Annotated in this window: 104 protein-coding genes and 2 pseudogenes (1 of these 106 running past the window's edge); 65 read left to right on the top strand and 41 right to left on the bottom strand. The window is 75.5% G+C overall.

Annotation, left to right across the window (positions count from 1 at the left end; translation table 11 throughout):
• The 3 genes from ACFC0B_RS13170 to ACFC0B_RS13160 form a co-directional block, all read right to left on the bottom strand.
• Positions 1-68, bottom strand: partial view of a DUF6895 family protein gene (locus tag ACFC0B_RS13170; RefSeq protein WP_376085571.1) — the 5' portion only. 910 nt of this gene lie to the left of the window's left edge; 68 of the gene's 978 nt are visible here — the first part of the coding sequence; its start codon is at positions 66-68; its stop codon lies off the left edge, out of view.
• The gene (locus ACFC0B_RS13165; protein ID WP_376085568.1) at positions 65-955 is read right to left on the bottom strand and encodes a hypothetical protein; all 891 of its coding nucleotides are present in this window, start codon (positions 953-955) and stop codon (positions 65-67) included. Before ACFC0B_RS13165 ends, ACFC0B_RS13170 begins: the two co-directional genes overlap by 4 nt.
• Before the next feature lie 117 nt (positions 956-1,072).
• Positions 1,073-1,273 (bottom strand): hypothetical protein, encoded by a 201-nt coding sequence (locus ACFC0B_RS13160; protein WP_376085565.1) that lies wholly within the window; start codon positions 1,271-1,273, stop codon positions 1,073-1,075.
• 188 nt (positions 1,274-1,461) lie between these two features.
• On the opposite strand from ACFC0B_RS13160, the gene ACFC0B_RS13155 reads away from it, so the two are divergent.
• On the top strand, positions 1,462-2,235 hold the full coding sequence (locus ACFC0B_RS13155; RefSeq protein WP_376085562.1) for an SDR family NAD(P)-dependent oxidoreductase: 774 nt from the start codon (positions 1,462-1,464) through the stop codon (positions 2,233-2,235).
• Between the two features lie 227 nt (positions 2,236-2,462).
• Positions 2,463-4,277: an ABC transporter ATP-binding protein gene (locus ACFC0B_RS13150; RefSeq protein ID WP_376085559.1), complete on the top strand. Its 1,815-nt coding sequence runs from the start codon at positions 2,463-2,465 to the stop codon at positions 4,275-4,277.
• 53 nt (positions 4,278-4,330) lie between these two features.
• On the opposite strand, the gene ACFC0B_RS13145 is transcribed toward ACFC0B_RS13150, so the two are convergent.
• Positions 4,331-4,999 (bottom strand): lysophospholipid acyltransferase family protein, encoded by a 669-nt coding sequence (locus ACFC0B_RS13145; RefSeq protein ID WP_376085556.1) that lies wholly within the window; start codon positions 4,997-4,999, stop codon positions 4,331-4,333.
• A 216-nt stretch (positions 5,000-5,215) separates the two neighbouring features.
• Between ACFC0B_RS13145 and ACFC0B_RS13140 the strand changes: the two genes are divergently transcribed.
• Positions 5,216-5,428: an EF-hand domain-containing protein gene (locus ACFC0B_RS13140; RefSeq protein WP_376085554.1), complete on the top strand. Its 213-nt coding sequence runs from the start codon at positions 5,216-5,218 to the stop codon at positions 5,426-5,428.
• A gap of 159 nt (positions 5,429-5,587) precedes the next feature.
• Here ACFC0B_RS13140 and ACFC0B_RS13135 read toward each other — a convergent pair whose 3' ends face one another.
• Positions 5,588-7,798, bottom strand: a complete 2,211-nt coding sequence (locus ACFC0B_RS13135; RefSeq protein WP_376085551.1) for a CDP-glycerol glycerophosphotransferase family protein — start codon at positions 7,796-7,798, stop codon at positions 5,588-5,590.
• Positions 7,799-7,863: 65 nt separating this feature from the next.
• Here ACFC0B_RS13135 and ACFC0B_RS13130 point away from each other — a divergent pair, with 65 nt between their 5' ends.
• From ACFC0B_RS13130 to ACFC0B_RS13120, 3 genes are all read left to right on the top strand, one after another.
• Positions 7,864-7,989 (top strand): hypothetical protein, encoded by a 126-nt coding sequence (locus tag ACFC0B_RS13130; RefSeq protein WP_350542761.1) that lies wholly within the window; start codon positions 7,864-7,866, stop codon positions 7,987-7,989.
• Positions 7,990-8,442: 453 nt separating this feature from the next.
• Positions 8,443-8,718, top strand: coding sequence for a hypothetical protein (locus ACFC0B_RS13125; RefSeq protein ID WP_376085548.1), 276 nt, complete (start codon positions 8,443-8,445; stop codon positions 8,716-8,718).
• Between the two features lie 277 nt (positions 8,719-8,995).
• The gene (locus ACFC0B_RS13120) at positions 8,996-9,451 is read left to right on the top strand and encodes a YjbQ family protein (RefSeq protein ID WP_376085546.1); all 456 of its coding nucleotides are present in this window, start codon (positions 8,996-8,998) and stop codon (positions 9,449-9,451) included.
• 49 nt (positions 9,452-9,500) lie between these two features.
• Here the strand turns inward: ACFC0B_RS13120 and ACFC0B_RS13115 are convergent, their stop codons facing one another.
• The gene (locus ACFC0B_RS13115) at positions 9,501-10,169 is read right to left on the bottom strand and encodes a DUF1990 family protein (protein WP_376085543.1); all 669 of its coding nucleotides are present in this window, start codon (positions 10,167-10,169) and stop codon (positions 9,501-9,503) included.
• 68 nt (positions 10,170-10,237) lie between these two features.
• On the opposite strand from ACFC0B_RS13115, the gene ACFC0B_RS13110 reads away from it, so the two are divergent.
• The gene (locus ACFC0B_RS13110; RefSeq protein ID WP_376085540.1) at positions 10,238-10,501 is read left to right on the top strand and encodes a hypothetical protein; all 264 of its coding nucleotides are present in this window, start codon (positions 10,238-10,240) and stop codon (positions 10,499-10,501) included.
• 51 nt (positions 10,502-10,552) lie between these two features.
• Here the strand turns inward: ACFC0B_RS13110 and ACFC0B_RS13105 are convergent, their stop codons facing one another.
• Positions 10,553-13,666, bottom strand: coding sequence for an AAA family ATPase (locus ACFC0B_RS13105; protein WP_376085537.1), 3,114 nt, complete (start codon positions 13,664-13,666; stop codon positions 10,553-10,555).
• Entirely contained in the window at positions 13,663-14,832 is a 1,170-nt protein-coding gene (locus ACFC0B_RS13100; protein WP_376085534.1) for an exonuclease SbcCD subunit D, read from the bottom strand. The genes ACFC0B_RS13105 and ACFC0B_RS13100 overlap by 4 nt, the downstream gene beginning before the upstream one ends.
• 360 nt (positions 14,833-15,192) lie before the next feature.
• On the opposite strand from ACFC0B_RS13100, the gene ACFC0B_RS13095 reads away from it, so the two are divergent.
• From ACFC0B_RS13095 to ACFC0B_RS13080, 4 genes are all read left to right on the top strand, one after another.
• Entirely contained in the window at positions 15,193-16,092 is a 900-nt protein-coding gene (locus ACFC0B_RS13095; RefSeq protein ID WP_376085532.1) for a hypothetical protein, read from the top strand.
• Positions 16,093-16,384: 292 nt separating this feature from the next.
• Positions 16,385-17,104 carry a hypothetical protein gene (locus ACFC0B_RS13090; protein ID WP_376085530.1) on the top strand — a complete coding sequence of 240 codons (720 nt, stop codon included), beginning with the start codon at positions 16,385-16,387 and terminating at the stop codon, positions 17,102-17,104.
• A complete protein-coding gene (locus tag ACFC0B_RS13085; protein ID WP_376085527.1) occupies positions 17,101-17,487 on the top strand; it encodes a glyoxalase in 387 nt (128 codons plus the stop codon). The genes ACFC0B_RS13090 and ACFC0B_RS13085 overlap by 4 nt, the downstream gene beginning before the upstream one ends.
• A 192-nt stretch (positions 17,488-17,679) precedes the next feature.
• Positions 17,680-18,480, top strand: coding sequence for an SGNH/GDSL hydrolase family protein (locus tag ACFC0B_RS13080; protein WP_376085524.1), 801 nt, complete (start codon positions 17,680-17,682; stop codon positions 18,478-18,480).
• Positions 18,481-18,616: 136 nt separating this feature from the next.
• Here ACFC0B_RS13080 and ACFC0B_RS13075 read toward each other — a convergent pair.
• The 3 genes and pseudogenes from ACFC0B_RS13075 to ACFC0B_RS13065 form a co-directional block, all read right to left on the bottom strand.
• Positions 18,617-19,051: pseudogene (locus ACFC0B_RS13075) on the bottom strand (nitroreductase family deazaflavin-dependent oxidoreductase); the annotation flags it as partial.
• A 473-nt stretch (positions 19,052-19,524) separates the two neighbouring features.
• Positions 19,525-20,667: a polysaccharide deacetylase family protein gene (locus tag ACFC0B_RS13070; RefSeq protein WP_376085521.1), complete on the bottom strand. Its 1,143-nt coding sequence runs from the start codon at positions 20,665-20,667 to the stop codon at positions 19,525-19,527.
• Between the two features lie 237 nt (positions 20,668-20,904).
• Positions 20,905-22,791 (bottom strand): AMP-dependent synthetase/ligase, encoded by a 1,887-nt coding sequence (locus ACFC0B_RS13065; RefSeq protein WP_376085519.1) that lies wholly within the window; start codon positions 22,789-22,791, stop codon positions 20,905-20,907.
• Between the two features lie 476 nt (positions 22,792-23,267).
• On the opposite strand from ACFC0B_RS13065, the gene ACFC0B_RS13060 reads away from it, so the two are divergent.
• The 7 genes from ACFC0B_RS13060 (at position 23,268) to ACFC0B_RS13030 (ending at position 29,709) form a co-directional block, all read left to right on the top strand.
• Positions 23,268-26,162: a nitrate- and nitrite sensing domain-containing protein gene (locus tag ACFC0B_RS13060; RefSeq protein ID WP_376085516.1), complete on the top strand. Its 2,895-nt coding sequence runs from the start codon at positions 23,268-23,270 to the stop codon at positions 26,160-26,162.
• A gap of 86 nt (positions 26,163-26,248) precedes the next feature.
• A complete protein-coding gene (locus tag ACFC0B_RS13055) occupies positions 26,249-26,668 on the top strand; it encodes a roadblock/LC7 domain-containing protein (RefSeq protein WP_350542745.1) in 420 nt (139 codons plus the stop codon).
• Between the two features lie 26 nt (positions 26,669-26,694).
• Positions 26,695-27,210 (top strand): DUF742 domain-containing protein, encoded by a 516-nt coding sequence (locus ACFC0B_RS13050; RefSeq protein WP_376085977.1) that lies wholly within the window; start codon positions 26,695-26,697, stop codon positions 27,208-27,210.
• Positions 27,191-27,868, top strand: a complete 678-nt coding sequence (locus ACFC0B_RS13045; RefSeq protein ID WP_376085513.1) for an ATP/GTP-binding protein — start codon at positions 27,191-27,193, stop codon at positions 27,866-27,868. Before ACFC0B_RS13050 ends, ACFC0B_RS13045 begins: the two co-directional genes overlap by 20 nt.
• 275 nt (positions 27,869-28,143) lie before the next feature.
• Positions 28,144-28,272, top strand: a complete 129-nt coding sequence (locus ACFC0B_RS13040; RefSeq protein WP_376085511.1) for a hypothetical protein — start codon at positions 28,144-28,146, stop codon at positions 28,270-28,272.
• A 209-nt stretch (positions 28,273-28,481) separates the two neighbouring features.
• On the top strand, positions 28,482-28,754 hold the full coding sequence (locus tag ACFC0B_RS13035) for a hypothetical protein (protein ID WP_376085508.1): 273 nt from the start codon (positions 28,482-28,484) through the stop codon (positions 28,752-28,754).
• 424 nt (positions 28,755-29,178) lie between these two features.
• On the top strand, positions 29,179-29,709 hold the full coding sequence (locus ACFC0B_RS13030; protein ID WP_376085975.1) for a winged helix-turn-helix domain-containing protein: 531 nt from the start codon (positions 29,179-29,181) through the stop codon (positions 29,707-29,709).
• Positions 29,710-29,773: 64 nt separating this feature from the next.
• Here ACFC0B_RS13030 and ACFC0B_RS13025 read toward each other — a convergent pair whose 3' ends face one another.
• Positions 29,774-30,556, bottom strand: a complete 783-nt coding sequence (locus ACFC0B_RS13025) for an IclR family transcriptional regulator (protein ID WP_376085506.1) — start codon at positions 30,554-30,556, stop codon at positions 29,774-29,776.
• Between the two features lie 493 nt (positions 30,557-31,049).
• Between ACFC0B_RS13025 and ACFC0B_RS13020 the strand changes: the two genes are divergently transcribed.
• From ACFC0B_RS13020 to ACFC0B_RS12995, 6 genes are all read left to right on the top strand, one after another.
• Positions 31,050-32,057, top strand: coding sequence for an ABC transporter substrate-binding protein (locus ACFC0B_RS13020; RefSeq protein ID WP_376085972.1), 1,008 nt, complete (start codon positions 31,050-31,052; stop codon positions 32,055-32,057).
• 135 nt (positions 32,058-32,192) lie between these two features.
• Positions 32,193-33,212: an NrtA/SsuA/CpmA family ABC transporter substrate-binding protein gene (locus ACFC0B_RS13015; protein ID WP_376085503.1), complete on the top strand. Its 1,020-nt coding sequence runs from the start codon at positions 32,193-32,195 to the stop codon at positions 33,210-33,212.
• 104 nt (positions 33,213-33,316) lie between these two features.
• A complete protein-coding gene (locus ACFC0B_RS13010; RefSeq protein WP_376085970.1) occupies positions 33,317-34,123 on the top strand; it encodes an ABC transporter permease in 807 nt (268 codons plus the stop codon).
• Positions 34,120-34,893 (top strand): ABC transporter ATP-binding protein, encoded by a 774-nt coding sequence (locus ACFC0B_RS13005; RefSeq protein WP_376085501.1) that lies wholly within the window; start codon positions 34,120-34,122, stop codon positions 34,891-34,893. The genes ACFC0B_RS13010 and ACFC0B_RS13005 overlap by 4 nt, the downstream gene beginning before the upstream one ends.
• Before the next feature lie 71 nt (positions 34,894-34,964).
• Complete coding sequence (locus tag ACFC0B_RS13000; protein WP_376085499.1) at positions 34,965-35,870, top strand: ABC transporter substrate-binding protein; 906 nt, start codon at positions 34,965-34,967, stop codon at positions 35,868-35,870.
• A 3-nt stretch (positions 35,871-35,873) separates the two neighbouring features.
• Positions 35,874-36,950 (top strand): LLM class flavin-dependent oxidoreductase, encoded by a 1,077-nt coding sequence (locus ACFC0B_RS12995; protein WP_376085496.1) that lies wholly within the window; start codon positions 35,874-35,876, stop codon positions 36,948-36,950.
• 257 nt (positions 36,951-37,207) lie between these two features.
• Here the strand turns inward: ACFC0B_RS12995 and ACFC0B_RS12990 are convergent, their stop codons facing one another.
• Positions 37,208-38,200, bottom strand: coding sequence for an aldo/keto reductase (locus ACFC0B_RS12990; RefSeq protein ID WP_376085494.1), 993 nt, complete (start codon positions 38,198-38,200; stop codon positions 37,208-37,210).
• 209 nt (positions 38,201-38,409) lie between these two features.
• Between ACFC0B_RS12990 and ACFC0B_RS12985 the strand changes: the two genes are divergently transcribed.
• From ACFC0B_RS12985 to ACFC0B_RS12970, 4 genes are all read left to right on the top strand, one after another.
• The gene (locus tag ACFC0B_RS12985) at positions 38,410-38,976 is read left to right on the top strand and encodes a TetR/AcrR family transcriptional regulator (RefSeq protein ID WP_376085491.1); all 567 of its coding nucleotides are present in this window, start codon (positions 38,410-38,412) and stop codon (positions 38,974-38,976) included.
• A gap of 78 nt (positions 38,977-39,054) precedes the next feature.
• Positions 39,055-39,633: a DUF4865 family protein gene (locus tag ACFC0B_RS12980; RefSeq protein WP_376085489.1), complete on the top strand. Its 579-nt coding sequence runs from the start codon at positions 39,055-39,057 to the stop codon at positions 39,631-39,633.
• A gap of 16 nt (positions 39,634-39,649) precedes the next feature.
• Positions 39,650-40,096 (top strand): carboxymuconolactone decarboxylase family protein, encoded by a 447-nt coding sequence (locus ACFC0B_RS12975; RefSeq protein ID WP_376085486.1) that lies wholly within the window; start codon positions 39,650-39,652, stop codon positions 40,094-40,096.
• A complete protein-coding gene (locus ACFC0B_RS12970; protein ID WP_376085484.1) occupies positions 40,093-41,046 on the top strand; it encodes a phosphotriesterase in 954 nt (317 codons plus the stop codon). The genes ACFC0B_RS12975 and ACFC0B_RS12970 overlap by 4 nt, the downstream gene beginning before the upstream one ends.
• Positions 41,047-41,172: 126 nt before the next feature.
• Here the strand turns inward: ACFC0B_RS12970 and ACFC0B_RS12965 are convergent, their stop codons facing one another.
• Positions 41,173-41,937, bottom strand: coding sequence for an SDR family NAD(P)-dependent oxidoreductase (locus ACFC0B_RS12965; protein WP_376085481.1), 765 nt, complete (start codon positions 41,935-41,937; stop codon positions 41,173-41,175).
• Between the two features lie 108 nt (positions 41,938-42,045).
• Here ACFC0B_RS12965 and ACFC0B_RS12960 point away from each other — a divergent pair, with 108 nt between their 5' ends.
• The gene (locus tag ACFC0B_RS12960) at positions 42,046-42,666 is read left to right on the top strand and encodes a TetR family transcriptional regulator (RefSeq protein ID WP_376085478.1); all 621 of its coding nucleotides are present in this window, start codon (positions 42,046-42,048) and stop codon (positions 42,664-42,666) included.
• Between the two features lie 236 nt (positions 42,667-42,902).
• Entirely contained in the window at positions 42,903-44,051 is a 1,149-nt protein-coding gene (locus ACFC0B_RS12955; protein WP_376085475.1) for an alpha/beta hydrolase, read from the top strand.
• A 58-nt stretch (positions 44,052-44,109) separates the two neighbouring features.
• Here ACFC0B_RS12955 and ACFC0B_RS12950 read toward each other — a convergent pair whose 3' ends face one another.
• The 3 genes from ACFC0B_RS12950 to ACFC0B_RS12940 all read right to left on the bottom strand — a co-directional run bounded on the left by ACFC0B_RS12950 (position 44,110) and on the right by ACFC0B_RS12940 (position 46,393).
• Entirely contained in the window at positions 44,110-44,439 is a 330-nt protein-coding gene (locus tag ACFC0B_RS12950) for a hypothetical protein (protein WP_376085472.1), read from the bottom strand.
• A gap of 251 nt (positions 44,440-44,690) precedes the next feature.
• Complete coding sequence (locus ACFC0B_RS12945) at positions 44,691-45,320, bottom strand: hypothetical protein (protein WP_376085470.1); 630 nt, start codon at positions 45,318-45,320, stop codon at positions 44,691-44,693.
• Positions 45,321-45,595: 275 nt separating this feature from the next.
• Entirely contained in the window at positions 45,596-46,393 is a 798-nt protein-coding gene (locus tag ACFC0B_RS12940; RefSeq protein ID WP_376085467.1) for an IclR family transcriptional regulator, read from the bottom strand.
• A gap of 131 nt (positions 46,394-46,524) precedes the next feature.
• Here ACFC0B_RS12940 and aceB point away from each other — a divergent pair, with 131 nt between their 5' ends.
• On the top strand, positions 46,525-48,174 hold the full coding sequence (aceB, locus tag ACFC0B_RS12935; RefSeq protein ID WP_376085465.1) for a malate synthase A: 1,650 nt from the start codon (positions 46,525-46,527) through the stop codon (positions 48,172-48,174).
• A 53-nt stretch (positions 48,175-48,227) separates the two neighbouring features.
• Here the strand turns inward: aceB and ACFC0B_RS12930 are convergent, their stop codons facing one another.
• Positions 48,228-49,277: a helix-turn-helix domain-containing protein gene (locus ACFC0B_RS12930; protein ID WP_376085462.1), complete on the bottom strand. Its 1,050-nt coding sequence runs from the start codon at positions 49,275-49,277 to the stop codon at positions 48,228-48,230.
• A gap of 55 nt (positions 49,278-49,332) precedes the next feature.
• On the opposite strand from ACFC0B_RS12930, the gene ACFC0B_RS12925 reads away from it, so the two are divergent.
• The gene (locus tag ACFC0B_RS12925) at positions 49,333-50,619 is read left to right on the top strand and encodes an MFS transporter (RefSeq protein WP_376085460.1); all 1,287 of its coding nucleotides are present in this window, start codon (positions 49,333-49,335) and stop codon (positions 50,617-50,619) included.
• A 67-nt stretch (positions 50,620-50,686) separates the two neighbouring features.
• Here ACFC0B_RS12925 and ACFC0B_RS12920 read toward each other — a convergent pair whose 3' ends face one another.
• The 6 genes from ACFC0B_RS12920 to ACFC0B_RS12895 form a co-directional block, all read right to left on the bottom strand.
• On the bottom strand, positions 50,687-52,072 hold the full coding sequence (locus ACFC0B_RS12920; protein ID WP_376085458.1) for an 8-oxoguanine deaminase: 1,386 nt from the start codon (positions 52,070-52,072) through the stop codon (positions 50,687-50,689).
• Positions 52,073-52,326: 254 nt separating this feature from the next.
• The gene (pucL, locus tag ACFC0B_RS12915) at positions 52,327-53,247 is read right to left on the bottom strand and encodes a factor-independent urate hydroxylase (RefSeq protein ID WP_376085457.1); all 921 of its coding nucleotides are present in this window, start codon (positions 53,245-53,247) and stop codon (positions 52,327-52,329) included.
• A gap of 28 nt (positions 53,248-53,275) precedes the next feature.
• Entirely contained in the window at positions 53,276-53,611 is a 336-nt protein-coding gene (gene uraH, locus ACFC0B_RS12910; RefSeq protein ID WP_376085455.1) for a hydroxyisourate hydrolase, read from the bottom strand.
• An 83-nt stretch (positions 53,612-53,694) separates the two neighbouring features.
• Positions 53,695-54,198: a 2-oxo-4-hydroxy-4-carboxy-5-ureidoimidazoline decarboxylase gene (uraD, locus tag ACFC0B_RS12905; protein ID WP_376085452.1), complete on the bottom strand. Its 504-nt coding sequence runs from the start codon at positions 54,196-54,198 to the stop codon at positions 53,695-53,697.
• A 245-nt stretch (positions 54,199-54,443) separates the two neighbouring features.
• Complete coding sequence (locus tag ACFC0B_RS12900) at positions 54,444-54,824, bottom strand: helix-turn-helix domain-containing protein (protein ID WP_376085450.1); 381 nt, start codon at positions 54,822-54,824, stop codon at positions 54,444-54,446.
• Positions 54,821-55,120 (bottom strand): thiamine-binding protein, encoded by a 300-nt coding sequence (locus ACFC0B_RS12895; protein ID WP_376085968.1) that lies wholly within the window; start codon positions 55,118-55,120, stop codon positions 54,821-54,823. Before ACFC0B_RS12895 ends, ACFC0B_RS12900 begins: the two co-directional genes overlap by 4 nt.
• A gap of 450 nt (positions 55,121-55,570) precedes the next feature.
• Between ACFC0B_RS12895 and ACFC0B_RS12890 the strand changes: the two genes are divergently transcribed.
• From ACFC0B_RS12890 to ACFC0B_RS12845, 10 genes and pseudogenes are all read left to right on the top strand, one after another.
• Positions 55,571-56,713, top strand: a complete 1,143-nt coding sequence (locus tag ACFC0B_RS12890; protein WP_376085448.1) for a glycerate kinase — start codon at positions 55,571-55,573, stop codon at positions 56,711-56,713.
• 131 nt (positions 56,714-56,844) lie between these two features.
• The gene (gene allB, locus ACFC0B_RS12885) at positions 56,845-58,218 is read left to right on the top strand and encodes an allantoinase AllB (protein WP_376085445.1); all 1,374 of its coding nucleotides are present in this window, start codon (positions 56,845-56,847) and stop codon (positions 58,216-58,218) included.
• Between the two features lie 132 nt (positions 58,219-58,350).
• The gene (locus tag ACFC0B_RS12880; RefSeq protein ID WP_376085443.1) at positions 58,351-58,659 is read left to right on the top strand and encodes a catalase; all 309 of its coding nucleotides are present in this window, start codon (positions 58,351-58,353) and stop codon (positions 58,657-58,659) included.
• Between the two features lie 284 nt (positions 58,660-58,943).
• Positions 58,944-59,723, top strand: coding sequence for an IclR family transcriptional regulator (locus ACFC0B_RS12875; RefSeq protein WP_376085441.1), 780 nt, complete (start codon positions 58,944-58,946; stop codon positions 59,721-59,723).
• Positions 59,724-59,942: 219 nt separating this feature from the next.
• Positions 59,943-60,857 carry a metal-dependent hydrolase gene (locus ACFC0B_RS12870; protein WP_376085439.1) on the top strand — a complete coding sequence of 305 codons (915 nt, stop codon included), beginning with the start codon at positions 59,943-59,945 and terminating at the stop codon, positions 60,855-60,857.
• Positions 60,858-61,049: 192 nt separating this feature from the next.
• Entirely contained in the window at positions 61,050-62,138 is a 1,089-nt protein-coding gene (locus ACFC0B_RS12865) for a PDR/VanB family oxidoreductase (RefSeq protein ID WP_376085437.1), read from the top strand.
• Between the two features lie 84 nt (positions 62,139-62,222).
• Positions 62,223-63,083 carry a M24 family metallopeptidase gene (locus ACFC0B_RS12860; protein ID WP_376085435.1) on the top strand — a complete coding sequence of 287 codons (861 nt, stop codon included), beginning with the start codon at positions 62,223-62,225 and terminating at the stop codon, positions 63,081-63,083.
• Positions 63,080-64,816: an SDR family oxidoreductase gene (locus ACFC0B_RS12855; RefSeq protein ID WP_376085432.1), complete on the top strand. Its 1,737-nt coding sequence runs from the start codon at positions 63,080-63,082 to the stop codon at positions 64,814-64,816. Before ACFC0B_RS12860 ends, ACFC0B_RS12855 begins: the two co-directional genes overlap by 4 nt.
• A 20-nt stretch (positions 64,817-64,836) precedes the next feature.
• Positions 64,837-64,947, top strand: a pseudogene (locus ACFC0B_RS12850) (VapC toxin family PIN domain ribonuclease); the annotation flags it as partial.
• A gap of 170 nt (positions 64,948-65,117) precedes the next feature.
• A complete protein-coding gene (locus ACFC0B_RS12845; protein WP_376085430.1) occupies positions 65,118-66,035 on the top strand; it encodes an SDR family oxidoreductase in 918 nt (305 codons plus the stop codon).
• Here the strand turns inward: ACFC0B_RS12845 and ACFC0B_RS12840 are convergent.
• The gene (locus ACFC0B_RS12840) at positions 66,026-67,033 is read right to left on the bottom strand and encodes a helix-turn-helix transcriptional regulator (protein WP_376085428.1); all 1,008 of its coding nucleotides are present in this window, start codon (positions 67,031-67,033) and stop codon (positions 66,026-66,028) included. The genes ACFC0B_RS12845 and ACFC0B_RS12840 overlap by 10 nt on opposite strands.
• Positions 67,034-67,150: 117 nt before the next feature.
• Between ACFC0B_RS12840 and ACFC0B_RS12835 the strand changes: the two genes are divergently transcribed.
• A complete protein-coding gene (locus ACFC0B_RS12835; protein WP_376085426.1) occupies positions 67,151-67,366 on the top strand; it encodes a cold-shock protein in 216 nt (71 codons plus the stop codon).
• Between the two features lie 95 nt (positions 67,367-67,461).
• The gene (locus ACFC0B_RS12830) at positions 67,462-68,106 is read left to right on the top strand and encodes a LysE family translocator (protein WP_376085424.1); all 645 of its coding nucleotides are present in this window, start codon (positions 67,462-67,464) and stop codon (positions 68,104-68,106) included.
• A 19-nt stretch (positions 68,107-68,125) separates the two neighbouring features.
• On the opposite strand, the gene ACFC0B_RS12825 is transcribed toward ACFC0B_RS12830, so the two are convergent.
• Positions 68,126-68,419, bottom strand: a complete 294-nt coding sequence (locus tag ACFC0B_RS12825; protein WP_376085421.1) for a hypothetical protein — start codon at positions 68,417-68,419, stop codon at positions 68,126-68,128.
• A 173-nt stretch (positions 68,420-68,592) separates the two neighbouring features.
• Here ACFC0B_RS12825 and ACFC0B_RS12820 point away from each other — a divergent pair, with 173 nt between their 5' ends.
• A complete protein-coding gene (locus ACFC0B_RS12820) occupies positions 68,593-68,889 on the top strand; it encodes a hypothetical protein (protein ID WP_376085419.1) in 297 nt (98 codons plus the stop codon).
• Between the two features lie 10 nt (positions 68,890-68,899).
• Here ACFC0B_RS12820 and ACFC0B_RS12815 read toward each other — a convergent pair whose 3' ends face one another.
• From ACFC0B_RS12815 to ACFC0B_RS12800, 4 genes are all read right to left on the bottom strand, one after another.
• On the bottom strand, positions 68,900-70,207 hold the full coding sequence (locus ACFC0B_RS12815) for an XdhC family protein (RefSeq protein ID WP_376085416.1): 1,308 nt from the start codon (positions 70,205-70,207) through the stop codon (positions 68,900-68,902).
• Positions 70,208-70,422: 215 nt separating this feature from the next.
• Positions 70,423-72,804, bottom strand: a complete 2,382-nt coding sequence (gene pucD / locus ACFC0B_RS12810) for a xanthine dehydrogenase subunit D (RefSeq protein ID WP_376085414.1) — start codon at positions 72,802-72,804, stop codon at positions 70,423-70,425.
• Positions 72,801-73,289, bottom strand: coding sequence for a (2Fe-2S)-binding protein (locus ACFC0B_RS12805; RefSeq protein ID WP_376085412.1), 489 nt, complete (start codon positions 73,287-73,289; stop codon positions 72,801-72,803). The genes pucD and ACFC0B_RS12805 overlap by 4 nt, the downstream gene beginning before the upstream one ends.
• Positions 73,286-74,173 (bottom strand): FAD binding domain-containing protein, encoded by an 888-nt coding sequence (locus tag ACFC0B_RS12800; RefSeq protein WP_376085410.1) that lies wholly within the window; start codon positions 74,171-74,173, stop codon positions 73,286-73,288. Before ACFC0B_RS12800 ends, ACFC0B_RS12805 begins: the two co-directional genes overlap by 4 nt.
• A gap of 364 nt (positions 74,174-74,537) precedes the next feature.
• Between ACFC0B_RS12800 and ACFC0B_RS12795 the strand changes: the two genes are divergently transcribed.
• Complete coding sequence (locus ACFC0B_RS12795; protein WP_376085409.1) at positions 74,538-76,130, top strand: PucR family transcriptional regulator; 1,593 nt, start codon at positions 74,538-74,540, stop codon at positions 76,128-76,130.
• Between the two features lie 80 nt (positions 76,131-76,210).
• Here the strand turns inward: ACFC0B_RS12795 and ACFC0B_RS12790 are convergent, their stop codons facing one another.
• Positions 76,211-77,335: an alpha/beta hydrolase gene (locus ACFC0B_RS12790; protein WP_376085407.1), complete on the bottom strand. Its 1,125-nt coding sequence runs from the start codon at positions 77,333-77,335 to the stop codon at positions 76,211-76,213.
• 372 nt (positions 77,336-77,707) lie between these two features.
• Between ACFC0B_RS12790 and ACFC0B_RS12785 the strand changes: the two genes are divergently transcribed.
• The 7 genes from ACFC0B_RS12785 to ACFC0B_RS12755 all read left to right on the top strand — a co-directional run bounded on the left by ACFC0B_RS12785 (position 77,708) and on the right by ACFC0B_RS12755 (position 85,352).
• Positions 77,708-78,721: a substrate-binding domain-containing protein gene (locus tag ACFC0B_RS12785; protein WP_376085965.1), complete on the top strand. Its 1,014-nt coding sequence runs from the start codon at positions 77,708-77,710 to the stop codon at positions 78,719-78,721.
• 8 nt (positions 78,722-78,729) lie between these two features.
• Complete coding sequence (locus tag ACFC0B_RS12780; protein WP_376085962.1) at positions 78,730-79,770, top strand: ABC transporter permease; 1,041 nt, start codon at positions 78,730-78,732, stop codon at positions 79,768-79,770.
• The gene (locus ACFC0B_RS12775; protein ID WP_376085404.1) at positions 79,767-80,630 is read left to right on the top strand and encodes an ATP-binding cassette domain-containing protein; all 864 of its coding nucleotides are present in this window, start codon (positions 79,767-79,769) and stop codon (positions 80,628-80,630) included. Before ACFC0B_RS12780 ends, ACFC0B_RS12775 begins: the two co-directional genes overlap by 4 nt.
• Entirely contained in the window at positions 80,627-81,733 is a 1,107-nt protein-coding gene (locus ACFC0B_RS12770; protein ID WP_376085402.1) for an ROK family glucokinase, read from the top strand. The genes ACFC0B_RS12775 and ACFC0B_RS12770 overlap by 4 nt, the downstream gene beginning before the upstream one ends.
• 124 nt (positions 81,734-81,857) lie before the next feature.
• A complete protein-coding gene (gene ggt / locus ACFC0B_RS12765; protein ID WP_376085401.1) occupies positions 81,858-83,648 on the top strand; it encodes a gamma-glutamyltransferase in 1,791 nt (596 codons plus the stop codon).
• A gap of 101 nt (positions 83,649-83,749) precedes the next feature.
• Complete coding sequence (locus ACFC0B_RS12760; RefSeq protein WP_376085398.1) at positions 83,750-84,553, top strand: exodeoxyribonuclease III; 804 nt, start codon at positions 83,750-83,752, stop codon at positions 84,551-84,553.
• Positions 84,554-84,719: 166 nt separating this feature from the next.
• Entirely contained in the window at positions 84,720-85,352 is a 633-nt protein-coding gene (locus ACFC0B_RS12755; protein WP_376085395.1) for a hypothetical protein, read from the top strand.
• A 73-nt stretch (positions 85,353-85,425) separates the two neighbouring features.
• On the opposite strand, the gene ACFC0B_RS12750 is transcribed toward ACFC0B_RS12755, so the two are convergent.
• Positions 85,426-86,172 (bottom strand): lysoplasmalogenase, encoded by a 747-nt coding sequence (locus ACFC0B_RS12750; RefSeq protein ID WP_376085392.1) that lies wholly within the window; start codon positions 86,170-86,172, stop codon positions 85,426-85,428.
• A gap of 286 nt (positions 86,173-86,458) precedes the next feature.
• On the opposite strand from ACFC0B_RS12750, the gene ACFC0B_RS12745 reads away from it, so the two are divergent.
• The gene (locus ACFC0B_RS12745) at positions 86,459-88,222 is read left to right on the top strand and encodes a DUF2398 family protein (protein WP_376085390.1); all 1,764 of its coding nucleotides are present in this window, start codon (positions 86,459-86,461) and stop codon (positions 88,220-88,222) included.
• Between the two features lie 394 nt (positions 88,223-88,616).
• Here the strand turns inward: ACFC0B_RS12745 and ACFC0B_RS12740 are convergent, their stop codons facing one another.
• From ACFC0B_RS12740 to ACFC0B_RS12725, 4 genes are all read right to left on the bottom strand, one after another.
• Positions 88,617-88,802, bottom strand: coding sequence for a hypothetical protein (locus ACFC0B_RS12740; protein ID WP_376085388.1), 186 nt, complete (start codon positions 88,800-88,802; stop codon positions 88,617-88,619).
• Between the two features lie 122 nt (positions 88,803-88,924).
• Entirely contained in the window at positions 88,925-90,568 is a 1,644-nt protein-coding gene (locus ACFC0B_RS12735) for a BCCT family transporter (RefSeq protein ID WP_376085385.1), read from the bottom strand.
• A gap of 171 nt (positions 90,569-90,739) precedes the next feature.
• Positions 90,740-91,114: a MerR family transcriptional regulator gene (locus ACFC0B_RS12730; protein ID WP_376085383.1), complete on the bottom strand. Its 375-nt coding sequence runs from the start codon at positions 91,112-91,114 to the stop codon at positions 90,740-90,742.
• Positions 91,115-91,171: 57 nt separating this feature from the next.
• Entirely contained in the window at positions 91,172-91,987 is an 816-nt protein-coding gene (locus ACFC0B_RS12725) for an alpha/beta fold hydrolase (protein ID WP_376085381.1), read from the bottom strand.
• A 323-nt stretch (positions 91,988-92,310) separates the two neighbouring features.
• Here ACFC0B_RS12725 and ACFC0B_RS12720 point away from each other — a divergent pair, with 323 nt between their 5' ends.
• A complete protein-coding gene (locus ACFC0B_RS12720; protein WP_376085379.1) occupies positions 92,311-93,681 on the top strand; it encodes a sulfite oxidase in 1,371 nt (456 codons plus the stop codon).
• 112 nt (positions 93,682-93,793) lie between these two features.
• On the opposite strand, the gene ACFC0B_RS12715 is transcribed toward ACFC0B_RS12720, so the two are convergent.
• Entirely contained in the window at positions 93,794-94,447 is a 654-nt protein-coding gene (locus tag ACFC0B_RS12715; RefSeq protein ID WP_376085378.1) for a TetR/AcrR family transcriptional regulator, read from the bottom strand.
• A 140-nt stretch (positions 94,448-94,587) separates the two neighbouring features.
• Positions 94,588-95,496 (bottom strand): acyl-CoA thioesterase, encoded by a 909-nt coding sequence (locus ACFC0B_RS12710; RefSeq protein ID WP_376085375.1) that lies wholly within the window; start codon positions 95,494-95,496, stop codon positions 94,588-94,590.
• A 147-nt stretch (positions 95,497-95,643) separates the two neighbouring features.
• Between ACFC0B_RS12710 and ACFC0B_RS12705 the strand changes: the two genes are divergently transcribed.
• From ACFC0B_RS12705 to ACFC0B_RS12685, 5 genes are all read left to right on the top strand, one after another.
• Positions 95,644-97,056: an SWIM zinc finger family protein gene (locus ACFC0B_RS12705; RefSeq protein WP_376085374.1), complete on the top strand. Its 1,413-nt coding sequence runs from the start codon at positions 95,644-95,646 to the stop codon at positions 97,054-97,056.
• Entirely contained in the window at positions 97,053-99,824 is a 2,772-nt protein-coding gene (locus ACFC0B_RS12700) for a DUF6493 family protein (protein ID WP_376085372.1), read from the top strand. Before ACFC0B_RS12705 ends, ACFC0B_RS12700 begins: the two co-directional genes overlap by 4 nt.
• Positions 99,825-100,023: 199 nt before the next feature.
• Positions 100,024-100,548 carry a TetR/AcrR family transcriptional regulator gene (locus tag ACFC0B_RS12695; protein ID WP_376085370.1) on the top strand — a complete coding sequence of 175 codons (525 nt, stop codon included), beginning with the start codon at positions 100,024-100,026 and terminating at the stop codon, positions 100,546-100,548.
• Positions 100,549-100,641: 93 nt separating this feature from the next.
• On the top strand, positions 100,642-101,001 hold the full coding sequence (locus ACFC0B_RS12690) for a hypothetical protein (RefSeq protein ID WP_376085369.1): 360 nt from the start codon (positions 100,642-100,644) through the stop codon (positions 100,999-101,001).
• A gap of 118 nt (positions 101,002-101,119) precedes the next feature.
• The gene (locus tag ACFC0B_RS12685) at positions 101,120-102,070 is read left to right on the top strand and encodes a DUF389 domain-containing protein (protein ID WP_376085366.1); all 951 of its coding nucleotides are present in this window, start codon (positions 101,120-101,122) and stop codon (positions 102,068-102,070) included.
• A 23-nt stretch (positions 102,071-102,093) separates the two neighbouring features.
• On the opposite strand, the gene ACFC0B_RS12680 is transcribed toward ACFC0B_RS12685, so the two are convergent.
• From ACFC0B_RS12680 to ACFC0B_RS12670, 3 genes are all read right to left on the bottom strand, one after another.
• Entirely contained in the window at positions 102,094-103,290 is a 1,197-nt protein-coding gene (locus ACFC0B_RS12680; protein WP_376085960.1) for an MBL fold metallo-hydrolase, read from the bottom strand.
• A gap of 275 nt (positions 103,291-103,565) precedes the next feature.
• Positions 103,566-104,018 (bottom strand): MaoC family dehydratase, encoded by a 453-nt coding sequence (locus ACFC0B_RS12675; RefSeq protein ID WP_376085363.1) that lies wholly within the window; start codon positions 104,016-104,018, stop codon positions 103,566-103,568.
• Positions 104,019-104,243: 225 nt separating this feature from the next.
• Positions 104,244-104,675: a pyridoxamine 5'-phosphate oxidase family protein gene (locus ACFC0B_RS12670; RefSeq protein WP_376085361.1), complete on the bottom strand. Its 432-nt coding sequence runs from the start codon at positions 104,673-104,675 to the stop codon at positions 104,244-104,246.
• 390 nt (positions 104,676-105,065) lie between these two features.
• Here ACFC0B_RS12670 and ACFC0B_RS12665 point away from each other — a divergent pair, with 390 nt between their 5' ends.
• From ACFC0B_RS12665 to ACFC0B_RS12645, 5 genes are all read left to right on the top strand, one after another.
• Positions 105,066-105,968: a hypothetical protein gene (locus ACFC0B_RS12665; RefSeq protein WP_376085359.1), complete on the top strand. Its 903-nt coding sequence runs from the start codon at positions 105,066-105,068 to the stop codon at positions 105,966-105,968.
• Between the two features lie 24 nt (positions 105,969-105,992).
• Positions 105,993-106,730 carry a hypothetical protein gene (locus tag ACFC0B_RS12660; protein WP_376085357.1) on the top strand — a complete coding sequence of 246 codons (738 nt, stop codon included), beginning with the start codon at positions 105,993-105,995 and terminating at the stop codon, positions 106,728-106,730.
• Positions 106,724-107,665, top strand: a complete 942-nt coding sequence (locus tag ACFC0B_RS12655; RefSeq protein WP_376085354.1) for a hypothetical protein — start codon at positions 106,724-106,726, stop codon at positions 107,663-107,665. The genes ACFC0B_RS12660 and ACFC0B_RS12655 overlap by 7 nt, the downstream gene beginning before the upstream one ends.
• Positions 107,666-107,729: 64 nt before the next feature.
• Entirely contained in the window at positions 107,730-108,611 is an 882-nt protein-coding gene (locus ACFC0B_RS12650) for an SAF domain-containing protein (protein ID WP_376085352.1), read from the top strand.
• A 1-nt stretch (position 108,612) separates the two neighbouring features.
• The coding region (locus ACFC0B_RS12645; RefSeq protein WP_376085350.1) for a hypothetical protein at positions 108,613-109,928 on the top strand (1,316 nt) is incomplete at its 3' end.

The raw sequence follows: 109,928 nt of genomic DNA, 5'->3' as shown, positions 1-109,928 counted from the left end.
GAGTGCAGCCAGCGCAGCGACTTGGAGCCTACCTGCTGGGCGATGCCGATGATCTGACTGTCCGTCATGCCGCCGCTCCGTCCGGGGATTCGCCGGTGTGCCCGTGCGCCGGCCGGTTCGTGGGCCGCGCGGGCGGTGAGGGTGTTCCGGCGGCCGTCGTGCCGGCGCCCGACAGCAGGTCGGTGATGGCGAGTTCGAGCCACATGCGGGAGCTGCCGTCGCCGACCGCGCGGATCCGGTCCAGTACGGGGCCGAGTTCCAGGTGTGCCGGGCCGCCGTCGGCCTCGTTCCAGGCCAGCCAGCGGGAGAGCCGGGCGGCGGTGCGGTAGTCGCGGCGGAGCATGGAGCGGGTGACGCCGCGCGCCAGCGTCAGCGAGTGGCGGCGGGCCAGTTCGTGCACGGGACCGTCGAGCCGGGGGAGGGCGAGGGCGGAGAGCCGGGCCATGGCCACGGACCATTGAGGCCAGTCGCCCGCCGCCGGTTCCGGGGGGCGGACCGGGTCGGGGCCCGGTGACGGGAGGGGGCGGCCCGCCAGTTCGACGAGTTGCGCGGTGGCCCGGTCCCGCCAGGCGTTGGCGAGCGCGGCGCCCGTCGGGGCCGGGCCTGCCGCGGTGCCGCCGGGCGCGGGGGAGGCCGCGCTCATCGGGAAGGTGTCGAGGGCCTCGGCCGCGGTGTCGGCGGTCGGGCCGTCGAGCGGCAGGCCGGCGAGCAGCCAGGGGGCGAAGAGGTCGGGCCCCAGGACGCGCACCGCGGCCAGTTCGGCTCTGGCCGGGGGGCCTTCGGCCGGGAGGGGGCCCTCGGGCGTGGCGTGGGCGGTTCGGGCGGTGCCCGGGGCGGAGGGGCGGGTGGTCGCGGCCGGGTCCCCGGCGCCCCGGAGGGCGTCGAGGACCCGGCCCGCCACTCGCTCGACGGCCGCCGCGTACTCGTCGCGGAGTGTGGTGTCGGCGAACGGCATGGAGTGGGATTCTCCTGTCTGGAGCGTGCTCAGGACCTTCGGGACCGGTCGGTCGAGGCCTCGGTCCGGCCGACGACCAGGTCGAGGCCTCGACCTGGTCGACCGGGATCCGGGGGTCTACCGGGTCTTCTCCTTGGGCTGCTTGTGCGGCGAGAGCAGGAGGAGCCCGAGGAGCAGGAGCAGGCCCGCGGCTTCGGGCTGGTACGTGGGCGCGTCGCTGACGGCCGCCTCGTCCTCCGTGATCAACGTACCGAGCGCGTCGATCTCGGCCTGCGTGGCGAGCGGCGCCCGCGTGGTACGGGTGGTCTGAGCAAGCATCTGAGTGCCTCCTCATCGGATCTCCACCGCCTGGTCCGGCGGTGCCCCCCTCGATCGACGATACGAGTGCGAACCGACCGGCGCCACCCCTGTACGCTCCGTCACCGCGGTCACGGAGAGGCACTCCGGCGCGGCGCAGCGGTGCCACCGGGCTGTCGCGGGTACTCGGGAGTAGATACGGTCGCTGCATGACCACTGCCTTGATCACCGGCGCGACCGCCGGCATCGGAGCCGCGTTCGCCCGCCGGTTCGCGCGGAGCGGCTACCGGCTCGTCCTGGTGGCCCGGGACACCGAGCGGCTGGAACGTTCCGCCACGGAACTGCGGGGGAGGTTCGGCGTGGAGGTGGAGGTGCTCGGCGCGGACCTGGCCACCGACGAGGGCATCGCGGACGTCGAGGCCCGACTGTCCGACGGTGCCCGCCCGGTGGACCTGCTGGTGAACAACGCCGGCTTCGGCAACCGGGGCGCGTTCTCCACCGTGCCGCTGCAGGACGAGCTGGACATGCTGAAGGTGCACATCGAGGCGGTGCTGCGGCTGACCACGGCGGCCCTGCCGGGGATGCGCGAGCGCCGGCGCGGCGCCGTCGTCAACGTGGCCTCGGTGGCGGCGTTCCTGCCGCGCGGCACGTACGGGGCGAGCAAGGCCTGGGTGGTGAGCTTCACCCAGGGCGTGATGCGCGACCTCGGCGGCACCGGGGTGCGGCTGATGGCGCTCTGCCCGGGCTTCACCCGCACCGAGTTCCACCAGCGGGCCGGCATGGGCACCGACAACATCCCGGCCTGGGGCTGGCTGTCCGCGGAGCGGGTGGTCGACGAGGCGATGCGCGACCTGGCCCGGGGACGTTCGGTCTCGGTTCCGAGCAAGCGCTACAAGCTGGCGGTGGCGATCGCCCGGGTGCTGCCGTCCGGGAAGCTCGGCGGCGTCTCCTCCAAGGCGGCCCGCACCTACCGCACCACCTGAGGCCTGCGGCGCGCCACCGGGGCCGCGGCCGCGGCCCGGGCCGGCGGCGGGACGGTGCGACCGGGCGTCCGGGCGTCCGGGCCGACATCGCGGAGGGCCTCTCACTATTAGCTTTGCTAACTATGAGCCTCTCTCGTTATGCTGGCGACCGCCCGACCGCCCACCCGCCGTCGGCGCGCGCCCCCGGGCGCCGCGCCCGCCCGGCCGTCCGAGGGAGGCTGCCCGCCGTGCGCCCCGAAGGCATCCAGTGGACCCCGCCCGCCCGCGCCGAGGGCGACCCGCGCCCGCCGACCCCGTGGCGCCGCATCCTCGCGCTCTTCCGCCCCTACTCCGGGCGCCTCGCCGTCGTCGGCCTGCTGGTCGCCGCCTCCGCCGTGGTGTCGGTGACCACGCCGTTCCTGCTGCGCGCCGTCCTGGACACCGCGATCCCGCAGGGCCGCACCGGGCTGCTGACCGCCCTGGTCCTGGGCATGGTCGCCGCCGCCGTGGTCAACAGCATCTTCAGCGTGCTGCAGACCCTGATCTCCACCACCGTCGGCCAGCGGGTCATGCACGATCTGCGCACCGCCGTCTACGGCCACCTCCAGCGGATGTCGCTGGCGTTCTTCACCCGCACCCGCACCGGCGAGGTGCAGTCCAGGATCGCCAACGACATCGGCGGCATGCAGTCCACGGTGACCTCCACCGCGACCTCCCTGGTCTCCAACTTCACCGCCGTGATCGCCTCGGTGGTCGCCATGGTGGCGCTGGACTGGAGGCTGACTGTCGTCTCGCTGCTGCTCCTGCCGGTGTTCGTCTGGATCAGCCGCCGGGTCGGCAACGAACGCAAGAAGATCACCGGTGAGCGCCAGAAGCAGCTCGCCGCGATGAGCTCGGCGGTGCAGGAGTCGCTCTCGGTCAGCGGCATCCTGCTCGGCCGCACCATGGGCCGCGCCGACTCGCTCTCCCGCGAGTTCACCGGCCAGTCCGAGCGGCTGGCCGAGCTGGAGGTGCGCGCCTCGATGGCCGGCCGCTGGCGGATGAACACCATCCAGATCGTGATGGCCGCGATGCCCGCGGTGATCTACTGGGCGGCCGGCATGACCGCGGCCGGCGGCGCCCCGATCGTCTCGGTCGGCACCCTGGTCGCCTTCGTCTCGCTCCAGCAGGGCCTGTTCCGCCCGACCGTCGGCCTGCTGGCCACCGGCGTCCAGGTGCAGACCTCGCTGGCACTCTTCCAGCGGATCTTCGAGTACCTCGACCTGGCCGTGGAGATCGACGAGCCGGAGCACCCCGTCACCCTGGACACCGTCCGCGGCGAGGTCCGCTTCGAGGGCGTCGACTTCCGCTACGACCCGGAGCAGGAGCGGCCCACCCTCGGCGGGGTGGACCTGCGGATCCCGGCCGGCGGCTCGCTCGCGGTGGTCGGCGAGACCGGCTCCGGGAAGACCACGCTCAGCTACCTGGTGCCCCGGCTCTACGACGTCACCGGCGGCCGGGTCACCCTCGACGGGGTCGACGTGCGCGAGCTGTCCTTCGACACCCTCGCCCGCGCGGTGGGCGTGGTCTCCCAGGAGACGTACCTCTTCCACGCCTCGGTCGGCGACAACCTGCGCTTCGCCAAGCCGGACGCCACCGACGCGGAGCTCGTCGCCGCCGCCCGGGCCGCGCGGATCCACGAGACCGTCGCCGCCCTGCCGGACGGCTACGACACCCTGGTCGGCGAGCGCGGCTACCGCTTCTCGGGAGGGGAGAAGCAGCGCCTCGCGCTCGCCCGCACCATCCTGCGCAACCCGCCGGTGCTGATCCTCGACGAGGCCACCAGCGCGCTGGACAACAGCACCGAACGCGCGGTCCAGGAGGCCATCGACACCCTCGCGGCGGGCCGCACCACCATCACCATCGCGCACCGGCTCTCCACCGTGCGCGCGGCCGACCAGATCGCCGTCCTGGACCGCGGCGAGGTCGCCGAACTCGGCACCCACGAGGAACTGCTGGCGGCGGACGGCCGCTACGCCGCGCTGCTGCGCCGGGAGTCGCCGGTCGCGGCCGCCGCCCCCTGACGCCGCCCCCTGACGCCGGCCGCTCCGGCCGACCGGCCTCCGGACTCCTCCGGTCAGGCGGCCTTGGGGACCTCGTTGTACGTCTCCACGACCTCCTGGCCGGAGAGCCGCTGGATCGCCGCCATCACCTCGTCGGTGACCTGGCGGCGGGCCTTGAGCGACCGGGCCTGCCCGTGCAGCTCGTCGAAGTGCAGCGGCTCGCCGAAACGGACCGTCACCTTCTTGAGCCGCGGCACCCGCTTGCCGACCGGCAGGATCCCCTCCGGCCCCTCCAGCGCCACCGGCACCACCGGGACGCCGGCGGTCAGGGCCAGCCAGGCCACACCGGTCTTGCCGCGGTAGAGCCGGCCGTCCAGCGAGCGGGTGCCCTCCGGGTAGATGCCGAAGGCCTTGCCGTCCTCCAGGATCTCCAGCGCCCGCTCCAGCGAGGCCTGCGCGGACCGGTAGGTGCCGCGCTCGACCGGCACCGCGCCGATGCCCTGGAAGAAGCCGCGGGACAGCGCGCCCTTGAGACCGGTGCCGGTGAAGTACTCGGCCTTGGCCAGGAAGTGCACCCGGCGCGGCGCGGTCAGCGGGATCACCACGCTGTCGATGAAGGAGAGGTGATTGCTGGCCAGGATGACGCCGCCCTTGCGCGGCACGTTCCCGAGGCCCTCGATGGTGGGCCGCCAGATCCCCCGGGCGAGCGGTTTCAGCACCAGCCTGGTGACGAGATCGAGCATGGTCCCTCCCTGGACGAGCACGCCCGAGAGGTGCCCGGGCCTGGGGTTACGACGAGCGGCGTTCGATGGGCCCGGCCGGGCCGGGATCAGACCCGCAGACTACGACACCCACCCCGGCGGCCGTCCACTCCCGCCGACCGTGGCGCTCACCACGGCCGGGTAGGGTACGGCCGTCGGAAATACACATCAGCTGCTGATCACCCCAGGGAGGGACCCATGGCAGACGTCAACGACATCCGCGCGGCGTTCGACAAGTACGACGTGAACGGCGACGGCCGGATCACCGCCACCGAGTACGCGCTGGTCGCCCGCGAGCTCGGCGACCTCACCACCTCGATCGCCGTGGCCGAGGCCGTCATCAGGACGATGGACACCAACCACGACGGCGAGCTGACCTTCGACGAGTTCCTGGCCGCGCGCCAGGGCTGACGCGGACGCGGTCCGGACGGGGCCCCGGGGCGTTCCCCCGGGGCCCCGTCGTCGCGTTCACGCGCGCCCGCCCTCCCCGGTCGGTCGGCGTCGCAGCGTCCCGGGCCGCAGCGTCCCGGGCCGGAGCGGCGGTGTCCCGGGCCCGAGCCGCCGCGGGGCTCAGCCGGTGGTCGGGAACACCCGGCGGACCACCCGCTCCGCCGCCCCGCCGTCGTCCCACGGGCAGAACCGCTTGCGGAACTCCGCCCGCGCCGCCGGCTCCGGGTCCCCGGCCAGCAGCGCCGCCGCCAGCCCTGCAGGATCCGTCGTCAGCGCGCCCGGCGGCTGCTCGAACAGGTCGAAGTAGACGCCCCGGTCCCGCTTGTACTCCTCCCAGTCCGGCGCGAAGACCACGATCGGCCGGTCCAGCACGGCGTAGTCGAACATCATCGACGAGTAGTCCGTGACCAGCACGTCCGCCGCCAGGTAGAGGTCCTCCACGGTCGGGTGCGCCGACACGTCCACGATCCGCGCGGAGCCCTCCTGCTCCGTCAGGTCGCCCGGGCCGCCGGTGTGGAAGTAGTGGGTGCGCACCAGCAGCGTGAACCCCGGCCCCAACTGCCGCGCCAGCTCCCGCACGTCCAGCAGCGGCACGTACCCGCCGCGCGCCTCCCGGTGGGTGGGCGCGTACAGCACGGCGGTGCTGCCGGGCGCCAGCCCGAACCGCTCGCGCATCGCCGCCGTCTCGGCCGGCGTCGCGTCGGCCAGCCGGTCGTTGCGCGGGTAGCCGGTGTCCAGCATCTCGTAGCGGCCGGGGAAGGCGCGGGCGAAGTGCTCGCTGGTGTGCGGGTTGGAGGAGACCAGGAAGTCCCAGCGGTCGACGGCCTCCTGGAGGCGGTCGAAGTCCATCCCGTCCGCGGCCACCGGGTGGTCCCTGAGGTCCATGCCCATCGCCTTGAGCGGCGTGCCGTGCTGCGTCTGGACGTGCACCGTGCCGGGCCGCTTCACCATGGTGCGCGGGAAGTTGACGTTGTTCACGAAGTACTTCGCCGTGGCCATCGCCTTCAGGTACGCCGGGGTGTTGACGATGACGTACGGCACGCCGTCCGGCAGCGTCGCCGCCTGCGTCCGGTTCTCCACCACCCAGACGCCGCGGATCGCGGGCGCCAGCTCCTTCGCCTTCTCGTAGATCGCGGCCGGGCTGCACGCGTATCCGCGGTGCCAGTACGCCGCGTACACCGCCAGCTGGGGGTCGAGCGGCATCCGGCGGAAGGCGTTGTACGCGGTGAACCGGGCGCTGCTGCGCACCCCCTTCCTCAGGGCCGGCGCCACCGCCCTGGCCCCGCGCTTGAGCTCGCGCGGCAGCCGCCCCGTGCGGCGCAGCTCCGCGTACGCGCGCCGGGCGCCGCGCGCCGCGAGCCGGTACTGCACCCCGCGCACGCCCCCGGGGAAGCGGTAGCCCACCGGGCGGTGCCGGGCGAAGTGCTCGGCGATCCGGCGGAAGAACTCGGGCCGCAGCCCGACCGGGACCAGCCCGGGGGTGTCGTAGACGGTGAGCGCCTGCTGCACGGTCCGCTCGAAGACCAGGGTGCGCAGCGCCTCCGGGACGGGCCGGCCGGGGCGGTCGGGCCGGTCCAGGAAGGCGAAGATCGCGTCGTACTGGGCGAAGGCGTCGGCGTGCTTGGCGGAGGCGGTGCTGGTGATGGCCCCGGCCCGGCCGCGCCGGTAGAAGTAGCAGGGGCGGTCGAGGTAGCGCAGCCGATCGGCGGCGAGCAGCGCGGGGTAGGTGACGGAGATGTCCTCGTAGTAGCCGCGGCCGAAGGAGACGCCGAGCCCGAGCAGGAACTCCCGGCGGAACACCTTGTTCCAGACCGACATCACGGTCCTGAACAGCGCGGGGTGCTCGGCCAGCGTGCAGCCCGCGGCGAGCGGGGAGCCGGCCAGCACGTGCCGCCAGGGGTTGGGCTCGGTGCCGCCGTCGGGGTAGACGTGGGTGAAGTCGGTCAGCAGCACGTCGACCGGCGGCTCGCCGCGGCCCTCGCGCTCCGCCTCCGCGGTCAGCTCGTCGAGCAGGGCGGCCACCGTGCCCTCGGGCACCCAGTCGTCGCTGTCGACGAACCAGACGTAGTCGCCCCGGGTCTCCGGGAGGGCGGCGGCGCGGGCGCCGCCGAGGCCCTGGTTCTCGGCGAGGTGGAGGACGCGCAGGCGCGGGTCGCGGGCCGCGTACCCGTCCAGGATCGCGCCGCAGCGGTCGGGGGAGCGGTCGTCGACCGCGATCACCTCGAAGCGGGACTCGCCGGCGGGCGTGTCCGCCAGGAGGGAGTCGAGGCAGCGCGGCAGGAAGCGCTCCACCCCGTGGACCGGGAGCACGATGCTGAGGAGGACTGGCACGCTGGCCGAGTCTACCGAGGCGGCGCAAGGGCGGAATGCGCAGGTCCGCAACGCCGGAACCGCCGGTGCCGGACCCCGTGCGGGGCGGCACCGGCAGCCTGGTGGCGGCCCGGCCGACCCTCTACGGCCGGCCGCCGGTCCGGGCACCGCCCGAACCTGGCCGCCGCAGCGTCGAGGCGGCCTGGCAGTAGGCACGGGGGAGCCGGAATCTTCATCAGTCGAACACGGCGGTGGGCGCGGCTCACGCCCGCGTGGTCGCTACAGATATTGCTTGGAGCCAGGGCTCGCGTCAATCCCTCGTCTGTGTTCACTTCCTAAACGGATAACCCTATCGATCCGGGGATGCGGCCGCGGTTCCCGGCGGCCGCCCGGCGGACACGGGACGTGCGGGACCGGCGGCGTCGCGCGCCGGGCGCGCGCCACCGCGGCGGGCGCCGGGTGCGTGCCCCGGTGAACCCGCTGACGGACGGCGGGTCGTGCACCGTCATTGATGCCTAGTCGTGACCGGCCCGGCGGCCCCTGGTGCGGTGTCAGTTGACGCCGCACGGTACGGTGGCAGAACACCGGGACGGTTGCGCGAAGACCGTCTGTCGCGGATAGTCTTCGCCTCACGGCCCTGGCGCCTCGTAGGGGTGGGAAATCAGATGGAACACATGCAAGTGCGGACTCGGCCCCGCGTGCCGGCGATCCAGTGCGGCGTCGGCGCGACCGGCCGCCGGATCGACCGACACCTGGCTGTGCTCGGCGCGCCCGCACTCCCGGCGGTGGACACCGCCGAGGCGCTCGGGTTGATAAGGGAGCTGACGCCGCGCGGCGTCGGTGCCCCGACCGCGCCGCCGCGCCGCCACGCGCGGGTCAGGCTGCTGGCGCCGCTGCGCCGGCTGCGGCGCGGACTCTTCGGCGGGCGCGGACGCGGCTGAGAGGCCGCTCGGCCTCCGGGCGCACCGCCGCCCTCCGCGCGCACCCGCATCGACCCGACGGATCCCCGGCGACCGTCGGGTCTTCGGCGTTCCCGGGACCGGGTCGTTTCCGGGCTGCTCCGGCGCCGGCTCGGTACAGGTTCGGTGCCGGCTCTGTGCCGGCTCTGTGCCGCCCGGGATTGGTCTGAACCTCTCAGCCTACGCCGACCCGCCCCACCGGCGCCGGGAGTCGGCGAGGCTGGCCGGACCGCCCCCGGACGTGGGCGAGGATGGCGCCATGGCGGACCACACCCACACCCCCCACGCCCCCCACTCCGCGTCCTTCCGGACCGAGACCTTCGAGATCACCACCGGCAGCCGCGAGGTCGCGCTCGACATCACCGACCGCTGCGCGGCCTTCCTCGACGGGCACGCCGTCGGCCGGGACGGCCTGCTCAACGTCTTCGTCCCGCACGCGACGGCCGGGATCGCCGTCCTGGAGACCGGCTCCGGCAGCGACGACGACCTGCTGACCACCCTGCGCGAGCTGCTGCCCGCCGACGACCGCTGGCGGCACCGGCACGGCAGCCCCGGCCACGGCCGCGACCACGTCCTCCCCGGCCTGGTCGCCCCGCACGCCACCCTGCCGGTGATCGGCGGGCGGCTCGCGCTGGGCGTCTGGCAGTCGGTGGTCCTCGTCGACACCAACGGCGACAACCCGCGGCGGACGGTCCGGCTCTCCTTCCTGGGCTGAGCGGGCACGCGCGGCCCCGACCGGTCGGCCGGGGGCGGGCACGGCAGGGCTACCGGCCCGGCGCCGTCCCGTCCCCGACGGCCTCGACGGCGGTTCCGGCCTCGACGGCGGCTCCGTCCCCGAAGGCGGTTCCGTCCTCAACGGCCTCGACGGCCTCGACGACCGAGGCGAGGTACCTCTCGATCGCCAGGTACTGGCAGAGCACGGCGACCGGGCGGCCGAGCCGGGCGTACCAGGAGGCGAGCCGGGCGAAGGCGCTCACCTCGAACCACACCTCGCCCGCCGCGTCCATGGACACCGTGAACGCCTCCTCGCCGCGCTCCGGGTGCCCGGGCAGCGTTCCGTAGGCGAAGCCGATCCGGTCCGGCTCGTCCACCGTCCACACCACCCGGCACGGGATCACCAGCCGGGGCCACCGGCTGCCGGGCAGGGCCAGGCGCAGCAGCACGGTCGCCCCCGGCTCGGCGGGCGCGTGCGGGTACACGGCGAAGCCGGTGCCCAGCTGGCAGCCCCAGCCGAGGACGAAGCGCCCGGCGCGCGCCAGCACCTCCGGGCCGTGCCCGAGGTGGACCCGCCGCCGCAGGTGCGCGTAGCCCTCCGGCAGCCGGGTGCCCCGGGTGGCGCCCACCTCGCGGTAGCTGGGCGCGGCAGCCCGGGCGGCCAGCAGCCGGCGCTCCAGGGCGGACGACGGGCGTGCGGTACCGGGCGAGTCGGGCATGCGGCCACCGTAGCGCCCGCCCTCGGAGCGCCTTGCACGGGGCCCGGCCGAGGAGTAGAGAGGGCCCCATGAGCGAAACAGCCGTGAACGACAGTGTCCTCACCGGCGCCCCGGGAACCGACGGAGCCGCGGCGGCCGACCAGGTCTGCGTCCTCGCCCCGGCCGGCGCGGACGCGGTGGCGGCCCTGCTGCCCGACCCGGACCTCACCGGCCCGCGCGCGGACTGCGTGCTGTGCGGCGAGCCGACCGAACTGCCCGCCGACCACCCGGGCAGCACCCTGTGCCCCGTCTGCACGTGGCAGCAGGCCCAGCGGATCGCCTGCTCCGGCTGACCGCGGGCGGACCGGCCCCGTCTCCGGCCCCGACCCCAGTGCAGGCGCCGGTCAGGCGTCCTCCCGCCCCGCCAGGGCCAGGGTCGAGCCGTGCCGCCCCTTGCGGACCAGCAGCTGGGCCGGGATCCGGCTGCGCAGATCGGCGACGTGGCTGACGATGCCGACCGCGCGGTCCCGCTCGCGCAGACCGTCGAGGACGTCCATCACCTCCTCCAGGGTGTGCTCGTCGAGGCTGCCGAAGCCCTCGTCGATGAACAGGGTGTCCAGCGGCATGCCCCCGGCCTCGTCGGTGACCACGTCGGCCAGGCCGAGCGCCAGGGCCAGCGAGGCGAAGAAGCTCTCGCCACCGGAGAGCGTCGCGGTGTCGCGCTCCGTTCCGGTCCAGGCGTCCACCACGCGCAGCGCCAGCCCCGAGCGCTTGTTGCCGGTGCCCCGGTCGTCGCTGTGGACGAGGGTGTAGCGGCCGCCCGACATCCGGACCAGCCGGTCGCTGGCCGCCGCCGCGACCTGCTCCAGCCGCGCCGCCAGGACGTACGACTCCAGGCGCATCCGGAGCCGGTTGTCGGCCGAGGTGCCGGCCGCCAGCGCCGACAGCCGGCTGATCCGCGCGTACCGGTCCAGCTCCGGGGCGAGCGAGCGGGCCAGCTCGGCCAGCTGCCGCCCGATCGCGGCGAGCGCCTCGCACCGCACCCGGGCCGCGTCCCGCGCCGCGTGCGCCGCCCGCAGCCGGTCGGTGGCGGCGCCGAGCGCGGCGCGGGTGCCCGGCAGGTCGGCGGACGGCAGGGCGGCGGCCCCGGCCAGCTCCGGCTCGGCGAGCCGCCGCTCGGCCGCCGCCAGCTCCGCCCGGTGCCGGTCCAGCCGCTGCTCCAGCCGCTCGCGCTCCGGCCGGGGCAGCAGGACGGCGGCGGCGTCCTGCGCGTTCGCGAACCCGGCCGCCACCGCGGCGCCGGCCAGTTCGTCGTCGGCCCGCTTGAGCTGGTGCGCCGCCTCGGCGGCGGCCCGGGCCGCGCCCGCCAGCGCCGCGACGGCCGAGGCCAGCCGGTTCAGGGCGGCCGCGCGGGCCGCCACCGACGGCGCGTCGCCCCGGGCCGCCGCCACCCGGGCACCCAGCTTCTCCTGCTCGGCGTGCAGGGTCCGCGCCTGGGCGGCCAGCTCGGCGCTCCGCTCGCGGGCGTCGGCCAGCGCCGTCCGGCGGACGGCCTGCTCGGCGGTGAGCTGCTCGATCGCCCGGCCCGCGGGCCCGAGCCCCTCCGCGACCCGGAGCGCCTCGCGGTGCTCGCGCTCCAGCCCGGCGAGCGCCTCGGCGAGGGCGCCGACGGGCTCGTCACCGGCCGCGCCGGCGGCCGTCGCCCGGCGCACCTGGAGGCCGGACAGCTTCCGCTCCGCCGCCTCGGCGGCCTGCTCGGCGGCCGTCTGGGCACGCCGGGCGCGCTCCTCGTCCTCGGCCCGGACCGGCTCGCCGACCGGGCGGGCGGGGGCGGGGTGCTCCGTCGAGCCGCAGACCCGGCACGGCTCCCCGGCACCCAGCCGCGCGGCCAGCTCGGCGGCCATCCCGGCCAGCCGGCGTTCCCGGAGGTCCAGCCCGTACTGCCGGGCGTCCAGCGCCTCCGCTTGCAGCGCGAGCGTGCGGGGCCGGGCGTGGTCGATCTCCAGGTCGAGCCCGTCCCGCTCGCGGGCCGCGGCCAGCCGGGCGGCCAGCTCCGCGCGCCGGGCGTCCAGCCGTTCGACCCGCCCGGCGGCGTCCCGGGCGGCGGACTCCTCCGCCCGGAGGGCGGCCAGCCGGGGCTCGAAGTCGGCCAGCCAGTCGCCCGCCTCCTCGGCGAGGTCCTCGGCGCGCCGCAGGTCGGCCGTCAGCGCCGCCCGCGCGCCGTCCAGCTCGGCGCACTGCCGCTCGTCCTCCCGGGCCGCCTCCAGCCGCACGACCTCCGCACGCAGCCGCCGCTCGGCCTCGGCCAGCTCCTCGGCCTCGGCGTGCGCCGGCGCCGGACCGCCGTGCGCCGGGCCGCCGTCCGCCGGCACGTCCAGCCCCGCCGGGCCGTCGGCGGCCCCGGCCAGCACCGCGCGGTGCCGGCGCTCCTCCTCCCGGGCCCGCCGGTACGCCTCGGCGGCGCGCTCGCGCAGGTGCAGCACCGACTCGACGCCGACCGCCGCCTGCGCCGCCGCCAGCCGCTGCCGGTCCGCCGCCCGGGCGGGCTCGTCCTCGGCGAGCCGGGCCGCCTCCCGCACCGCCTGCCGGTGCCGGTCCTGCCGGTCGGCCAGCTGCTCGGCGGCCTCCCGGGCCCGCTGCGCCGCCCGGTGCGCCTCCTCCGCGCCCGCCAGCGCGGCCCCGGCGACGGTCAGCTGCTCGGCCGCGCCGCCGCGCAGCACGGCCGCCCAGCCCAGCACCCCGGCGGTGAGCTCGGTGTCCGCCGCGGCACCCGCCGGGCCCGACTCCTCCGTTCCCGGCACCGGGCCCGCGGCCGGCTCGGCGCCCGGGCCGGCCGCCTGCTCCGCCTTGCTCGCCAGGTCGCGCAGCTGCCGGCGCCCCGCCTGGACGGCGGCCTCGTGGGCCCGGCGCTGCTCGGCCAGCCAGGCCTCGACGGACTGGAACCGCTCGGTGTCGAACAGCCGGCGCAGCAGCTTGCCGCGCTCCTCCGAGTCCGCCCGCAGGAACCGCGCGAAGTCGCCCTGCGGCAGCAGCACCACCTGGCAGAACTGGTCCCGGCTCATCCCGATCAGCCGGTGGACCTCCTCCCCGGCCTCCTGGTGCGACTTGCTGACGGCCCGCCAGCCCGGCGCGCCGTCGCCGGTGCCCGCGCCGTCCGCGGACCACTCGCGCAGCAGCGTCCGGGCGCGTTCGAGCGTCATGCCGCGGCCGACCTTCTTCGGCCGCGGCTGCTCCGGGATGCGGGTGATCTCCAGCCGCCGCCCGCCCAGCGTCAGCTCCAGCCGGACGGTGGTCAGCCGGTCCGGCTCGGCGTGGTCGCTGCGCAGCCGGTTGGCCCGGCGGGCGCCGGGCACCTCGCCGTAGAGGGCGTAGCAGACCGCGTCCAGCACGCTGCTCTTGCCCGCGCCGGTCGCGCCGCGCAGCAGGAACAGCCCGCCGGCGGCCAGCGCGTCGAAGTCGACCGCCTCGGTGCCCGCGAAGGGGCCGAAGGCGGTCACCGTCAGCCGGTGGAGTCTCATCGGGGCAGCTCCGCCTTCCGGTCGGTGGTCTCCCGGACGCGCTCGAAGCCCTCGCGCAGCCAGTCCAGCTCCTCGGCGTCCGGCGCGGCGCCGGGGCGCACATGCCGCAGGAAGCCCTCGGCGATCTCCAGGTCGGTCCGCCCGCCGACCCGGGCGGCGTAGGACGCGGAGGCGGCGGCGGTGGTCTCCTCCGGTTCGAAGAGCAGCTGGAGGGTGTGCGGGAAGCGGCGGCGCAGCCGCTCCATCGGCTCGCTCGGGCGGCTCGGGTCGGTGAGGGTGGCCTGCACCCAGGCCTGTTCGGCGGCGGTGTGGCGCTCGTCGGTGAGCAGGTCGTCGAGCCGGCCGCGCAGCCGGGCCAGCGGGCGGGGCACCGGGCAGTACACCCGCTCGGCGGTGACCGCGCCGTCCGCCGCGAGGTCGACCAGCCACATGCTCTTGCGGTGCTCGTGCTCGGAGAAGGAGTAGGCGAGCGGGGAGCCGCTGTAGCGCAGATGCGGGGCGAGCGTCTGGCTGCCGTGCAGATGGCCGAGCGCGGCGTAGTGCACGCCGTCGAACACGGCGGCGGGGACGGCCGCGACCCCGCCCACCGCGATGTCGCGCTCGCTGTCGCTGGGCTCGCCGCCGGTGACGAAGGCGTGCGCCAGGACCACCGCGCGGGTGCCGGGCGGCCGGGCCGCGAGGTCGGACCGGACCTGTTCCATCGCCGCGCCGAGCACGGCCGCGTGGCCGCCGCGCGCCAGCCCGAACCGCTCCCGGATCAGCGTCGGCTCCAGGTACGGCAGCCCGTAGACGGCGACCGGCCCGTGCTCGTCGGCCAGCAGCACCGGCTCGGCGCACTCGCCCGGATCGGTCCGCAGGTGGACGCCGGCCCGGCCGATGAGCCCCGCGCCGACGCCGAGGCGGCGGGCGGAGTCGTGGTTGCCGCTGATGAACACCGTCGGCACGCCGAGGTCGGCCAGCCGGTGCAGCACGTCGTCGAACAGCGCCACCGCCTCCAGCCCCGGCAGCGCGCGGTCGTACACGTCACCGGCGACCAGCACGGCGTCCACGCCTTCGTCCCGGACCACCGCCACCAGGTGGTCCAGGAACGCGCGCTGGGCGTCGTGCAGGCTCTCCCGGTGGAACGATCGCCCCAGGTGCCAGTCGGAGGTATGCAGCAGTCGCATGGTCCCCGACCATAACGGGCGGCACCGACAACCCGGCACGGAACGGAACCCGCCGTCCGTCCCGCCGGTCCTCCGGGCCTCCCGCCGACGGTCGCGCTGGGTCGATTGTCAGTGACCGTGTGTATGGTCGCGATCGCCGGGAGCCGAGGGGCTCGTGGGGCCGGTGCGCCAGGTGTGCGACGGGTCTGGACGGCGGGAGGAAGGGGCGTGGTCGTGCGGGACGGGATGCGGGACGGGATGCGTGGCGGGAGTGCGGGGCGGCGCCGGCCCGGGCCGGTCGGCCCGGGGGCGCGGGGCTTCGGCGGGCGGCCTCCGGGCGGCGGGCCGGGTGGTCCGGAGGGCGGGCCGGGCGGGCCCGGCGTGCGGGGACGGCGGTGGGGGCGGCCGCGCGGGGCGCCGCCGCCGCAGCCGGTGGCGCTCGCGGTGGTGGTCCGCGCGGCCGACTTCGCCGACCTCGCGGGGCACGGGCTGTTCGGCGGGCTGTCCTTCCGGGCCTACCTGCGACGCGTGGCGGTCCAGCTCAGGGCGCTGGCCGGGCACGGTTTCGAGGTCCACCTGCGGGTGCTGGACCCGGTGGACTACGAGGAGTACTGCGAGGCGCTCGGCTTCGACCCCGCGGACGCCGCGGCCCGGGTCGCTTACGCGGCGGATCCCGAGCTGGCCGGGGAACCGTTCGTCCACACCGGGCAGCGGCTGGCCGTGCTGCTCCCGGAGCTGGCCGACGACCACCAGGCGAGGGTGCGGATCACCATCGCGATGGCGGCGCTGCTGGCGGCGGTCGGCGAGGGGCCGCCGGCCGAGCGGCGGCTGGTGGCGGTGATGCGGCACGCGGTCGAGGTCGGGTCGGCGGTGGCCGCCGGGGCCGGTGACGGCCTCCACCTGCTGACCCTGCGCTGCCACGGCCCCGAGGACGGCGAGGAGCTGACCTCGGCGAGCGACCTCCTGGTGGAGCGGGGCCGGTTCGCCACGGCCGGGCGGGACGGGGAGGCGTTCTGCGTGACGCTGGCGGCGGGGCTGGCCGCCGGCGGCGCCGGGGCGATGGTGCTGCACGGGGATCCGGCGGTGCCCGGCGGGCAGACGGTGCGGGGCTGGGCGCTGCACGGCGGGCGGCTGTGGCCGATGACGGTCCGGGAGGTGCTGGACGAGCTGGCCGACGACGTCGGCCGCGGCCTGCCCTTCCCGCCGGCCGTCGTCCCGCTGCCGGGCTTCCCCCTCCCGGTGCCGCCCGCGGCGGAGGACGGGGGTGGGCCCCTGGACTGACCGGAGCCGATCGGAGCCGATCGGAGTCGAACGGAGTCGATCGGGGCGGACCGGGGCCGACCGGGCTGACCGGGGCGTTCGGTCCCCGGTATCCACCAAGCGGCGCTGGGGACTGTTCATCGACCGCCTGTTCGGGGAAGATTTCGGGAAAGATCAACAGTGGGAACGGCCGGTGCCCCACGCCGCCGCTTCCGCCCGATCGGCCCCGAACCGGGCACCGCGAACGTCCCCGTGCACCGCGAACGTCCCGCGCCCCCTCGGTCCGGCGAGCCCGACACCGAAGGGGGGACGCATGAGCCGGATCGAGTACAGCGCGGAGATCGCCGAGCTGCTCGGCCGGGTACGGCGGCGTCCCACCGCGGGCTGGCCGTGGCGGCCGGGCGAACGGGTGCCCCCGGGGCTCGCGGTCAAGCAGTCGTGGGGGTGGCTGTTCGCCCCCGACGGCCGGGTGCTGACGCTGGTCAACCCCAAGGACGGCATCGTCTCGCTGCCCGGCGGTTCGCTGGAGCCGGAGGACGCCGGCGATCCCGGCTCCGCGCTGGCCCGGGAGGCGGGCGAGGAGGCGCAGGCGCTGATCGGCACGGCGTACTACCTCGGGTACCTCTACGATCGGGTCGGCTCGGCGAACGGCGGGAACGAGTGCGCCCGGGTCCGGATGGCCGCCGCGCTGCGGGCGGTCGGTCCGAGCGCGCCGGACCCGGCCTCGGGGCGGCACTACCGGCGGCTGCTGGTGGCGCCGGGCCTCGCCGTCGAGCTGCTCGGCTGGGGCACACCCGGCCTGCGCCAGGCCCGGGCGGCGGTGACGGCCGCAGTCCGGTGGCTCGGCGTGCCTGCGGCCGCCAACGAGACGATCGAGGAACTGCCGGTCGACGGCTGCGAGGTGTTCCCCGGCATCGCCGCTCCCGCCCCCGCCGCTGCATCCGGCGCGGCGCCCGCCGTGCCGGAGCGCCCGGCTGACCGTCCGACGGACCGCCCGGCGGATCACCCGTCGGGTCGGCGCGGTGTCCGGTGAGCGCATCGCGGCCGCCCCGCGCCCGGGGCCTGTTCCACCACGTGGAGCTGTGGACGGACGACCTGGAGGTCGCGGCGGAGCAGTGGGGTCCGGTGCTGCTCGCGCTCGGGTGCGAGCCGTTCCAGCACTGGCCGAGCGGCCGCAGCTGGCGCCTCGGTGACGCCTACCTGGTGATCGAGCAGTCCCCGGCGCTGCTGCCGGGCGGTCACCAGCGGCTGCGGGCCGGCCTCAACCACCTCGCCGTGCACGGCGGCCGCCCGGCGGTGGTGGCCGCGCTCGCCGCCGGCTGGACGGTCCGGGTGGACACCGGCGAGGCGGTCCACCTGATCGACCGTCAGGGATTCGAGCTGGAGATCGTCCTCCACGACGGCGAGCCCGAGTAGCCGTCGGCCGTCGGACGGGTGACGCCCCGTCCGGTGACCGCCGGCGCGCGCCCGGTCGCCCGTAGTGAGCAGGGGGCGCGTTCACCCCCCTGTTGTCGGACTGTTCGTCAATTGACTTGGCATGACAGCTTCACATGAAAGCTACCGCCTGGTATCACATTGCGTGACACACGTCACTACCGGGAGACTCTCATGCCACGCCCTGCCCGAGTCATGTCCGCCGCGGTCACCGCGGCCCTCCTGTCCCTCACCACGCTGGCCACGGCCGGAACGGCCCACGCGGCCGGTGTCAACTACGTCGCTCTGGGCGACTCGTACTCCGCCGGCGTCGGTGCCGGCAGCTACACGAGCGAGAGCGGGAGCTGCAAGCGCAGCACCAACGCGTACGCGTACCTGTGGAAGAACGCGCACGCGCCGACGTCGTTCAAATTCGCCGCCTGTTCCGGAGCCAGAACCGGTGATGTGCTCAACACCCAGGTGGCCTCGCTGAGTTCGACCACCACGCTGGTCAGCATCAGTATCGGCGGCAACGACGCGGGCTTCGCGGACACGATGCAGACCTGCGTCCTGGACTCCGAGAGCGCCTGCCTCAACGCCGTCGCCACCGCCAAGAACTACGCCACCAGCACGCTGCCCGCCCAGCTCGACAGGGTCTACTCGGCGATCCGCGCCAAGGCGCCGAACGCCCGGGTCGTCGTGCTCGGCTACCCGCACATGTACAAGGTCGGCGGCAGCTGCATCTTCGGCATCGGCGACACCAAGCGGGCGGCCATCAACGGCGCCGCCGACACGCTCGACGACGTCATCGCCAAGCGCGCGGCCAACGCGGGCTTCGCCTTCGGCGACGTCCGCTCGATCTTCCGCGAGCACGAGATCTGCGGCTCCAGCACCACCTGGCTGAACAGCACCACGCTGCCGGTCGACGAGAGCTACCACCCCAAGGCCGTCGGCCAGTCGGGCGGCTACCTCCCGGTGTTCTCCGCCCAGGTCTGAGCGCCCGCCCGGGTCCGAGCGACGGTCCGGGCCTGAGTGCCGGCCAGGGTCCGAGCACGTACGCGCTCAGGCCCGGGCGGGCCGGGCCCGCCGGTCCCTCACAGGGGGAGGGACCGGCGGGCCCGTTCGCTCAGCGGCGCTCCAGGGCCACCACCGGCAGCACCCGCCGGGTGTGCCGCTGGTAGTCCCCGTACCCGGGCGCGGCCCGGACGACGTCCGCGAAGAGCCGGTCCCGCCGCGCGCCCTCGGCCGGGACGGCGACCGCGTCGAACGCCTCCTCGCCGAGTTCCACCCGTACCGCCGGGTGGGCGACCAGATTGCGGTACCACTGCGGGTCCTCGGCCGCCCCGGCCGCCGAGGCGACGACCAGCAGCAGGCCCTGGGCCCGCACGAAGCCGAGCGGCACGGTGTACGCCCGCCCGGTCCGCGCGCCGACGGTGGTCAACAGCAGCAGGTCCCCGCCTTCGAAGGGCCCGCCGACCCGCCCGCCGTTGGCGCGGAACTCCTCGATGACGGACTGGTTGAACGACAGGGGGGACCGAGAAGAGGAAGAGGAAGAAGATATGGGCATGTGTCTGGACTGATCTCCGAACAGGGGGAACGGACGACCGCTGACCTCGGCCGCGGTCGTGCGGAAAGGTCAGGAAAGGGGAGCGGAGTACGGACTCATCGCGCGTCGTCTCTCGGTGTCAGGTGCCGGCCCGGTCGCCGGCCGGCCCACATCTCCTTGGCCGGCGCCACGCTGCACGCGCCCCATCAGAGCACCCCCTCCGGCCACTGTCAACGAGCGGACGGCCGGGGCGAGGGTCAGCCGCCCGCCGCACCCGGCCGGTGCGCGGTACCCGGTGGAAGGTCCGTACCCCCGGTCTCCCCGGGGCGGCGAGTCCGACGGCCGGGGGTCTCGTCCCGGCCACGGGCAGGGCGCGGAACGGGCGCACCGCCGGCCCCCCTGCGGGACCGGCGGTGCAGTGCAGTGCGGTGCGGTGCGGCGCGCGCGGTCGTGTGCGCTGCGAGGCGTGGGTCCGGGACCGGGCCGGGGCGGCGTCAGCGCAGGTAGGACACCAGGCCGGCGGGCTTGAGGCCGGCGGTCTCGGCGGCGGCCAGGGCGCGCTGGAGGTCACCGGCGAGGGTGTCGGTCCAGTGCATGAGGACGACGTCCCCCGGCGACAGGGTGCCCTCGTGCCAGATGTTGGAGGCGCCCCAGCTGAAGTCCGCGTCGGCGGTGAGCACGGTGCGCATGCCGCAGTTGGCGGCGGCCTGCAGGGTGTCGGCGTTCCAGGCGAAGTACGGCGGGCGGAACACGGTGGGCGCGGTGCCGAACTGGCGGGTCAGCGCGTCCCGGGCGTCGCAGATCTCCACCTGCTGCTCGGCGGGCGAGAGCTTGGTGAGGTCCGGGTGGGAGACGCTGTGGTTCTGGACGGAGGAGCCGGGCACGGCGGTGACCCGCTGGAAGTAGCCGGGGTTGGCGGCGGCGGCCATCGGCAGCGGGAAGGCGGTGATCGGCAGCTGGTGGTCGGTGATGAACTTCTCCGCCTCGGGGGTGGTCTGCCAGCCGTCGTCGACGGTGAAGAAGACCACCTTGTCGCTGGTCGGCACCGAGGCGGCGGCGGTCGCGGGGGCGGGCGCGGGACCGTCGACCCGGACGTCGTCGACCGCGAACGGGCCCTGCTGGTACCAGCCGTGGACGGTGAGCCGGACGGTGGTGGCGGTCGGGCCGCTGGTGAACCGGGTGGTCAGCTTCTGCCAGCCGCCGTTGGTGCTGTCGGTCCAGGCGGGGGGCGTCGGGCGGTCGGTGCCGTCGGCGGCGCCGAGGAAGACGAACTTCCCGCGGACCCAGGCGGAGGCGGTGTAGGTGGTGTTGGGCCGGACCGAGACGGTCTGCACGCAGGCGCCGGTGGACTCGTCGCCCACCGGGGTGACGGCCAGGGCGGAGCCGCCCGTGTGCGGGGCGGTGGTGGTGACGGAGGCCTCGGCGGGCCCGCCGGAGCAGCGCCAGCCGGGCACGCTGCCCCAGTCGGCGAGCGAGGAGGCGGGGATCTCGAACCCGGGGTTGGTGGCCAGGTTGACGGTGGGTGCGGCGGCGTCGGCCGCGGCGGCGGACCCGGGCGCGGCGGCCGCGGCGGGCCCGGCGAGGCCGGCCGCCAGCAGCGCGGCGCAGGCGCCCAGCGCCGACAGGCGTGCGGACATGCGTGAGCAGATGGACACGTGGGGACTCCCTGCGTGGGGGGCGCGCCCGGTGGGGCGGGCGCGCGGGCATGGGGATGGGGGAGGTGGGGATGGGGGGTGCTCCCGGAGGGGGCGGGAGCCGTCGGCGTGCCGCACTCTGACCGGAGCAAAACAATGGACTGGACCACTCCGATCGTCAAGGAGTGGCGGCCGGTCGTCGGCCCACCTGTCCTGCCGCAAAAGGGACAAGACGCACCGTCAGGGGGCGTACAGCTCCTCGATGTCCGCGGAGTAGTACGCGGTGGCCGCCGCCCGCCGCAGTTTCAGCGAGGGCGTCATCAGCCCCTGCTCCACGCCGAACTCCCGGGGCAGCAGCCGGAACGCCCGGATCGACTCGGCGCGCGAGACGGCGGTGTTGGCCGCCGCGACGGCGCGCTGGATCTCGGCGTGCAGCTCCTCGTCGGTGAGCACCGCCCACGGGTCCGCCTGCCCGCGACCGCGCCGCTTCAGCCAGTGCGCCAGCGCCGCCGGGTCGAGGGTGATCAGCGCGGCCACGTAGGGGCGGTCGTCGCCCACCACCAGGCACTGGGAGACCAGCGGGTGGGTCTCGACCCGGAGCTCCAGGGCGGCGGGGGCGAGGTTCTTGCCGCTGCTGGTGACGATGAGGTCCTTCTTGCGGCCGGTGATGGTGAGGTAGCCGTCCTCGTCCAGGCTGCCGAGGTCGCCGGTGCCGAACCAGCCGTCGATCAGCGACTCGGCGGTGCAGCCCGGGTGGTTGAGGTAGCCGCCGAAGACGCCGGGGCCGCGGACCCAGATCTCGCCGTCGTCGGCGATCGCCACGGTGGCGCCGGGCACCGGCCGTCCGACCGTGCCGATCTTCGAGCGCCCGGGCGGGTTGCCGGTGATCGCGGCGGAGGTCTCGGTGAGGCCGTAGCCCTCGTAGAGCTGGAAGCCGATCCCGGCGTAGAACAGGCCGAGTTCGCGCTCCAGTGTCGAGCCGCCGCACATCAGCGTCCGCAGCCGGCCGCCGAACACCGCGCGCAGCCGCTGGTGGACGGTCCGCTCGTAGGCCAGGTGGCGCAGCCGCAGCGCGGGGCCCGGACCGTGGCCGTGGCCGAAGGCGCGCTGCTCGCGGCAGGCGGCCCAGTCGACGGCCACCTGCCGGGCCTGTTCGAAGAGTTCGCCGCGCCCGGCCTCCTCGGCGGTGCGCCGGGCCTGCTGGAAGACCTTGTCGAGCACGTACGGGACGACGAGCAGGAAGGTCGGGCGCAGCGCGGCGAGCGCGGGCAGCAGCGCGGCGGTGGACAGCTCGGGGACGTGGCCGAGCCGGAAGCCCCCGCGGACCGCCGCGATCTGCACCATCCGCCCGTAGACGTGCGCCAGCGGCAGGAAGAGCACGGTGGAGGGCTGGTGGCCGCCGGTGTCGCGCAGCGCCTCGTCCCAGCAGGCGAGCAGCGCGTCGGCCGCGTCGGCCAGGGCGCCGTGGGTGATCAGGCAGCCCTTGGGGCGCCCGGTGGTGCCGGAGGTGTAGACGACGGTGGCGACGGTCCCGGCGCTGACGCCGAGCCGCTGGCGGTGGACCAGTGAGTCGGGGACCTCGCGCCCGTCCTCGACGATCGAGGCGACGCAGCCCCGGTCCAGCTGCCAGATGCCGGTCAGGTCGGGTAACGCGTCGCAGACCGCGCCGACGGTCATCGCGTGGTCCTCGTCCTCGACCAGGCAGGCCACCGCCTGGGTCTCGGCGAGGATCCAGCGGACCTGATCGGGGGCGGCGGTGGGGTAGACGGGGACGGGGATCGCGCCGATCGACCAGAGTGCGTAGTCGAACAGCGTCCACTCGTAGCGGGTGCGGGACATCAGCGCTACCCGGTCGCCGTAGCGCACGCCGCGGGTGAGCAGGCCCTTGGCGAGGGCGAGCACCTCGTCGCGGAAGCCGGCGGCGGTGACGTCCTGCCAGCCGCCCCCGCCGGTGTGCCGGGTACTCCCGTCGGCGGACCGGCTGTTCCCGTCGGCGGACCGGGTGCTCTCGACGCGGCGGGCCAACTGGGGCAGGCCGGGGGAGCGTTCGGCGGTGTCGTAGAGCGAGTCGGCCAGCCCGCCGGTGGCCGGCGGTCCGGCCGGGGCGGGGGTGGTGAACTCGCGCACGATCCCCCCGATCAGTCCTGCAGGTGGAGCGAAACTATCGGATAGCGTGCCGACTGCCCAGGGTTGTGACCGTGACGCGACGAGATCGGCACCGGGTCGTGCGGAAAGTGCCGCGGAACGGTCGTCCGCCGCCCTCGCGCCGCCGGTCAGCGGCGTGACGGCGGCGTGAGAGCCCTGCGGGGGAGGTGCGGCGGCGGTGCGAAACCGGTGATCTCGGTGCCGATCCGGACACGATCCGGCCCGGGGCGAAGAGAGGCCGGGTTCGACCCTCGAACGAGTGGTCAGGGCGTAGTAGAGTCTCGCAGACCTGCGGCCGGGGCTCCCGGCCTGTCCTGAAAACCACCCCCGGACCGGCCCTTGGTCCGTACCAACACCGCCGTCCGTCCGCGCCGATCCACGCCCCCGCCGATCCACGCCCCCGCCGACCCCGCCGCCCGCACCCCGTCCGCGCCTGGCACTTCCCGACCGAGGACTCCATGCGTCTGCGCAGCAGCTCGATCCGCGCGAAGATCATCGCGCTGCTCCTGGTGCCCATCGTCGCCCTCGCCGCCCTCTGGGCGTACGCGACGCTCACCACCGCCGGGGACGTCTGGAGCCGGCTGGACCTCAGCCGGACGTACGAGGAGTTCGGCACCCCGGTCGACCAGTACGCGCACGATCTGCAGAACGAGCGCAGGGCCGCCGTCAGCCGGCTGGCCGACCCGGCCTCGCGCGCCGCCCGGGACGCCCTCGAACAGGCCCAGGCCGTCACCGACCGGGACCTCGCCGTGCTGCGGCAGAAGAAGGACACCCGCAGCGGCCGGCTCGACGAGGCCCAGCGCGGCCGCCTGCTGCAGATCCTCGCCGCCGCCGACCAGCTCGCCCCGCTGCGCGCCCAGGTCGGCCGGGCCGCGCTCAACTGGGAGTTCGCGCTCGGTCAGTACAGCGACCTGGTCAAGCCCACCTTCGCCTTCCGGTCCGCCTTCGTCGCCCGCCAGAGCGGCCAGCTCCCGCGCCAGGGCACCATCCTGACCGAGCTGGTGCGCGCCCGCGAGTACCTCTCCCAGGAGGACGCGGCGATGGAGGGGCTGCGCACCGCGGTCGCCCGGCCGACGCCCGAGCAGTACCAGGTCGCGCTGGACGCCCTGCACAACCAGCAGGCCCTGTTCACCGTCTACATCGCCGAGCTCGACCCGGTCGACCAGGCCGACTACATCGCCCTGCGCGGCGGCGAGGCCTGGGCCGCGCTGGCCCGGGCCGAGGCGGACTTCGTCGGCGCGGGCGGCCCCGAGCGGGTGGTCCAGGCGATCAACGGCGGCAACTGGCGGCAGACCGCCGACCACGCGCTCGGGGACCTCGCCGCGATCAACTCCCGGCTGGCCGGCACCATCGACGACCGCGACCACTCGTACGCGATCGGACTGCTCTGGCGCGGCGGCATCGCCGGTGTGATCGGGCTGGTCGCCGTGGTGCTCTCGGTGCTTATCTCCTACCGGATCGGCCGCGGCCTGGTCCGCGAGCTGATCGGCCTGCGCAACGCCGCGAACGAGCTGGCCGGCACCCGGCTGCCCTCGGTGATGCTGCGGCTGCGCAAGGGCGAGGCGGTCGACGTCGCCGCCGAGGCCCCCGAGCTGGAGTTCGGCGCGGCCGAGATCGGCCAGGTCGGACAGGCGATCAACGCCGTGCAGCGGGCCGCCGTCGAGGCCGCCGTCGAACAGGCCGAACTGCGGCGCGGGGTCTCCGCGGTCTTCGTCAACCTGGCCCGGCGCAGCCAGGTGCTGCTGCACCGCCAGCTGACCCTGCTGGACACCATGGAGCGGCGCACCGAGGACCCGGCGGAGCTGGAGGACCTCTTCAAGGTCGACCACCTCACCACCCGGATGCGCCGGCACGCCGAGGGCCTGATCATCCTGGCCGGCGGCTCGCCGGGCCGGGCCTGGCGCAAGCCGGTGCGGATGGTGGACGTGGTCCGCGCGGCGGTCGGCGAGGTCGAGGACTACGCCCGGGTGACCGTCCGGCCGTTCCCCGGCACCGGGCTGCTCGGCAGCGCGGTCGCGGACGTCACCCACCTGGTCGCCGAGCTGGTCGAGAACGCGGCGGTCTACTCCCCGCCCGCCACCCAGGTCACCGTCCAGGGCGAGGTGGTCGCGCACGGCTTCGCGCTGGAGATCGACGACCGGGGGCTCGGGCTGAGCGAGCAGGCCCTCGCCGGGATCAACGAACGCCTCGCCGTGGAGCAGGAGTTCGACCTCGCGGACACCGACCGGCTGGGACTGTTCGTGGTCAGCCGGCTGGCCCGGCGGCACGGCATCCGGGTGCACCTGCGGCCCTCGCCGTACGGCGGGACCACGGCGGTGGTGCTGATACCCCGCGAGCTGCTGGCGGAGGCGCCGGACGGGCGGCCGGAGCCGCCCGCTGCGGGCGCGGGCGCGGGTGCTGGTGCCGGTGCGGCCGGGGGACGGCGGCCGGCCGGTCGGCGCGACCTCGTCGCGGTGCCGGCGCTCGGCGCGGACGAGGCGGCGGGCGCCGGCGGCCCGGGTGCCGTGAACGGCGCCGGCGGGTCCAACGGGGTCAACGGTTCGAACGGTTCCAACGGGTCGAACGGCGAGGGCGGGCGGCACCGGATCAGCGGGGGGCCGCGCCCCTCGGCTCCCGAACCCGCGCGCACGCCCGGCGGACTGCCGCGCCGGTCGCGGGGCAACGGCGGACCGGTGCTCGTCCCGGCGCCCGGCGGCGGGGCCGGCCCCGGCACCGGTCGGCACCGGCGCGCCGAGGCCCAAGGCGTGCCCGTGGCGGACACCGCGACGGACACGGCGGCGGACGCCGCGGCGACGGTCCCCGAGGACGCCGCCCCGTCCCGAAACGGCGCGCCGCGCGAGGGCGCCGCGCCGGGCGCCCTGCCGCGCCGCGTCCGGCAGGCGAGCCTCGCCCCGCAGTTGCGCGAGCGGGCGGCGGAGACCGCGGCCGCCCCTCCGGGCGGCGAGCGGCCGGACGGCGGAGCGGAGGCGGCGCGCGAGCGTTCGCCCGAGGAGGCCCGGGCCACCTTCGCCTCGTTCCAACGCGGCTTCACCCGGGGCCGGGGCGCCACCGGAGCCGCGCCCGATCCCCGGCCGGCACCGGCACCGGCACCGGCACCGGCACCGGCGCCGAGGCCCGTTCCCGGCTGGCAGCCGCCGGACCCGGGGCGTCGCGCGATCAGCCCGGCGCCCGCCCCGGCGGCGCTGCCCGGCCCCGCCGGGGGCGAGCCGGCGCCGCTGGCCCGCCGGGCCCCCGTCCCGCCGCCGGCCAGGTTCGCCCGGGCTCCGCGCGCCGCGGCGGAACCGGGCGCACCCGCCGGTCCGTTGTCCGACGGGCCGTCCGAGAGCACGGCACCACCCGCACCACCGGTATGACCCGTTCGACCCGTGAGGCCCGCACCACCGTGCCACCCGCATCACCGCATCACCGCACCACCCGCTCCAGCGGAAGGAACAGATTCATGACCACTTCGACGCAGTCGCCCGGAGACCTCAACTGGCTCCTGGACGACCTGGTGGGACGCGTCGCCGCGCTCCGACACGCGGTGATCCTCTCCAGCGACGGCCTGGCCACCGGCGCCTCCCGCGACCTCGACCGGGAGGACGCCGAGCACCTGGCCGCCGTCGCGGCCGGCTTCCACAGTCTGGCGAAGGGCGCCGGCGGGCACTTCAAGGTCGGCGGCGTGCGCCAGACCATGGTCGAGCTGGACGAGGCCTTCCTCTTCATCACCGCGGCCGGCGACGGCAGCTGCCTCGCGGTGCTGAGCGAGGCCGAGGCGGACATCGGCCAGATCGCCTACGAGATGGCCCTGCTGGTCAAGCGGGTCGGCGAGCACCTGGCCGCCGAACCGCGCGCCGACGTGGCCCCGCCCGGGAGATGAGCGGTCCGATGGCGGACGAGGAACCGATGCCGGTCCCCCCGGACCCGGACCCGGGGCCGGGCGACCGGGACCCGGCCCCGGACGCCCGGGGGCCGGGGGGCTCGGAGGGCCCGGACGGGGCCGAGCCCGGCGTCGACCTGTTCCGGGCGCGGACCCCGGTCGACGACCGCTGGTTCGACGACGACGCCGGACCGGTGGTGCGGCTGTACTCGATGACCCGCGGCCGGACCCGGCCGGTCGAGGACGGCCTGTTCGACCTGATCTCGCTGATCACCGCCAAGGACCCCGCGCCGGCCACGGGGTCCGTGCCCGCGCACGTGCTCGACCCGGAGCACCAGACCATCCTGGACTGGTGCCGCCGGGAGCCGATCTCCGTGGCCGAGCTCGGCTCCTACACCGACCTGCCGGTCAGCGTCGTGCGCGTCCTGCTCGGCGATCTCTACGACGCCGAGCTGATCAGCGTCACCCGACCCGTTCCGCTCGCCGAGCTGCCGGACGAGCGCCTGCTGCGAGACGTGATCAATGGACTCCGTGCGCTCTGACCTGCCCGCGACCGCCGCCGCCCAGCCGCCGCCCGCCCACCACCGGGCCGGCGGCACGGCCGGTGACCGGGCCAACGACCCGCGCTGGCGGGGCGGCCCGGCGGTCGCGGTGAAGATCCTGGTCGCCGGCGGCTTCGGCGCCGGCAAGACCACCCTGGTCGGCTCGGTCAGCGAGATCCGCCCGCTGCGCACCGAGGAGGAACTCAGCGAGCTGGGCCGCCCGGTGGACGACACCGCGGGCGTGGAGGCCAAGCGCACCACCACGGTGGCGATGGACTTCGGCCGGATCGACCTGCGGCCCGGGCTCGCCCTCTACCTGTTCGGCACACCCGGCCAGGACCGGTTCTGGTTCGTCTGGGACGAGCTGGCCCGGGGCGCGCTCGGCGCGGTGGTGCTGGCCGACACCCGGCGCCTGGCGGACTGCTTCCCCTCGGTGGACTTCTTCGAGCAGCGCGGCATCCCGTTCCTGGTGGCCGTGAACTGCTTCGAGGGCAGCGAGGTCTTCGCCCCCGAGGAGGTCCGGGACGCGCTCGACCTGGACCCGGGCATCCCCGTGGTGCTCTGCGACGCCCGCCTGCGCGAGGACGGCAAGGAACTGCTGGTGGCGCTGGTCGAGCACGCGGCCGCCCGCCGGCGGAACGCGCCGGCCGCGGTCTGAACCCGCGCCGGGCTCGCCGCGGGAACGGGTGCCCGTCCCCGCCACAGCGGGTGGCGCCGCGTCAGCGTCTCATTTCCCTGTTCACATGCCGGACGATCGGCGGCAGGCAGGTTGCCTTGACGGGCCGGGCGTGGAAGGCTCTGTGGACAGAGGTCGCCCGGCCGGTTGCCGGGGTGCCTCGAACGTGCCGCGCACCGAGTGCGTCCGGCACGCGCGCCGCAGCACGGCACAGGGACGTGCCGGCGCATCGAGACCAGAGGGGGGAGGGCCGCACCGTGAACGTCGAACAGCGACGTGCCGCGGCCGTGTTCGCCTCCCTGGTTCTCCCCGTCCCGGTCACCCCGGCGCTGACCGTCCGGCGGTACATCGACCACGCGCTCATCTGCAGCGCCTGCTGTCGCTGACGTCGCCACCCTTCGCCGTCCACGTCACCGTCGCCGTCGTCCGCCGCCCCGGGAGCCCTCCCGGTCGGCCCGGCCCGCCCCGGTCGCCCGATCCGGTCGACCGATCGGGTCCGATGGAAGCCGACGGCCCCTCGCACCGTCGACCCGGCAGCACCGGACAGCCGTCCGGTGGGCCGCCGTCGTCCCTGCCCGCTTCGCGGAGAGCACCAGTGAACCTCGCCAGCACCACCCTCCACCCGGCCGCCGCCACCACCGTCACCGTCCGCGCCGCCGCCCGCGTCGCCGTCGGGACGGCCGGGGCGGCCGGAGGGACGCGGCGCCGTGCGGGGGCCGCCCGGCCGGATGGGCGCGGGAAGCACGCCGAGGACGGAAGAAGGGGTCGGCACCTCGACCTCGAGCCGTTCTGGCCGTCCCGGCAGCCGCACCTGTTCGACCAGACGTGTCCGGGATCGCCCAGCGCGTCCCGGCACTCCCTCCGCTGACCTCGGGTCAGTCCTCGGCAGTACGCCCGGTCGACGCGCAGACGACTCCACCCCGTCCGTCACGCGCGAAATGAGCGGCATCATGTCCACCCCCTCCACCGCCACCCTCTCCGTTCCCTCCGCGACCCCGCACCTGCGCGCGGTCCGCTCCGTCACCTCGAACCCCGAACGCTGGCACGGCGGGAGCGTCCCGCAGCGCCCGGCGGTCGGCCAGCCCGGCTCCGTCCCGCCCGTCGGGGCGGTCCCCTCCGTCTCCCCGCTGTCGCCCGGCCAGGGCCCGGTCGTCCCGTCGCTCCCGCCGCAGGCGCTGCTCGCGGCGCTGCCGGAGGGCGCGGCCGTGGTCGCGGCGCTGCCCCAGGGCTCGCTGCCGCAGGCGCTGCTCGCCCAGTACGGGGCGCAGTTCGGCGCCTCGGCGGGGCAGCCGATGGTCGGCTACCTGGTGCTGGTCCCGGCCGAGGGCGGCGCCGCGCCGACCGGCTTCCCGGTCGCCTCGATCCCGGCCCCGGCGCAGGCTCCGGTTCCGGCGCCCGCCGCCGGCGGGCCGACCGGCCCGTCCTCCGCCGTGCCCTTCGGCTCCGGTCCGTCCGTCGTCGGCCAGCCCGTCGCCGGCGTGCCGGCCTCCGGCGGGTTCGCCGGCGGCGCGCCCGTCCGCCCGGTGCGGCCCGCCGGCCGCGGCATCACGGTCGACGTGGAGCGCCGCAACGCCTACGTGGACGGGCGGCTGCTCGACCTCACCTACCTGGAGTTCGAGCTGCTCGCCCACCTGACCGAGCACCCGCAGCGGGTGCACACCCGCGACCACCTGGTCTCCGCCGTCTGGGGCTACGGCCACGTCGGCGACGGCCGCACGGTGGACGTGCACGTGGCCCGGCTGCGCCGCAAGCTGGGCGTGGCCTACCGGGACAGCATCGTGACGGTCCGTCGGGTCGGCTACAAGTACACCCCGGTCGCCTGACGGCCGTTCACCGGGCCGGGCGTTCCGTTGAACGCCCGGCCCTCGGCATTGTGGTGACTGACCGTCATATGCGCTGGTCGGGCGGCAGCAGCAGAACGGCGAGCGCGCCGGCGCAGGACCGCGCGTGGCCGAGGAACCAGTCCAGCCGATCGTCGGTGAGGTGGGCGGGCGTCGAGCGGACGGCGAGCGCGAAGCGGGCCTGTCCGGCCCCGTCCAGCACCGGCACGGCCACCGTGCGCACGCCGGCCGCCGACTCGCCGTCGTTGAGCGCGTAGCCGACCGTCCGGACCGTCCCCAACTCCTCGTCCAGGCGCTCCGGTTCGGTGATGGTCCGGTCGGTGAACGGCGGTAGCGGGCCCAGCGTCGCGACCCCCGCGTCCCCCGGGCGCGGCCAGGCCAGCAGCACCTTGCCCAGCGCCGTGGAGTGCAGCGGGCGGCGCAGCCCCAGTCCGGTGTCCGGGCGGACGGAGGCGCCGACCAGGATCACCGCGTGCGGACCGCTGCGGATCGCCAGGTCGGCGGCGGCGCCGGTGCGGCGCGACAGCAGGTCGAGTTCGGGCGCGGCCAGGTGCAGTCCCCGCTGGTGGAAGGTGAGTTGGCCCAGCTCGGCGACGGCCGGGCCCAGCCGGTAGCGGGCCGTGTGCTCGTCCTGCTCCAGGAATCCGGCGCTGACCAGGGTGCGTGCCAGGCGGTGCGCGGTGGAGACCGACAGGCCCATCCGCCGGGCCAGGTCCGAGGCGCTCAGATCGGGGCCGTTGTCGTGGAAGCAGTGCAGCAACCCGAGGGCCCGCTGGACGGCCTGGGCGCCGGCCGGCGGGCTCTGGGCGGCGGTGGCGGCCTCGGCCATGGCACCTCTCGTTCCGTCCTCGGCTCCGGTCGGTTCACCGGAGTCGCTCCCAGACTATGGCAGCGTGTGCTGCGGGAATGTGTCAACGGCGTTGCAAAGGGATGCCGTTCATGAACAACCGATCCCATGATGTGGCAAACCCTTGTCCGGTGCCCGCAGGTCGTGGAACGCTCGGCACAGCGCACCGGACGAGCCCCGTCCACCGCGCAGCCGACCGCAGGAAGGAGCAGCGCCGTGACGAACCGCCGGTGCCCCGCCTCCTGCGCCTGTTGTCGCTGACGCGCCGCTTCCGTCCGCGCCGACCACCCTACGGACTCCCCGCCCCGTCACGCCTGGTGACCCGTGCCGCGCCGCGCCCCGCCGCGTCCGCGCGCACCCTTCCGCAGAGGACCAGCCCACCGTGCCCAGCCACGACAGCCCCGACAGCCCCACCGCTGCCGCCCCGATCGCCGCCGCTTCCACTGGCGCCGTCCCGGCGGCGTCCGCCCCCGAGGTGCCCGACACCCTCTGGTTCACCCGCTGCCCCGTCCCCACCGCGACCGGCATCGCGGCCGATCAGGGCTGGCTCGGCCGGGAGTTCGCCGCCGACGGCATCGCCGTCCGCTCGCTCCAGGACGTGCCGCCGGAGGTGGCCGCCGACCACCACTACACCCACGCCCTGACCGGGCTGTTCCGCGAGGGCGGCAACGTGCCGGCGCTCTGGGCCCGTTCGCGCGGCGAGCGGACCAGGCTGATCGGGCTCACCTGGATCGAGGAGCGCCAGGTCGTCCTGGTCCGGGCCGGCAGCGGCATCACCGGCGCCGGACAGCTGCGCGGCCGCCGGCTCGCCGTCCCACGACATGGGATCGCGATCGACTTCTGGCGGGCGATGGCCCTGGCCGGCCTGCACGGTGCGCTCTCGCTCGCCGGACTCACCCTGGACGACGCCGAACTGGTGGACGTGCCGGCCGCACCGGGCGGCGGGCAGTGGGCTGCGGAGCTGGCGGCGCTGCGTGACGGCGTCGTGGACGCGGTCTACGTCAAGGGCGCGCTCGCCGTCGAGGCGGCCCGCCGGATCGGCGCGGAGGTCGCCGTGGACCTGGACGCGGCGCCGGACCGGCGCGCCCGGGTGAACAACGGCACGCCCCGGCCGATCACCGTCCACCAGGAACTGCTGGACGACCACCCGGACCTGGTGGCCCGCTTCCTCGCCGTGCTGCTGGAGGCGGCCGACTGGGCCGCCGAGCGTCCGACGGAGGTCGCGCGCATCCTGAGCGCCGAGACCGGAGCGGGGGAGGAGGGCGTCTCCGGCGCGTACGCGCGGGGCGGCCACCGCACCCTGCACCTCGATCTGTCCGAGGAGCGCCTCGCCCTCCTGGAGCAGCAGAAACGTTTCCTTGAGCAGCACGGATTCCTGGCCGGCCCGGTCGACGTCCACGCCTGGACCGACCCCGAGCCGCTCCGCGCCGCCCGCGCCCTGCTCGCCGCCCGCCGCGCCGAAGGGCGGACGCACGGCGGCTGACAGCGATCGGATGACAGATTTCAAAATCTGTTATCGGTCATCTGAAATCTGTCAGTTGTCAGTTGTCAGCCACCGACCACCGGTCCCGTCCGCCCGCCCCGGCGCCCCCGCCACCCCTCCTCAGGAGTCGACCCCGTGAACCCCTCCCGCCTCGCCCTCGCCGCCACCGCACTGCTCGCCACCACCGCCCTGGCCGCCTGCGGCTCGTCCGCCGACGGGGCCAAGGCCTCCGCCGACGGCGGCAAGGCCGAGGTCGTGCTCCGGGTGCCCGACCCCGGCAACAACGGCTTCCTCGCCCTCGGCAAGAAGGACGGCTCGCTGGACCGGGCGCTGGCCGCCGTCCACGCCAAGGTCGCCTGGACCGGCAGCGCCGGCCCGTTCGCCCCCGCCGCGCAGGCGCTCTCCGCCGACCAGCTCGACGTCGCCCAGGGCTCGATCACCTCCGCCGTCGCCGCGCTCGCCCAGAAGCCCGGCTTCAAGCTGTTCGCCCAGACCGCCCCCGACGGCGTCGGCGAGGGCATCCTGGTGAAGAACGACTCGCCGATCAAGAGCGTGCAGGACCTCGTCGGCCGCAAGGTCGCCGTCAGCCAGGGCGGCACCAGCGAGTACCTGCTGCTCAAGGCGCTGGAGAAGAACGGCATCCCGGCCGACAAGGTCGAGCGGGTCTACCTGCGCGCCGACCAGACCTCGGGCGTCTTCAACTCCGGCCAGGTCGACGCCTGGGCCACCTGGAACACCTTCTCCACCCCGACGATCGCCAACTCCGGTGCCCACTTCCTGGTCAACGGCAAGGAAGTCGGCTCCGACAACTACGCCGTCTGGGCCGTCCGCAACGGATTCGCCGACAAGTACCCCGAGGTGGTCCGGGCCTTCTACGACTACCTGCGCGAGAACGGCCTCAAGGAGAAGGCCGACCCGGCCGCCTACCTCAACGTCTTCACCGACTCCGGGCCGACCGCCGTCACCCCCGCCGAGAAGGGCATCGCCATCGAGGTCGCCCGGCAGGGCTCCCCCGCCGGCGTCATCGGCGAGGCCGACGTCACCCGGTTCGGCACCGTCGCCGCGTTCTTCGCCGACCAGAAGGTCACCAAGCAGCTGGTCGACGTCAAGCCCTACCTGATCGACGCCGAAAAGCTCGGGACCGGTGCCAAGTGAGCGTCACCACCGACCCGTTGAGCAAGCCGGAAGCGGCGCCCCCGGCCGCGCCCGCGGCCGGGGAGGGCCCCGACCGCGGCACCGCCGCCGCCCGCGCGGCCGGCCTGGTCGAGCCCCGCACCCGCCTCCAGACCCCGCGCCCCCGGGCGCTCGCCTTCACCCTGCGCACCCTCGGCCCGCTCGCCCTGCTCGGCGGCTGGGCCCTCGCCTCCGCCACCGGCGCCCTCACCCAGGACGTCCTGGCCTCACCCGCCCAGGTCGCCGAGGCGGTCGGCGAGCTGTGGGGCAACGGCCAACTCGCCGACGCCCTCACCGTCTCGCTCACCCGGGCCGGCCTCGGCCTGCTGATCGGCGCCACCACCGGCCTGGTGCTCGGTGTCGTGACCGGCTTCTTCCGCCTCGGCGAGGAACTGCTGGACTCGGCCGTCCAGGTGCTGCGCACCGTCCCCTTCCTCGCCCTCGTCCCGCTGTTCATGGTCTGGTTCGGCATCACCGAGACCGCCAAGGTCGCACTGATCGGCGTCGCCACCACCTTCCCGATGTACGTGTCGACCTCCGGCGGTGTCCGGAACACCGACCGCAAGCTCATCGAGGCCATGCGCAGCTTCGGCCTCGGCCGCTGGGCGATCGTGCGCACCGTCGTCCTGCCCGGCGCCCTGCCGGCGCTGCTCTCCGGACTGCGGCTGTCCATGACGCTCAGCGTGATCGCCCTGATCGCCGCCGAGGAGATCAACTCCACCGAGGGCATCGGCTACTTGATGGCCCAGGCGCAGAACTACTCGCGTACCGACATCCTCGCCGTCTGCATCCTGATCTACGGACTGCTGGGACTCACCGCCGACGGCGTCGTCCGCCTCCTGGAGCGCGTCCTGATGCCCTGGCGCAAGGCCACCCCGGGAGCCACCCGATGAGCACCGCACCCGCCGCCACCGCACCCGACACCGTCACCGCACCCGACACCACCACCGACCCCGCCGCCGCCTCCACCGCCCCCGCCGTCCACCTGCGCGGCCTGCGCCGGGTGTTCGGCACCCGGGCCGTCCTCGATGGCGTCGACCTCTCCATCGACCGCGGCGAGTTCGTCGCCCTGCTCGGCGCCAGCGGCACCGGCAAGACCACCCTGCTGCGGATCCTCGGCGCCCTCGACCGGGCCGACGCCGGAACCGTCCTGGTGCCGCCGGTGCGCACGGTGGTCTTCCAGGAGCCCCGGCTGGTCCCCTCGAAGCGGGTGCTCGCCAACGTCACCGTCGGTCTGCCACGCGGCACGGCCACCCGGGAGACCGGCCTCAAGGCGCTCGCCGAGGTCGGCCTCGAACGGCACGCCGACGCCTGGCCCGCCACCCTCTCCGGCGGCGAGGCGCAGCGCGCCGCGCTCGCCCGGGCGCTCGTCCGCGAGCCCCAACTACTGCTGTTGGACGAGCCGTTCGCCGCACTGGACGCGCTCACCCGGCTGCGCATGCAGGACCTCGTGGGCGACCTCGTCCGCCGTCACCGCCCCGCCGTCCTGCTGGTCACCCACGACGTGGACGAGGCCGTGCGGCTCGCCGACCGGGTCGCCGTGCTGCGGGACGGCGGACTGGTCCGCGACGAGCGCGTCACCGTCGAGCGCCCGCGCGATCCGGCCGATCCGGCCTTCGCCGACCTGCGCCGCCGCCTGCTCGCCGACCTCGGCGTCCACTGAACCCCCGTACCGTCACCGCCTCCGCCGTTCGAACCCCCCGACCCCCGTCCGCACCACAGGAGTTGATCCCCATGGCCATCACCCTCGGCGTCCACGCCAGCAACCCGTCGCTCTACTACCTCTCCCGACTGGACTACCTGGACGAGGAGCTGGCCCCGCTCGGGGAGAGCGGCGCGTTCCACCACTACGGCGACGGCACCCGCACCGGCGAGCTGCTCGCCGACGGCACCATCGACTTCGGCGGCACCGGCTCCACCCCGCCGGTCACCGCCCAGGCCGCCGGCCACGACCTGGTCTACGCGGCGGTCTCCGCCCCCCGCCCCGACCACGGCGCGCTGCTGGTGCGCGCCGACGGCCCGGTGCGGACGGTCGCCGACCTCAAGGGGGGCACCGTCGTCCTCGCCATCGGCTCCTGGCAGACCCACCTGCTGGCCAAGGCCCTGCACGCCGAGGGGCTCTCCTACGCCGACGACATCACCGCCGTCCGCCCGGCCGCCGGCGAGGACCCGGCGCGGCGGCTGCGCGAGGGCGAGATCGCCGGCTGGATCGCCCAGGGCGCCGAGCTGGCCGCCGCCCGGCGCGGCGGCGGGTTCCGCGAGCTGATCCGCACCGGTGACGTGATCACCGACCGCTCGGTGTTCTTCACCCGACGCGGGTTCGCCGCCGACCGCCCCGAGGTGGTCGCTGCGATCGCCACCGCCCTGCGCCGCGCGGACGCCTGGGTGGCCGCGCACCTGCCGGAGGCCGCCGCGATCGCCGCCGAGGACCTCGGCGGCAGCGCCGACGACTGGCACACGGCGCTGGCCGGGCTGCCCTGGCGGCTGGAGCCGGCGACCGCCGCGTTCGTCGCGGAGCAGCAGGAGGCGGCCGACATCTTCCACCGGGTCGGCTTCATCGGCCGCGCGGTGACCGTCGCCGACGCCCACCTGTCCGCGCTGGAGGCCCCGGTGGCCGCCGCCGTCGCCGAGGCGGTCTGACCGATGGCCTCCGAAGTCCTCTGGTACATCATCCCGCGCGAGGGCCACTACCCCTGGGAGCCGGCCGGCCGCCGACCGGTCGACCTCCGCTACCTCCAGCAACTCGCGGGCAGCGTCGAGCGCCTGGGCTACACCGGCGCGCTGCTGGCGACCGACCTCTACGACGTGTGGGACCTCGGCAACGCCCTGGCCGCCGCCACCACCCCGGCGTTCAAGCCGCTGCTGGCCGTCCACCCCGGGCTGGTCTCGCCCACCCTGCTGGCGAAGATGGCGCTCAGCTTCGACCACCTGCACGGCGGACGGCTGCGGTTCAACGTGGTCAACGGTTCCACCGAGCAGCTGCGCGAGTACGGCCTGCACGTCGAGCACGACGACCGCTACCGGCTCAGCGCCGAGTACTGGTCGATCGTCAAGCGCCTCACCGCCGGTGAAGTCTTCGACCACAAGGGCGAGTTCTACGACCTGCGGAACGCCGGGGCGAGCCTGCGCGAACTCCCCCCGGTCCAGCCGGGCGGCATCCCGCTCTGGTTCGGCGGCAGTTCGCCGGCCGGCATCGAGATGGCCGCCGAGCACGTGGACGTCTACCTCACCTGGGGCGAGCCGCCGCGGCAGCTGAAGGAGAAGCTCGACCTGGTCCGCGAGCGGGCCGCCGCGCACGGCCGCAGCCTGCGGATCGGCCTGCGGCTGCACCTGATCGTCCGCGACACCGAGGACGAGGCCTGGGCCGCCGCCGACCGGCTGCTGGACGTCACCAGCGAGGCCACCTACGCCCGTCAGCTCGGCGGCGTACGCGGGGAGGACGGGGTCGGCTGGCAGCGGCAGTTCCGCCAGCACGGCGGCAAGGTTCCGGCGCGGGCGCGGGAGTTGGAGGTGCACCCCAACCTCTGGCCCGGGATGAGCCTGTTCCGCCCCGGCCCGGGCACCGCCGTGGTCGGCTCGACGGCCCAGGTGGTCGAGCGGCTCCAGGAGTTCGAGTCGCTCGGGGTGGACACCTTCATCCTCTCCGGCAACCCGCTGCTGGAGGAGGCGCACCGGGTCGCCGAGACGGTGCTACCGGCGCTGGGGATCCGCCGCCGGTAGGGCGCCGGGCAGGAGGGGGAACGGCAGCGGCGAGGTCAGCGCCAGCTGCCGGGCGAAGCGGGCGACGGCCCGGAGGAGGTACGTCCGCACGGCGGGCTCCCGAGGTCTCGAAGGACGCGTACGGACGGTCCCGTACGCGCGGTCCAACGAGCGCGGCGCCCGGTCGGTCACGCAGTACCGACCGGCCGGGCGCGCCGCACCTGCGGCACGTGCCGCACCGCGCCCGGCCGGTACGCCGCACCGCCCGGGGCCCGGCGTCAGCGGCTCAGCACGTCGATCTCGGCCAGCTCCTCGGCGGTCAGCGGAGCGCCCGCCAGCGCGTCGAGGTTCTGGTCCAGCTGCGCCACGCTGCTGGCCCCGATGATCACCGACACCACCCGCGGGTCCCGCAGCACCCAGCTCAGCGCCAGCTGCGCCAGGGTCTGCCCGCGCCGCTCCGCCACCTTGGCTAGCGCCCGCAGCTGCTCCAGCTTCGCCCCGGTGAGCGCCTCCTCGCGGAGGAACTTGCCGATCGACATTCGCGACCCGGCCGGCACCTCGCCGGACAGGTAGCGATCGGTCAACAGGCCCTGCGCCAGCGGCGAGTAGGCGATCAGGCTGGTCTGGGTGTCGGCGACCGCGTCCAGCACGCCCTCGTCCTCGACGTAGCGGTTGAGGACGGAGTACGCGCACTGGTTCATCAGGATCGGGGTGCCCAGCTCGCGCAGGATCGCCACCGCCTCGCGGTGCTGCTCCGCCGGGTAGTTGGAGATGCCCGCGTACAGCGCCTTGCCCGCCCGGACCGCCGAGTCCAGCGCGCCCATGGTCTCCTCGATCGGGGTGTCCGGGTCGTAGCGGTGCGAGTAGAAGACGTCCACGTAGTCGAGGCCCATCCGGCCCAGCGACTGGTCCAGACTGGCCAGCAGGTACTTGCGGCTGCCGCCCTCGCCGTAGGGGCCGGGCCACATGTCGTAGCCGGCCTTCGAGGCGATGAACAGCTCGTCCCGGTACGGGCGGAAGTCCTGCGCGAAGAGGTACCCGAAGTTGCGCTCCGCGCTGCCGTACGGCGGGCCGTAGTTGTTGGCCAGGTCGAAGTGGGTGACACCCCGGTCGAAGGCGCGGCGCAGCACCGCCCGCTGGACGTCGAGCGGCTGGGCGTCACCGAAGTTGTGCCACAGGCCCAGCGAGACGGCGGGGAGCAGCACGCCACTGCGGCCGGCCCGGCGGTAGGTCATCGAGGCGTAGCGGTCATCCGCGGCGAGGTAGGTCATGCCGGACATCCTGCCAGGCCGCGGCCGTGCGAGGTGATCTGCGCCACCGTCCGTCGAGGAATGCCGGGCGGGGCGGGCGGGGACGACGATCACACAGGGCCGTGGACCGCCGGGGGGCGGCCCACGGCCTTCCGGCTCTCCGGGCCCGCCGGGTGCTCTGTACCTACTGGTATGTACAGGGCTCTGTACCTGTAGGTACAGTGGCCGGCATGGCAACCCAGGACCGCCTCATCGAGAGCACCCAGGAACTCCTCTGGGAGCGCGGCTACGTCGGCACCAGCCCCAAGGCCATCCAGCAGCGCGCCGGCGTCGGCCAGGGCAGCATGTACCACCACTTCGACGGGAAGCCGGACCTCGCGGCCGCCGCCCTGCGCCGCAGCGCCGAGCAGATGCGCGCCGTCGCGGAGGCCGATCTCGCCGGCCCCGGCACCGCCCACGACCGGGTCGCCGCCTATCTGCGGCGCGAGCGCGACGTGCTGCGCGGCTGCCGGATCGGGCGGATGGCCCAGGACCCGGAGGTGGTCGCCGACCCCCGGCTGCGCGCGCCCGTCGAGGAGACCTTCGACTGGCTGCGCGGCCGGATCGCCGAGGTGATCGCCGAGGGCCAGGCGGGCGGCGACCTGCGGCCGGGCGCCGATCCCGCCGACCTCGCCGCCGCCGTGGTCGCCGTCGTGCAGGGCGGCTACGTGCTGGCCCGCGCCGCCGACAGCGCCGAACCGTTCGAGCGGGCCGTCCGCGGCGCCCTGGCCCTGCTCGCCGCCCACCGCGCCGACTGAACCGCCGCCCCGGTCGAGCTGCGCACCTGCGGCCACCGGCCCGACCGCCACCGGCCCGACCCCCTTACGGAGCCCGCCGTGCACGCCATGCAGTACGAGATCACCCTCCCCGCCGACTACGACATGGGGATCGTCCGCCGGCGGATCGCCACCCGGGGCCACCTGCTCGACGACCACCCCGGCCTCGGCCTCAAGGCCTACCTGGTGCGCGAACGCGGCCTCGACGGCTCGCCCGTCAACCAGTACGCGCCGTTCTACCTCTGGCGCACCGCCGAGGGCATGAACAGCTTCCTCTGGGGCCCCGGATTCCGCGGTCTCGCCGCCGACTTCGGCCGCCCCGCCGTACGGCACTGGCACGGCGCGGGACTGCGCCGCGGCCCGGCTGCCGAGAGCGGCCCCGCCACCGCCACCCGGCACGCCGAGCGGCTCCCCGAGGGCGCCGACCCCGCCGAGGCCGTCGAACGCGCCGTCGCCGAACTGCCCGACCACCCCGACCTGCACACCGCCGCCGTCGCCGTCGACCCGGACCGCTGGGAACTGCTGCGCTTCGCCCTCTGGCACGCCGCCGCCCCGGACGGCGTGCCCGGCACCCGGTACCGCGTGCACCATCTCTCCAGCCCGGAACTCGACCGGCTGCCCGTCGGCCGGCACTGGTGAAAGGAACCCCCGCCCGATGAACGAGGCAGCAACCCCCGGAGCCGGCGAACGCGTCGAGAAGGGCCTCGGCGCCGCCGACCTTGTCCCCGCTCCGTTCGACCGGGCCGCCGGCTACGCCCTGCTGGCCGAACTCGCCGGCCCCGGGACCCGGGCCGGCACCCTGGGGCCGCTCGACGATCTCGCCCCCGGCTTCGCCGACTGGATCGTCACCGCGCTCTTCGGCGGCACCTACCAGCGGCCCGGACTCGCCCTGCGCGACCGCCAGGTGGCCAACCTCGCCGCGCTCACCGCACTCGGCGGCGTGGAGCCGCAGCTCGCCGACCACGTCCGCAACAGCCTGCGGATCGGGCTGACCAGGGAGGAGATCACCGAGGTCCTGGTCCACCTCGCGCCCTACGTCGGCGTTCCCAAGGCGCTCGCCGGACTGCGGGTCGCCGCCGCGACCTTCGCGGAGGCGACATGAGCGCCCGCGCCACCACGAGCGCCGTCCGGACCGTCCTCGGCGACCTCGACCCCGCCGACCTCGGCGTCTGCGACGCCCATGACCACCTCTTCCTGCGCAGCCCCCGGCTGCCCGGCGAGGAGCTGGACGACCCGGCCGCGGCCGCGGAGGTGCTGCGCGCCTTCGCGGCGGCCGGCGGCCGGGCGTTCGTCCAGTGGACGCCCGCCGGAATGGGGCGGCGCGCCGACCTGCTGCCGGAACTCTCCCGCACGACCGGCGTCCACCTGGTCGCGGCCACCGGGCTCCACCAGGCCGTCCACTACGACCCGGCGGACCTCGAACGGCGCTACGCCGGACTTGCCGGGTTCTTCGTCGCGGAGCTCACCACCGGGCTGCACGGCGCGCCCGAGGGCGCTCGCGCCGGGCTGATCAAGGTGGCCGGGGACTTCCACGGCCTGGACGCCCACACCCGGCGGGTGATGGCGGCCGCCGCCGAGGCGCACCATGCCACCGGTGCGCCGATCGCCGTGCACCACGAACTCGGCACCGCCGCGCCGGACGTCCTCGACCTGCTCTGCGAGCGTCATGGCGTCCCGCCCGGCCGGGTGATCCTCGGCCACCTCAACCGGCACCCGGATCTGCGCCTGCAGCGCGAACTCGCGCCCTCCGGAGCGTTCCTGGCCCTGGACGGCCCCTCCCGCGCGCACCATGCGACGGACCACCACCTGTTCGACACGGTGGCCGCCCTCGTCGAGGCCGGCCGCGCCGACCAACTGCTCCTCGGCGGCGACACCACGACCCGCGCCGCCCGCCATGCCCCCGGCCCGACCCACCTGCTCACCGGCCTCGGCCCCCGACTGACCCGCGCGTTCGGCCCCGACCTCCCGCACCGTCTCCTCACGGCCAACCCCGCCAGGGCTTTCGCGGCCGAGTGGCGGGCGGCGCCCGACGAGGGGGCGGCTGACAGCTGACAGAATCTGATATCTGTTATCCGTCATCTGTTATCTGATAGCTGTCAGTTGTCAGTTGTCAGCGCGCCGTCCCCGTCCGCCCGCGCCGCCGCCCCGCCGCGCCCCGGGTCCGCCGTCGCGCGGGCCTCACATGTGGGTGCCGCCGTCGATCCGCAGCTCCGTGCCCGTGACGAACGCGCCGTCGTCCGAGGCGAGCATGGCGATCACCCCGGCCACGGTCTCCGGCCCGGCGAAGCCCTGCCCGATCGCGGGGGAGAGCTTGGCGAGCAGGCTGAAGTCGGCGTCCGCCGGCAGGCCCGGGTCGTGGGTCATGCCGCTGTCGATGCTGCCGGGCGCGACGCAGACCGCACGCAGACCCTGCTTGGCGTACTCGGCGGCGATCGCGTGGGTGAAGGACTGGATGCCGCCCTTGGTCGCCGCGTACGCGGCCATGTAGGGGTGGGCGAAGGTCGCGGAGGTGGAGCTGAAGTTCACCACCACGCCCTTGCCGCCCGCGAGCAGCGCCGGCAGCGCCTCGCGGGTCATCAGGAACGTGCCGGTCAGGTTGACCGCGATCACCTTGTTCCAGAACTCCAGGCTGGTCGCGTGGGTGTGCGCGGAGCGCAGGATGCCGGCCGCGTTGACCAGTGCGTCCAGGCCGCCGAGCAGGGCCACGGCCTCGGCGACGCCGGCCCGGACGGCGGCCTCGTCCGACACGTCCAGCACCGTCGTGGTGAGGCGGTCGGCGGTGCCCTCGGCGGTGGCGCGGTCCAGGGTGGCCTTCAGGCCGTCCTCGTTGACGTCGACGGCGACGACCCGCCCGCCCTCGGCGAGGATCCGGTGCACGGTGGCCTGGCCGATGCCCGAGCCGCCGCCGGTGATCAGGACGTTCCGTCCGGTGAAGCGCTCCATGGTGGTACTCCGTTCGGTTCGTGGTCTCGCGACCCTACTGGCACGGTACGCCTACATGGCACGTTGTGCCAAAAAGTCTCGACGTGCCGACTCGCGTACGCTGAGCCCGTGACCGGACGCCCCACCCTGACCCAGCGCCGCCGTGAGAGCACCCGGCTGGAGATCGCCCGGGCCGCGGCCGAACTGTTCGCCGCGCGCGGGGCCGAGGCCGTCACCGCCGAGGAGATCGCCCAGGCCTCGGGCATCTCGCTGCGCACCTTCTACCGCTACTTCTCGGAGAAGGAGGACGCCGTCGCCCCGCTGCTCGCGGCCGGCGGCGAGCGCTGGGTGCGGCTGTTCGCCGAGAGCGCGACCGACCTGCCGGTCCGCGAGGCGCTGGAGCGGTCGGCGGCCGAGTCGCTGAGCCCGGCCGACGCCGAGGCCGCCGAGGCCATGCGCTGGACCCGCGAGCTGCTGCGCGACCCCCGCCTCGCCTCGGTCTGGCAGCGGGTGCACGCCGACTCCGAGGAGCGGCTGCGGTCCGCGATCGCCGACCGCTGCCCGCCCGGGACCGACGCCCTGGAGATCCGGCTCGCCGCTGCCGCCGCCACCGCCGCGATCCGGGTCGCCCTGGAGCAGTGGGCGCTCTCCGGCGCCCCGGCCGTCGGCCCCGGCTCGCCCCGCGAACTCGGCACCCGCTGCGTGCGCGAACTCACCGGAGGCCTCGGCCTCTGGAGCCGCGTCGACTGACCGCGCCCGTGTCGCTCCCGCGGGGGACCGCCCGCGACACGGCGGTCCCGGCCGCGCCTCCTCCTCCGGACCGAGGGCGTCACCGCTGGTCGGCGGGGACGGAGCGGTTCGCGCGGACGCTAGGCTGAGGGGTCGCGCCCGGGCGACGAACTCGCTGCGGTCGGGGGAACCGGGGCGGCCCTCCCGGGTGTCCTTCCCCGGGGCGGGGGAGTACGAGGCGTGGGAGCAAACACGACATGGGTCTGACGAGCCACAAGGTGCTGGCGTTGACCGTGCTGGTCGCCGTCGCGGCGATGGCCGGAACGGTCTGGCTGTGGCCGAGACTGTCCAAGCGGAGCTGGCAGGCCGTCCTCGGCCGGATCGGCGCCCTGCTCGCCACCCAGCTGGCCGTGCTCGCCGCGCTCGGCCTGGTGGCGAACAACTACTTCGCGTTCTACAGCAGTTGGGACGACCTGCTGGGCACCGGCGACAACGGCCCGGTGGTCATCCAGAACAAGGTGGACGCCTCCGGCCGGCTGCGCGTCGAGACCATCGGCCACGCCGAGGTGCAGGGCGGCGGCGCGCTCGGCCGCGACCCGGGGAAGTCCGGCGAGATCCGCGAGGTCCGCATCGACGGCGCCACCACCCGCCTCTCCACCGAGGGGTACGTGTACCTGCCGCCGCAGTACTTCCAGCCGGAGTACGCGCAGAAGCAGTTCCCGGTCCTGATCGTCAGCACCGGCTTCCCGGGGATCGCCAAGAACCTCGTCACCCGGCTCAACTACCCGGGCGCGGCGCTCAAGCTGCTCCAGGAGGGCCGCATGCAGCCGACCGTCATGGTGCTGGTGCGCCCCTCGCCGGCGCTGCCGCAGGACACCGAGTGCGAGGACGTCCCGGGCGGCGCGCAGTCCGAGAGCTACTTCACCAAGGACGTGCCCTCGGCGATCCAGGCGAGCTACCGGGTCTCCGCCGACCCGCAGGCCTGGGCGTTCATGGGCAACTCGACCGGCGGCTACTGCGCCCTCAAGCTGGCGATGCGCCACCCGGAGGTCTTCCCGACCGCCGTCTCGCTCTCCGGCTACTACCAGGCCGCCGAGGACCCGAGCACCGGCGACCTCTTCAAGGGCAGCGACCAGCGGCGCAAGGAGGCCGACCTGATGTGGCGGCTCAAGAACCTGCCGCAGCCCAAGGTCGCGGTGCTGCTGGCCGGCACCCGGCAGGGGGACGGCGACTACCGGCGCGACACCGAGGCGTTCGTGGCCGCCGTGCACGCCCCGATGAAGGTCTCCTACAGCATGATGGAGACCGGCGGACACAACTTCGAGACCTGGAGCCGGCTGCTCCCGTCCTCGCTGGAGTGGGTCTCCCAGCACCTGACGGTCCCGGCCGCCGGCCAGTCGGTCTGACCGGACCCGGCGCGGGCCGCCGCCCCGGTGGCGGGCCGCACCGGCCCGGGGCCGGGGATCAGCCCACCTGCTCCAGCGTGCCGGTGTGCAGCTCGCCGACCCGGCCGCCCTCGCCCTCGTACGTCCAGAACGCGCGGACCGTCATCCGGGCCAGGTCCATGACGTGGCTGACGGTGATGCCGCTCACCTCGGTCCAGCTCACGAAGTACAGCTGCGGGCCGACCTCGGCGACGTGCAGGGCGACGTCCTCCCACTGCCCCGCCGACTCGCCGAGGCCCTCCCAGCGCAGCCGCTTGCCGTCGGCCGAGTAGGCGTTGCGGAAGGCCGCGCCGTTGTCGACCCGGAACAGGTAGGTACGGCCGGCGAAGGCGGGCAGGGGCGCGGTCATGGTGGGACGGGTCTCCTTGTCGGGCGGCGCGGACGGCGCGGACGGAGCTCCAACTTATCCGACCGCTCCGCCTCCGCGGCGCACTTTCCCCGCCGGACCCGCCGCACCGGCCCGCACCCGCTCCCCGGCCTCTCCCCGGGCGCGGGGCGGCACCGCTCCGCGCCCGGGGCCCCCGTGCCGATCGCCGCACGGCGCGGACCGCCGTCGCGGACCGCCTCCGCGCCTCCTCCCGACCGGCTCCTCCCGACCGGCTACTCGCGGCCGGCCGTCTCGACGACCGCGATCTCGAACGGCTGCCGGTTGTTCTCCTCGTTGCAGTCGTCGTCGCTGCGCACCGCCACCCAGCCCCCGGTCAGCGTGCCGGGCGCCGGGACGGTGGTCGCCAGCCGGACCGGGACAAGCGCCGTCGCGCTGGCGAACCGCGGCAGGCCGGCCGGGAAGGTGCAGCGCACCCGGTGGCCCTCCTGGAAGGCGTAGCAGTTGTCCGGGAAGTAGGGGCCCTCGGCGGTGACGCCCTCGGGGAGGGTGACCACGACGGTGAACGGCGAGGCCGTGGTGTCCGGGCCGAGGTTGCCGATGAAGGCGTGCACCGTGGTGGTGCCGCCGGGCGGGGCGGCGTCCGGGTCCATCCGGACCACGTAGAGGTCGGAGTCGGACGTCCGGGCCGCCGACGCCGGGTCGGCGGCCGCACCCGAGGACACGGCGGCCGAGCCTGCCGTGCCCGGGTTCGCCGCCTCCGGGCTCGCCGCGCCCGAGTCCGCGCCCGAGTCGGCGCCCGTACCGGCCGCCGGCTCCGCGGCCGGGGCGCTCGCCCCCGGCGCGAGCGCCTGGTCGTCCGGCGTGCACACATCCGCCCACGCCTGCCCGGCCGCCAGTGCCACCACCGTGCACCCCACTGCCAAGGACCTGCCGAGGAGACCTCGAACGGATCCGCTGCGGGTCATCCCGCTCACCCTGCCCTCCGTGTCCGGCGCCCCGCGCCGTCGCGGGCCGCGTCCGCACCAGCGTCGCCGAAGGGTCCGGACGGACCGGGGCAAACCGGGAGCAACCCGCGCTCGGGTGGCTCGAACGGGCGAAGGCTTGTCATACGAACGCCGGTCATACGAAAGTCCGCCGTGCGCCCGGCCGGCCACCGGCCCGGCTGCCCGCCCGGCCGTCAGGGGGCCAGGACCTGCCCGAGCCGGGTCGCGATCCCCTGCATCACCGGCACCAGCGACGCCGTGCCGGCCGGCTCCTCCAGGGCCCGGATCCGGGCCTCCGGGCCGGAGACCGACAGCGCCGTCGGGGTCGGTGCGCCCGGGACGGCGAGCGCGATGCACCGCACCCCGATCTCCTGCTCCTGGTCGTCGACCACGTAGCCGCGCTCGCGGGCCTCGGCCAGCTGCCGCATCAGCTCCTGCGGGTCGGTCACCGTGTGCGGGGTGTGCGCGGGCAGCGGGTTGGGGCCGAGGACGGCGCGCGCCTCCTCCTCCGGCAGCTGCGCCAGCAGCGCCTTGCCCACGCCGGTGCAGTGCGGCTGCGCCCGGCGGCCGACCTCGGTGAACATCCGCATCGAGCGCCGCGACTGCACCTGGCCGACGTAGACCACCTCGCCGCCCTCCAGCACCGCCAGGTTGGCGGTCTCGCCGGTGGCCTCCATCAGTTCCGCCAGGTAGGGGCGCGCCCAGCTGCCGAGCAGCCGGCCGGCGGTCTCGCCGAGCCGGATCAGCCGCGGGCCGAGGGTGTAGCGGCGGGTGGCGTCCTGACGGACATAGCCCTGCTGGACGAGGGTGCGAACCAGGCGGTGGATGGTCGGCATCGGCAGGCCCGAGGAGGTGGAGAGCTCGCTGAGCGTCGCCACGCCTCCGGAGTCGGCGAGTGCCTCCAGCAGCTGGAAGGCGCGCTCGACGGACTGCACCCCGCCGCTCGCGCGCTCCGTGGCCGTTCTCTCGGTGCTGTCGGAGGTCGGTGCCACCGGTGTTCCCTTCGCTGTCGGGGGAGGAGGGCGGTCCCCGCGATCATCTCAACACGCCGTTGAAATTCTGCATCGCGGAAACTAGTCTCCACCTTACAGAATCAAGCCTTCCACTCAGGAGTGTCCTGCTCATGGTTGAAGATCAGGGACCCGGAGCCTTCGCCGCCGCTCCGGTCGTCACGGTCGCGGGTCCGCACGTCGACCGGGCGGGGGAGGTGCTCACCGCGGAGGCGCTCGCCTTCGTCGCCGGCCTGCACCGCGCCTTCGAGGGCCGCCGCCGCGAGCTGCTCGCCCGTCGCCGGGAGCGCCGGGCCGAGATCGCCCGCACCGGCACCCTGGACTTCCTGCCCGGGACGGCGGCCGTCCGCGCCGCCGACTGGAAGGTCGCCGAGGCCCCCAGGGCGCTGCAGGACCGCCGGGTCGAGATCACCGGCCCCACCGACCGCAAGATGGTGATCAACGCGCTCAACTCCGGGGCGAGGGTCTGGCTCGCCGACTTCGAGGACGCCACCTCGCCCACCTGGGAGAACGTCGTGGGCGGCCAGATCAACCTGATCGACGCCTTCGAGGGCCGGATCGACTTCACCACCTCCGCCGGCAAGGCCTACACCCTGCGGCCCGCCGCCGAACTCGCCACCGTGGTGGTCCGCCCGCGCGGCTGGCACCTCGACGAGAACCACCTGCTGGTCGACGGCGCACCGGTGGCCGGGGCCTTCCTCGACTTCGGCCTCTACTTCTTCCACAACGCCGCCCGGCTGCTCGCCCGCGGGGCCGGCGACCCCAACTCCGGGCCGTACTTCTACCTCCCGAAGACCGAGAGCCACCTGGAGGCCCGGCTCTGGAACGACGTCTTCACCCACGCCCAGGCCGAACTGGGCATCCCGCACGGCACGATCCGCGCCACCGTGCTGATCGAGACCGTCACCGCCGCGTTCGAGATGGACGAGATCCTCCACGAACTGCGCGACCACGCCGCCGGGCTCAACGCCGGCCGCTGGGACTACCTGTTCTCCCTCGTCAAGAACTTCCGCGACGCCGGCGGGCCCTTCGTCCTGCCGGACCGCAACACCGTCACCATGGCCTCCCCGTTCATGGCCGCCTACACCCGGCTGCTGGTGCGGACCTGCCACCGGCGCGGCGCCCACGCGATCGGCGGCATGGCCGCCTTCGTCCCCAGCCGCAAGGACCCCGAGGTCAACGCGGCCGCTCTGGAGAAGGTCAGGGCCGACAAGGACCGCGAGGCCGGCGGCGGCTTCGACGGCTCCTGGGTCGCCCACCCCGACCTCGTGCCGGTCGCCCGCGCCTCCTTCGACGCCGTCCTCGGCGACCGCCCGCACCAGAAGGACAACCCCGGACCGGCCGAACCGGTCACCGCCGCCGAACTGCTCGACATCGCCGCGGCCGGCGGCACCTGCACCCGCGCCGGGCTGCACAACGCCGTCCAGGTCGGCGTCCGCTACATCGAGGCCTGGCTGCGCGGCCTCGGCGCGGTCGCCATCTTCCACATGATGGAGGACGTCGCCACCGCCGAGATCTCCCGCTCGCAGATCTGGCAGTGGATCCACAACGACGTCGTCCTCGCCGACACCGGCGAGAAGGCCACCGCCCAACTGGTCCGTACCCTGGTCGCCCGGGAACTGGCGGAGATCCGTGCCGAACTCGGCGAGCGGGCCTACGCCGCCGGCCGCTGGGACGACGCCGCCCGGCTGCTCGAACAGATCGCCCTGGAGGAGGAGTTCCCGGACTTCCTGACCCTCCCCGCACTGCCCCTGCTGGGCTGAGCCCTCCCGGCCGCTTCCGCCGTCCGGCCGCCCCTGCGGCCCCGGCACCCGTCTCAGGGGCGGCCGGCCGCCAGCGAGTCGCCGAGGCCGCTGCGCCGGTAGAGCACCCGGCGGCCGTGCCGGGTGCGCTCCAGCAGGCCGGCGGCGGCCAGCGCGCCGAGGTGCCGGCTGACCGCGCCCGGCGTCACCCCCAGCCGGTGGGCGAGCTCCGTCGTACTGGCCGGGGCCGCCAGCAGCATCAGCAGACGCGCCCGGGCCGGGCCGATCAGCCCCACCAGCCCGGCCGGGCCGGCCTGCCCGGCGGGCGCCGCCGCCGGACCGGCCGACCCGCCGGGCCCCGTCAGGCCCTCCGCCATGGTGGCCTTGCCGCGCGCCGGGTAGGTGATCAGCGGCGGATCGTCCTGGGTGATGTCGGTCTGCGCGCCGCGTCCGGCCAGCGTCGGGATCAGCACCAGGCCCCGTCCGGCCACCTCCACCACCGAGTCGCCCAGCGCCCGGACCACCGGCGTGTCGTCGGTCAGCCGCAAGGCCCCGTCCTGCCAGGAGATCCGGCCGTCCAGGTCCGCGAACAGCCCTTCCGCGCCGCGCTCGGAGAGCATCCGGGCCCGGTACGCGAGGTCCGCCTCCAGGACCGACCGCGCCCGCGGCCACCACGCGGGGGCCAGGCAGCGCGTCCAGTACGCCTCCAGCGCCTCCGCCGTCCGGGCGGTCAGCGCGGCCAGCGCCGCCGGATCGTCGATCGGCGCCGCCAGCACCGGGGGCAGCGGGCACCCGCCGCCCGGGTAGGCGGCCAGCAGGTCCGCCCGCACCACCTCCGGCGGGGTGCGCGCCATCTCGGCGAGCTCGTCGGCGAAGGCCGGTCTGGGCGCGGACGGACGGGGCGTCAGGAAGTCCGGCACGAAGCCGCTCGGGGCGATCAGCACGTCCAACAGCGCGGTGTCCAGGGCGGCGTAGCGGTCCTGCCAGCCGGCGATCCACGGCTGCTGCTCCGGGTAGTACGACGGCCGGCGGCGGGCGCGCAGGCCCAGCACCGCCTCCTGCAGCGGGGAGTAGGCGAACCAGGTGGCGGCGAGGTCGTCGACCCCGAGACGGAACTCGAACATTGACCGTAACGGTAAAAGAATTCCGCCCGCCCGGGAACCCCGCTGTGCTTCTGCCATGACCTCCTCCACCTCTGCGGGGGCGCCTGCGCGCGCCCCCGGCCGCCGCCTGCTGCCCGCCGAGCCGCTGCTGCGGCGGCTCGTGCTGATGAGCCTGGTGAACGCCGTCGGCGACGGGCTCTTCGTCACGGTGAACGTGCTGTTCTTCACCCGCTCCCTCGGTCTGACGCCCGGTTCGGTGGCGCTCGGCCTCACCGTCGCCGGGGTGTGCGGGGTGTTCGCCGGGGTGCCGATGGGGCGCCTCGCGGACCGGGTCGGGAGCAGGCGGCTGCTGCTCGTGCTCGGGCCGCTGGAGGCGGCGGCGCTGCTCGGCTATGCCTTCGCGCACTCCTTCGCCGCGTTCGTGGCGCTGGCCTGCGTCGCGACGGTGCTGTCGCGCGGGGCGGGGGCGGTGCGCAGCGCGCTGATCGCGCGGGCGCTGCCGGCCGAGGGGCAGGTGCGGTCGCGGGCGCTGCTGCGCTCGGTGGCGAACGCGGGCCTGGTGGTGGGCTCGCTCGGCGCCGCGCTCGCCCTGCAGGCGGACTCCTACGCCGGGTACGTGACGATGCTGGTGCTGGACGCGGCGAGCTTCCTGGGTGTGACGGCGCTGCTGGCCGGGCTGCCGGAGCCAGCAACACCGGTTCCCGGCAAGGGGGTTCGGGAGTCCGGTGGCGAGGGCGGCCGGCGGACGGCGCTGCGCGATCGCCGCTATCTTCTGGTCACCGCGCTGCACGCCGTCCTGGAGCTTCAACTCGCGGTGCTGACCGTGGGGTTGCCGCTCTGGGTGGTGCTCGGCACCGAGGCGCCGGCCGCGACGGTCGCGGCGGTGAACGTGGTCAACTGCCTGCTGGTGGTGCTGTTCCAGGTGCGGGCGAGCCGGGGTGTGGCGGACGTCCCCTCGGCGGCGCGGGCCTGTGCGCGCGGGTCGCTGCTGCTGGCGGCCGGCTGCCTGGGCTACGCGGCGGCGCAGTACGGCCCGGCGTGGGCGGCGGCCGGGGCGCTGCTGGCCGGCGCGCTGGTGCACAGCCTGGGCGAGTTGCTGACCTCGGCGGGTGGCTGGACGCTCAGCCTGGACCTGGCGGACGCGCGGGCGCACGGCGAGTACCAGGGGGTGTTCCTGAGCGGGCAGGCGGGCGCGCATGTGATCGGTCCGCTGGTGGTCACCCTGACCGCGGTGGACCACGGGGCGGTCGGCTGGGTGGTGCTGGCGGGCCTGTTCGCCCTGGCCGGGCCCGCGCTGGTGCCCGCCGTGCGGGGGGCGGCCGTGCGGGGGCCGGTGGGCGCGCCCGCGCCGGGGGCCCCGTGAGCCGGGCCGGTGGCGGCGTCCCACGGGGGTGGGCGCCGCCACCGGCCTGCGGCAACCTGGCGTTGCGTCAGGTGCCGCGGGCGATGAGGTCCTTGGCGGCTCGTGCACAGGCGAGCGCGATCCGTTCCTCGTTCACCGTGGTCAGCCGCCCCTGCTCGACGACGGCGTTGCCGTTGACGAAGAGCACGGCCAGCGGTGGCAGCGCACCGAAGGTGAGCGCGGCGACCGGGTCGGCGATCGAGGAGTGCATCAGGCCGTCGACCTTCCACAGCGCGAGGTCGGCGAGCTTTCCGGCCTCGATCGACCCGATCTCGTCCTGCCGTCCCAGCACCCGGGCGCCGCCCATGGTGCCCAGCCGCAGTGCCCGGCGGGCGGTGAGTGCGCGCGGCGAGCCGTGCAGGCGGTTGATCAGCAGGGCGTTGCGCAGTTCGGTGCCGAGTTCGCCGGACTCGTTGGAGGCGGCGCCGTCGACGCCGAGGCCGACCGGGACGCCGGCCGCCAGCATGTCGGGAACCCGCGCGATCCCGGCGGCCAGCCGGGCGTTGGAGGAGGGGCAGTGCGCGACACCGGTGCCGGTCTCGGCGAACTTGGCGATGTCGGAGTCGTCCATGTGGACGCAGTGCGCCATCCAGACGTCCTCGCCGAGCCAGCCGACCGACTCGAAGTAGTCGGTGGGGCCCAGGCCGAACAGCTCCCGGCAGAACGCCTCCTCCTCGGCCGTCTCGGAGCCGTGGGTGTGCAGCCGCACGCCCTTGCGGCGGGCGAGTTCGGCGGACTCCCGCATCAGCCGTGTGGAGACGGAGAACGGGGAGCAGGGCGCGAGGGCGATCTGGAGCATGGAGCCGGGGGAGGCGTCGTGGTGGCGGTCGACGGCCTCCTCGGAGGCGGTGAGGATGGCGTCGAGCGTCTCGACGGCGTGGTCCGGGGGCAGGCCGCCGTCCTTCTCGCCGCGGTCCATGGAGCCGCGCAGCGCGGTGAACCGCAGGCCGAGGTCGCGCACGGCCTCGATCTCGGCGCCGAGGATGTCGCCGCCGTGCCGGGGGAAGACGTAGTGGTGGTCGGCGGCGGTGGTGCAGCCGGACTTGAGCAGCGCGGCGGCGGAGCCCTGGGCGGCGGCGTGCACGAGGCGGTCGTCGATCCGGGCCCAGGTCGGGTAGAGGGCGACCAGCCAGTCGAAGAGGGTGTCGTCCTGGGCGAGGCCGCGGGTGATCCACTGGTAGAAGTGGTGGTGGGTGTTGACCAGGCCGGGTGTGGCGAGGTGGCCCTCGGCGTTGATCCGGCGCACCACGTTGTCCAGCCACGCCGGGGCGGGGCCGTCGCCGACCGATTCGATCCGGTTGCCGAGCAGGACCACGTGGCCCCGGGCGTACTCGGTGTCGTGGGCGTCCACGGTGGCGATCGCCGCGTTCTCGACGACGATCCGCCGGTCGGCGGGCGGGGGCTGGACTGCCATGGCGGCTCCAAGGGGGAGACCGGGCGGACACGGGGCGCATGCCCGCCCGGCGGGTCTGGCGGTGTCCCGGCTGCGGCCCGGCGGGCGGCACCGGGGTGGTGGAGGAGCGGGTTGAGCAGGACGGCGGCCGTGCGGCCGGCCGGGATCCCGGAGTGCGGCAGGGCGCGGGAGGCCTCCGGGAAGCCGCCGGAGCAGGTCGGCGCGGCGAGCGGGGCGGCGAGCGGGGCGGTGATCGGGGCGGTCCCGGCCCCGGGTCAGGCGACCGGGATGACCGGGACGACGCCCTCGCGGTGCACGGTGCCCTCGATGAGGCCGTACATCCGGTCGGCGGCGTAGTAGACCTCGTTGTCGTTCCGGAGGCCGAACGGCTCCAGGTCGACCAGGAAGTGGTGCTTGTTGGGGAGTTCGAGGCGGACCTCGTCGACCTCGGCGCGGTGGTCGAGGACGCGGGTGCCCATCGCGTGCAGGGTCTGCTGCAGCGAGTAGGAGTAGGTCCCGGCGAAGGCTTCCAGCAGGTGCCGCCTGACCTGGGTGTAGCAGCGGTTCCAGGGGGGCTGGGCCTCGTCGTCGCGGCCGGTGAAGCCGTACTTCCAGCGGGCGGTGACCTGGGTCGCGAGGATCCGGTCGTACGCCTCCTGGAGGGTGGTGTACTCGTCCTTGAGGTAGCCCCAGAACTCCGAGTCGGTGGAGTTCAGCACGACCAGGTCCTTGAGGCCGGAGATCACCCGGACGGACTCGCCGTCGTAGGCGATCTCGCTGGTGCGGACCTCCTGGCCGCTGCGGACGAAGGAGTGGCCGGCCTCCTCGGAGCCGGTGACGCGCGCGCTGCCGTCCGCCGTGCGGATCCGCTCCCAGGCGTACTCCTCGATCCGGATCCGGGCCCGGTGGATGACGCCGCGCTCGGTGTCGTCCACGAAGTGCCGGGCCAGCAGGATGCCGAAGGCCTCGGCGGACTCGATGCCGTGCTCCTTGGCGAAGGCGTACACGGTGTTCTTGGCGGTGTCGGTGGGCAGGCAGTTGGCGTTGGACCCGGTGAGGTGGACGTCCTCCAGGTCGCCGGAGAGGGAGACCGAGACGTTCAGGTCCTTGATCTCGTGGCGGGCGGAGTCCCGGCGGACGCGGACGATACGGTTCTCCGCCTTGCCGTACTGGTTCTGGCCGAGTACGTGGGCCATGGCGGGTCTCCCCTCTCAATCGATCGGTCTAGCTTCCGCGGTAGACCGAGTAGCCGAACGGGTTCAGCAGCAGCGGCACGTGGTAGTGGTGCTGCTCGGGTGCGACCGTGAAGACGACCGAGACCTCGGGGAAGAACGGCGGGTCCTCGCTCGTGCGCGCGGAGTACGCGGCGGTGTCGAAGACCAGCCGGACGACCGAGCCCGCCTCCACGGCCGGCAGGTCCCTGGCCCGGCCGTCGGGGTCCGTGGCGCAGGTGCCGAGCACCTGCCAGCCGCCCTCGGTGCGCAGCGCGAGCTCGACCGGGACTCCCTCGGCCGGACGGCCGAGGCTGGTGTCGAGCACGTGGGTGGAGATGCCGGTCATGAGCGGGGCGACCTTACTGGTGGCAGCGGTGGTGCGGACGGGTGGGTGATCCGATCTGACCGTGCGCATGGCCTGACGGAACGTCAGTCGCCATTGAGCAGACGGGTGAGGCGGATGTCGTTGATCTTCCGCAGTTCGCCCCGGACGATCTCCGCCTCGGTGGCGGGGTCGTTGGGATGGCGTTCGCGCAGTGCGGCGAGCATGCCGGCGGCGGTGCGGCCGGTGGCGCAGACCAGGAACACGTGGCCGAACTTGGCCTCGTAGGCGGCGTTCGCCCGGTGCAGTTCGTCGAGCAGGGCCCCGTCGGCCCCGCGGACTCCGGCCTGTTCCCGCTCGGAGGCGGGGCCGCCCTCCCCGGGGGCGCCGATCGGGGGGTGGCCCGCCACCGCGTCGCGCAGGTCGGCGGCGGAGAGTGCCGCCACGGCGTTGGCGTTGGCGTCGAGCAGGGCCCCGCGGTCCCGCCACGGGCGGGCCGCCGCGACGGCGTCGGCCCAGGCGGGGCTGGCGCAGACGCCCAGCAGGATCTCCCTCAGCTCGCCGCCGCCGGCGGCCGCCAGGGCGTCGAGGGTGCGAGGGCGGTTGGTCACGAGTGGACCTCCTGGAAAGTGGTGCCACCCGCACAAGCTAGATCGGCGGGATCAGGCCGTCAACACTTTGTTGAACTGTCGGCGGCGCCACTTCCTCGCGGGCCCGGTCGCCGGGTGGCCCTGGGCGATGGGACAAGTGTGCCCCGCCGGGGCCCGGGCCGGACCGGCCGCGCCGACGGGGCTCACCCTTCCGGAGTCATCCGCGGCCCGGGTCGGATCCGGGCCGGTGCGGCTTCACCCGCGGGTCAGTTCGACTTCGAACCGTCCTGTCGGTTGAGGTAGTTGTACACGGTGAAGCGGCTGACGCCGAGCGCCGTGGCGACCGTCTCCACGCCGTGGCGGACGGTGAACGCGCCCCGTTCTTCGAGGAGTACGACGACGCGCTGCTTCTCGGTGCGGTCCAGCTCGGTCAGTGGCCGACCGTCGAACTGACGGGTCATCTCGGCCAGCAGGCGGTCCAGGGCGCTGCCGAGGTGCGGCAGGCGGACGGCCAGTGCGCGTTCGCCCTCCCACTCCAGGACGACGTCCTCGGGCCTCGCCTCGTCCACCGGGACGGGGGTCGCGCCGACCGCGTCCAGGAGCGGCTTGAGCGCCGCGACGAGCGGGTGTTGCGGCTGCTCGGTCACGGCCTGCCGCCCTCCCCGGCCTCGCCGCTACCGGTTCCGTCGCCGGTTCCGTCGACGTCGCGGTCGGCCTCGCCGAGGACGCTGACCTGGACCGATATCCGGGTCGCGCCGGCGTCCAGGCTCCTCCGGAGCAGCGTGGTCACGGCGGCCAGGACCTGGTCCGCCTCGCCCTCCGCGCCGGTGCCGAACGGGCCGACCGCGACGGCGAGTCCGGCCTCGTCGACCGCCTGGCGGGCCGCCGCGGCGTGCGGCGGGAACGTGTCCAGTTCGAACGGTTCTGTCGTGAACTCCACCATCAATCGCACCCGCTCACTCTAGCGATCGGCGGCCTTGGCGGTGTTTCGCTTCAACAGTCCGTTGTGGGCGCCGCCGGCGCGGTGGGGGATGCCGAGGCCGTGGAGAACGTCCGGCCCGGCGCGTTCGCCATCGACATGTCGAGCGTCACCCCGTAGACCTCGGTCAAGGTCGAGCCGGCCGCGTGGGCGAAGGGTGTCCGCACCCTCGATGACCCGGTGGCGACGGCCTCAGAGTTCCTCCCGGTGGCGTGTTCCTGTCCGGTCGTGCCCGCGCCGCTGGGTGGCGGGCGCAATGACAGCTGACAGAATCTGTCATCTGCTATCTGTCAGCTGAAATCTGTCAGCTGTCAGTTGTCGGCCGTCAGGAGCCGGCCGCCGGGGGTGCCGGAGCCGCCGGGCCCCATGCTTGATGAACCGTCGCCGGACCAGCCCGGAAGTGAGGCTCACGCCATGCCCGCCACCCCCGACCAGGGCCATGTGGTCGTCGCTCCCGACAAGTTCAAGGGCACCCTGGAGGGCGCCGAGGCGGCCGCCCGGATCGCTGCGGGCATCCGCCGCGCCGCGCCGGGCGTCGAGGTGCGCGAACTGCCCGTCGCCGACGGCGGCGAGGGCACCCTGGCCGCCGCCCTCGCGGCCGGCTTCGCCAGGGTTTCCGCCAAGGTGGCCGGCCCCACCGGCCTGCCGGTGGACGCCGCGTTCGCCGTCCGCGGCACCACCGCCGTGGTCGAGCTCGCCCAGGCCTCCGGTCTGGCCCGGCTCCCCGGCGGCCGGGTCGCCCCGCTGACGGCCGGCTCCTACGGGGTCGGCCAGCTGATCGGCCGGGCGGTCGGCCAGGGTGCCCGGCGGATCGTGCTCGGGCTCGGCGGCAGTGCCGGCACCGATGGCGGGGCCGGCCTGCTCCAGGCACTGGGGGTGTCCCTGCTCGATGCCGACGGCGCCGAACTGCCCGCCGGCGGAGCCGCGTTGCGCCGCCTGGCGCGGATCGACCCCGGCCCGCCGGCCCGCACCCTGGAGGGCATCGAGGTGGTCGTGGCCTGCGATGTCGACAACCCGCTGCTCGGCCCTCGCGGCGCCGCCGCCGTCTACGGTCCGCAGAAGGGTGCGAGCAGCGAGGACCTGGTGGTGCTGGAGGAAGGCCTGACCCGATTCGCCGACGTGGTCGGCGCCACCGTCGGCCGGGACGTCCGCGATGCCCCCGGCGCCGGGGCGGCGGGCGGGGTCGGCTTCGCCGCGCTGGCTCTGCTGGGTGCCACCATGCGACCCGGCATCGAGCTCCTGCTCGACCTGCTGCGCTTCGACGAGGCGGTGCGCGGGGCAGCCCTCGTCGTCACCGGTGAGGGCTGCCTGGACGCCCAGACGCTCCACGGCAAGGCCCCCGCCGGCGTCGCCGCGGCGGCCGCCAGGGCGGGGGTCCGGGTGGCGGCGGTCGCGGGGCGGGTGGAGCTGTCCGAGCGCGAGTGGCGCGCGGCCGGCTTCGTCGCCGCCTACGCGCTCAGTGAGTTGGGCGAGAGCCCTGCCGAGGGCCTGGCCAGGGCCGGCGAGCTGGCCGAGGTTGCGGGGGAGCGGCTGGCGGCGGCCTTCCTGCGCCGCTGAGGACCCGGGCCGGGCCGGGTCGGCGCCACGGCCCGGCCCGTCTTCACCATTGACGTTCTGTTGAAGACGGGCCTAGGCTCCGGGCCGTCCTTCGACCCGCCCCGCCCTCAATCAGGCTCCGGAGGTCCCCCATGCCCCTCGGCGATACCGCGGTGATCCGCTCCCGCCGGGTGGTCCTGCCGGACGGCGAGCGCCCCGCGGACGTGCTGGTCCAGGAGGGGCGGATCGCGCGGATCGCCGCATACGGCTCCCTCCCGGACGATGGCACCCGGTTGACCGAGCTCGGTTCCACCGCCCTGCTGCCCGGCCTGGTCGACACCCACGTGCACGTCAACGAGCCCGGCCGTACCGCGTGGGAGGGCTTCGCCACGGCCACCCGGGCGGCCGCGGCCGGCGGCGTCACCACGGTGGTCGACATGCCGCTCAACTCGGTGCCCCCCACCACCACGCTCGCCGGCCTGGAGGCCAAGCGGAAGGCCGCCGAGGGCCGGGCGTGGGTGGACGTCGGCTTCTGGGGCGGTGCCGTCCCCGGCAACCTCGCCGACCTCGAACCCCTGTACCGCGCGGGCGTGTTCGGCTTCAAGTCCTTCCTCGCGCCGAGCGGCGTCGACGAGTTCCCGCACCTGGAGGCGGACGGGCTGGAGGCCGCCCTCGCCGAGCAGGCCCGGCTCGGGGCGCCGGCCATCGTCCACGCCGAGGACCCGGCGGTGCTGGCCGCCGCACCGCAGCAACCCGGCGTCCACTACCGGGACTTCCTCGCCTCCCGCCCCGCCGGCGCGGAGACCGCCGCCGTCGCCCGGCTGCTGGAGGCGGCCCGCCGCACCGGAGCCCGGGTGCACGTCCTGCACGTCTCCTCGGCGACGGTGCTTCCGCTGCTGCGCCGGGCCCGTACGGAGGGTGTCGAGGTGACCGCCGAGACCTGCCCGCACTACCTGACCCTGGCCGCCGAGCAGGTCCCGGACGGCGGCACCGCCTTCAAGTGCTGCCCGCCGATACGCGACGAGGCCAACCGTGAAGCGCTCTGGACGGCCCTCGCGGCGGGGGAGTTCGCGGCCGTGGTCTCCGACCACTCGCCGTCCACCCCCGACCTCAAACTGCTGCCCGCGCACGGCGGCAGCGGCGACTTCGCGGCCGCCTGGGGCGGCATAGCCTCCCTCCAACTCGGCCTGCCGGCGGTCTGGACCGAGGCCCGGCGGCGCGGCCACACCCTCGCCGACGTGGTCGGCTGGATGTCCGCGGGACCGGCTCGGCTGGCCGGTCTCGACGGGCGGAAGGGCGCCATCGAGGTCGGCCGGGACGCCGACCTGGTCGCGTTCGACCCGGACGGCGGGTTCGCCGTCCGGGCCGCCGAGCTGCACCACCGCAACCCGGTCACCCCGTACGCGGGCCGCACGCTCACCGGCGTCGTGCGCACCACCTGGCTGCGCGGCCGGGTGGTGGACGTCGCCGGCGATCCCTTCGGCGCCCAGCTCGTCCGGCCGGGTTCCGCCGCCTCCGCTCCCTGAACCTCCGGGACAACCCGCACCGCGCGGACCACTCGCACCACTTGGACGCTCCCGGCCGCGCCCCCCGTCACGGGCGAGGGCCGTGAGTCCCGACCTCCACCAGGCCATCGAGCGTGGGGTGTTCCGTTGGTCATGGCCGGCCGCCTGGTGCTCGATCGCACCCCGGAGAACGTCTTCGCCGAGGTCGAGCAGGAGGCCGTCTCCCCGAACACCTTCGTGCCCGGCACCGGCCCGTCCCCCGAAAAGCTGCTCCAGGGCGGCCTGTTCACCTCAGCGGACAGTCGGCGCCACCGTCGCGGCCAACCACGGCCGGGGCGGGGGCAGCGCGCGCAACGCCGGCGGGCGCGCCGAGAACTGCGGGTCCGACTCCTGCGAAGACCCGGTCCAGTCGGACGTGGTGCTCGCCGGCCCAGGTGGGCCGGGAGGGCGTCGATGAGCTGAACCTCGCCCGCTTCCGTGCCGGCGGTGGGGACTACGGCGCCCGCCGTCGCCGAACTCCGGGAGGTCGAGGAGTCCTGACCGCGCGTCACACGCCCTGCTGCCGGGCGCCGGTACCCGGCCGGGCCGCAAGGGGGTACGAGGGGGCGCGGTGAGGCATATGCCAGTCACGTGTTCCCCCGGGTCGGCCCGAATATCCCGCGAGGAGGCGATGGCGGCGTCCGGCGGTCGATAGGCTGGACCCTACCCGCCGGTCACGCCGCGGGGGGACATCGGAAGGGGACGACATGTCGACACCAGCCCCGGGCCGCCACGCCGTACCGGAGCAGGGCGTGCCCGGTTCGTTCACCTCCCTGCAGCACGCCCTCAGGCTGCTGGAAGCGGTCGACCGGCACTCCGGCGGCGCCACCCTGGTCGCCCTGGCCAGGGAGACGTCCCTGGGACTGCCGACGGTTCGCCGGCTCGCGGAGATCCTGGAGATCGAGGGTTACCTGTCCTGCCAGGACGGCGGGTGGGTGCTCGGCGGCACCTTCGCGCTGCTCGGCCAGCACAACCGCGAGCAGCTGGTCCGCGCCCGGCTGGACAGCAAACTCGCCGAGCTTCGGGACGAGTTGGGTGCAGCAGTGTACTTCAGCCGGTACCAGGACGGCGAGCTTTCGGTCGAGGCGGTCTCGTCGTCGGAGGGGGCGCCGGCGGTGCAGGAGTGGGTGGACTTCCGGGCCACCGCGCACGCCAGTGCGATCGGCAAGTGCCTGCTCAGCCAGCTCGACCACGACGCCCGCCGGGACCACCTGTCCCGCCACCCGGTGGCCCGGCTCACCTCGCGGACGGTCACCGACGCCGACCAGCTGATGCACCGCCTGGAGCGCCAGCCCGCCACCGTGCCGGTGCTGGACATCCAGGAGTACGCCCTCGGCACGGTCTGCGCGGCGGTTCCGGTGACCGCCGGCAGCACGGTCGGCTGCCTGGCCACCTCGATGCCGGTCGACAACGTGCACCGGCTGAAGGCGGCGGCCGAACTGCTCGCCGCCCGCGCCGCGCCGCTGATGCTCGCGATGGCGGTCTGACCCGGACCGCGCGCCCAGGGACCCCGCTCCGGCGGGGTCTTCGCGTTTCCGGGGGCCGTTTCGGAGGCCTGGGCGGGGGTTGCCGGCGGGTGCCCCGCCGCGCGCAACACTTATTAGACTCGATGTCGATAAGGCGTGCCGAAACCCTTGTGGCAAGGCCTACTCGCGAGTACGTTGTGCCGGGTCGAGCCGCCACCCGCAGGTCAGGAGGGCCGTCCCATGCCCAGCCCCACTCCCGTCCCCGCCCTCGCCGCGCCCGCCGCCCGGGTGCACGAGGGCCTCGTCCTCGAACCCCGTGACGTCCGCTTCGACTGGGCCGGGCTGCCGCTGCACTGGATCCCCGACGAGCCGATGGCGACCCACATCATCAACGTCCTGCACCTGCTCCTGCCCGAGGGCGAGCGCTGGTTCGTCAAGGTCTTCAAGGATGCCCTGCCGATGATCCGCGACGAGCAACTCCGTGAGGAGGTACTGGGGTTCATCGGCCAGGAGGCCATCCACGCCGAGGCGCACCAGGAGGTCCTCGACCACCTGCTCGGCCAGGGCCTCGACCCGCGGCCCTACGTGCGCCAGATCTCCTGGCTGTTCCGGCGCGTCCTCGGGGACAAGCCCGGACTGTCCGCCGCCCGCCGGCGCGAGAACATCATCGAACGGGTCGCCTTCGTCGCGGCGATCGAGCACTTCACCGCCTTCCTCGGCGACTGGGCGCTCAACTCCCCGGGCCTGGACCGCGCCAAGGCCGACCCGACCATGCTCGACCTGCTGCGCTGGCACGGCGCCGAGGAGGTCGAGCACCGCAGCGTCGCCTTCGACCTGATGGTGCACCTCGATCCCGGCTACGCGCGCCGGATCCGCGGCATGCTGGTCTCCGGACCGCTGCTGGTCCACCTCTGGGTGCGCGGCGCCCGCTTCATGCTCGCCGCCGATCCCACTCTCGACGGCCGGCTCAAGCTCACCTGGCGCGAGGCCGGCCGGATCGCCCGGCGCGGACTGCTCCCCGACCCGGTCGGGTCGCTCCGCTCCGGTCTGCGCTACCTGCGCCCCGGCTACCACCCCACCCAGGAGGGCTCTTCCAGTCAGGCCCTCGGCTACCTCGCGACCTCTCCGGCCGCCCGCGCCGCCGCCGGCCACTGACCGCTGAGCCGGCCGCTGACCGCCGGAGCCGGACAGCCGACGGGCGGCAGCCCGCGGAGAACGGCTGACAGATGACAGCTGACGTTATCTGTCATCTGTCATCTGTTATCCGTCATCTGAAATCTGTCAGCTGTCAGTTGTCAATTGTCAGCCGCCCTCCCTCAGGCCCCGAGCCCCCAAGGACCCCGCCGGATGGACCTGCGCACCCCGCCCCCCGACCTCTACGGCCGCCCGCGCGCCGACACCTTCTTCCGCTTCCTCACCGCGTTCGGCGACCGCTACAGCCCGGCCCTCGGCGGCCCGCTGCTGCGCCGCAACCCCCGGCGCCCGGACAGCCGTCCCACCCCGGCGCTCCGACTGGTCGTCACCGCCCGCCGCGCCGTCGCCGCCGACGCCGTCGAACTGACCCTCGCCGACCCCTCCGGCGCTCTCCTCCCGGCCTGGCAGCCCGGTGCCCATCTGCGCCTCACCCTCCCCTCCGGCCGCGAACGCCACTACTCCCTCTGCGGGGACCCCGCCGACCGGGCCGCCTACCGGATCGCCGTGCGCCGCCTGTCCGACGGCGGTGGCGGCTCGGTCGAGGTCCACGACGCCGTCCACCCCGGCACCCGGCTCGCCGCCCGCCGCCCGCGCAACGGCTTCGCCTTCTGCGCCGAACCGGCCGTCCTCCTGCTGGCCGGCGGCATCGGCGTCACCCCGCTGCTCCCGATGGCCCGCGAGGCCCAGCGGATCGGCCTGGACTGGCAGTTGGTCCACACCGGCCGCAGCGCCGACACCCTTCCCTTCGCCGCCGAGCTGAGTGCCCTCGACCCGCGCCGGGTCCGGCTGCGCACCGACGACGAGCACGGCGGCCCGCCCACCGGCGCCGAACTGCTCGCCCACGCCCCGCGCGGCGCCGCCGTCTACTGCTGCGGCCCGGCCCCGATGCTCGCCGCTGTGCAGCAGGCCCTCGACGCCTCGCCCGGCGCCGCCCTGCACGTCGAACGCTTCGGCGCCGCCCCGGTCACCGACGGCGAGCCGTTCACCGTCCGCCTCGGCGCCGACGGCCCCGACCTGGCCGTCCCCGCCGACCGTTCCGCCCTGGACGTGCTCCGCGAGGCCCGCCCCGACCTCGCCTACTCCTGCAAGCAGGGCTTTTGCGGCACCTGCGAGGTCCGCCTGCTGGCCGGCGCCCCCGACCACCGCGACCGCCGCCTCACCCCCGACCGGCGCGCCGCCGGAGCCCTGCTGCCCTGCGTCTCCCGCGCCGCCGAGGGCGAGACCCTCGTCCTCGACCTGTAGCGACCCAGACCCCACACCCCAGAACCCAGCCCCCGTCCAGCCCCCAGCCCCCGCCCAGCCCCTGACCCCAGAAGGAGCCTCGCCGTGCCGCGCACCCCCGCCTTCCCGTTCACCGAGCGCGACCTCGCCCGCTTCCGGGAGACCCAGCAGCTCGCCTACGACTGCGCCGAGCAGGTCGCCGCCTGGATCGAGCCCGGGGTCACCGAACGCCAGGCCACCGCCGAGCTGCGCCGCCGCCTGGTCGCCGCCGGCGTGCAGGACTTCTTCCACGTCCCCTTCGCCTGGTTCGGCGACCGGACGGCCTTCCGTCACTTCCACACCCCGCTGCAGTTCTTCGCCGGAAACCGCCGCCTCCAGGAGGGCATGCCCTACGTGCTGGACTGCGCGCCCGTCGTCGACGGCTACACCGCCGACATCGGCTACGGCGGCAAGGTCGGCGAGAACCGCGTCTGGGACCGCCTCGCCGCCGACCTCCGGGTCTACCGCGAGCTGATCCTCGCCGAGGTCCGCGCCCGCAAGCCGCTCGCCGAGGTGTACGCGGCCGTCGACGCGCAGATCGAGGCGCACGGCTACGACAACCGCCACCGGGTCTACCCGGGCCGGGTGATCGGCCACCAGGTCACCCGGACGACGGCCCGCGGCCCGGCCGGGGTGAACGTCTTCGGCTTCGGCGTGCGCACCCTCCAGACGCTCGGGCGCGAACTCGTCAGCGAGCGCCTGCACGGCCGTTCCCCGCTCTGGGCGGACGGCCGTTCCTCCCGGCACGCGCCCACCCCGGGCCTGTGGGCGGTGGAGCCGCACATCGGCTTCCGCGAGACCGGCATCAAGTTCGAGGAGCTGCTGGTGGTGACGGAGGACGACGCCTACTGGCTCGACGACGACCTCCCGCACGTCCGCCGCTGGAATACTGCCGCCACCACCGCCTCCGAGGGAGCCGCCCGATGAGCACCCCCACCCGCCGCCGCACGGTCCACTCCGGAGGCCTGCCGCTCGCCGTCTTCGAGCAGGGCGACCCGTCCGCGCCCACCGTCCTGCTGGTCCACGGCTACCCCGACACCCACGCCGTCTGGGACGACGTCGCCGCCGACCTCGCCCGCGACCACCACGTGGTCCGCTACGACGTGCGCGGCGCCGGCGCCTCCGGCGTCCCCGCCGACCGCTCCGGCTACCGCCTGGAGCAGCTCGCCGCCGACCTGTTGGCCGTCGCCGACGCCGTCAGCCCCGACCGCCCGGTGCACGTCGCCGCCCACGACTGGGGCTCGCTGCAGTCCTGGGAGGCCGTCACCGCCCCGGGCGCGGAACGCCGCCTCGCCTCCTACACCACCATGTCCGGGCCCTGCCTCGACCACACCGGCTTCTGGCTGCGCGAGCGCCTGCGCCGCCCCACCCCGCGCCACCTGAGGCAACTGCTCGCCCAGGGCGCCCACTCCTGGTACATCACCGCCTTCCACCTGCCCTTCCTCGCCCCCGGCGTCTGGCGGCTCGGCCTCGCCCGCGCCTGGCCCCGGGTGCTGCGCGACCTGGAGGGCGTCACCCCGCGCCCCGGCCACCCGCAGCCGACGCTGCGCCGCGACGCGGTGCGCGGCATCGAGCTCTACCGGGCCAACATGCGCCCCGCCCTGCGCCACCCGCGCGAACGCCCCACCGAGGTGCCGGTCCAGCTGATCACCCTCACCGAGGACCACTACGTCGGCGGCTTCCTCTCCGAGGGCCTGGAGCGCTGGGTGCCCAGGCTGACCCGCCGCACCCTGCGCGCCACCCACTGGTCCGCGCTGCTGGAGAAGGGAACCACCGTGGCCGCACTGGTCCGCGAACACGTCGCCCGCACCGAGGCCGGGGAGACGGCCCCCGCCGGCGCGGGCCGGCCCGAGGACGGCCGGCTGGTCGTCGTGACCGGTGGCGGCAGCGGCATCGGCCGGGCCACCGCGCTCGCCTTCGCCGAGGAGGGCGCCCGGGTGGTGGTCTGCGACCTCGACCTCGACGCGGCCCGCCGCACCGCCGAGCTCGCCGGCCTGATCGGCCCGGCCGCGCACGCCTACTGGGTCGACGTCAGTGACGGCGCCGCCGTCGACGCCTTCGCCCAGCAGGTGGCCGCCGAGCACGGGGTGCCCGACGTGGTCGTCAACAACGCGGGCATCGGCCACTCCGGCAGCTTCCTGGAGACCACCGAGAAGGAGTGGCGGCGGGTCCTGGACGTCAACCTCTGGGGCGTCATCCACGGCTGCCGCGCCTTCGGCGCCCTGATGGCCGAGCGCGGCGAGGGCGGCCACATCGTCAACCTCGCCTCCGCCGCCGCCTACCTGCCGTCCAAGGCACTGACCGCCTACGCCACCAGCAAGGCCGCGGTCTTCATGCTCTCCGACTGCCTGCGCGCCGAACTCGCCGGCCACGGCATCGGCGTCTCCACCATCTGCCCCGGCATCGTCAACACCAACATCACCCGCACCTCCACCTTCTCCGCCACCACCGCCGACGAGCAGGCCGCCAAGCAGGCCCGCGCCGCCCGCCTCTACGCCCGCCGCGGCTTCCCGCCCGAGAAGGTGGCCACCGCGATCCTCGCCGCCGTCCGCACCGGCAGGCCCGTCGTCCCCGTCACCCCCGAGGCGAAGGCCGCCCGCCTCCTCAGCCGCCTCGCCCCCGGCCTGCTGCGCCTCGCGGCCCGCCTCGACGTCACCTGAGGGGCCCAGCAGGCCTGTGAGCCGAGCGCCACGGTGCGACCGTCCTGCACGACGACGGTGACTACGACATGATCGCCGCCGTGACGGGTCAGCCGACCCGGTGGGTCGTCCCACCCGGTTCGGTGGATTGAGATCCCGCTGAGCCTGTGCCGCCCCTGGTGCGCCCTCCCTCGGCGTCGGTCACCGGTTCGCCCGGACTCCCGGCAACCCCGCCCGGAATCCCGACAGGAGGTGTCGGGATTCCGGGGGAGCATCGGTGGTGACGGGTGGAGACACCGTGGACCGTGAGGAAGGGCGAGGCATGACGGAGCAGCCGCTGAAGGGTAAGGTCGCGCTGGTGGCGGGGGCCACCCGGGGCGCCGGGCGGGGCATCGCGGTGGCGCTGGGGGCCGCCGGGGCGACGGTGTACGGGACGGGGCGCAGCGCCGAGGGGCACCGGGGCGAGTACGGGCGCCCGGAGACCCTGGAGGAGACGGCGGAGCTGGTGACGGCGGCCGGCGGGCACGGGATCGCGGTGCGCGCGGACCACCTGGTGCCGGCCGAGGTGGCGGCGGTGGCGGCGCGGGTCGGGGCGGAGCAGGGCGGGCTGGACATCCTGGTGAACGACATCTGGGGCGGCGAGCAGCTGTTCGCCTGGGACAGCCCGGTCTGGGAGCACGACCTCGACAAGGGGCTGCGGCTGCTGCGCCTGGCCGTCGAGACGCACGCGATCACCAGCCACCACCTGCTGCCCCTGCTGCTGCGCCGCCCGGGCGGGCTGGTGGTGGAGATGACGGACGGCACCGCCGAGTACAACGCCACCCGCTACCGGAACTCCTTCTTCTACGACGTCGCGAAGGCGGCCGTGCTGCGGATGGCCTTCGCGCTGGCGCACGAGCTGGGCCCGCGCGGGGCGACGGCGGTGGCGCTGACGCCGGGGTGGATGCGTTCGGAGATGATGCTGGAGCACTTCGGTGTCACCGAGGCGACCTGGCGCGAGGCGACGGCGGCCGAGCCGCAGTTCGGCATCTCGGAGTCCCCGGTGTACGTCGGGCGGGCGGTGGCGGCGCTGGCGGCCGACCCGGAGCGGGCGCGGTTCAACGGTGCCTCGCTCTCCAGCGGCGGGCTGGCCCCGGAGTACGGCTTCACCGATCTGGACGGGAGCCGGCCGGACGCCTTCCGCTACCTGGTGGACGTGGAGGCGGCGGACGGTCCGGTCGATCCGGCCGGCTACCGCTGAGACGGGCCGTAGAGCGCGGCGGCGCGGGCCGCGGCCTCGGCCAGCCGCCGCCGCAGTGCCGGCGGTTCGAGCACCTCGGCCTCCGGCCCGAGCCGCAGCAGTTCCTCGTAGCCGACGTCGAGGGACTCCACGGGCAGGCGGACGGTCACCCGGCCGTGCCCGTCCGGCTGTCCGGCGGTGGCGAGCGCCTCGCGGACGGCGACCGGTTCGAGCAGGTGCGGCAGCCGGTCGAGGCCGTGCGGGGTGAGCCGGACGGTGACCCGCTCCCGGAGCAGTGAGCGGGCGAACTCGGCGGCCTTGGCGTCCCAGAACGCGGCGAGGTCGAACGCCTCGTCGCGCTCGAAGGGCCGGTCGGCCAGCGGCTCGGCGGCGGCCAGCCGGTCGACCCGGTACACCCGGTGGGCGTCGGGAGGGGCGGCGCCGTCCGGCCGGGCGACCAGGTACCAGGCGCCCGCCTTCAGCACCAGCCCGTACGGCCGCAGCACCCGCTCCACCGGTCCCCCGTCGGGGCCCGCGTCCGCGCCGGGGCGCCGCCGGTACCGCACCCGCAGCAGCCGCCCGCCCCACACCGCCCGCGCGACCGCGGCCAGCAGCGGCGGCGCGGGCGCGTCGCGGAACCACCCGGGCGCGTCCAGGTGGAACCGCCGGGCCCCGGCGGCGGGGGCCTCGCCGAGTTCGCCGGCCACTTTGAGCCGGGCGGCCAGGGCCGGGTCGGCGAGGCCCATGTCCCCGAGCGGTCCGGGCAGGCCGGCCAGCAGCAGCACCTCGGCCTCGGCCCGGTCGAGGCCGGTCAGCCGGGTGCGGTAGCCGTCGAGCAGCCGGTAGCCGCCGGCCCGCCCCCGGTCGGCGTACACCGGGACGCCGGCCTCGGCCAGCGCCAGTACGTCGCGCTGCACGGTGCGCTCGGAGACCTCCAGTTCGGCGGCCAGTTCGGCGCCGGTCATGCTGCGGCGCGCCTGGAGCAGCAGGAGCAGGGAGATCGCCCGGGCCGTGCGCATCGGCCGACCGTCCTTCCGTCCGGGGCCGGGGCGCGCGTCCGGCCGGCCCAGCACCGATCATGGAGGGCCGGGGGGAGTGGCGGCCCGCGCGCCCGCCACCGGACCCGAGGAGACCAGATGGCCACCGGCACCGTGCAGTCCTACCACGCGAACCACGGGTACGGCCTGATCGCCCCCGACGACGACGGGCCGCCGCTGTACGTGTACTTCGACTCGATCCTGACGGCCGGCGGCGGCGACCGGGTGCTGACCGAGGGGCAGCGGGTGGAGTACGACCCGACCGAGCAGGAGGGCCGCCGGGTCGCCGAGCGGGTGCGGCGGCTGGCCGCCTGAGCCCGTCGCGCCCGTCGCGCCGCGGCCCTCCAGGAGAAGTCGCAGGTCGAAAACCAGTGCGGCCGACGATCCGTGCCCCCCTACGATGAGGAGCCATGGAGATGACGACCGCCCTCTGGTCCTTCGCCCTCGTCGTGGGGCTGCTGACACTCACCCCGGGGCTGGACACCGCCCTGATCCTGCGGACGTCGGCGCTGGGCCATCGGCGGCAGGCCTGGGGCGTGGTGCTCGGGATCCAGACCGGCACGCTGCTCTGGGGGACGCTCACCTCGGCCGGTGTGACGGCGCTGCTCACCGCCTCGCGGGTCGGCTACGAGGTGCTGCGCTGGGCGGGCGCCGCCTACCTGGTGTGGATGGGGATCGGCATGCTCCGAGCCCGGGCCGAGGCCGGGGAGGCGCCGGAACAGGAGTCGGCGGCCGAGGAGGAGAAGGCCGCGGTGGGCGGCCTGGCGTCCGGTTGGCGGCGCGGCCTGCTGACCAATCTGCTCAACCCCAAGGTGGGCGTCTTCTACGTGGCGGTGCTGCCGCAGTTCATCCCGGCGGGGGCGCCGCACTTCGCCGCCGGGGTGGCGCTGACCTGCGTGCACGTGGTGGAGGGGCTGCTCTGGTCGGTGGTGCTGGTGGGCTTCGCCCGGGCACTGCGCGGCTGGCTGCGCCGCCCGGCGGCGCGCCGGGCGATGGACCGGGTGACCGGTGTGGTGGTGGTCGGGTTCGGCGTGAGGCTGGCGGTCTCGGACTGACCGGGGGCAGCGGGCCGGCTCAGCGGCCCAGCCGCTTCAGCCCCTCGCCCAGCTGATCCGGGTCCATGCAGATGTGCAGGTCGACGTGGGCGTTGAACTCCAGCCAGAAGGGTTCGCAGATCGCCACGACGGCGGCCTCGTCGGGGACGTCGACCACGATGATCTGGCAGCGCCGGCCGTGGCGGGGGAAGGCGTAGGCGGCCTCGGGCTTGAGGTCGGCCATGATCTTGTTGAACCTCTCCGCGACGGCGCCGTCCGCCACGACCCGGTTGGCCGTCGGGGTGTCGAGTTCGATCTCCAGCAACGCGCGCATGGCGGTGCCCCTTCCCGGGCTCGGGCGAGTCCTCGCCTCCAGCCTCCCGCCGCCGTTCAGGGTCCGCAATTTCACCCGTTCGGCGGTACCGCGCTGGCCGACCCCCGGTGTGCGGGCTGCACTGGGAGGCGACCGGGCGGTTACGGGCCGCCGGCAGGAACAGGAGCCGCCCCATGGCGATCATCGTGGTGTTCGACCTCCCCGGGGTCACCCGGGAGCAGTACGAGGAGTCGGTGGACCGGCTGACCGGCGGCACGGGGCTGAACCGGCCCGAGGACTGGCCGGTGCGCGGTCTGCTGCTGCACGCGGCCGGTCCGCTGCCGGACGACGGGGGCTGGCACGTCACCGACGTCTGGGAGTCCCGGGAGGACTTCGAGCACTTCGCGGCGGTGCTGCTGCCGATCCTCCGCGAGGTGGGCATGGCGACCGCCCCGCCGATGATCTGCGAGGCCTACAACGTGGTGAGCTGAGCCGGCCCGCTCAGGCGGCGTGCGGCTCGCGCGCCGGGCCGGTCCGCCGCTCGCCCGCGCCGCCCGCCCCACCGTCGGCCCCACCGCCCGTCACACCGCCCGTCACACCGCCCGCGCCGCCCACTGCGCCTCCCGTCGGCAGGCCCTCCGGCGGGTCCACCGGCAGGCACTCCGGCAGGTCCGCGAGGTCGTGGTGGATCGGCCCGTCCCCCGCGCTGAGCGGCAGACAGCCGCCGCCGCGCCGGTGGGCGACGATCTCGGCGGCCACCGAGACCGCGGTCTCCTCGGGGGTGCGGGCGCCGAGGTCGAGGCCGATGGGGGAGTGCAGCCGGGCGAGTTCGGCGTCGGTCAGCCCGGCCGCGCGCAGCCCGGCCTCGCGCTCGCGGTGGGTGCGGCGCGAGCCCATCGCGCCGACGTAGCCGAGCGGCAGCCGCAGCGCCCGCTCCAGCAGCGGGAGGTCGAACCTGGCGTCGTGGGTGAGCACGCAGAGCACCGTGCGGCCGTCCAGCCGGTCCCGCTGGGAGTCCAGGTAGCGGTGCGGCCAGTCGACGACGACCCGGTCGGCCCCGGGGAAGCGCCGTTCGGTGGCGAAGACGGGCCGGGCGTCGCAGACCGTGACGTCGTAGCCGAGGAACGTGCCGATCCGCACGACCGCCGCGGCGAAGTCGATCGCGCCGAACACCAGCATCCGGGGCGGGGGCACGTACGACTCGACGAACAGGGTGACGGTGCCCCGGTCGCGCTCGTCGCAGGGGCGGCCGTCGAGGCCGAGGACGAGCCGGCCGGTGCGCCCGGCGTCGAGCATGGCGCGCGCCTCGGCGACGGCGGCCCGCTCCAGCACCGTCGACACCGCGGGGGCGGGGGAGAGGGCGCCGTGGTGGGTGTCGGCGGTGACGGCGAGGGCGGCGCCGAGCAGCCCGGCCGGTCCGGCGACGACCCGGGCGAGCGCCACGGGGGTGCCGGCGGCGGCGAGCGCGATGCCCGCGTCGAGCGCCGGATCGGCGCCGGGGACGACCGGCTGGACGAGGACGTCCAGGACACCGCCGCAGGTCAGGCCGACGGCGAAGGCCTCCTCGTCGCTGTAGCCGAACCGTTCGAGCACCGGCTCTCCGGAGGCGATCGCGGCCCGGCACAGCTCGTAGACGGCCCCCTCGACGCAGCCGCCGGAGACGCTGCCGACGGCCTCGCCGGCCGCGTCGACCGCCAGCGCCGCGCCCGGGTCGCGCGGGGCGCTGCCGGTGACGCCGACGACCGTGGCCACGGCGAAGCGGCGGCCGGACGCGTGCCAGGCCAGCAGCTGCTCGGCGATGTCCTGCATGGCGGGAGCTCCTTCGCGCTTTCGAGGGTAGGCGAGCCGGGCGCCGGGGGGCGTGTGCCGGAAACCCGCCGCCGTACGGGAGAACGATCCCGCACGGCGGCGGTACCCGGTCGGCCGGGTTTCCGTGGCGTCCCGGCCCTCCGTGCGTCCAGGCCCCCCGCGCGTCCCGGCCCCCGTGCGCCCCCGGCCCTCCGCGCACCCCGGCGGGCGCGGGCCTACCGCGCCCCCGGCCGCTCGGTGGTCAGGTGCTCCGGCCGGACCGGGATCCGGTTCAGCGCCAGTCCGGTGGCGTCGCGGATGGCCGCCACGACGGACGGCGTGGCCGAGACGGTCGACGCCTCGCCGACCCCGCGCAGCCCGTACGGCGCGTTCGGGTCCGGCAGCTCAAGGATCTCCACCGGGATCGGCGGGGTGTCCAGGATGGTCGGGATGAGGTAGTCGGTGAAGGACGCGTTGCGCACCTCGCCGTCCCGGACGACGATCTCCTCCATCACCGCGAGCCCGAGCGCCTGGGTGCAGCCGCCCTGGATCTGGCCGACCACCGCCTGCGGGTTGAGCGCCCGGCCGACGTCCTGGACGGCGGACAGCTCGACCACCTTCACCAGGCCCAGTTCGACGTCCACGTCGACCACCGCGCGGTTGGCGCAGAAGGTGTACTGGACGTGGCCGAAGCCCTGCCCGGTCTCCGGGTCGAACGGGACGGTGGGGCGGTGGTGGTGTTCGCGGGTCAGGTCGATCGCCTCGTCGCCGAGCAGGTCGGCGATGGGGACCAGCGGCCCGGCCGAGGCGGAGACGACCTCGCCGCCGGCGAGCGTGAGGTCGTGCTGGGTCCAGCCGTAGCGGCGCCGGCCCCTCGCGATCAGCTCCCGCGCGACCGCCTCGGCGGCCAGCTTGACCGCGCCGCCCGTCATGTAGGTCTGCCGGGAGGCGGAGGTCGAGCCGGCCGAGCCGACCTCGGTGGTGGCCGGCTGGATGGTCACCTGCTCGACGCCCAGCTCGGTGCGGGCGATCTGGGCGTGCACGGTGACGCCGCCCTGGCCGACCTCGGCCATCGCGGTGTGCACCAGGGCGACCGGCTCGCCGCCGATCACCTCCAGCCGCACCCGGGCGGTGGAGTGGTCGTCGAAGCCCTCGGAGTAGCCGACGTTCTTGATGCCGACCGAGTAGCCGACGCCGCGCACGACGCCCTCGCCGTGCGAGGTGTTGGACAGCGCGCCGGGCAGCTGCCGCAGGTCCGGCCCGTCCGGGTCGAGCGGGTCGAGCGGCGGCGGCAGCGGCCTGTCCTTGACCCGCTGCAGCAGTTCGGCGACCGGCGCGGGCGCGTCGATCTCCTGGCCGGTGGGCATCCGGTCGCCCTGCCGCACGGCGTTGAGCTGCCGGAACGCGACCGGGTCCATGCCCAGCGCGGCGGCCAGCCGGTCCATCTGGCTCTCGTAGCCGAACGCCGCCTGCACCGCGCCGAAGCCGCGCATCGCCCCGCAGGGCGGGTTGTTGCTGTACAGCGCGAGGGCGTGCATCCGCACGTTCGGGATCACGTAGGGGCCGTTGCCCAGCGAGGCCGCGTTGCCGACCACGGCGGGCGAGGAGGAGGCGTACGCGCCGCCGTCCAGCACGATCCGGGCGTCGGAGTACACCAGCTTGCCGTCCCGGGTGGCGCCGTGCTCGTAGGTCATCCGCGCCGGGTGGCGGTGGACGTGGCCGAAGAACGACTCGTCCCGGGAGTAGACCATCTTGACCGGCCGGCCGGTCCGCAGCGCCAGCAGGCAGGCGTGGATCTGCATCGAGAGGTCCTCGCGGCCGCCGAACGCCCCGCCGACGCCGGCCAGGGTGAGCCGGACCTTCTCCTCGGGCAGCCCGAGCACCGGCGCCATCTGCCGGCGGTCCACGTGCAGCCACTGGGTGGCGATGTAGAGGTCGACGCCGCCGTCCTCGGCCGGCACCGCCAGTCCGGACTCCGGGCCGAGGAAGGCCTGGTCCTGCATGCCGACCTCGTAGCTGCCGCGGACCACGACGTCCGCCGTCGCCCGCACCTCGTCGGTGACGCCGAGGCCGGAGACCAGCTTCTGCTCGTGGCAGATGTTGCCGTGGGCGCGCGCCCGGTACTCCTGCGGCTCGTGGACGTAGCCGTGGGTCCGCGGGTCGAGGCACTGCTCCTCGGTGACGATCGGGGTCAGCACCTCGTACGCGACCCTGATCCTCCGCGCCGCGCGCCGGGCGGTCTCCGGGTGGTCGGCGGCCACCAGCGCGATCGCCTCGCCGTGGTGGCGGATCCGGTCGACCGCCAGGGCGGGCTGGTCGGCGATCTCCAGCCCGTAGTGCGTGCTGCCGGGGATGTCCTCGTGGGTGAGCACCGCGTGGACCCCGGGCAGGGCGAGCGCCTCGGAGACGTCGACGGACAGGATGTTCGCCCGGGCGTGCGGCGAGCGCAGCGTCGTTCCCCAGAGCATGTCCTCGTGCCACAGGTCGGAGGAGTACGCGAACTCGCCGCGCACCTTCAGCGCGCCGTCCGGGCGCGGCGGCGAGCCGCCGACGCCGTCCGTGGCGCTCTGCCGGATCGCCCGGAGGTTCTTCTGCCCCTGGACGGTCCGCCCGTTCATCGGGTCACCGTCCCGTCGGCGCGCGCCCGGGCGGACGCCAGCCGCACCGCGTCCATGATCTTCTCGTAGCCGGTGCACCGGCACAGGTTGCCCGACAGCGCCTCGCGGATGTCCGCGTCGGAGGGCTGCGGGTCCCGGGCGAGCAGCGCGTCGGTCTGCACCAGCAGGCCCGGTGTGCAGAAGCCGCACTGGACGGCGCCGGCGTCGAGGAAGGCCTGCTGGACCGGGCCGAGCCCGCCGTCCGCCCCGCCCAGCCCCTCGACGGTGCGCACCTCGCGGTCCTGCGCCTGGCCGGCGGCGACCAGGCAGGAGCAGACCGGCACGCCGTCGAGGTAGACGGTGCAGGAGCCGCACTCGCCCTGCTCGCAGGCGTTCTTGGAGCCGGGCAGGCCGAGGCGTTCGCGCAGGACGTGGAGCAGGCTCTCGCCCTCCCACACGTCGTCGGCCTCGACCGGCCTGCCGTTGGCGGTGAACGTGACCCTCATGCGGCGCTCCCGATCTGCCGGCGGTAGTCGTTCCAGGCCCAGGTGAGCGTGCGCCGGGCCATCACGGCGAGCGCGTGCCGCCGGTAGTCGGCGGTGCCCCGGACGTCGTCGATCGGGGCGGCGGCGGCCTTGACCAGCTCGGCGAACCGCTGGACCGCCGCGGGGTCCAGCGGCCCGCCGCTCTCCCACAGGCCGCGTCCGGCGAGCACCTCGCGCAGGTACTCCTCGGCCTCGACGGCGCGGCGCGGGGTGGGGGCGGCCGAGCCGATGCCGGTGCCGACGGTGCGGGTGCGCGGGTGCAGGGCGAAGCCGAACGCGCAGACCGCGATCACCATCGCGTTGCGGGTGCCGATCTTGGAGAACTGCTGCGGGCCGTCGGCGACCGGGATCCGCACGGCGCGGATCAGCTCGTCGGCCTCCAGGCTGTTGCGCTTCACCCCGGTGTAGAAGTCGTCGATGGGGATCAGCCGGGTGCCGCGCACCGAGGCCGCCTCGACGAGCACGTCCCGTCCGGCGGCGAGCAGCGCCGGGTGCGCGTCGCCGGCCGGCGAGGCGGCGCCCAGGTTGCCGCCGACGCCGCCCCGGTTGCGGATCTGCGGGGAGCCGACGGTGCGGGCGGCCAGCGCCAGGCCGGGCAGCGGTCCGGCCAGCTCGGTGATGATCCGGCTGTAGGGGACGGCGGCGCCGAGCCGGACCACCGCGCCGTCGTCCGACCACTCGGCCAGCTCGGTGACGCGGTTCAGGTCGAGGAGCGCGGGCGGCCGGCGCAGGTCGAAGTTCAGTTCGACCATGACGTCCGTGCCGCCCGCGAGGGGCAGCGCGGCCGGGTGCTCGGCCTTCGCCGCGAGCGCCTCGTCCCAGCCGGCGGGGCGAAGGAACTCCATACGGGCCTCCTCACGTCGTCGCCGATCCGGTCACGGGGCGTGTCCGGCCACGTATGGACAGTGAAGCGCCGCGACCGGGCCGCCGGCAGTCACCGATGGCATGAAGCCCCGGCCGCGCCGCCGCCCGGCATCCTGTACGTTCCTCCAAGGGGCCCGTGTCGAGGACGGCGCCGCCGGCCGGCCGGGCCGGCGGTCCCACCTACGACCGTAGTCCGGCGGTCCGTCCCGCGTCACGGCCCCGCGATCCGGGCAGCCGCCGGGGCACGACGACGGGCACACGGTGACCCCGGACCGCTCCCGACCACCCCTGACCACCCCTGACCACCCCGACCCCCGGCCACCAGCCCCCCGAAGGAGCCCGCGGATGCGTGTCCGTGACCTGCTCGCCCCCGGCGCCCCGCGCCTGCGCCTGCTCGCGGCCGAGGAGGAGCTGGACCGGCAGGTCAGCGGGGTGATGACGACCGACCTGCAGGACCCGGGGCGGTACCTGCACGGCGGCGAGCTGGTCCTCACCGGCATGCTCTGGCGCTCCGCCCCGGCCGACTCCGAGCGGTTCGTGCGCACCCTCGCGTCCGGCGGCGCGGTCGCCCTGGCGGCCGGCGAGGCCGAGGTCGGCCCGGTCCCCGAGGACCTCGTCGAGGCCTGCCGCCGGCACCGGATGCCGCTGCTCGCCGTGCCCGACGACATCGCCTTCGGCACCGTCACCGAGTTCGTCGGCCGCCAGGTCTCCGCCGACCGGGCCGCCGACCTCGCCGCCCTCGTCGACCGGCACCGGATGCTGGTCTCGGCGGCCGGCGGCGGGGGCCTGGACGCCGTCCTCGACCTGCTCGGCGGCGACCTCGACCTCGACTGCTGGGTGCTCGCCCCGACCGGCGCGGTGATCGCCGGCCCCGCCGACCGGCTGCCCGCCGAGGATCGCGACCAGCTGGTCCGCGCCCACCTCGCCGCCCAGCGCCAGCGCCGCCGCCCCCCGCACCGGGCCCGCCTGGCGTCCGGCGCCTACTCGCTGCTGCCCGCGCCCGCGGACCCGCGGACCCCCTCCCCGCTCGCCGACTGGGTGCTCGCGGTGGCCGGCGACGTCACCGAGTGGACCGCCAAGCGCCAGCAGCTCGCCGAGAACCTCGCCCGGCTGGTCGCCGCCGAGCGCCACCGCCGCGACGAGGGCCGTCGGCTGCGCCGCCGCCTCGCCGACGAGGTGCTGGCGCTGCTGCGGCGCGACGCCGACCCGGCCGAGATCAGCCGCACCCTGTACGCGTCCTCGGCGATGGCCGCCCGCTACGAGGCCCCCGAATCCGGGGCGCGGCCGGCGGAAGACTCCTGGCTGGTGATCAGCGCCGAGGGCACCGGCCTGCCGGAGGGCGTGGTGCGGGCGGTGCTGGAGGAGGCCCTGGGCGACGGCACCGACCGGGCGCTGGTCGCCGGGGACGGGACCGGTGCGGTGGTGGTGGTGCCCGCGACGGACGGCCCGGTGCCCGCCGAGGCGCTGCGCGAGCTGCTCGCCCCGCTGGAGGCCGGGCTCGGCCCCGAGGGCCGGATCACCCTCGGCGTCTCCGCCCCCGCCCGCGAGGCGGTCGGCCTGCGCGGCGCGCTGGAGGAGGCCCGGCACGCCCGGCGGATCGCCGCCGCCCGGGTCGGCCGGGTCTGCGTGGCCGGTCCGGAGGAGCTGGCCTCGCACGTGCTGCTGCTGGCGGCCGTCCCGGACGAGGTCCGCCGGGCCTTCCGCGGCCGGCTGCTGGACACCGTGATCGCCTACGACCTCGAACACCAGGCGGACCTGGTCCGCACCCTGGAGGCGTTCCTGCGCTCGGACGGCTCGTGGACCAGGTGCGCGGCGCAGCTGCACGTCCACGTCAACACGCTGCGCTACCGGATCGGCCGCATCGAGGAGTTGACGGGCCGCGACCTCTCCCGCCTGGAGGACCGGGTGGACTTCTACCTGGCCCTCGAACTGGCCTGAGCCCGGCGCCCGCGACGACGGCGGCGGCCCCGGAGCGGGATGCTCCGGGGCCGCCGCCGTCAGGGCGTACGGGGCGCGGCTCAGTGGGCCGGGATGACGCCGGTCAGCCACTCGAAGACGCCCGGCACCATGTCCTTCCACACGTCGCTGGAGTGCGGGCCGGTGGTCTCCACCACCTGCACCGTGGTGGGCGCCTTGGCGGCGGCGGCGATCGCCTGGCCGTCCTCGAAGCCGTCGCCCTTGTTGCCGGAGACGTACAGCGCGACCTTCGGCGGCTGGGCGGCGCCCTTCACGATGGCGACCGGGTTGTTGGCCTCGCGCAGCTTCGGGTCCTTGCCGACCAGCGAGTCCTTCTCGGTCGCCGGGTCGTTGTAGCCGGAGAGGCTGACGCCGGCCCGGTAGCGGTTCGGGTGGGCCAGCGAGAGCTTGGCGGCGCAGTGGGCGCCCGCCGAGTAGCCGGCGATCGCCCAGCGGTCGGCGGACGGGTCGGCCCGGAAGTTGTCCAGGATCATCTGCGGCACGTCCCGGGTCAGCCAGGTGTCCGCGTTGACCTTGCCCGGCACGTCGGTGCAGCCGGCGTCGGTGTGGTTGCCCAGCAGCAGGGTGCGCGGCGAGACCAGGATGAACGGCGCCACCTTGCCCTGCTGCATCAGCGGCTTCAGCTGCTCGGAGACCTTGAGGGTGCCGTACCAGGTGGAGGAGGAGCCCGGGTAGCCGGGGATCAGCTCGACCACCGGGAACTTCCTGTCCTTGAACGCCGGGTCGTTGTACTGCGGCGGCAGCCAGACCAGCACCTCGCCGTCGACGCCGGACAGCTGGCCCTTGAGGTCGGTCTTCTGGACGTCGTTCGGCACCTTCGGGTCGTCCACGCCGCGGAAGGCCTGCTGGACCTTGTTGGCCGGCGGGTGGGCCGCGTCGCCCGCCGGCGCACCGCCCCCGCCGCCCGCCGCGGCCGCCACGCCCTGGCCGCCCGCGCCCGCGTCCTGCGGCGGGACGACGGGCACCGCCCGCACGTGGTTGCCGGTGCCGAGCAGGTCGTCCCAGCTGCCGTAGATCAGATTGGCGTTGTTGACCATGACGAAGACCATGATCACCGCGGTGACCTGGCAGAACACGAGCATGGCGAGCCTCGACAGGACGCGCACCGGCTTGGGGCCCTTCACCCGGCCCCAGAACCACATCGCCACCGCGATGGAGATCGGCACGAGGATGACCGTGCAGATGAAGAATGGCGTACCTGTCAGTTGCATGAAGTTCTCGTATCCGGGTTCGAAGCCGCCCGGGCCCCACTCGCCCGGACCGCCACCTCAATGGCATCAGACGGTCAGGAACGGGGATCGGTTGCCGTCCAAATCTGTGCGGAACCTGAGAGGAACATCACGTTCACGCGAGGCCCCCCTTTTCGGGTCCGCCCCAGTCTGCCATCCTGGCGGGCTGTGCCCGGACGTCGCACCCGGCGGACTCCCGGGAATCGCCCCGCGGGGCACGATACCGTCCGGACGGATCGCCCCACCGGGCGAGGCGGTGCGAACGCCCGTCCGCGGGGAAGCGAGACTATGGGCATGAGCACAACCCGCATGAGTCCCGTCCGCCGGATGAGGCCCGCCGCCGCCGCGCTGGCCGTCCTGGCCCTCGCGGTCGCCGTCGCCGGCTGCAGCAGCACCGGAGGCAGACGCGCCGAGGAGGCCCGCGCCAAGGCCGCGGCCGCCGCCGGAGGCGCCGTCACCACCCCGCGCTGGAAGGTCGCCATGGTGACCCACGCGGGCGCCGGCGACGCCTTCTGGGACACCGTGCGCAAGGGCGCCGAGCAGGCCGCCGCCAAGGACAACATCACCTTCCTGTACTCCAACGACGCGCAGACCCAGAACCAGGTCCAGCTCGTCCAGGCCGCCATCGACCAGAAGGTCGACGGCCTGCTGGTCACCCTCGCCAAGGGCGACGCGATGGCCGACGTGCTCGGCAAGGCCAAGGCCGCCGGCATCCCGGTCATCACCATCAACTCCGGCCAGGAGTTCTCCGCGAAGTTCGGCGCGCTCACCCACATCGGCCAGGACGAGGCCACCGCCGGCCAGGCCGCCGGCGCCGAGCTGGCGAAGCGCGGCCGCAAGAACGTCCTGTGCGTGATCCACGAGCAGGGCAACGTCGGCCAGGAGCAGCGCTGCTCCGGTGCCCAGGGCGCCGCGGGCGGCGCCTTCCAGGTGCTGTACGTCGACGGCGTCAACATGCCCGACGCCCGGGCGGCGATCTCCGCCAAGCTCCAGGCCGACCAGGCGATCGACACCGTGCTCACCCTCTCCGGCCCGATGGCGGCCACCGGCCTGCAGGCGGTCCAGGACGCCCGCCGCCCGGTCGAGCTCGACACCTTCGACCTGGGCACCCAGGTGGTGGCCGGCCTCAAGGCGGGCACCGTCGGCTTCGCCGTCGACCAACAGCCCTACCTCCAGGGCTACGAGGGCGTCGACCTGATCTGGCTCTACCGCTTCAACCTCAACATGCTCGGCGGCGGCAGGCCGGTGGCCACCGGCCCGCAGATCCTGACCAGGGAGAACGCGGACGCCCTCGCCGAGTACGTCGCGAGGGGGACCAGGTGAGCACCCCGCTGAGCACCACCGACGTCCTGGCCGCCGACCACCGGGAGCGCCCGTCCGCGCTGCGCCGGCTGGCCGGCCGGCCCGAGCTGGGCGCGCTGATCGCGGCCGTCGCGGTCTTCCTGGTCTTCGCCGCCGTCGCCGAGCCCTTCCTGCGGGTCTCCTCGCTGGGCACCGTGCTGTACGCGGCCTCCACCATCGGGATCATGGCCGTGCCGGTGGCGCTGCTGATGATCGGCGGCGAGTTCGACCTCTCGGCCGGCGTCCTGGTCACCACCGCCGCGCTGACCTCCTCGATGGTCTCCTACCAACTCACCGCGGTGACCTGGGTGGGCGTGCTGGTCTCGCTGGCCGCCACGCTGGCGGTCGGCCTGTTCAACGGCTGGATGCTGTCCCGCACCAAGCTGCCGAGCTTCATCGTCACCCTCGGCACCTTCCTGATGCTGACCGGCGCCAACCTCGGCGTCACCAAGGCGGTCTCCGGCACCGTCTCCACCAAGCCGATCTCCGACATGGAGGGCTTCGCCTCCTGCCGCTGGCTGTTCGCCTCCGAGGTCACCGTCGGCGGGCTGACGATCAAGGCCACCGTCTGGTGGTGGCTGGGCCTGCTGCTGGCCGGCAGCTGGGTGCTGCTGCGCACCCGCTTCGGCAACTGGATCTTCGCGGTCGGCGGGGACGCGGCCGCGGCCCGCGCGGTGGGCGTCCCGGTCGCCCGGACGAAGACCGTGCTCTACCTGTTCGTCGGCTTCGGCGCCTGGGTGCTCGGCCAGCACCTGCTGTTCTCCTTCGACACCGTGCAGTCCGGCGAGGGCGTCGGCAACGAGCTGATCTACATCGTCGCGGCCGTCATCGGCGGCTGCCTGATCACCGGCGGCTACGGCTCGGTGGTGGGCTCCGCGCTGGGCGCGCTGATCTTCGGCATGGTCAGCAAGGGCATCATCTACGCCCAGTGGAACCCCGACTGGTTCAAGTTCTTCCTCGGTGCGATGCTGCTGCTGGCCGCCCTGCTGAACTCCCTGGTCAAGCGCCGCGCCGAACGGGGGCCCCGATGACCTCGCCCACCGAACTGCTCGCGCTGAGCGGCGTCGGCAAGACCTACGGCACCGTGCGCGCCCTGGAGGACGTCTCGCTGACCCTGCGGGCCGGCGAGATCAGCTGTGTGCTCGGCGACAACGGCGCCGGCAAGTCCACCCTGATCAAGATCATCGCCGGGCTGCACCGGCACGACGAGGGCACCTTCGCGGTGGGCGGCGAGGAGGTCCGCTTCGACTCCCCGCGCCAGGCCCTGGACCGCGGCATCGCCACCGTCTACCAGGACCTCGCCGTGGTGCCGCTGATGCCGGTCTGGCGGAACTTCTTCCTCGGCTCCGAGCAGGGGCACAAGCGCTGGGGCGGGCTGCGGATCGACGCCGACGGCATGCGCGCCACCACCCGCCGGGCGCTCGCCGACATGGGCATCGACCTGCCCGACGTCGACCGTCCGATCGGCACCCTGTCCGGCGGCCAGCGCCAGTGCGTGGCGATCGCCCGCGCCGTGCACTTCGGTGCCAAGGTGCTGGTCCTGGACGAGCCGACCGCCGCGCTGGGCGTCAAGCAGTCCGGGGTGGTGCTCAAGTACGTCACGGCCGCGCGGGACGCCGGGCTCGGCGTCGTGCTGATCACCCACAACCCGCACCACGCGTACCTGGTCGGGGACCACTTCACCCTGCTCAAGCGGGGCCGGATGGCCGGCAGCCACCCCCGGGCGGAGATCGGCCTCGAACAGCTCACCACCGAGATGGCCGGCGGCTCCGACCTCGCCGAGCTCTCCCACGAGCTGTCCCGGACCGGTCCCGCCGGCACCCCGGGCAGCCCCGCCGACCCGACCGCCGACCCGACCGCCGATCCCACCGAGGAGCGTCCGCAGCCGTGACCAGCCCCCACGCCGGCAGCCGGCCGCCGGTCCTGCCCACCCTGCTCGGCCTCGGGCCGCGCGCCGAGCGCCGCCGCCGGGCGCTGCCCGCCGGCCTGCTGCGGCTGCCGACCATCGGCGTCGACATCGGCGGCACCAAGGTCGTCGCCGGCGTGGTCGACGGCGAGGGCAAGGTGCTGGAGAAGCTGCGCACCGACACGCCCCACAAGTCCAAGAGCCCCAAGGTCGTCGAGGACGTCATCGTCGAGCTGGTGCTGGAGCTCGCCGACCGGCACGACGTCCACGCGGTCGGCATCGGCGCGGCCGGCTGGGTCGACGCCGAGCGCTCCACCGTGCTCTTCGCCCCGCACCTCAACTGGCGCGGCGAACCGCTCCGGGAGGCGCTCAGCGCCCGGCTGCGGTTCCCGGTGATCGTCGAGAACGACGCCAACGCCGCCGCCTGGGCCGAGTGGCGCTTCGGCGCCGGCCGGGGCGAGGACCACATGGTGATGCTCACCCTCGGCACCGGCATCGGCGGCGCCGTGGTCCGCGACGGCTTCGTGGACCGGGGCACGTACGGGCTGGCCGGCGAGTTCGGGCACATGCAGGTGGTGCCGGGCGGCCACCGCTGCCCGTGCGGCAACCGCGGCTGCTGGGAGCAGTACTCCTCCGGCAACGCGCTGGTGCGCGACGCCCGCGAACTGGTCGCCGAGGAGTCCCCGGTGGTCCAGCCGCTGCTGGCCCGGGCCGGCGGCACCGTCGAGGGCATCACCGGCCCGCTGGTCACCGAGGCCGCCCGGGCCGGCGACCCGACCGCCACCGAGCTGCTCTACGAGGTCGGCACCTGGCTCGGGGTCGGCATCGCCAACCTGGCGGCCGCCCTGGACCCGGGCCGCTTCGTCGTCGGCGGCGGCGTCTCCGAGGCCGGCGACCTGCTGCTCGGCCCGGCCCGCGACACCTTCCGCCGCACCCTCACCGGCCGCGGCTTCCGGCCCGAGGCGAGCATCGTGCACGCCGCGCTCGGCAACGAGGCCGGCCTGGTCGGCGCCGCGGACCTGGCCCGCCAGGTCGCCCGGCGCTTCCGGACCATCAAGCGGCGGCGGGTGGAGCGCGCCGTGCCGTGACGCTCCGGCCGTCGGCCGAACGGTTGCCCGCCGTCAACTACCCGTTGGTAGCCGGGCGGCACTGTTGTCGGGGTCACGACTCCTGTGAAACAACGGAGTTGACGTCGACTCAGAGGAGTATCGGATGAGAGCGCTGGCCCGGATCGCCCCGCCGCTCCTGCTCGCCACCGCCCTGGTGTGGTCCACCGCCGGACCCGCCGGGGCGGCGCCGCCGCCGGCCAAGGTGCCCGAGGCGGTCGGCTGGGGCGGGGCGGTGGCCAGCGTGGACGCGGACGCCACGGCGGCCGGCATCGAGGTGCTGCGCAAGGGCGGCAACGCCGTGGACGCGGCGGTCGCGGTCGCGGCGGCGCTCGGGGTCACCGAGCCGTACTCGGCCGGCATCGGCGGCGGAGGCTACTTCGTCTACTACGACCACGCCACCGGCCGGGTGCACACCATCGACGGCCGGGAGACCGCCTCCCGCAAGGCCGACACCTCGCTCTTCCTGGAGAACGGGGCACCGCTGCCGTTCGCCGACGCCGTCACCAGCGGCCTGTCGGTCGGGGTGCCCGGCTCCCCGGCCACCTGGGAGACCGCCGTCGACCTCTGGGGCCGGCGCGGTTTCGCCGAGGCGCTGGAGCCCGCCCGGCGGATCGCCGAGCAGGGCTTCACCGTCGACCGGACCTTCCAGGACCAGACCGCGCTCAACCAGGCCCGGTTCAAGGACTTCCCCGACACCGCCAAGCTCTTCCTGCCCGGCGGCGCGCTCCCGGCCGTCGGCTCCACCTTCCGCAACCCCGACCTCGCCGCCACCTACCGCCAGCTCGGCAAGGAGGGCACCGCGGCGCTCTACCGGGGCGCGATCGGCGAGGACATCGTCCGCACCGTCCAGCACCCGCCGGTCGACCCCGCCTCCGGCCGGATCGCCCGCCCCGGCCAGGTGGACGCCGCCGACCTGGCCGGCTACCGGGTCCGCCGCCAGCAGCCCACCCACGTCGCCTACCGGGACTACGACCTCTACTCGATCGCCCCCTCCAGCTCCGGCGGCACCACCGTCGGCGAGGCGCTCGGCATCCTGGAGGACGGCGAGCTCGCCGGCTACGACGCCACGCAGTACTACCACCACTTCCTGGAGGCCTCGCGGCTCTCCTTCGCCGACCGCAACCGCTGGGTCGGCGACCCGGCGTTCAACGACGTGCCGACGAAGGAACTGCTGTCCGCCCGGTACGCGGCCTCCCGGGCCTGCCTGATCAGCCCCGACCGGGCCCTCACCAGCCCGGTCGCCCCCGGCGACCCGCGCCACCCGGCCGGCTGCCCGGACGCCGCCCCGGCGCCCGCCGCCGAGCCCTACGAGGGCCTGAGCACCAGCCACCTCACGGTGGCCGACCGCTGGGGCAACGTCGTCTCCTACACCCTGACCCTGGAGCAGACCGGCGGCAGCGGCATCACCGTCCCCGGCCGCGGCTTCCTGCTCAACAACGAGCTGACCGACTTCAACTTCACCCCGCTCTTCCCCGGGGTGCCCGACCCCAACCTGCCCGGCCCCGGCAAGCGGCCGCGCTCCTCGCTCTCGCCGACCATCGTGCTGCGCGACGGCGAGCCCCTGCTCGCGGCCGGCTCGCCCGGCGGCGCGACCATCATCACCACCACCCTGCAGGTGCTGCTCGGCCGCCTCGACCGGGGGCTGAGCCTGGGGCAGGCGATCGCCGCGCCGCGCGCCAGCCAGCGCAACACCGCCGCCACCCAGGCCGAGCCGGCCTTCCTGGCGCTGCCCGAACGGGCCCGGCTGGAGGCGCTCGGCCACGTGTTCGCGAGCACGCCGGAGATCGGCGCCGCGACCGGCGTCGAGCGGCTGCCGGACGGGCGCTGGGTCGCGGCCGCCGAACCGGTGCGCCGCGGCGGCGGCTCGGCGGCGGTGGTCCGGCCCGCGCCGTGAGGCCGGGCGGGACTGTCGGTGCCGTTCGGTAGATTCGGGGTGGGCGTCCTGACGGGCGCCCGCCCCTCCGTACCGAACCGCCACCGGGAAGGCCGCCCGCCGTGACCGTCCGCATCGCCACCTGGAACATCAACTCCGTCACCGCGCGGCTGCCCAAGCTCCTCGAATGGCTGGAGAGCGCCAAGCCCGACGTGCTCTGCCTCCAGGAGCTCAAGTGCGCCGCCGACGCCTTCCCGTACGAGCCGGTGCGCGAACTCGGCTACGAGACCGCCGCGCACGGCACCGGCCGCTGGAACGGCGTGGCGATCGTCTCCCGGATCGGCCTCGACGACGTCGTGCGCGACCTGCCCGAGCAGCCCGGCTACCTCGCGGACGACGCCCTGCTGCCCGACGTCGAGCCGCGCGCCGTCGCCGCCACCTGCGGCCCGGTCCGGGTCTGGTCGGTCTACGTGCCCAACGGCCGCGAGGTCGACCACGCCCACTACCGCTACAAGCTGGAGTGGCTGGAGGCGCTGCGCCGCGCCTCGCTGGAGGACGCGGCCGGCGAGCGCCCGTTCGCCGTCCTCGGCGACTTCAACATCGCGCCGAGCGACGAGGACGTCTTCGACGTGGCCGCCTTCGAGGGCCTCACCCACGTCACCCCCGCCGAGCGGGCCGCCCTCGCCGCCCTCGACGCGGCCGGGCTGCACGACGTGGTGCCGCGCCCGCTGAAGTACGACCGCCCCTACACCTACTGGGACTACCGCCAGCTGGCCTTCCCGAAGAACCGGGGCATGCGGATCGACCTCACCTACGCCAACAAGCCCTTCGTGGACGCCGTCACCGACAGCTACGTCGACCGCGAGGCGCGCAAGGGCAAGGGCACCTCGGACCACGCCCCGGTCGTGGTCGACCTGGACCTCTGACCGGTTCGCGCGTCACGCAGGGTGGCCGCCGCTCGCCCGAACGGGCCAGAGCGGTGGCCGGGCGTGCAACGGGTGCCTACCGTCGGTGAGTGACCGGGTGCGGTTGTTCGATCACGGGGACGTCGGAGTCCCCGGCCGCGCCCGAGAGAATCCCGGAGGTTCCGGTATGCGCCCCACGCGTACGGCCGCCGCCGCCCTGATCGGCGCGACGCTGCTGACCGGCCTGACGGCCCCCCTCGCGCTGGCCAAGGACGGCGCCGCCTCGGTCAGCCCGTCCCAGGCCGCACCGGGCCAGACCGTGACGGTCACGGTCGCCTGTGAGAAGTCCGACAAGCCCACCGCCAAGACGATCACCGCCAACTCGTCGGCCTTCGAGGGCGGCCCGGCCACCCTCACGCTCGGCTCGGACGGCAAGCACACCGGCTCCGCCCGGCTGGCGGACAAGAACGGCGGCGACAACAAGGTCGACGGGACCTGCCCGGACGGCGCGGCCTTCGCCACCAGTGTCACGGTGACCACGGTCGCGGTCTCCAGCGGCTCCACCGGCTCCGGTGGCTCCGGAGGCTCGGCGCCCTCGGGCATCGGCGGGTGGAGCGAGGCGGCCGGCGAGTGGGCGGGCTCGCTCGGGCAGTCCGGCGCGGGCAGCCAGCAGGTCGGCCCGCACGGCGCGGCGAACACCGGCCTGGGCGGCTCGATCACGACGAACCCGGCGGAGCTGGCGGGCGGCGCGCTGCTGGTCACGGGCGCCGTCGGCGGCTTCTGGCTGCTGCGGCGCCGCGCGGGCGCCGGGTCCGCCTGAGGGAACGCGCCCCGCGGGCGCGGCCCGCGGGCGGGTGCCGCCGGACGGTGCGTCCGGCGGCACCTTCGCGCGGTCAGGGCGCGTCGCCGGCCAGGACCGTCGAGGCGCCCCGCGGCTTCTCCTCCTCGTCCTCCCGGGCCTCGGCGGCCCGCAGCGCGCCGGTCGCCAGCAGGTACTGCGCCAGGACGTACGTGGCCATGATCCAGAACTCGTGCCCCGGAAGCTCCCGCCACTTGGCGAGCTTGGTGGCGATCAGGGTGTCCGAGAGCAGGAACAGCGCCCCGCCCAGCCCCGGCCGCACACCCAGCCCGGCCGAGGTCACCGCCGTCGAGGCGAGCAGCAGGCTGTACCCGGCCACCGGGACCCGCAGGTCCCCGAGATCCGGCCAGAGCAGCGCCACCATCGACGCCCAGGCCGCCGCGTACGCCGCCGCGACCACCAGCGTCCGGCGCCGGTCGGTCAGCGCGCCCTGGCCGGCGAACATCGTCACGTAGCAGACGTGCGCCGCCGCGAACGAGCCCATTCCGGCCAGGAACGCCGCGTCCTGGTCGAACTGGAGCAGGACGTCCCCGCCCGCGCTCGCCAGCAGCGCCGGCGCCAGCAGCTTCGGCGCCCGCCGGCCGGCCGCGGCGGCACGCGTGACGCTGTGCGCGGCCAGCAGCGGCATCAGTGCCGGCTTGGTGGCGTGCCGCAGCGCGGGCGTGTCGCTCAGCAGCGCCCCCAGGTGGACCGCCGAGGTGGTGGCGAACCCGGCGAGCAGGCCGGAGGCCGAGCGCAGCCGGCCGCCGAGAACGGCGCGGGTGGTCGTACGGATGCTCATGCGGCGGTGTCCTCCGGGTGGGTGGGGGAGCGGGCGGTGGCGGGGCCGGTGGCCCGTGCCGGGCACGACAGGGGACCGGTGCGGGCTTCGGAAGAGATTGTTACCGGTGCGTAGGTCCGGCGGGGCACCCGGGGTGACGTGTCGCCGGACCGGGCGGTGCGCCGGCGGCCCCGTCCGGGGCGCGGTTGCCGCCGGTTCGCCGCGCGGCCGCCGCCCGGCCGGATGTCGCCGCGCGCCGGGCGGCTGCCAGCGGGGGCCGCGCCCAGCGTCTAGTCTGGTCCCCGACATGGAGCAGCAGGAGTACGCGACCGGCGCCGCACGGACGGCCGGTGGCACGTCGGACGGGCGCACGGGCGGGGCGGGGCGGAGCGCCACCGGCGCCGTCGTCGCCGTACGCGGACCCGCCCGCGGCCCCGTACCCGGCGGCACGGCCGGAGCTGACGCCCCGCAGGACGCCGACGCCGCGGGCGCGCCGTCCGCGGAACTCTCGCCCGACCCAGGGCTGCTCCGGCTCGCACGCTGGTTCGCCGAGGCCGACCCGGTCACCGCCGACGACCTCTGCGCCGCCTCCTTCGGCCTCTACCCGGCCCGTCACTTCGGCGCCCCCGCCGAACCGTCCGCCGCCGACCCCGCCGAGGTCAGCTGGTGGCACGGCCCCACCGCGCACACCCCCGCGCCGCTGCGCACCCGCGAGCCGCGCACCGCCCCGGGCCTGCGCCGCGCCCGCCGCGACGCCGCCGCCCTGCCCGTCGTCCTCTCGGGCGCCAAGCCGGGCCGCCCCGGGCGGCACCGCAGGCCCGAACGCGCCCGGGGCGCCGCCGCCGTGGTGCCGCAGGACCGCTCCGCCGCCGCCACCGCCGCCGAACGCCGGATCGCCGCCCGGCTGCTCCTGGCCCACCCGCTGGTCACCGCCTCCGGACCGCACGCCGACGGCTTCCCGCTGATCCGCCGTCACCGCGACTGGCTCGCCGAGCGCTTCGACGCCCTGCTCGGCTACCCCCTGGTGGTCGGTCCCTGGCACGCCCGCCTGCACAAGGCCGGCCCCGGCCCCGGCGCCGTCCGCCGCCTCGAACACCCCGCCACCGGAGCCCCGTTCACCCCCGGCGGCTACGCCCGGCTCGCCCTGGCCCTGGCCCTGCTCGTCGACGCGCCCGAACGGCTTCCGCTCGGGCGCCTGCTGGCCGCGATGGACGCCGCCGAGCCCGCGCCTGTCGGCCCTGTCGACCCGGCCGACCTCGCCATGGCGCTCGCCGTGCTCGTCGACTGGCAGGTGCTCGCCGATCTCCCGGCCGACACGTCGGCCGCCACGGCGGCCGGCCTCGGGGCCGACCCCGCCGACGCTTCCGCCGTCCTGACGGTCGACCGGGAGCTCGCCCGCGCCGTCCCGGTCGGCCCGCCCGCCCTCGCCGACGACGCCGCCGACCTCGTCCGCCGCGCCGCCGAGGCCGAGCCGGGCACCGCCGTACGCCGCCGCCTCGCCGAGACCCCGGCCGTCCTGGCCGCCGACCTGCCCGAGGACCAGCGCGCCTGGCTGCGCGAGCACCGGCACTCCGGCCCCGCCGCGCTCGCCGACTTCCTCGGCCTGGAGGCGGAGCAGCGGGCCGAGGGCGTCGCCCTGCTCGACCCGGCGGAGGAGCTCACCGACCTCGCCCTGTCCGGCGCCGGGACGGCCGCCCAGGTGGCCCTGCTGCTGGTCGAGCGCCTGGTCGAGGAGGTCCGCCCGCTGCCCGGCGAGACCACCGGCGCCGACGTGCCCGTCCCGGACGCGCTGATAGACGGCGTGCTCGGCGACATCGCCGACGAGTACGGCCTCCCGGCCGGCTGGCACCGCGACTACCTCGCCGACCGCACCGCCCTGCGCCGCGACGCCCTCGACCTGCTCCACCGCATGGGCCTGATCACCACCCGCCCCTCGGGCTGGCTCCTCCGCGCCCCCGCCGCCCGCTACGCCCCGGCCCCCGACCTCCTCCCCGCCCCCGGCACCGGCCGCCACTCCCGCCCCACCCCGGACATCACCGTCCCCGCCCCCCGGGCCGGCCAGCCCGCCTGATGCGGGTGGTCGGTCGTGAGCGTTCGTGGGAGTGGTGGTGCGGGCGGCGCGCTGCGTATGCCGGGATCGGATGTCACCGCCCCCGCCCCGTCGCCCCGTCCCTCGGCCGGGTCGGTCGGCCTGACGCCGGGTGGTCGTGCGGGTCGTGGTGCGGACGCCGTTCCGGCCCGTGCCCGGCCCCGGGTGGTGTCGGCTCGCCGGGCCCGGGTGGCCGTGTGCGTTGTGGTCCGGGCGGCCCCGGCCTCGCGGGGGTCGGTCGCTCTGCCCGGCGGGGTGGGGCGGGAGGGGAGCCATCGGCTCGACCGGCGGCTGCTCGGTCCCCGAGCCGGCCGGCCGGTGTGCCGTCCTCGGATGAGCCCCGGGCCCGGGCGCGTCCGTCTCCCGGCGCCGGGGTCTACTTCCGGACGGTGGCCGTGGCGGTGGCGACGGTGCCGTGCTGGACGGTCTCGACGGTGGCGGCGACGCCCAGGGCGCCCAGGGCGACGGAGGCGAGGACGGCGGTGCCGGCGAGGAAGCGGCGGTGGCGCTGGGGCAGGGGGAAGCGCGGTTCCTGGAGGGTCGCCGAGAGGTTGGCGTTCATGGCACGGAGGCTTCCAGGCCGGTGTGAACGATCGCTACGTGCGGGTGAAGTCCGGATGGGGGATGGGCGTCGGTTCGGGCGATATGTGCAAGGCCGCAGGTCGAGTCCCCATGGCCGGCTGTTCACTCGATCGGGGGACGCCGGTTGCCCCGGCGGACGTCGGCCAGGGCCTCGCCGACCGCGACCCGGACGGCGTCCCGCAGGCCGTGCGCGGGGTGGAAGCGGGGCGGTCCGGCGGACGGGTCGGCGCGCAGCTCCTTCACCAGGGCGACGCAGAGCAGCAGCATCACCGCGACGAACGGCAGCGCGACCAGGATGGTGGCGTTCTGCAGCGCGGTGAGCCCGCCGGCCAGCAGCAGCGCGGCCGCGACGCCGCCCATCAGCACGCCCCAGACCACCACCAGCCAGGTGCGCGGGTGCAGTGAGCCGCGGCTGGAGAGCGAGCCGAGGACGAGCGAGGCGGAGTCGGCGCTGGTGATGAAGAAGGTCATCACCAGCAGCACCGCGATCACGCTGGTCACCGTGCCGCCCGGGAGCGCGCGCAGCATCTCGAAGAGCGAGGCCTCGGCGCCCTGCGGGATGGTCGCCACGAGGTCGGCGGCGCCGGTGGTGTCCAGCCGGATCGCGGTGCCGCCCATCACGCAGAACCAGATGACGGTGGCCCCGCTGGGCACCAGCAGCACGCCGATCAGGAACTGCCGCACGGTGCGGCCGCGCGAGATCCGGGCGATGAAGGTGCCGACGAACGGCGCCCAGGAGAGCCACCAGGCCCAGTAGAAGATGGTCCAGCTGCCGAGCCAGTTCTCGTCGGTGAAGGCGCCGGTCTGGCTGGACATGACGAGCAGGTTGGAGAAGTAGCCGCCGACGGTCGAGGGGATGGCGTCCAGCACGAAGACGGTCGGGCCGACGAGGAAGACGAAGACCATGATCAGCGAGGCCAGGACGACGTTGGCGGTGGAGAGCCACTTGACGCCCCGGTGCACGCCGGAGAAGGCGGAGAGCACGAAGGCGGCGGTCAGCGCGCCGATGATCACCAGCTGGGTGCGCTCGCTGTTGTCGACGTCGGTGACGTAGCCGAGGCCGTCGGCCACCTGGAGGGCGCCGAGGCCGAGGCTGGTGGCGGAGCCGAAGACGGTGGCGAACACGGCGAGCAGGTCGATCGCCTGGCCCTTCCAGCCGTTGGCGCCGCTCTCGCCGATCAGCGGGACGAACGCGGCGGAGATCCGGTTGCCCCGGCCCTTGCGGAAGGTGGTGTAGGCGAGCGCGAGGCCGCCGATGGCGTAGATCGCCCAGGGGTGGAGGGTCCAGTGGAAGAGCGAGAACTCCAGTGCCTGCCGGGCGGCGGCCGCGGACTCGGGTTCGATGCCGGAGCCGGGCTGCGGGGCGGCGAACAGTTGGAGCGGCTCGCCGACGCCGTAGAACATCAGGCCGATGCCCATGCCCGCGCTGAACATCATGGCGACCCAGGCGGTGGTGGAGAACTCCGGCTCGTCGTCGTCGCGCCCGAGCCGGATCCGGCCGAACCGGCTGAAGGCGAGCAGCACGGTGAGGGCGAGGAAGACGTCGGCGGCGACGACGAAGAGCCAGCCGAAGTTGTGCAGGACCCAGCCGAGGGCGGTGCCGGAGGTCCGGCCGAGGGAGTCCTCGGCGAAGACGCCCCAGGCGACGACCCCGAGCACCGCGGCGGCGCCGATCCCGAACACGATCCGGTCGGTGGGGAGGGTGGCGGCGGGTTCGTCCGGCGGCTCGGTCGGCTGACTGGTCATGGGGTACCTCTCGCGGCGAACTGGCGGGCCGGCGGCGTGCGGGCGTCGACGACATGATCGGAAGGGGATACATGTCGTACTATGTCCAGTTCTCGCCGGGAGAGGCGGCAGGGCACGCCGGGGAGGTGCGACCTGGGGCGGCGTCAGGTGCCGGGCGTCAGCTGTCGGGCGTCAGGCGGCCGCGTACGGGCGCGACGGCGGCACGGCCGCGTCCAGGTACCCGGCCAGCGCCCGCCGGCTGCGGGTCAGCTCGGCGATGCGCCCGTCGAGCTCGGCCAGTTCGCCGCGGAGGGTGCCGAGCAGGTCGGGGCAGGCCTCCAGGGCGGGGACCGGCCCGGTCGCGCAGGGGAGGATCTGCGCGATCACCCGGGTGGACAGGCCCGCCGCGAGCAGGCTGCGGATCTGGCGCACCCGGACGGTGTCGCCCTCGCCGTACTCGCGGTAGCCGCCGGCCGAGCGGGTGGGTTCGAGCAGGCCCTGCTCCTCGTAGTACCGCAGCAGGCGGGTGGACACCCCGGTCAGGCGGGCGAGTTCTCCGATGCGCATGACCGGGCAACGCCCCCGCCCGGCGGGGTGTTCCCCTCCGCCGGGCCACCGGGCCCGTCAGGCCCGGTCGGTGTCCGGGCCGCCGTCGGCGTCCGCCAGGAAGCCCAGCAGCAGGTCCCGGAGCTCCGGAAGCCGTTCCACCACCGGCAGGTGGCCGGACGCCAGCTCGGCCAGCCGGGCGCCGGGGATGCCCTCGGCCAGCGCGCGGTGCTGCTGCGGCGGCACCAGGCCGTCCTCGGTGGTGGAGACGACCAGGGTCGGCACGGCCACCCGGGCCAGCTCGGCGCGGACGTCGGCGCGGCCGGCGAGCTCGAACTGCCAGCGGAAGCCCGCCGGGACCGGTGCGGCGGCCAAGGCGGCGCGCAGCTCGGCGAACTCCTCGTCGGGCAGCGCCTCCACCCAGGTGGCGCCGAAGACGACGGCCAGCGAGTGGTCGGCCAGCAGCGCGGGGTGCGCGGTGAGGGCGATGGCCTGGTCGGCGAGCAGCCGCAGCCGCCGCGAGCCGCCGGCCACCCCGGCGAGCAGCAGCAGCGAGCGGACCCGGCCCGGGTGGCGGGTGACGATCCGGACCGCGACGGCGGCGCCGAGCGAGTAGCCGACGAGGTCGAAGTCGGCGAGGCCGGCCGCGTCGGCGGCGGCCACCAGGCGGTCGGCCAGTTCGTCGAGCGAGTGCGCCGCGCCGGGCTCGTCGGGGCTGTCGCCGGAGCCCGGGTAGTCGGGGGCGACGACGGTGCGGTGGGCGGCGAGGTCGTCGAGCAGCGGGCCCCAGTTGTCGTGGACGCTGCCGCCGGCGCCGTGGGCGAGCAGCAGCCCGGGGCCGGTGCCCCGGACGGTCCGGGCGAGGGGGGCGAAGGGGGTGGGGGACACGGTCATGGCGGTGCTCCTGTTCCGGTGCTGCGGAGGCCGGGGGTCGGCCCGTTCCCGGACGGTAGGAGGTGACACCGGTGAGAAGGTCAAGTCCACGGAACTCCGCGATCGCCTGACGCGGCGACGGTGGCGCACCTATGATCCCGTACGTGACCGGGGGACTCCGCGCTGTGACGCCCACCGGGCGGCCCGCGGCTGTGACCGGCGCCGCCCGGGCCCGCCGTGTCCCGCCGCTCCGCGGCCGTTGTCACTGTCGCTGAGCCCGTTCCGCCTCCCCGCGACCGCTCGCCCGCCATCACCGCGATCCCTCACCGAACGGGAGTGTGCCCATGTCCGCCCCAACCCCCGAGGAAGCCGCCTACGACCGGCTCCGCCGCCGTCAGTGGCAGGTCGGCGAGGCCCGTGCCGACGGCATCGAGCGTCGTGGCCTGCTGGGCCTGCTCGCCGCCGCCGGAGCCGTCGTCACCCCGGTCGCGGGCGCGCTGACCGGGCCGCAGCGGGCGGCCGCCGCCCCGGTGCCCGCGCCGACGCCCGCGCCGGTCACGCCTCAGGGCGCCCCGGTCGGCGCGGCGGCCGCTGCCGGACCGGTGCCCGGGATCGTCAAACCGCTGCCCGCCGAGTGGTTCGTCCCGCGCGGGACCAACGCCGAGATGCGGTTCGACGCGCTGCGCGTCGGCGCGGACGGCGCCCCGGTCGGCCGGCACGTCCCGGTGGAACGGTTCTTCGTCCGCAACCACACCAGCACCCCGCTGATCGACGCCGGGAGCTGGCGGTTGCGGCTCTTCGGCAGCGGCCTGCGCGGCGCCCCGACGGCGGACCGGCCCGTGGAATTCTCGCTCGACGACCTGCGCGACCTGCCCTCGCACGCGATCAGCGCGCTCATCGAGTGCGCCGGCAACGGCCGCAGCTTCTACGCGAGCCAGCAGGGCCGGACCGTGCCCGGCACCCCGTGGACGCTCGGCGGCATCGGCTCGGCCCGCTGGCGCGGCGTGCGGCTGGCGGAGGTGCTGCGCCGGGCGGGCCTGACGGCCGGTGCGGTGGACGTGATGCCCGCCGGGCTCGACCCGGAGCCCGTCGTCAACGGCGTGAACCTCGGCCGGGTGCGCCGCCCGTTGCCCGTCGCCAAGGCGCTGGACGACGTGCTGCTCGCCTATGAGATGAACGGCGAGCCGCTGACCCCCGACCACGGCGCGCCGGTCCGGGTGGTGGTGCCGGGCTGGGTCGGGATCGCCTCGATCAAGTGGGTCGGCACCGTCGAGGTCTCCGACCGGCCGCTGTACTCGCCCTGGAACACCGACACCTACCGCCTCTTCGGCCCCGACTACCCGCCCGGCGGCAGCGCGCCGCTCACCACCCAGGTGGTGAAGAGCGCCTTCGAGCTGGCCCGCGACGCCGTGCTCCCGGCCGGGCGCGCGCACCGCCTGCACGGCCGCTCGTGGTCCGGCGCGGCGCCGGTCCGCCGGGTGGAGGTGTCGGTCGACGGCGGCCGGCACTGGCGCCGGGCCGAGCTGGGCGACGAGCCGCGCGCCGGGAACTGGACGCGCTGGAGCTTCGACTGGCGCCCGGAGCGGCCCGGCCCGTACGAGCTGCGGGCACGCGCGACCGACCGCCGGGGCAACACCCAGCCCGAGGTGTCGGTGTTCAACCGCGAGGGGTACCTGTTCGACGCGGTGGTGGTGCACCCGGTGACGGTGGCCTGAGCGCCCGCCCCGGGCCGGGCGCTCGGCCCCGGTGGCGACGGCCGGCGGGCGCGGCGCCGACTCCCGCGCCGTCCGGCCCGGCCGTTCCCCCGTCCGGCCCGGGGCGGGGCGCTCAGGCCTTGGACCGGACCTCGTACGGGGCCGGGTAGGCGGTCTCGTACGGCGTCAGCACCAGTCGCACCACGTCCTCCAGCCGCCGGCGGGCGTCGCCGAGCGTGGTGCGGCCGGTCACCCAGGCGGTCAGCTCGCCCTGCCAGGCGTGGCCGACGATGTGCCGCACCAGGTCGCTCGCGGCGGCCGGCACCTCGTCGGCCATCACCGCCTGGAGCGCCGTGCTGTCGGCCCGGGCCATGCCCTGCAGGGCTTCGCTGGCGAAGGGGTCGGTGGAGGCGGCGACGGCCACCCGTAGCCGGGCCAGCTCGGGCTGGCGCTGGTAGGCCCGCATGCCGCCGCGGACGAACCGCGCCACCCGGTCGGTGGCGCCCAGGCCGGCGCGCGGTCCGCGCAGCTCCGCCACCAGGTCGGCCAGCAGCAGCCGGTGCCATTCGGCGATCGCCGCCGCCAGCAGGTGGTCCTTGGAGGAGAAGTAGCGGTACGCCGTCCCCAGGGCGACTCCGGACCGCTCGCAGACCTGTTTCATCTGGAGCCGTTCGACGCCGATCTCGTTCACCAGGGCGAGCGCGGCCGCGATCAGGCCCTCGCGGCGTTCGAGCTGACGCGGAGACATCGCCTCCACCGGTCGTGGTGACAGGTCAACCTTGGTCACCCGCACCATGATACGGGCCGGGGCCGCTCAGGAATATGACGCCGTCCGGCCGCCCGCCGTTCGTCCCCCGGCCACCGGGTGGTGGCGGGGGTGGAACGGCGGCCGGTCCGACGGCCCGGGTGGCGGCGGTTCGGGGCGGTTCAGCGCGGTGCGACCAGGCGTTCGCGGATCAGCGCCTCCTGGACGGCGGAGGCCACGAGCCGGCCCGCGCGGTCGTAGAACTCGCCCAGCGCCAGCCCGCGGCCGTCCGAGGAGGACGGGCTGCGCTGCGCGAACAGCAGCCACTCGTCGGCCCGGAAGGGCCGGTGGAACCACATCGCGTGGTCCAGCGAGGTCATCAGCAGCCGGGGCGGCTCGGTGCGCTGGAAGAAGTTCGGCTGGACGTGCAGTCCGGCCGTCGAGGCGAGCGTGAGGTCCGAGAGGTAGGTGAGCGCGCAGACGTGCAGCAGCGGGTCGTCGTCCGGCAGCGGCGAGCCGGTGCGCAGCCAGACGAACTGCTGCGGCATGCCGGGCACGGCCGGCGGCACGCCCGGGGCGTCGGCCGGGACGAACCGCAGCTCCAGGTCGCCGAAGCCGGTGTCGGCCAGCGCGGCGCGGGCCTCGTCGTCCCAGAGCTCGAAGGCGTCCGGCAGTTCCTCGGGCCCCGGCAGCCGCGGGACCTCCCGGTGCCGGTCGGCGGCGGGCTCGGGGCGCTTGAAGGAGGCGGAGAGGCTGAAGACGGCCTCGCCCCGCTGGACCGCGGTCACCTGCCGGGTGGCGTAGGAGGTGCCCTGGCGGACCCGGTCGACCCGGTACTCGATGGGGCGGCTCGGGTCGCCCGCGGTCAGGAAGTAGCCGTGCAGCGAGTGCACCGAGCGGTCCGTCCCGATGGTCCGCCCGGCCGCCACCAGGGCCTGCGCGGCGACGTGCCCGCCGAACGCGCGCATCGGCGCACCGGCGTGGCAGTGGCCGCGGAACGTGTTCTCGTCGAGCCGCTCGATCCGCAGCAGCTCGGCGAACGGGCCGACCGTGCCGGTGGCCCGTCTGTCCTGTTCGGTCAGCTCTGTCACAGGGCCATAGTGGCAGAAGCGGGCCGTGACCCGGTGTGACCTGGGTAACCCGGGAGGCGAACACACTTGCTAGAACGTGTTCCACAATTCGAAGACCGGGGGGTGCCCGGAGGTCGGCTGTCAGTGCCCTGACCTAACGTGCTCGGCATGTCGCAATCCGCACACGCGTACGCCTATCTGCGCCCGTCCGCCGTCCTGGACGGCGAGGCCGGCCGGCGCCTCGCCCTGGAGACCTCCGGCGGCACCACCCCGCTCGGGGCGGCCGCCCATCCGCGGTTCTTCGCGGGTTTCCTGGCCGAGCCCGCGCCGGCCGCCGCCGCGCTGCTCGCCGTCGCCGACGTCGCCGCCGCCCGCTACTACCAGCCCCAGCTGCGCGCCTCGCTGGACCCGGTGGTCACCGCCAACGGCGACCGGCTCCGCTTCGAGTCCTTCTCCGGCTGCTGCGGCGTCTACGCCCGCCTCGACGTGCTCGCCGCCGGCCTGGACGGCGACGAGATCGGCCACGGCACCACCAACGTCGACGTCAACAACCCGCTGCGCGAGGCGCTCACCCGGATCGGCCCCGCCGAGCCGCTGCACCTCGCGGTCGGCCCGGACGCCCTGGAGGTCACCACCTTCGACGGGCCGGTCGTCGAGAAGAAGGTCCCGCTGCCGGAGCGCTGGCTGCGCGGCTTCGCGGAGACCCAGGTCACCGCCGCCGGCTTCGACCTGCGCGCCGAAGTGCCCGCCGCCGAGGCGGTCCGCTTCCTGCGCTCGCTGCCGCGCGGCGGCGGCCGGGCGGGCGCCCGCACCGCGCAGTGGGTGGTGCCGGCCGGGCGGACGCTGCGGCCCACCACCCGGCCGGTGCCCGGCGCGGTCTGCCTGCCCGGGCCCGAGCGGCTGGCCGCCCTGCAGCGGGTGCTGCGGCACGCGCGGGCACTGCGGGTCTACGGCCCGCCGGTCGCCGGGGGCGGCCCGGCCGCCTCCGCCTGGGAGGTCGAGCTGCCCGGGATGCGGCTGACCCTCACCCTCTCGCCGGACGCCTCCCGGGGCTTCAGCGGCGAGGGCGGGGTGCTCGGCGCGCTCGCCACCGGCACCGCCGAGCAGGACGCCGACCTGGTCTCGGCGCTGCTCGCCTGGGAGCCGCGGATCGAGATCGCCGAGCTCGCCGAGCAGTCCGGGCTCACGGCGGCCCGGGTGCGGGCCGCGCTCACCCGGCTCGGCACCGCCGGGCAGATCGGCTACGACGCCGCCGAGGCCGCGTACTTCCACCGGCAGCTCCCGTACGACGCGGGGCGCGCGGAGGCGGCCAACCCGCGGCTGAAGGCCGCCCGGGCGCTGGTCGCGGCCGGGGCGGTGCGGCTGGAGGAGGGCGGCACGACGGCCGTCGTCACGGTCGGCGACCACGTCCAGCGGGTGCGCACGGAGGCGGGCGGCGCGGTCGGCTGCACCTGCCTGTGGTGGGCGAAGTACCGGGGCGGGCGCGGGCCGTGCAAGCACGTGCTGGCGGTCGGGATGGTCCGCGAGGAGCGGGCGGCGGGCGGGACGGTCGGCGGAGTGCGGGAAGGAGCGGCGCGATGAGCACCGGGACGGTGAGGACGGCGGAGACGGTGGAGACGGATCGGACGGCGGAGGGCACCGCGGGCCCGGCGGGGTCGGCGGCGGTGGAGGCCCTGCTGGCGGCCGTCCGCCTGGGCCGGGTCCGGGAGGTTCCGGGGCTGCTCGCCGGGCTCGGGCCGGCCGAGCGGCGCTCCTGCGTCCCGGTGCTCAAGGAGCTGCGCCGCACCACCCGCGGCGAATGGTCCAAGGAGGCCCACCGGCGGATGTGCGCGCTGCTGGTGGCCGGCGCCGGCTGCCACCCCGGCGCGGCCGGGGCCGCCACCTGGATCGGCGCCCGGGACTTCACCGGCCGCTCCTGGGCCCGCGACCCCGCCCTCGCCGAGGTCGTCGAGGCGCAGCCGGTGGAGTGGCAGATCGAGGTGGTCGGCCGGCTGGCCGCCAAGCGCGGCTCCGCTTGGAGCTGGGACCTCTATCCGCTGATCGAGCGGGTGGTGCGGCGCACCGGCTGCCCGGTGCCGGCCTCCGACGACTTCGTCGCCGAGTGGCTGCGCTCGGCGGCCGGCGCGGAGCGCGGCCCGCGCGGCAACGCCACGACCCTCCTGGAGCGGCTGCGGACCGACACCTTCACCTCCGTCCTGCTGCCCCGGGTGTTCGAACTCGGCGACGTCTCCTGGACCCTGGACTACACGTACACCACCCGTTCGGGTGACACCTGGCCGTCGGCGATCGCCGGACTCGCCGAGTCCGGCCACTTCGGGCGCGAGGAACTGATCGACCTCTGCCTCGGCCGGCTGGTGCGCGGCGGCAGGACCCCCGACCAGCGTTCGTTCCTGGCGGTGCTGACCGCGATCGCGCCCACGCCGCAGGAGTACGCGGCCCGGGTCCGCGACCTGCTGGCGCTGCTCGACGGCCCCTCGGGGGTGGCCGGCCACGCCCAGCAGGTGCTCGCCGGGCTGGACGAGGCCGGGCTGGTCGCGCCGGAGGTGGCCGGGGAGGCCTCGGCGGTGGTGCTGTTCCGCAGCGAGAAGAAGCTCGTGCGCGCCCAGCTCGCCTGGCTGGAGCAGGCCGCCAAGCGCTCGCCCGAGCGCTCCGGTCCGGTGGTGCTGGCCGCCGCCGAGGCCTTCGGCCACCCCGACAGCGCCCTCCAGGAGCGGGCGCTCAACCTGGTCGCCCGCCGGCTCAAGGCGGCCGGCGGGGCCGTCCTGCCGGAGCTGCTGCTCGCCGCCGAGGCGCTCCACCCCGCCCACCACGCCCGGGCCGGCGAGCTGTTCGGCGCACCCGTGGGCGGCTCGGGGGACGACGACACCGCCTGGAGCGAACTGCTGCCGCCCGCCCCGGTGCCCGCCCCGCTCGGCGAGCCGCTCGCCACCCCGGCCGAGGTCGCCGAGGAGCTGGCGGTGCTGCGGGCCGCCGAACGGCCGGACGTCGCCGTCTTCGAGCGCGTCCTGGACGGCCTGGTCCGGCACGCCCACCGCGACCGGGCGGCGCTCGCCGGGGCGCTGGAGCCGGTGCTGCGGGTGAACCCGTGGCAGGACGCCGGCCGCTGGCAGGACTGCGGCCCGGGCGACGCGCTCTACCTCGCGGCGGTGGTCGCCGGGCAGGCCGACCCGCACCGGCGCGGCTTCGTCTTCCGCCACAAGGGCCGCGACCCGCTGCGCGGCACCCACAACACCGAGTACGGCAACGTGCTGGCGGCCCGGATCACCGAGGCCGCCGAGCGGGTCACCACCGACGCCCCGCCGTACCTGCTCGCCACCCCGACCGACGCCACCGGCGCGATCGCCGCGGCCGTGCTGGTCGAGCGCCTCGCCGGGTACGAGGCGGCCGGCGTCACGGCCGGTCCGGCCGACCTGGGCGCCGCGCTGCTGAGGACCGCTCCGGCGGCGGACCCGGCCGTGCTCGCCGCGGCCGACCGGCTGACCTCGGCGGCCGGGCGGTGGGCGGCCGCCTGGCTGCGCGGGGGCGGCCTGCCGGACCAGGCCTCGGAACGGGTGCACTTCGCCCCCGGCACCGGCTCCAAGCGTCCGCGGCGCTACGAGGAGCGCTGGTGGGAGGACGTCCGGCGGATCTCCGTCGCCCAGCGCGGCGCCTCCGGCCCGGCCGGCCCCGCGCGCGAGCGGCTCGCCCCCGAGTTCCGGGCCCTGCTGGAGGGCACCGAGCCGAGCGTGGCCCGGGCCCGCCGGTCGAACGAGTGGCTCTGGGAGCCCACCGCGCACTGGGCCGCGATGCTCCCGCACCACCGCGAGGAGCTGGCCGCCAGCTGGCTGGACCGGTTCGCCGACGGCGCCGACCGCGAGCGGCGCGGCGCCGCCCCGCTGCTGGTCGTGCTCGCCGAGGCCGGCGGCCCGGCCGGGCTCGCCCTCCACCTCGCCCTCGCCTACGGGCTGGGCGCCCGGTTCCCCGAGGACCGCGCCGCCGCCGTCGACGCCCTGCTCGTCCTCGCCGCCCGCGGCGACCTGGACGGCGCCCTGCTCGGCCGCGAGCTGGGCGAGCTGGTGGCGCTCGGCACCGTCAAGCCGAACCGCCTCGCCGGCGCCCTCACCACCGCCGCCGACACCGGCGCCCACGCCACCGTCTGGTCCGTCCTGGCGGCCGCCCTGCCGGCCCTCCTCGGCGACGAGGTCCTGCGGGGCACCGTGGACCTCCTCGCCGTCGCCGCCGACACGGCCCGCCGCAGCGCCGCCCGCGGCCCGATCCCCGAAGTCACCGCCACCGCCGCCCGCCCTGGCACCAGCCGCCTCCTGAAGGAGGCCCGCACCCTCCGCGACCTCCTCGCCGCCACCCCCTGACCGCCCCGCCGCCCCGCCCCGGCCCCCGCCCCGCCGGGCGGGGGCCGGGGCGACCCTTGCGGTGGGCGGCGACGGTGGGCCGCGCCCGTGATCTCCGTGCCGCCTCCGGTCCCGCCCTCGGCCTCCGGCCCCTGCCTCGGAGCGAGTTCGAGAACGGTCGTTCTTGACTGAGCGTTCTTGAACTCCTAGAGTCCTCGGCATGGGAAGACCACGCGCCTTCGACGAGGAACAGGCTGTGCGGGCGGCGGCGGAGTTGTTCGCCGCCCGTGGGTACGAGGGGACCTCGGTGGACGATCTCGTCACCGGGCTCGGTGTGCACCGGGGGAGCCTCTACAAGGTGTTCGGGAGCAAGCGCGGCCTGTACCTCGCCGCGCTGCGCCGGCACCTCGACGAGGAGGTGCTGCCGCTCGCGGCGGCGCTGCGGGAGGCGGAGGGGCTCGGCGCGCTGCTGGCGCAGGCCGTCGCCGCGTTCGACGGCGGGCCGGCCGCCGGGTTGCTGCTGTCGGCCGCCGTGGAGCGGGCCGGGAGCGATCCGGACGTCGGGGCGCTGGTCGGCGAGGGGCTGGCCGCGCTGGACGAGGCGGTCGAGCGGGCCGGCGGCACCGACGCCGGTGCCGCCGGGGTGCTCGCCGCGACCGTCCTCGGCCTGCGGCTGCGCGCCCGCGCCGGTCTCGGCGGACCGTCCGCCGACGCGGTGCTCGCCTTCGCCGGCCGCGTCGGCTGACCGCCGGACGGCCTTCGACCGGTCCGGACATCCGCCGGCCGGACATCCACCAGCAGTCCATTCAGCAGTCCACCAGTGGGAGGAAGCAGTTCCATGGCCCGTGTGAGCATCACCGACCGGACCCTCGTCGTCGAGATCGAGGGCCTCGACCGGCTCTGGGCGGTCCGCAGCCGGATCGAGATCCCGCTCGCCAACGTCCGGGGCGCGACCGTCGACCCCGGGATCTTCCGGGAGCCCAAGGGGATCAAGGTCGGCGGCACCCACTTCCCGGGAGTGATCACCGCCGGTACCTTCCGCTCGGGCGGCGAGTGGGTCTTCTGGGACGTCAAGAACCCCGCCAAGGCCGTGGTGATCGAGCTGGCCGACGAGCGCTACAGCCGGCTGGTCGTGGAGGTCGACGACCCGCGCGCCACCGTCGACCTCGTCGAGCACGCCAAGCGGCCCGCCGCCTGACGGCCCGCCGGGGCGATCGCCGGGGCGGCAGGGCGGGGAGGCCGGGCGGTGCGTCCGGGCGGGGCGGCGCATCCTAGGGTGATCACGACCCCCGCCGCCGCGCCCGCCCGGAGCCCCCGTGCTGCACCTGCGTCTGATCGTCCCCACCGACCTGCGCGACCCCGTGCTGACCTGCCTGGACGACTGCGTCGGGGTGACCCATGTGGTCCTGCTGCCCGACGCCGCCGTCCGGCCGCCCGGGGACGTGGTGCTCTGCGACGTGGCCCGCGAGTCGGCGGACGAGGTGCTGGCCGGGCTGCGCGCGACGGGGCTGACCGCCCGCGGGGCGATCGACGTCCAGGAGGTCGAGCTGACGCTCTCGGCCGCCGCCGACGAGGCCGAGCGGCTCGCCCCCGGCGAAGGGGCGGACGCGCTGGTGTGGGAGGCGGTCTCCGAGATCACCCACGAGGAGTCCACCCTCACCGGCGTCTACCTGGCCTTCCTCACCGTGGCGACGATGCTGGCCGCCTGCGGCGCGGTGCTGGACAGCGCGATCCTGGTGGTCGGCGCGATGGCGGTGGGGCCGGAGTTCGGACCGCTCGCCGGCCTCTGCGTGGCCCTGGTGCAGCGGCGGGCGCGGCCCGCGCTGCGCTCGCTCAACGCGCTGGTCGCCGGTTTCGCGGTGGCGATGGCGCTGACCGTCGCGTTCGCCCTGCTGATGGACGGGCTGGGGCTGTTCAGCCACGGGAGGTTCGACGCGGCGCGGCCGAACACCTCGTTCATCTGGCAGCCCGACGCCACCTCGTTCGTGGTGGCCTTCCTCGCGGGCATCGCCGGACTGCTCTCGCTGACCTCGGCCAAGGCGGGCATGCTGGTCGGCGTGGCGATCTCGGTGACCACGGTGCCCGCCGCCGCCAACGCGGCGGTCGCCCTCGGGTACGGGGACTTCCGGCAGTTCTGGGGCTCCAGCGCGCAGCTGCTGCTGAACATGGCGGGGATCGTGCTGGCCGGGGTGCTGACGCTGCTGGTGCAGCAGGGCGCCTGGCGGCGCATCCGCCGCGAGGCCGCCGCCGGCCGCCGGTCCGCCTGAGCGGCGACGGAGGGACGGCCCGGTCAGACCGGCACGCCGTCGCCCCCGGCCGCCGCCCGGGACCGCGACCCGTCGGCCGCGGCGGCCGGGCCGTCCGGCACCACCAGCGGCGCGCCGTCCCGGGCCGGTGCGGCCACCGCCCGCCACCAGCGCCGCAGCGCCGGCGGCTCGGCCGGTTCGAAGGGCTTGCCGGGCCGCGGCACCGCCAGCCGGGCGCCCTGCGCCCGCGCCGCGGCGACCACCCGCTCGGCGGGCTCCTCCCACGGGTGCGGGGCGAGGTTGAAGGTGCACCAGTGGATCGGCAGCAGCAGTTCGCCGCGCAGGTCGAGGTGGGCCCGCACACCCTCCTCGGGCGTCATGTGGACGTCGGGCCAGAAGTCGCTGTAGGCGCCGACCTGCATCATCGTCGCGTCGAACGGGCCGAGCCGGCGGCCGATCTCCGCGAAGCCGGCGAAGTGGCCGGTGTCCCCGCTGTGGAAGACGGTCCGGCCGCCGCCGGCCACCACCCAGGACGCCCAGAGGAAGAGCGGGCTGGTGCGCGGGCCGCGGCTGCAGTAGTGGCGGGCGGGGGTGGCGGTCAGCGTCAGCCCGGCCACCTCGGCCGACTCCCACCAGTCGAGTTCGACGATCCGCTCGCCCGGCACCCCCCAGTGCTCCAGGTGCGCCCCGACGCCGAGCGGGACGGCGAAGGCCGCGCCGGTGCCGATCAGCGCCCGGACGGTGTCCATGTCGAGGTGGTCGTAGTGGTCGTGGGAGACGACGACCACGTCGACCGGGTCGAGTTCGGCGAGCGGCAGCGGCACCGGGTGGAGCCGCTTGGGCCCGGTCCAGGAGAACGGGGAGCAGCGCTCGCCCCAGACCGGGTCGAACAGCACCCGGCGGCCGCCGATCTCGGCGAGCACCGTGGCGTGGCCGAGCCAGGTGAGCCGCAGGCCCGAGGCGGGCGGCTCGGCGAGGTCGGCCGGGAGCAGCCGGTGCAGCGGCACGGCGGCGGCCGGCGCCCGCCGCGCGCGGTCGGCCGCCAGCTGGGCGCGGGTGACCTCCAGCGGGCTGCGCGCGGAGACCATCCGCCGGGTCGGGACGGGGTTGCGGAAGGCGCCGCCGGCGAACTGGGGCGAGCGGCGGATCCGGGCCAGCCGCTCGCCGCGCGGCTCGGCGCCGAAGGCGTCGGTCCGGACCCGGTGCCAGGCCGCCCGGGGCAGCCCGGCGAGTCCCGCCAGGTCGGGGAGCGTGCCGAGGGCGGAGGAGGCCGAGGTGGACGCGGCGGAGGACAGCGCCGCGGGCAGACCGAGGACTCGGGAGTACCACGGGGCGGCTGGGCGGGGCACGGCACCTCCAAGGACGGCAACGGATACCTGGCACGCCGGGGCGCGTACCCGCCGACCGGGACGTCGGTTCGGTACGACAACCGTCTCGTCGGAGATTACTCGTGGTCGGCCGACCGGACCCGGCGAGCGGCGGCCGCCGTCCGCCGACCAGGGGCCTTCCCCCGGGATCAGGCGTAGAAACGGGTGATCGTGTCGGCGACGCAGTGCGGCTTGGCGCTGGCCCCGCTGGTGATGGTGAACCGGACCACGGCCTGCACGCCGCCGGGAACCTCGGTGGCGGAGACCAGCTCGGCCTTGGCCCGGATCGCCGTGCCGACCGGCAGCGGGGCCGGGAAGCGGACCTTCTCCGAGCCGTAGTTGAGCGCCATCCGCACGCCCTCGACGCCGTAGCACTCCTTGGCCAGCACCGGGATCATCGACATCGTGAGGTAGCCGTGCGCGATGGTCGAGCCGAACTGGCTCTCCTTCGCCCGCTGCGGGTCGACGTGGATCCACTGGTGGTCGCCGGTCGCCTCGGCGAACAGGTCGATCCGGGCCTGCTCGACGGTGTGCCACTGGCTGGTGCCCAGCTCGGTGCCGACGGCGGCGGTCAGCTCGGCGAGGGAGGCGAAGGTCGTCACGGGGCGCTCCTGGGACGGGGGAGGGTCGGCGGTGCGGGTTGCTGCGAACTCCGCAGAACTCCGCAGAGTATGCCTACTCGCCGGTCACCTGTCAGGGGGTTCCCGGGAACGGCCGACGGTCCTCGAACCGGCGTTCCCCGGGGCGGCCGGTGCGGGTCAGGCGTACGAGCCGGCGCGGGTCGGGAACGCGGAACGGGGTGGGTCGGGCGTGCGAACCGGTGCGGGTCAGGCGTGCGGAACGGGGCGGCCGGACGCGGTCAGCCGGCGGCCGCTGATCAGTTCGGGCACCAGCGAGACGACCATCGGCTCCGGGTCGTCGACCCAGGGCCGCAGACCCGAGCGCAGGGCGCGGCGGACCAGCTCCGGGTCGCGCAGGACGTCCGCCCGGCCGTGCACCAGCACGCTCCAGCCGCTCCGGGTCACCGGGTCCAGCTGGTCGGCCTGGAAGGCGACGACGGTGCCGTCCAGCCCGCGCGCGGTGGCGCTTCCCCGGCGCACGGCCAGCAGCAGGCGCCCGTCCGGCGCGACCTCGAAGGAGACCGGCAGGACGGCCGGCAGCGCGTGCTCGGTGTACACCACGCGTCCGACGGGCACGGTGCTGAGCAGGCGCAGGCACGTGTCCGCGCCGAGTTCCTCCAGCTGGTCGTCACGGTCCATGGGTCCGATGGTCCCCCTCCCGCGCGCGGGCCGACAGGGCCCATGGTCCCTGGGCGGTAGGGCCTTGCGGCCGTCCCCGGACGGCCGGGGGCGCCCGGGAGCGGGACCGGGCGGTGCCCCGGGACGGTTCCCGGGCGCCGATCGGATGCCGGTCCGACGGCGGCCGGACACGGGATTCGGCCCCGGAACGCCGTCGGAGGGCCCGACGGGGGCGGCCCGGGACGATAGCCTGCCCGGCGGTGGCACCGGGGCGCGCCGGGCGTGCCGGGAACTGAACGGCGCCGCCGGAGAAGGCAGGGCGGCGTGCGCGGCAGGGCCGGAGCGAACGGCGGAGCGGACGGCGGAACGGTTCGGCGGCCCCGGGAGGCCGGGGCCGGGCAGGAGGGGGCGGTGCGGGTGGCAAGCGGGGTCGATCTGGTGGTCATCGGGGCGGAGGGCGGGCCGGACCGCGCCTTCGGGGGGTCCGCGCACGCGGCCGAGGGCGCCCGGTTACTGGCCGACGTCCTGCCGGGGATGTGCTTCGACGCCGGCGCGGCCGGCAGCCGGGTCGCCGTGGTCGACCCCGGCGCGGACGCCAACACCATGCTCACCGCCGTCCGGGAGGCGGCCGCCCGCCCGGGCCGCTGGCTGCTGGTGTGCCTGGTGGGCCAGTTGGTGGCCGACCCGCGCGGCCGCCGGCTCGCCCTGGTGACGGCGGGCTCCACCGCCGACAACGCCTACCGGCGCGGGCTGGCCTGGGACTGGGTGGTCAGCGCGATGGTGCACGGCGACCAGGAGGAGGCGCTGCTGCTGGTCGACGCGGTCGCCGACAAGGACACCTGGGCGGCGCTGGAGCGCGGTGGCGGCGAGGACGGCGCGGGCGAACTGCTCAGCTACTCGCGGGTCCCGCTCTGGGGCCGGATCGGCCGCCACGCGCCCGGCCGCTACACCCCGGGCCGGCGCGGCCGGGAGGCCGTCCTGCCGGGCGGCCCCGGCTCGTTCAGCCAGGCGCTCACCACCGTGCTGCACCAGGGCGTCCCGGGCGCTCCGGCCGCCGTCGGACCGCACGAACTGCAGCCGTCGGTCGGCGCACTGCTCGACGGTGGCGCCCCGACGGAGGGCGCGGGCGCCGGTGCGCCCCCGAACCAGCCCGACGCGCCGGGTGTGCGCCTGCTCGTCCCGCCGGAGGGCGGACGCCTTCTGATGCGCAATCGGGCGGCGGTTCGGGGGGCATTGGCCGGATTGTCGCTTTCCGAGGAACTGTTGGCCCTCCTGTGGCGGGAAAGTGAGCCGACGGATCCGCCTTCCGCGTAAGGTCAGGAGGCCCCAGGTGTTGCCGTGAAGGCCCGGTTTGGCGAAGAATCGATGCTCGCGGGAGAACACTGGCGGGACGGTGGAATTCTTCTGGCGGCCCCGGTCCACACCCGGGGTCGGCTGCGACGAGGTGGGGCGATGCGGCGGCGCGGAATTGTGTTGCGCCCTGGGGCGGTTGGTGCCAGTGCGCTGGTTCTGGCGTTGCTGCTGGGCGGTTGCGCGGGCAGTGGGTCCGGTGGTTCCACCGATCGCTTGGGGACGAACGCGCCCACGGTTGCGGGGGTGACGGCGGTCCCTCCTTCGGGTGGTTCCGCAAACGTCGGTAACGCGCCGACCGACGGGCCGGAAGGGTCCGCCGCGAGAGCGGCCCTGAGTGCCTATCAGGACTGGTGGCAGGCGCAGGCGGAGGCGTTCGGGAAGGCCGATTCGGACGGTTCCCGATTCGAGATCTTCGCCTCGGGCAAGGCGCTGACCGAAGCCCTGGTGAATCTCCGTCAGCTGCACGAGGCGAAACTGGTGATGACGGGTGAGCCGCGGAATTCCGCGGTGGTGAAGTCCGTCGACCTGACCGCCGATCCGCACACCGCCGTGATCGAGGACTGCCTGGACGTGTCCGGGTGGCACCAGGCGGACGCCGCCACGCTCGCGGTGAAGGATCCGCCCGACCGGCTCAACCGGTATGTGGCGACCGTTTCCCTGCGACTGTTCCAGACGCGCTGGCTGATCAACGAGTTCAAGCGGGAGGTGGGACGCACATGCTGAAACCGGTACGGCGATTGGTGATCGGCACGCCGCTGTTCGCCGGATTGCTCCTGGCGCCGACGGGCACCGCGGCGGCCGATCCTCCCAACCCCACGGGGGGCGCGACGCACTGCGAGATCACCGTCATCTGCAACGACGGGGGCCAGCACGGGAGCACGCCGCCTCCTTCCGGCGGCGGTGGCGGAGGAGGGGGAGGGGGCGCCTCGGGGCCGCAGCTCTGCTCCTGGAACGGCCAGGTCCTCGCCTGCAACGACCCGGAGCTGGGCTGGTTCAGCGCCAGCAGCGGCTGCTACTACCGGGTCCTCAACCCGCAGCCCCCGGCCGGGGATCGGAGCTGGGACGGCCACGACCCCAAGGACGGGACCGTCTACAACGTGACCTGCCGTTCCTCGGACGGTTCGATCTCTCCGCCCGCGGCGACGTTCCTCGCCCAGGCGCCCGTTCCCGCGCCGCCGGACCCGCGGGCCGAGGCCGACCGGTACGTCCACCAGAAGATGCGCTTCCACCCCCCGGTGCTCGGGTTCGCGCCCAAGAAGGACCCGGTGGTGGGAGGGAACGTCTGGCTCTGGCTGGAGGACCCGAAGAAGCCGGCCACGGACGTGCTGGACCTGGGCGCCCTCAAGGTGACGGTCACCCCCCGGGTGGCCTCGGTGAAGTGGGACCTCGGCGACGGCACCAAGGTGACCTGCAAGGGCGAGGCCGCGGTCGGCACCCCGTACGACGTCAAGTACGGCGCAGCGCCGTCGCCCACCTGCGGCCACGTCTTCAAGACCGGCTCCGGTACGAAGAAGGGCGGCGTGTTCACCGGCAACGTCGAGGTGATCTGGATGAACGACGTGACGGTGTCCGACGGCACCAAGGTCGACCCGATCGAGATCCGGGTCTCCGTGGACCAGGTCAGCTTCCGGGTCGCCGAGGTCCAGGTCCTCAACTAGCCCGCCGGACACGGCGGCACGCACAGCAACCCCCCGACGAACGACGCAGGAAGGCCGAAACCCGGTGGAGAACCGTACAGTTGCCACGCCCGGCCCCGGCGCGTCCGCCCCGGCGAGCGCGGCCACCGCGCCCGCCCCGGCGGCCGTGCCGGAGCAGCGGCGCGGGCAGCCGCGCACCCCCGGGCGGACGCTCGGCGCGCGGCGCCGGCGGCCCGCCGTGCTGGCGATGGCGGTGGCCCTGATAGCCGCGGGCGGGCTGGGCGGCGCGGTGCTGTACAACAGCACCGGGCAGCGGGTCGCGGTGCTGGCGCTCGCCCGGGACGTGCCGTGGGGGCAGGTGCTGACGGAGGCCGACCTGGTCGTCGTCCGGATCGCGAGCGACCCGGCGCTCAAGCCGCTGGACGCCGCCGACCGGGCCAAGGCGGTCGGGATGCGGGCCTCCACCGACCTCCACCGGGGCGGGCTGCTCACCAAGTCCGACCTCGCGCAGTCGCTCGTCCTCAACCCCGGGCAGCTGCTGGTCGGCGTCTCGGCCCGGCGCACCCAGCTGCCGGCCACCCGGCTCCAGCCGGGCCAGCCGGTGATCGTCGTCTACACCCCGGACGGCGCGCGGTCCGAGACGCTCGCCGCCACCGTCTACACCGTGGGCCGGGTGGACACCGACGGCAGCCAGGTCTTCGACGCCGTCGTCGACCAGGCGGACGCCGGCAAGCTCGCGGCCTGGGTCTCCACCGGGCGGATCCAGGTGGTGGTGGCGCCGCGTGCGGCCGCCGGCGCTCCCGCCACGGGTGCGCCGGCCACGGGCACGCCCGCGAGCGGCGCCCCGGCCTCCGGCGCGCCGTCGGCCTCGGCGCGCCCGGCCGCCTCCGGGTCGCCCGCCGCGCCTGCCGCCGCCTCCGGCACGCCCGCGGCGTCCGGTGCCCCGACCGGGGCGGGCGGGAACTGACATGGCCGTCATCGCGGTGGTCGGCGCCCCGGGGGCACCCGGCGCCACCACGACGGCGCTGGCGCTGCTGCTGGCCTGGCCGCTGCAGCCCGGCCGCCGCGTCCTGCTCGTCGAGTGCGACCCCGACGGCGGCGCCGTCCTGGCCGGCGCCCTGGAGGGCCGGGTCGAGGCGGTCTACGGGCTGCGCAACCTCGCCGTGGCCGACCGGCGCGGGCTGCTCGGCCAGACCCTCTGGGAGCAGCTGATCGACATCTCGCCGGAGGGCAACGCCGAGCGCCTGCTGCTGCCCGGCCTGACCGACCCCGTCCAGGCCCCAGGCCTCGCCTACACCTGGGAGCCGCTGGTGGAGGTGCTGCGCGGGCTGGAGCCGCAGGGCTACGACGTGATCCTCGACCTCGGCCGCTCCGGGGCGACCGGCACCAGCGCGGTGCTGGCCCGCCGGGCCGACGTGGTGGCCGCCACCGTGCGCACCACCCTGCGCGGGCTGAGTGCCGTCCGGCCCCGGCTGACCGCGCTCGCCGAGGACCTCGCCACCGCGGGCACCGGCTCGGACGCGCTGGGCCTGCTGCTGATCGCGGAGGGGCCGTACTCGGGGGCGGAGGTGTCCCGGGAGCTCGGGCTGCCGGTGCTCGGGCTGCTGCCGCACGCGCAGCGCACGGCCCGGGTGCTGTCGGACGGCGGGGACGTCACCGACCGGCGGTTCATCCGCTCGGAGCTGATGCGGACGGCGCGCTCGGCGGCGGACGAGATCCAGTTGACGGTCCGCCGGCGGCGGCAGCGGCTCGCGCCCGCCCCGGCGCAGCTCACGGCGGGACCGGCGGCGCCGCCGGCCCAGGCCCCGGTGCCGGTGCCGGGAGCAGGGCCGGCCGCCCCGGTCGGGCCGCAGCCCGGCGCCGCCGGGTACGACTACGCCCGCCCCGGGCCGGTGGAGGCGGCGCAGCCCGCGCAGCCGTCCGGACCGGCGTCGTACCCGCAGCAGCCGTCCCACCAGCAGTCCCACCAACAGCCCCACCAGCAGCCGTACGGCCCGGTGCCGCCGGTGATCACGACCGGTCCGGTGGCGCCGCTCGCCGGGCTGGCGCCGCAGCCGGCCGCCCCCGCGCCGTTCCCCGGGCACGGCGCGCCGCCGCAGCAGCAGGCCGCGCCGTACCCGGGCGCGGACGCCGCCGCCCAGCCGTACCCGAGCGCCCAGCCGTACCCGGACACGCAGCCGTACCCGAGCGCCCAGCCGTACCCGAGCGCCCAGCCGTACCCGGACACGCAGCCGTACCCGAGCGCCCAGCCGTACCCGAGCGCCCAGCCGTACCCGGACACGCG

The organism is Kitasatospora sp. NPDC056184 (assembly GCF_042268405.1).
Taxonomy (GTDB): domain Bacteria; phylum Actinomycetota; class Actinomycetes; order Streptomycetales; family Streptomycetaceae; genus Kitasatospora.
The sequence above is the reverse complement of the archived record's forward strand: the minus strand, read 5'-3'. Positions and strand labels throughout refer to the sequence as shown.

Excerpts from the sequence above, each read along its gene's own strand:
- ACFC0B_RS13165 (WP_376085568.1), bottom strand. The coding sequence starts at position 955 with ATGCCGTTCGCCGACACCACACTCCGCGACGAGTACGCGGCGGCCGTC.
- ACFC0B_RS13160 (WP_376085565.1), bottom strand. The coding sequence starts at position 1,273 with ATGCTTGCTCAGACCACCCGTACCACGCGGGCGCCGCTCGCCACGCAG.
- ACFC0B_RS13155 (WP_376085562.1), top strand. The coding sequence starts at position 1,462 with ATGACCACTGCCTTGATCACCGGCGCGACCGCCGGCATCGGAGCCGCG.
- ACFC0B_RS13145 (WP_376085556.1), bottom strand. The coding sequence starts at position 4,999 with ATGCTCGATCTCGTCACCAGGCTGGTGCTGAAACCGCTCGCCCGGGGG.
- ACFC0B_RS13140 (WP_376085554.1), top strand. The coding sequence starts at position 5,216 with ATGGCAGACGTCAACGACATCCGCGCGGCGTTCGACAAGTACGACGTG.
- ACFC0B_RS13125 (WP_376085548.1), top strand. The coding sequence starts at position 8,443 with ATGGAACACATGCAAGTGCGGACTCGGCCCCGCGTGCCGGCGATCCAG.
- ACFC0B_RS13120 (WP_376085546.1), top strand. The coding sequence starts at position 8,996 with ATGGCGGACCACACCCACACCCCCCACGCCCCCCACTCCGCGTCCTTC.
- ACFC0B_RS13115 (WP_376085543.1), bottom strand. The coding sequence starts at position 10,169 with ATGCCCGACTCGCCCGGTACCGCACGCCCGTCGTCCGCCCTGGAGCGC.
- ACFC0B_RS13110 (WP_376085540.1), top strand. The coding sequence starts at position 10,238 with ATGAGCGAAACAGCCGTGAACGACAGTGTCCTCACCGGCGCCCCGGGA.
- ACFC0B_RS13105 (WP_376085537.1), bottom strand. The coding sequence starts at position 13,666 with ATGAGACTCCACCGGCTGACGGTGACCGCCTTCGGCCCCTTCGCGGGC.
- ACFC0B_RS13100 (WP_376085534.1), bottom strand. The coding sequence starts at position 14,832 with ATGCGACTGCTGCATACCTCCGACTGGCACCTGGGGCGATCGTTCCAC.
- ACFC0B_RS13090 (WP_376085530.1), top strand. The coding sequence starts at position 16,385 with ATGAGCCGGATCGAGTACAGCGCGGAGATCGCCGAGCTGCTCGGCCGG.
- ACFC0B_RS13080 (WP_376085524.1), top strand. The coding sequence starts at position 17,680 with ATGCCACGCCCTGCCCGAGTCATGTCCGCCGCGGTCACCGCGGCCCTC.
- ACFC0B_RS13070 (WP_376085521.1), bottom strand. The coding sequence starts at position 20,667 with ATGTCCGCACGCCTGTCGGCGCTGGGCGCCTGCGCCGCGCTGCTGGCG.
- ACFC0B_RS13060 (WP_376085516.1), top strand. The coding sequence starts at position 23,268 with ATGCGTCTGCGCAGCAGCTCGATCCGCGCGAAGATCATCGCGCTGCTC.
- ACFC0B_RS13055 (WP_350542745.1), top strand. The coding sequence starts at position 26,249 with ATGACCACTTCGACGCAGTCGCCCGGAGACCTCAACTGGCTCCTGGAC.
- ACFC0B_RS13050 (WP_376085977.1), top strand. The coding sequence starts at position 26,695 with ATGCCGGTCCCCCCGGACCCGGACCCGGGGCCGGGCGACCGGGACCCG.
- ACFC0B_RS13045 (WP_376085513.1), top strand. The coding sequence starts at position 27,191 with ATGGACTCCGTGCGCTCTGACCTGCCCGCGACCGCCGCCGCCCAGCCG.
- ACFC0B_RS13030 (WP_376085975.1), top strand. The coding sequence starts at position 29,179 with ATGGTCGGCTACCTGGTGCTGGTCCCGGCCGAGGGCGGCGCCGCGCCG.
- ACFC0B_RS13025 (WP_376085506.1), bottom strand. The coding sequence starts at position 30,556 with ATGGCCGAGGCCGCCACCGCCGCCCAGAGCCCGCCGGCCGGCGCCCAG.
- ACFC0B_RS13005 (WP_376085501.1), top strand. The coding sequence starts at position 34,120 with ATGAGCACCGCACCCGCCGCCACCGCACCCGACACCGTCACCGCACCC.
- ACFC0B_RS13000 (WP_376085499.1), top strand. The coding sequence starts at position 34,965 with ATGGCCATCACCCTCGGCGTCCACGCCAGCAACCCGTCGCTCTACTAC.
- ACFC0B_RS12995 (WP_376085496.1), top strand. The coding sequence starts at position 35,874 with ATGGCCTCCGAAGTCCTCTGGTACATCATCCCGCGCGAGGGCCACTAC.
- ACFC0B_RS12990 (WP_376085494.1), bottom strand. The coding sequence starts at position 38,200 with ATGACCTACCTCGCCGCGGATGACCGCTACGCCTCGATGACCTACCGC.
- ACFC0B_RS12985 (WP_376085491.1), top strand. The coding sequence starts at position 38,410 with ATGGCAACCCAGGACCGCCTCATCGAGAGCACCCAGGAACTCCTCTGG.
- ACFC0B_RS12975 (WP_376085486.1), top strand. The coding sequence starts at position 39,650 with ATGAACGAGGCAGCAACCCCCGGAGCCGGCGAACGCGTCGAGAAGGGC.
- ACFC0B_RS12970 (WP_376085484.1), top strand. The coding sequence starts at position 40,093 with ATGAGCGCCCGCGCCACCACGAGCGCCGTCCGGACCGTCCTCGGCGAC.
- ACFC0B_RS12965 (WP_376085481.1), bottom strand. The coding sequence starts at position 41,937 with ATGGAGCGCTTCACCGGACGGAACGTCCTGATCACCGGCGGCGGCTCG.
- ACFC0B_RS12955 (WP_376085475.1), top strand. The coding sequence starts at position 42,903 with ATGGGTCTGACGAGCCACAAGGTGCTGGCGTTGACCGTGCTGGTCGCC.
- ACFC0B_RS12950 (WP_376085472.1), bottom strand. The coding sequence starts at position 44,439 with ATGACCGCGCCCCTGCCCGCCTTCGCCGGCCGTACCTACCTGTTCCGG.
- aceB (WP_376085465.1), top strand. The coding sequence starts at position 46,525 with ATGGTTGAAGATCAGGGACCCGGAGCCTTCGCCGCCGCTCCGGTCGTC.
- ACFC0B_RS12930 (WP_376085462.1), bottom strand. The coding sequence starts at position 49,277 with ATGTTCGAGTTCCGTCTCGGGGTCGACGACCTCGCCGCCACCTGGTTC.
- ACFC0B_RS12925 (WP_376085460.1), top strand. The coding sequence starts at position 49,333 with ATGACCTCCTCCACCTCTGCGGGGGCGCCTGCGCGCGCCCCCGGCCGC.
- ACFC0B_RS12920 (WP_376085458.1), bottom strand. The coding sequence starts at position 52,072 with ATGGCAGTCCAGCCCCCGCCCGCCGACCGGCGGATCGTCGTCGAGAAC.
- pucL (WP_376085457.1), bottom strand. The coding sequence starts at position 53,247 with ATGGCCCACGTACTCGGCCAGAACCAGTACGGCAAGGCGGAGAACCGT.
- uraH (WP_376085455.1), bottom strand. The coding sequence starts at position 53,611 with ATGACCGGCATCTCCACCCACGTGCTCGACACCAGCCTCGGCCGTCCG.
- ACFC0B_RS12895 (WP_376085968.1), bottom strand. The coding sequence starts at position 55,120 with ATGGTGGAGTTCACGACAGAACCGTTCGAACTGGACACGTTCCCGCCG.
- ACFC0B_RS12890 (WP_376085448.1), top strand. The coding sequence starts at position 55,571 with ATGCCCGCCACCCCCGACCAGGGCCATGTGGTCGTCGCTCCCGACAAG.
- allB (WP_376085445.1), top strand. The coding sequence starts at position 56,845 with ATGCCCCTCGGCGATACCGCGGTGATCCGCTCCCGCCGGGTGGTCCTG.
- ACFC0B_RS12880 (WP_376085443.1), top strand. The coding sequence starts at position 58,351 with ATGGCCGGCCGCCTGGTGCTCGATCGCACCCCGGAGAACGTCTTCGCC.
- ACFC0B_RS12875 (WP_376085441.1), top strand. The coding sequence starts at position 58,944 with ATGTCGACACCAGCCCCGGGCCGCCACGCCGTACCGGAGCAGGGCGTG.
- ACFC0B_RS12870 (WP_376085439.1), top strand. The coding sequence starts at position 59,943 with ATGCCCAGCCCCACTCCCGTCCCCGCCCTCGCCGCGCCCGCCGCCCGG.
- ACFC0B_RS12865 (WP_376085437.1), top strand. The coding sequence starts at position 61,050 with ATGGACCTGCGCACCCCGCCCCCCGACCTCTACGGCCGCCCGCGCGCC.
- ACFC0B_RS12855 (WP_376085432.1), top strand. The coding sequence starts at position 63,080 with ATGAGCACCCCCACCCGCCGCCGCACGGTCCACTCCGGAGGCCTGCCG.
- ACFC0B_RS12845 (WP_376085430.1), top strand. The coding sequence starts at position 65,118 with ATGACGGAGCAGCCGCTGAAGGGTAAGGTCGCGCTGGTGGCGGGGGCC.
- ACFC0B_RS12840 (WP_376085428.1), bottom strand. The coding sequence starts at position 67,033 with ATGCGCACGGCCCGGGCGATCTCCCTGCTCCTGCTGCTCCAGGCGCGC.
- ACFC0B_RS12835 (WP_376085426.1), top strand. The coding sequence starts at position 67,151 with ATGGCCACCGGCACCGTGCAGTCCTACCACGCGAACCACGGGTACGGC.
- ACFC0B_RS12830 (WP_376085424.1), top strand. The coding sequence starts at position 67,462 with ATGGAGATGACGACCGCCCTCTGGTCCTTCGCCCTCGTCGTGGGGCTG.
- ACFC0B_RS12825 (WP_376085421.1), bottom strand. The coding sequence starts at position 68,419 with ATGCGCGCGTTGCTGGAGATCGAACTCGACACCCCGACGGCCAACCGG.
- ACFC0B_RS12820 (WP_376085419.1), top strand. The coding sequence starts at position 68,593 with ATGGCGATCATCGTGGTGTTCGACCTCCCCGGGGTCACCCGGGAGCAG.
- ACFC0B_RS12815 (WP_376085416.1), bottom strand. The coding sequence starts at position 70,207 with ATGCAGGACATCGCCGAGCAGCTGCTGGCCTGGCACGCGTCCGGCCGC.
- pucD (WP_376085414.1), bottom strand. The coding sequence starts at position 72,804 with ATGAACGGGCGGACCGTCCAGGGGCAGAAGAACCTCCGGGCGATCCGG.
- ACFC0B_RS12805 (WP_376085412.1), bottom strand. The coding sequence starts at position 73,289 with ATGAGGGTCACGTTCACCGCCAACGGCAGGCCGGTCGAGGCCGACGAC.
- ACFC0B_RS12800 (WP_376085410.1), bottom strand. The coding sequence starts at position 74,173 with ATGGAGTTCCTTCGCCCCGCCGGCTGGGACGAGGCGCTCGCGGCGAAG.
- ACFC0B_RS12795 (WP_376085409.1), top strand. The coding sequence starts at position 74,538 with ATGCGTGTCCGTGACCTGCTCGCCCCCGGCGCCCCGCGCCTGCGCCTG.
- ACFC0B_RS12785 (WP_376085965.1), top strand. The coding sequence starts at position 77,708 with ATGAGTCCCGTCCGCCGGATGAGGCCCGCCGCCGCCGCGCTGGCCGTC.
- ACFC0B_RS12775 (WP_376085404.1), top strand. The coding sequence starts at position 79,767 with ATGACCTCGCCCACCGAACTGCTCGCGCTGAGCGGCGTCGGCAAGACC.
- ggt (WP_376085401.1), top strand. The coding sequence starts at position 81,858 with ATGAGAGCGCTGGCCCGGATCGCCCCGCCGCTCCTGCTCGCCACCGCC.
- ACFC0B_RS12755 (WP_376085395.1), top strand. The coding sequence starts at position 84,720 with ATGCGCCCCACGCGTACGGCCGCCGCCGCCCTGATCGGCGCGACGCTG.
- ACFC0B_RS12750 (WP_376085392.1), bottom strand. The coding sequence starts at position 86,172 with ATGAGCATCCGTACGACCACCCGCGCCGTTCTCGGCGGCCGGCTGCGC.
- ACFC0B_RS12745 (WP_376085390.1), top strand. The coding sequence starts at position 86,459 with ATGGAGCAGCAGGAGTACGCGACCGGCGCCGCACGGACGGCCGGTGGC.
- ACFC0B_RS12740 (WP_376085388.1), bottom strand. The coding sequence starts at position 88,802 with ATGAACGCCAACCTCTCGGCGACCCTCCAGGAACCGCGCTTCCCCCTG.
- ACFC0B_RS12735 (WP_376085385.1), bottom strand. The coding sequence starts at position 90,568 with ATGACCAGTCAGCCGACCGAGCCGCCGGACGAACCCGCCGCCACCCTC.
- ACFC0B_RS12730 (WP_376085383.1), bottom strand. The coding sequence starts at position 91,114 with ATGCGCATCGGAGAACTCGCCCGCCTGACCGGGGTGTCCACCCGCCTG.
- ACFC0B_RS12725 (WP_376085381.1), bottom strand. The coding sequence starts at position 91,987 with ATGACCGTGTCCCCCACCCCCTTCGCCCCCCTCGCCCGGACCGTCCGG.
- ACFC0B_RS12720 (WP_376085379.1), top strand. The coding sequence starts at position 92,311 with ATGTCCGCCCCAACCCCCGAGGAAGCCGCCTACGACCGGCTCCGCCGC.
- ACFC0B_RS12705 (WP_376085374.1), top strand. The coding sequence starts at position 95,644 with ATGTCGCAATCCGCACACGCGTACGCCTATCTGCGCCCGTCCGCCGTC.
- ACFC0B_RS12700 (WP_376085372.1), top strand. The coding sequence starts at position 97,053 with ATGAGCACCGGGACGGTGAGGACGGCGGAGACGGTGGAGACGGATCGG.
- ACFC0B_RS12695 (WP_376085370.1), top strand. The coding sequence starts at position 100,024 with ATGGGAAGACCACGCGCCTTCGACGAGGAACAGGCTGTGCGGGCGGCG.
- ACFC0B_RS12690 (WP_376085369.1), top strand. The coding sequence starts at position 100,642 with ATGGCCCGTGTGAGCATCACCGACCGGACCCTCGTCGTCGAGATCGAG.
- ACFC0B_RS12670 (WP_376085361.1), bottom strand. The coding sequence starts at position 104,675 with ATGGACCGTGACGACCAGCTGGAGGAACTCGGCGCGGACACGTGCCTG.
- ACFC0B_RS12655 (WP_376085354.1), top strand. The coding sequence starts at position 106,724 with ATGCTGAAACCGGTACGGCGATTGGTGATCGGCACGCCGCTGTTCGCC.